Source organism: Pseudomonas sp. MYb13, assembly GCF_002980075.1.
Classification (GTDB): Bacteria; Pseudomonadota; Gammaproteobacteria; order Pseudomonadales; family Pseudomonadaceae; genus Aquipseudomonas; species Aquipseudomonas lurida.
Map to the genome: position 1 here is coordinate 1 of NZ_PCQI01000010.1, position 115343 is coordinate 115343.

Annotated in this window: 98 protein-coding genes and 2 pseudogenes (1 of these 100 running past the window's edge); 57 read left to right on the plus strand and 43 right to left on the minus strand. The window is 61.6% G+C overall.

From position 1 onward, the window contains the following. On the minus strand, positions 1 to 1446 hold a 1446-nt coding region (locus CQ002_RS18085; RefSeq protein WP_244913417.1), incomplete at its 3' end, for a DUF6531 domain-containing protein. Between the two features lie 200 nt (positions 1447 to 1646). Here CQ002_RS18085 and lexA point away from each other — a divergent pair. From lexA to uvrA, 6 genes are all read left to right on the plus strand, one after another. Beyond that, a complete protein-coding gene (gene lexA, locus CQ002_RS18090; RefSeq protein WP_105162422.1) occupies positions 1647 to 2264 on the plus strand; it encodes a transcriptional repressor LexA in 618 nt (205 codons plus the stop codon). Next, positions 2264 to 2878: a translesion DNA synthesis-associated protein ImuA gene (imuA, locus tag CQ002_RS18095; RefSeq protein ID WP_034106294.1), complete on the plus strand. Its 615-nt coding sequence runs from the start codon at positions 2264 to 2266 to the stop codon at positions 2876 to 2878. Before lexA ends, imuA begins: the two co-directional genes overlap by 1 nt. 7 nt (positions 2879 to 2885) lie before the next feature. After that, entirely contained in the window at positions 2886 to 4298 is a 1413-nt protein-coding gene (locus CQ002_RS18100) for a DNA polymerase Y family protein (RefSeq protein WP_098466708.1), read from the plus strand. A gap of 55 nt (positions 4299 to 4353) precedes the next feature. Then, positions 4354 to 7425 (plus strand): error-prone DNA polymerase, encoded by a 3072-nt coding sequence (locus CQ002_RS18105; RefSeq protein WP_034106292.1) that lies wholly within the window; start codon positions 4354 to 4356, stop codon positions 7423 to 7425. Between the two features lie 124 nt (positions 7426 to 7549). Further along, a complete protein-coding gene (locus tag CQ002_RS18110) occupies positions 7550 to 9262 on the plus strand; it encodes an ATP-binding protein (RefSeq protein WP_105162421.1) in 1713 nt (570 codons plus the stop codon). Further along, positions 9259 to 11778, plus strand: a complete 2520-nt coding sequence (gene uvrA / locus CQ002_RS18115) for an excinuclease ABC subunit UvrA (RefSeq protein WP_034106288.1) — start codon at positions 9259 to 9261, stop codon at positions 11776 to 11778. Before CQ002_RS18110 ends, uvrA begins: the two co-directional genes overlap by 4 nt. 54 nt (positions 11779 to 11832) lie before the next feature. Here uvrA and tkt read toward each other — a convergent pair whose 3' ends face one another. Further along, a complete protein-coding gene (gene tkt, locus CQ002_RS18120; RefSeq protein ID WP_034106286.1) occupies positions 11833 to 13896 on the minus strand; it encodes a transketolase in 2064 nt (687 codons plus the stop codon). A gap of 175 nt (positions 13897 to 14071) precedes the next feature. On the opposite strand from tkt, the gene CQ002_RS18125 reads away from it, so the two are divergent. Continuing rightward, a complete protein-coding gene (locus CQ002_RS18125; protein WP_034106285.1) occupies positions 14072 to 14296 on the plus strand; it encodes a DUF465 domain-containing protein in 225 nt (74 codons plus the stop codon). Between the two features lie 156 nt (positions 14297 to 14452). Here the strand turns inward: CQ002_RS18125 and CQ002_RS18130 are convergent, their stop codons facing one another. Continuing rightward, positions 14453 to 15829: a VOC family protein gene (locus tag CQ002_RS18130; protein ID WP_105162420.1), complete on the minus strand. Its 1377-nt coding sequence runs from the start codon at positions 15827 to 15829 to the stop codon at positions 14453 to 14455. Between the two features lie 289 nt (positions 15830 to 16118). Here CQ002_RS18130 and CQ002_RS18135 point away from each other — a divergent pair, with 289 nt between their 5' ends. Together CQ002_RS18135 and CQ002_RS18140 are read left to right on the plus strand one after the other, a co-directional pair. Then, positions 16119 to 17528 carry an OprD family outer membrane porin gene (locus tag CQ002_RS18135; RefSeq protein WP_034106280.1) on the plus strand — a complete coding sequence of 470 codons (1410 nt, stop codon included), beginning with the start codon at positions 16119 to 16121 and terminating at the stop codon, positions 17526 to 17528. Between the two features lie 69 nt (positions 17529 to 17597). Beyond that, positions 17598 to 20234: a glucosidase gene (locus CQ002_RS18140; RefSeq protein WP_105162419.1), complete on the plus strand. Its 2637-nt coding sequence runs from the start codon at positions 17598 to 17600 to the stop codon at positions 20232 to 20234. 107 nt (positions 20235 to 20341) lie between these two features. On the opposite strand, the gene CQ002_RS18150 is transcribed toward CQ002_RS18140, so the two are convergent. Continuing rightward, positions 20342 to 20704: an NUDIX hydrolase gene (locus CQ002_RS18150; RefSeq protein ID WP_010209895.1), complete on the minus strand. Its 363-nt coding sequence runs from the start codon at positions 20702 to 20704 to the stop codon at positions 20342 to 20344. Positions 20705 to 20831: 127 nt separating this feature from the next. Here CQ002_RS18150 and CQ002_RS18155 point away from each other — a divergent pair, with 127 nt between their 5' ends. After that, the gene (locus CQ002_RS18155; protein WP_105162418.1) at positions 20832 to 21812 is read left to right on the plus strand and encodes a Gfo/Idh/MocA family protein; all 981 of its coding nucleotides are present in this window, start codon (positions 20832 to 20834) and stop codon (positions 21810 to 21812) included. A 42-nt stretch (positions 21813 to 21854) separates the two neighbouring features. Next, the gene (locus CQ002_RS18160) at positions 21855 to 22484 is read left to right on the plus strand and encodes a ribonuclease T2 (RefSeq protein WP_069023962.1); all 630 of its coding nucleotides are present in this window, start codon (positions 21855 to 21857) and stop codon (positions 22482 to 22484) included. Between the two features lie 50 nt (positions 22485 to 22534). Here CQ002_RS18160 and CQ002_RS18165 read toward each other — a convergent pair whose 3' ends face one another. After that, positions 22535 to 22882 (minus strand): hypothetical protein, encoded by a 348-nt coding sequence (locus CQ002_RS18165; RefSeq protein ID WP_034106270.1) that lies wholly within the window; start codon positions 22880 to 22882, stop codon positions 22535 to 22537. Between the two features lie 90 nt (positions 22883 to 22972). On the opposite strand from CQ002_RS18165, the gene CQ002_RS18170 reads away from it, so the two are divergent. Beyond that, on the plus strand, positions 22973 to 23317 hold the full coding sequence (locus tag CQ002_RS18170; RefSeq protein WP_034106268.1) for a hypothetical protein: 345 nt from the start codon (positions 22973 to 22975) through the stop codon (positions 23315 to 23317). Positions 23318 to 23372: 55 nt separating this feature from the next. Continuing rightward, on the plus strand, positions 23373 to 24281 hold the full coding sequence (glsB, locus tag CQ002_RS18175; protein WP_025856146.1) for a glutaminase B: 909 nt from the start codon (positions 23373 to 23375) through the stop codon (positions 24279 to 24281). A gap of 134 nt (positions 24282 to 24415) precedes the next feature. On the opposite strand, the gene CQ002_RS18180 is transcribed toward glsB, so the two are convergent. The 4 genes from CQ002_RS18180 to CQ002_RS18195 are packed head-to-tail and all read right to left on the minus strand — an operon-like array spanning position 24416 to position 27877. After that, positions 24416 to 25684, minus strand: coding sequence for an FAD-binding oxidoreductase (locus CQ002_RS18180; RefSeq protein ID WP_105162417.1), 1269 nt, complete (start codon positions 25682 to 25684; stop codon positions 24416 to 24418). Next, a complete protein-coding gene (locus tag CQ002_RS18185; RefSeq protein ID WP_105162416.1) occupies positions 25681 to 26433 on the minus strand; it encodes an amino acid ABC transporter ATP-binding protein in 753 nt (250 codons plus the stop codon). Before CQ002_RS18185 ends, CQ002_RS18180 begins: the two co-directional genes overlap by 4 nt. Continuing rightward, positions 26430 to 27098, minus strand: a complete 669-nt coding sequence (locus tag CQ002_RS18190) for an amino acid ABC transporter permease (RefSeq protein ID WP_034106261.1) — start codon at positions 27096 to 27098, stop codon at positions 26430 to 26432. Before CQ002_RS18190 ends, CQ002_RS18185 begins: the two co-directional genes overlap by 4 nt. Then, positions 27095 to 27877 (minus strand): ABC transporter substrate-binding protein, encoded by a 783-nt coding sequence (locus CQ002_RS18195; RefSeq protein ID WP_105162415.1) that lies wholly within the window; start codon positions 27875 to 27877, stop codon positions 27095 to 27097. The genes CQ002_RS18190 and CQ002_RS18195 overlap by 4 nt, the downstream gene beginning before the upstream one ends. A 215-nt stretch (positions 27878 to 28092) precedes the next feature. Between CQ002_RS18195 and CQ002_RS18200 the strand changes: the two genes are divergently transcribed. Further along, entirely contained in the window at positions 28093 to 28872 is a 780-nt protein-coding gene (locus CQ002_RS18200; RefSeq protein ID WP_034106256.1) for an IclR family transcriptional regulator, read from the plus strand. 213 nt (positions 28873 to 29085) lie between these two features. Here the strand turns inward: CQ002_RS18200 and CQ002_RS18205 are convergent, their stop codons facing one another. Both CQ002_RS18205 and CQ002_RS18210 read right to left on the minus strand, forming a co-directional pair. Continuing rightward, complete coding sequence (locus CQ002_RS18205) at positions 29086 to 30330, minus strand: saccharopine dehydrogenase family protein (RefSeq protein ID WP_012724728.1); 1245 nt, start codon at positions 30328 to 30330, stop codon at positions 29086 to 29088. A 28-nt stretch (positions 30331 to 30358) separates the two neighbouring features. Further along, a complete protein-coding gene (locus CQ002_RS18210; protein ID WP_034106254.1) occupies positions 30359 to 31456 on the minus strand; it encodes a carboxynorspermidine decarboxylase in 1098 nt (365 codons plus the stop codon). Positions 31457 to 31641: 185 nt separating this feature from the next. Between CQ002_RS18210 and CQ002_RS18215 the strand changes: the two genes are divergently transcribed. The 8 genes from CQ002_RS18215 (at position 31642) to CQ002_RS18250 (ending at position 39432) form a co-directional block, all read left to right on the plus strand. Beyond that, positions 31642 to 32310 carry a DUF2268 domain-containing putative Zn-dependent protease gene (locus tag CQ002_RS18215; RefSeq protein ID WP_105162414.1) on the plus strand — a complete coding sequence of 223 codons (669 nt, stop codon included), beginning with the start codon at positions 31642 to 31644 and terminating at the stop codon, positions 32308 to 32310. A 176-nt stretch (positions 32311 to 32486) separates the two neighbouring features. Continuing rightward, the gene (locus tag CQ002_RS18220) at positions 32487 to 33506 is read left to right on the plus strand and encodes a LacI family DNA-binding transcriptional regulator (protein ID WP_034106250.1); all 1020 of its coding nucleotides are present in this window, start codon (positions 32487 to 32489) and stop codon (positions 33504 to 33506) included. Then, entirely contained in the window at positions 33490 to 34494 is a 1005-nt protein-coding gene (locus CQ002_RS18225) for an ABC transporter substrate-binding protein (protein WP_105162413.1), read from the plus strand. Before CQ002_RS18220 ends, CQ002_RS18225 begins: the two co-directional genes overlap by 17 nt. After that, the gene (locus CQ002_RS18230; RefSeq protein WP_105162412.1) at positions 34495 to 35313 is read left to right on the plus strand and encodes an iron ABC transporter permease; all 819 of its coding nucleotides are present in this window, start codon (positions 34495 to 34497) and stop codon (positions 35311 to 35313) included. Next, entirely contained in the window at positions 35310 to 36104 is a 795-nt protein-coding gene (locus tag CQ002_RS18235) for an ABC transporter permease (protein WP_105162411.1), read from the plus strand. The genes CQ002_RS18230 and CQ002_RS18235 overlap by 4 nt, the downstream gene beginning before the upstream one ends. Next, on the plus strand, positions 36101 to 37132 hold the full coding sequence (locus CQ002_RS18240; protein WP_105162410.1) for an ABC transporter ATP-binding protein: 1032 nt from the start codon (positions 36101 to 36103) through the stop codon (positions 37130 to 37132). The genes CQ002_RS18235 and CQ002_RS18240 overlap by 4 nt, the downstream gene beginning before the upstream one ends. Positions 37133 to 37141: 9 nt before the next feature. Then, positions 37142 to 37975, plus strand: a complete 834-nt coding sequence (locus CQ002_RS18245) for a phosphodiesterase (RefSeq protein WP_034106240.1) — start codon at positions 37142 to 37144, stop codon at positions 37973 to 37975. 137 nt (positions 37976 to 38112) lie between these two features. Continuing rightward, positions 38113 to 39432: an OprD family porin gene (locus tag CQ002_RS18250; RefSeq protein WP_105162409.1), complete on the plus strand. Its 1320-nt coding sequence runs from the start codon at positions 38113 to 38115 to the stop codon at positions 39430 to 39432. 83 nt (positions 39433 to 39515) lie between these two features. Here the strand turns inward: CQ002_RS18250 and CQ002_RS18255 are convergent, their stop codons facing one another. The 3 genes from CQ002_RS18255 to CQ002_RS18265 form a co-directional block, all read right to left on the minus strand. Then, the gene (locus CQ002_RS18255; protein ID WP_105162408.1) at positions 39516 to 39965 is read right to left on the minus strand and encodes a GNAT family N-acetyltransferase; all 450 of its coding nucleotides are present in this window, start codon (positions 39963 to 39965) and stop codon (positions 39516 to 39518) included. Next, on the minus strand, positions 39962 to 40348 hold the full coding sequence (locus CQ002_RS18260) for a GFA family protein (RefSeq protein ID WP_034106233.1): 387 nt from the start codon (positions 40346 to 40348) through the stop codon (positions 39962 to 39964). The genes CQ002_RS18255 and CQ002_RS18260 overlap by 4 nt, the downstream gene beginning before the upstream one ends. A 106-nt stretch (positions 40349 to 40454) precedes the next feature. Beyond that, a complete protein-coding gene (locus tag CQ002_RS18265; protein WP_034106231.1) occupies positions 40455 to 42098 on the minus strand; it encodes a sensor domain-containing diguanylate cyclase in 1644 nt (547 codons plus the stop codon). A gap of 192 nt (positions 42099 to 42290) precedes the next feature. Here CQ002_RS18265 and metE point away from each other — a divergent pair, with 192 nt between their 5' ends. Continuing rightward, entirely contained in the window at positions 42291 to 44579 is a 2289-nt protein-coding gene (gene metE / locus CQ002_RS18270) for a 5-methyltetrahydropteroyltriglutamate--homocysteine S-methyltransferase (protein ID WP_105162407.1), read from the plus strand. 132 nt (positions 44580 to 44711) lie between these two features. Here the strand turns inward: metE and CQ002_RS18275 are convergent, their stop codons facing one another. After that, positions 44712 to 45866, minus strand: a complete 1155-nt coding sequence (locus CQ002_RS18275) for a DUF1624 domain-containing protein (protein ID WP_034106226.1) — start codon at positions 45864 to 45866, stop codon at positions 44712 to 44714. A 278-nt stretch (positions 45867 to 46144) separates the two neighbouring features. Here CQ002_RS18275 and CQ002_RS18280 point away from each other — a divergent pair, with 278 nt between their 5' ends. From CQ002_RS18280 to CQ002_RS18300, 5 genes are all read left to right on the plus strand, one after another. Further along, complete coding sequence (locus CQ002_RS18280; RefSeq protein ID WP_098466686.1) at positions 46145 to 46687, plus strand: DUF924 family protein; 543 nt, start codon at positions 46145 to 46147, stop codon at positions 46685 to 46687. A gap of 96 nt (positions 46688 to 46783) precedes the next feature. Next, positions 46784 to 47401, plus strand: coding sequence for a glutathione transferase (yfcF, locus tag CQ002_RS18285; protein ID WP_105162406.1), 618 nt, complete (start codon positions 46784 to 46786; stop codon positions 47399 to 47401). A gap of 110 nt (positions 47402 to 47511) precedes the next feature. Next, positions 47512 to 48243: a GntR family transcriptional regulator gene (locus CQ002_RS18290; protein ID WP_034106220.1), complete on the plus strand. Its 732-nt coding sequence runs from the start codon at positions 47512 to 47514 to the stop codon at positions 48241 to 48243. Positions 48244 to 48342: 99 nt separating this feature from the next. Continuing rightward, complete coding sequence (locus CQ002_RS18295; protein ID WP_034106218.1) at positions 48343 to 49623, plus strand: MFS transporter; 1281 nt, start codon at positions 48343 to 48345, stop codon at positions 49621 to 49623. Between the two features lie 30 nt (positions 49624 to 49653). Continuing rightward, on the plus strand, positions 49654 to 50487 hold the full coding sequence (locus CQ002_RS18300; RefSeq protein WP_034106217.1) for an amidohydrolase: 834 nt from the start codon (positions 49654 to 49656) through the stop codon (positions 50485 to 50487). Here the strand turns inward: CQ002_RS18300 and CQ002_RS18305 are convergent. Continuing rightward, positions 50464 to 50727 carry a hypothetical protein gene (locus CQ002_RS18305; RefSeq protein ID WP_069077475.1) on the minus strand — a complete coding sequence of 88 codons (264 nt, stop codon included), beginning with the start codon at positions 50725 to 50727 and terminating at the stop codon, positions 50464 to 50466. The two genes, CQ002_RS18300 and CQ002_RS18305, sit on opposite strands and share 24 nt — an antisense overlap. Positions 50728 to 50859: 132 nt before the next feature. On the opposite strand from CQ002_RS18305, the gene CQ002_RS18310 reads away from it, so the two are divergent. Then, positions 50860 to 51504 (plus strand): hypothetical protein, encoded by a 645-nt coding sequence (locus CQ002_RS18310; RefSeq protein ID WP_034106213.1) that lies wholly within the window; start codon positions 50860 to 50862, stop codon positions 51502 to 51504. Positions 51505 to 51538: 34 nt separating this feature from the next. Then, positions 51539 to 51880, plus strand: a complete 342-nt coding sequence (locus CQ002_RS18315) for a hypothetical protein (RefSeq protein ID WP_034106210.1) — start codon at positions 51539 to 51541, stop codon at positions 51878 to 51880. Positions 51881 to 52009: 129 nt separating this feature from the next. On the opposite strand, the gene CQ002_RS18320 is transcribed toward CQ002_RS18315, so the two are convergent. Together CQ002_RS18320 and CQ002_RS18325 are read right to left on the minus strand one after the other, a co-directional pair. Beyond that, positions 52010 to 52756 carry a creatininase family protein gene (locus CQ002_RS18320; protein ID WP_034106208.1) on the minus strand — a complete coding sequence of 249 codons (747 nt, stop codon included), beginning with the start codon at positions 52754 to 52756 and terminating at the stop codon, positions 52010 to 52012. A 32-nt stretch (positions 52757 to 52788) separates the two neighbouring features. Next, the gene (locus CQ002_RS18325) at positions 52789 to 53517 is read right to left on the minus strand and encodes a murein L,D-transpeptidase catalytic domain family protein (RefSeq protein ID WP_069077478.1); all 729 of its coding nucleotides are present in this window, start codon (positions 53515 to 53517) and stop codon (positions 52789 to 52791) included. Positions 53518 to 53557: 40 nt separating this feature from the next. Here CQ002_RS18325 and CQ002_RS18330 point away from each other — a divergent pair, with 40 nt between their 5' ends. Continuing rightward, the gene (locus CQ002_RS18330; protein WP_034106204.1) at positions 53558 to 55153 is read left to right on the plus strand and encodes a murein L,D-transpeptidase; all 1596 of its coding nucleotides are present in this window, start codon (positions 53558 to 53560) and stop codon (positions 55151 to 55153) included. Positions 55154 to 55229: 76 nt separating this feature from the next. Here CQ002_RS18330 and CQ002_RS18335 read toward each other — a convergent pair whose 3' ends face one another. Then, entirely contained in the window at positions 55230 to 55736 is a 507-nt protein-coding gene (locus CQ002_RS18335; protein ID WP_105162405.1) for an AAA family ATPase, read from the minus strand. A gap of 73 nt (positions 55737 to 55809) precedes the next feature. On the opposite strand from CQ002_RS18335, the gene dapF reads away from it, so the two are divergent. Continuing rightward, positions 55810 to 56613 (plus strand): diaminopimelate epimerase, encoded by an 804-nt coding sequence (gene dapF / locus CQ002_RS18340; protein WP_105162404.1) that lies wholly within the window; start codon positions 55810 to 55812, stop codon positions 56611 to 56613. Here the strand turns inward: dapF and CQ002_RS18345 are convergent. Further along, the gene (locus tag CQ002_RS18345; protein WP_105162403.1) at positions 56601 to 57743 is read right to left on the minus strand and encodes a PAS domain-containing sensor histidine kinase; all 1143 of its coding nucleotides are present in this window, start codon (positions 57741 to 57743) and stop codon (positions 56601 to 56603) included. The genes dapF and CQ002_RS18345 overlap by 13 nt on opposite strands. Continuing rightward, the gene (locus CQ002_RS18350; protein ID WP_105162402.1) at positions 57733 to 58548 is read right to left on the minus strand and encodes an alpha/beta fold hydrolase; all 816 of its coding nucleotides are present in this window, start codon (positions 58546 to 58548) and stop codon (positions 57733 to 57735) included. The genes CQ002_RS18345 and CQ002_RS18350 overlap by 11 nt, the downstream gene beginning before the upstream one ends. A gap of 128 nt (positions 58549 to 58676) precedes the next feature. Here CQ002_RS18350 and CQ002_RS18355 point away from each other — a divergent pair, with 128 nt between their 5' ends. Continuing rightward, a complete protein-coding gene (locus CQ002_RS18355; RefSeq protein WP_034106197.1) occupies positions 58677 to 59876 on the plus strand; it encodes a YgcG family protein in 1200 nt (399 codons plus the stop codon). Between the two features lie 114 nt (positions 59877 to 59990). On the opposite strand, the gene CQ002_RS18360 is transcribed toward CQ002_RS18355, so the two are convergent. After that, positions 59991 to 60485, minus strand: a complete 495-nt coding sequence (locus CQ002_RS18360) for a DUF1543 domain-containing protein (protein ID WP_034106194.1) — start codon at positions 60483 to 60485, stop codon at positions 59991 to 59993. A gap of 106 nt (positions 60486 to 60591) precedes the next feature. Between CQ002_RS18360 and CQ002_RS18365 the strand changes: the two genes are divergently transcribed. Beyond that, entirely contained in the window at positions 60592 to 61413 is an 822-nt protein-coding gene (locus CQ002_RS18365; protein ID WP_034106191.1) for an aldo/keto reductase, read from the plus strand. Between the two features lie 51 nt (positions 61414 to 61464). On the opposite strand, the gene CQ002_RS18370 is transcribed toward CQ002_RS18365, so the two are convergent. Next, on the minus strand, positions 61465 to 61980 hold the full coding sequence (locus CQ002_RS18370) for an Hcp family type VI secretion system effector (RefSeq protein WP_069077485.1): 516 nt from the start codon (positions 61978 to 61980) through the stop codon (positions 61465 to 61467). 478 nt (positions 61981 to 62458) lie between these two features. On the opposite strand from CQ002_RS18370, the pseudogene CQ002_RS18375 reads away from it, so the two are divergent. From CQ002_RS18375 to CQ002_RS18390, 4 genes and pseudogenes are all read left to right on the plus strand, one after another. Next, positions 62459 to 63082: pseudogene (locus tag CQ002_RS18375) on the plus strand (type VI secretion system ImpA family N-terminal domain-containing protein); the annotation flags it as partial. Beyond that, positions 63076 to 63621 (plus strand): annotated as a pseudogene (locus tag CQ002_RS18380) (type VI secretion IcmF C-terminal domain-containing protein); the annotation flags it as partial. The pseudogenes CQ002_RS18375 and CQ002_RS18380, both read left to right, overlap by 7 nt. Beyond that, positions 63618 to 64331 carry a PP2C family serine/threonine-protein phosphatase gene (locus CQ002_RS18385; RefSeq protein WP_081327117.1) on the plus strand — a complete coding sequence of 238 codons (714 nt, stop codon included), beginning with the start codon at positions 63618 to 63620 and terminating at the stop codon, positions 64329 to 64331. The pseudogene CQ002_RS18380 and the gene CQ002_RS18385, both read left to right, overlap by 4 nt. Next, positions 64328 to 65164 (plus strand): serine/threonine-protein kinase, encoded by an 837-nt coding sequence (locus CQ002_RS18390; protein WP_105162400.1) that lies wholly within the window; start codon positions 64328 to 64330, stop codon positions 65162 to 65164. The genes CQ002_RS18385 and CQ002_RS18390 overlap by 4 nt, the downstream gene beginning before the upstream one ends. 4 nt (positions 65165 to 65168) lie before the next feature. On the opposite strand, the gene CQ002_RS18395 is transcribed toward CQ002_RS18390, so the two are convergent. After that, positions 65169 to 65498 (minus strand): DUF6388 family protein, encoded by a 330-nt coding sequence (locus CQ002_RS18395; protein ID WP_034106307.1) that lies wholly within the window; start codon positions 65496 to 65498, stop codon positions 65169 to 65171. 252 nt (positions 65499 to 65750) lie between these two features. Between CQ002_RS18395 and CQ002_RS18400 the strand changes: the two genes are divergently transcribed. Beyond that, entirely contained in the window at positions 65751 to 67826 is a 2076-nt protein-coding gene (locus CQ002_RS18400) for a PTS sugar transporter subunit IIC/EAL domain-containing protein (RefSeq protein WP_105162399.1), read from the plus strand. Here CQ002_RS18400 and CQ002_RS18405 read toward each other — a convergent pair. The 3 genes from CQ002_RS18405 to CQ002_RS18415 are packed head-to-tail and all read right to left on the minus strand — an operon-like array spanning position 67823 to position 71097. Then, positions 67823 to 68656, minus strand: a complete 834-nt coding sequence (locus CQ002_RS18405) for a metal-dependent hydrolase (RefSeq protein ID WP_034106177.1) — start codon at positions 68654 to 68656, stop codon at positions 67823 to 67825. The genes CQ002_RS18400 and CQ002_RS18405 overlap by 4 nt on opposite strands. Positions 68657 to 68671: 15 nt before the next feature. Then, complete coding sequence (locus CQ002_RS18410; protein WP_034106174.1) at positions 68672 to 69562, minus strand: SDR family oxidoreductase; 891 nt, start codon at positions 69560 to 69562, stop codon at positions 68672 to 68674. Next, on the minus strand, positions 69559 to 71097 hold the full coding sequence (locus CQ002_RS18415; RefSeq protein WP_034106172.1) for an NAD(P)/FAD-dependent oxidoreductase: 1539 nt from the start codon (positions 71095 to 71097) through the stop codon (positions 69559 to 69561). The genes CQ002_RS18410 and CQ002_RS18415 overlap by 4 nt, the downstream gene beginning before the upstream one ends. 204 nt (positions 71098 to 71301) lie before the next feature. Between CQ002_RS18415 and CQ002_RS18420 the strand changes: the two genes are divergently transcribed. The 10 genes from CQ002_RS18420 to CQ002_RS18475 all read left to right on the plus strand — a co-directional run bounded on the left by CQ002_RS18420 (position 71302) and on the right by CQ002_RS18475 (position 84931). Further along, positions 71302 to 72363, plus strand: a complete 1062-nt coding sequence (locus CQ002_RS18420) for an alpha/beta fold hydrolase (protein WP_080758286.1) — start codon at positions 71302 to 71304, stop codon at positions 72361 to 72363. Positions 72364 to 72657: 294 nt separating this feature from the next. After that, on the plus strand, positions 72658 to 73938 hold the full coding sequence (locus CQ002_RS18425; RefSeq protein ID WP_034106168.1) for an alkane 1-monooxygenase: 1281 nt from the start codon (positions 72658 to 72660) through the stop codon (positions 73936 to 73938). 133 nt (positions 73939 to 74071) lie between these two features. After that, a complete protein-coding gene (praA, locus tag CQ002_RS18430; protein WP_069077505.1) occupies positions 74072 to 74566 on the plus strand; it encodes an alkane oxidation protein activator PraA in 495 nt (164 codons plus the stop codon). Between the two features lie 130 nt (positions 74567 to 74696). After that, on the plus strand, positions 74697 to 75200 hold the full coding sequence (gene praB / locus CQ002_RS18440; protein ID WP_164403510.1) for an alkane oxidation protein activator PraB: 504 nt from the start codon (positions 74697 to 74699) through the stop codon (positions 75198 to 75200). 125 nt (positions 75201 to 75325) lie between these two features. Further along, entirely contained in the window at positions 75326 to 76735 is a 1410-nt protein-coding gene (locus CQ002_RS18445; RefSeq protein WP_034106164.1) for an outer membrane protein transport protein, read from the plus strand. A gap of 253 nt (positions 76736 to 76988) precedes the next feature. Then, a complete protein-coding gene (locus tag CQ002_RS18450; RefSeq protein ID WP_069077506.1) occupies positions 76989 to 79514 on the plus strand; it encodes an acyl-CoA dehydrogenase in 2526 nt (841 codons plus the stop codon). Between the two features lie 149 nt (positions 79515 to 79663). After that, positions 79664 to 81007: a 3-oxoacyl-ACP reductase gene (locus tag CQ002_RS18460; RefSeq protein ID WP_098466659.1), complete on the plus strand. Its 1344-nt coding sequence runs from the start codon at positions 79664 to 79666 to the stop codon at positions 81005 to 81007. A gap of 3 nt (positions 81008 to 81010) precedes the next feature. After that, positions 81011 to 81901, plus strand: a complete 891-nt coding sequence (locus CQ002_RS18465) for a MaoC/PaaZ C-terminal domain-containing protein (protein ID WP_105162398.1) — start codon at positions 81011 to 81013, stop codon at positions 81899 to 81901. Next, positions 81898 to 83196, plus strand: a complete 1299-nt coding sequence (locus CQ002_RS18470; RefSeq protein ID WP_034106156.1) for an acetyl-CoA C-acetyltransferase — start codon at positions 81898 to 81900, stop codon at positions 83194 to 83196. The genes CQ002_RS18465 and CQ002_RS18470 overlap by 4 nt, the downstream gene beginning before the upstream one ends. 31 nt (positions 83197 to 83227) lie before the next feature. After that, positions 83228 to 84931, plus strand: a complete 1704-nt coding sequence (locus tag CQ002_RS18475; RefSeq protein ID WP_105162397.1) for an AMP-binding protein — start codon at positions 83228 to 83230, stop codon at positions 84929 to 84931. A gap of 111 nt (positions 84932 to 85042) precedes the next feature. On the opposite strand, the gene CQ002_RS18480 is transcribed toward CQ002_RS18475, so the two are convergent. Then, positions 85043 to 86158, minus strand: coding sequence for a Gfo/Idh/MocA family protein (locus tag CQ002_RS18480; protein WP_098466656.1), 1116 nt, complete (start codon positions 86156 to 86158; stop codon positions 85043 to 85045). 307 nt (positions 86159 to 86465) lie between these two features. On the opposite strand from CQ002_RS18480, the gene CQ002_RS18485 reads away from it, so the two are divergent. Further along, positions 86466 to 87494, plus strand: coding sequence for a YCF48-related protein (locus tag CQ002_RS18485; protein ID WP_034106150.1), 1029 nt, complete (start codon positions 86466 to 86468; stop codon positions 87492 to 87494). A gap of 16 nt (positions 87495 to 87510) precedes the next feature. Beyond that, the gene (locus tag CQ002_RS18490) at positions 87511 to 89886 is read left to right on the plus strand and encodes an RND family transporter (RefSeq protein ID WP_034106147.1); all 2376 of its coding nucleotides are present in this window, start codon (positions 87511 to 87513) and stop codon (positions 89884 to 89886) included. A 36-nt stretch (positions 89887 to 89922) separates the two neighbouring features. Here CQ002_RS18490 and CQ002_RS18495 read toward each other — a convergent pair whose 3' ends face one another. After that, positions 89923 to 94815, minus strand: a complete 4893-nt coding sequence (locus CQ002_RS18495) for a dermonecrotic toxin domain-containing protein (RefSeq protein ID WP_105162396.1) — start codon at positions 94813 to 94815, stop codon at positions 89923 to 89925. Positions 94816 to 94956: 141 nt separating this feature from the next. On the opposite strand from CQ002_RS18495, the gene CQ002_RS18500 reads away from it, so the two are divergent. The 4 genes from CQ002_RS18500 (at position 94957) to CQ002_RS28605 (ending at position 97038) form a co-directional block, all read left to right on the plus strand. Then, entirely contained in the window at positions 94957 to 95244 is a 288-nt protein-coding gene (locus CQ002_RS18500) for a DUF5629 family protein (protein ID WP_034106143.1), read from the plus strand. Continuing rightward, positions 95231 to 96406 (plus strand): lactonase family protein, encoded by a 1176-nt coding sequence (locus tag CQ002_RS18505; RefSeq protein ID WP_034106141.1) that lies wholly within the window; start codon positions 95231 to 95233, stop codon positions 96404 to 96406. The genes CQ002_RS18500 and CQ002_RS18505 overlap by 14 nt, the downstream gene beginning before the upstream one ends. A 156-nt stretch (positions 96407 to 96562) precedes the next feature. Then, positions 96563 to 96742: a hypothetical protein gene (locus tag CQ002_RS18510; protein ID WP_016980181.1), complete on the plus strand. Its 180-nt coding sequence runs from the start codon at positions 96563 to 96565 to the stop codon at positions 96740 to 96742. Between the two features lie 170 nt (positions 96743 to 96912). Continuing rightward, positions 96913 to 97038, plus strand: a complete 126-nt coding sequence (locus CQ002_RS28605) for a hypothetical protein (protein ID WP_256589425.1) — start codon at positions 96913 to 96915, stop codon at positions 97036 to 97038. A 69-nt stretch (positions 97039 to 97107) separates the two neighbouring features. On the opposite strand, the gene CQ002_RS18515 is transcribed toward CQ002_RS28605, so the two are convergent. The 4 genes from CQ002_RS18515 to CQ002_RS18530 all read right to left on the minus strand — a co-directional run bounded on the left by CQ002_RS18515 (position 97108) and on the right by CQ002_RS18530 (position 102999). Then, on the minus strand, positions 97108 to 97704 hold the full coding sequence (locus CQ002_RS18515; protein ID WP_098466653.1) for a glutathione S-transferase: 597 nt from the start codon (positions 97702 to 97704) through the stop codon (positions 97108 to 97110). Next, positions 97701 to 101339: an AAA family ATPase gene (locus CQ002_RS18520; RefSeq protein ID WP_105162395.1), complete on the minus strand. Its 3639-nt coding sequence runs from the start codon at positions 101337 to 101339 to the stop codon at positions 97701 to 97703. The genes CQ002_RS18515 and CQ002_RS18520 overlap by 4 nt, the downstream gene beginning before the upstream one ends. Then, the gene (locus CQ002_RS18525) at positions 101336 to 102577 is read right to left on the minus strand and encodes an exonuclease SbcCD subunit D C-terminal domain-containing protein (protein WP_105162394.1); all 1242 of its coding nucleotides are present in this window, start codon (positions 102575 to 102577) and stop codon (positions 101336 to 101338) included. The genes CQ002_RS18520 and CQ002_RS18525 overlap by 4 nt, the downstream gene beginning before the upstream one ends. 137 nt (positions 102578 to 102714) lie before the next feature. Beyond that, positions 102715 to 102999, minus strand: a complete 285-nt coding sequence (locus CQ002_RS18530; protein ID WP_177431173.1) for a DUF6124 family protein — start codon at positions 102997 to 102999, stop codon at positions 102715 to 102717. A gap of 673 nt (positions 103000 to 103672) precedes the next feature. Here CQ002_RS18530 and CQ002_RS28170 point away from each other — a divergent pair. Then, positions 103673 to 104053, plus strand: coding sequence for a hypothetical protein (locus tag CQ002_RS28170; protein ID WP_146117470.1), 381 nt, complete (start codon positions 103673 to 103675; stop codon positions 104051 to 104053). A gap of 55 nt (positions 104054 to 104108) precedes the next feature. Here CQ002_RS28170 and CQ002_RS18535 read toward each other — a convergent pair whose 3' ends face one another. After that, positions 104109 to 104636 (minus strand): hypothetical protein, encoded by a 528-nt coding sequence (locus CQ002_RS18535; RefSeq protein ID WP_105162393.1) that lies wholly within the window; start codon positions 104634 to 104636, stop codon positions 104109 to 104111. 342 nt (positions 104637 to 104978) lie between these two features. Here CQ002_RS18535 and CQ002_RS28175 point away from each other — a divergent pair, with 342 nt between their 5' ends. Next, positions 104979 to 105359, plus strand: a complete 381-nt coding sequence (locus CQ002_RS28175) for a hypothetical protein (RefSeq protein WP_146117471.1) — start codon at positions 104979 to 104981, stop codon at positions 105357 to 105359. Between the two features lie 49 nt (positions 105360 to 105408). On the opposite strand, the gene CQ002_RS18540 is transcribed toward CQ002_RS28175, so the two are convergent. The 9 genes from CQ002_RS18540 to CQ002_RS18580 form a co-directional block, all read right to left on the minus strand. Next, positions 105409 to 105936, minus strand: coding sequence for a hypothetical protein (locus CQ002_RS18540; protein WP_105162392.1), 528 nt, complete (start codon positions 105934 to 105936; stop codon positions 105409 to 105411). Between the two features lie 74 nt (positions 105937 to 106010). Further along, a complete protein-coding gene (locus tag CQ002_RS18545) occupies positions 106011 to 107651 on the minus strand; it encodes a BatD family protein (protein WP_034106128.1) in 1641 nt (546 codons plus the stop codon). Then, positions 107648 to 109387: a tetratricopeptide repeat protein gene (locus CQ002_RS18550; protein WP_069077515.1), complete on the minus strand. Its 1740-nt coding sequence runs from the start codon at positions 109385 to 109387 to the stop codon at positions 107648 to 107650. Before CQ002_RS18550 ends, CQ002_RS18545 begins: the two co-directional genes overlap by 4 nt. Beyond that, positions 109384 to 110472: a VWA domain-containing protein gene (locus tag CQ002_RS18555; RefSeq protein ID WP_105162391.1), complete on the minus strand. Its 1089-nt coding sequence runs from the start codon at positions 110470 to 110472 to the stop codon at positions 109384 to 109386. Before CQ002_RS18555 ends, CQ002_RS18550 begins: the two co-directional genes overlap by 4 nt. Beyond that, the gene (locus CQ002_RS18560) at positions 110465 to 110959 is read right to left on the minus strand and encodes a DUF4381 domain-containing protein (protein ID WP_105162390.1); all 495 of its coding nucleotides are present in this window, start codon (positions 110957 to 110959) and stop codon (positions 110465 to 110467) included. The genes CQ002_RS18555 and CQ002_RS18560 overlap by 8 nt, the downstream gene beginning before the upstream one ends. After that, complete coding sequence (locus CQ002_RS18565; protein ID WP_034106119.1) at positions 110956 to 111888, minus strand: DUF58 domain-containing protein; 933 nt, start codon at positions 111886 to 111888, stop codon at positions 110956 to 110958. Before CQ002_RS18565 ends, CQ002_RS18560 begins: the two co-directional genes overlap by 4 nt. A 5-nt stretch (positions 111889 to 111893) precedes the next feature. Continuing rightward, positions 111894 to 112853, minus strand: coding sequence for a MoxR family ATPase (locus CQ002_RS18570; RefSeq protein ID WP_034106117.1), 960 nt, complete (start codon positions 112851 to 112853; stop codon positions 111894 to 111896). 213 nt (positions 112854 to 113066) lie between these two features. Next, positions 113067 to 114584: a S8 family serine peptidase gene (locus CQ002_RS18575; protein ID WP_146117472.1), complete on the minus strand. Its 1518-nt coding sequence runs from the start codon at positions 114582 to 114584 to the stop codon at positions 113067 to 113069. Positions 114585 to 115034: 450 nt separating this feature from the next. After that, positions 115035 to 115343 carry the 3' portion of a hypothetical protein gene (locus tag CQ002_RS18580; protein WP_034106115.1) on the minus strand. Its footprint extends 45 nt past the window's final position, so the window shows 309 of its 354 coding nt (coding positions 46–354); the start codon falls outside the window, past its right edge; it ends in the stop codon at positions 115035 to 115037.

Genomic DNA, 115343 nt, shown 5'->3' on the forward strand with positions numbered 1-115343 from the left:
CGCCAGCGAGTGACTCCAGCCAAACCCCAACCCGCAGTCCACTTCCACTGCACTGGTGCGGTACAAGCGTGTCCACTGAAACGGCAGAATCCCGTCCAGCGTCCCATCGGTCAGGGTCAGCAGTTCCTCGCCCGTGACCATCGACACGGGGCAACCGTTCGTGGCGGTTTTGTCCGACGACGCAGCGGCATCCCCATTGGGATTGCGAGCAGTAGACGGCACGTCATCCACAGGCTCCTGACGCACCAACACCGTCCGTTGCGTGGCCTTGTCCCGAACCAGCGGCACCGGGTTGGAAACCACCTGATCCCCAACCTTCAATGGCACATCTGGAATCACCCGGATCGGCGTCGCCGCGCTACCCAGCAACACCGGCTTGGCTACCTCCGCGTGATCATCCACGCGAAACTTTCCGAACTGTGCAGCCATGTGCTCCAACCCGCTGCGCGCACGCTGAGACTTGATGCCGTTAATTAGCTTCGCACTCATGCGCACCGCCATCCCCATCCCGGCAGTGGCGAGACACAGCAGCAAATTGATCAATACTTCGGCGCTGATTTCCCCCAGTAACTCGTTCATGTAAGGCGGCGGTAGCATGCGCATCCAGCTAACCATTGCCGACAGATAGATGAACAGCAGCGGCTCATCGCTGAGCACCAGCAAGCCCTTTGCGATGCTTTCAGCACCGAGCTTCAGCAGCTTTTCAAATTCGTCCTGGGACAGGTAATGCAGCAGTTTTTCGGCATGACCCCATGGGTCCGAAAGCCACTGGAACAGCTGCTTGATGGTGTCCCAGAGCGAATACAGCGCTTCACCAAACCCGCGTGCGTAGGCTTGATGCAGCGAAAGGTAGCGCTTGAGGACGTTAGCTTCGGAGTAACTCTTCCACAGCGGCTCGAAAGTGCTGCCCCATTCGTTGCGCAGCCAACTTTCCAGCGGTGCGATTACCGACTGGTAAGAGGTGTACAGCGCCTTGAAATGCGCTTTGGAAACGTTGGGGTAGAAACTGACCCGGTACTGCTGGTTGCGATCACATTCCTTGATTTCGAGAATGCCGCTGGGCCCGATGGTTCTATGGAGGGGCTCCCCAAGCGGGCTACCCTTTGGATCAATGCGTTGCACCATCACTGGCGTATTGCCAATGGGTACGAATCGAGCACTCTGGAACATGTGCACCAGGGTCAGCGTGCCGTCTGCCTGGCAGGTTGCGGTGGTGGTGCTGGGAAGCAGCGAACGGTCGATCGGAGCAACCAGTGCCACTTCATCCCCGACCTTGAATACCTGCTCGATATCCAGCGCCGAAAAACTGAAAAAGCTCTCGGCCCAGGCGTCGTAGTGATTGAGGCAGCGCTTGAAGTCGCTGATGACGGATTCGACGTCCCGCGTCGTTGAATCCATGGTGGCCAGTACCAACAATCCGATGGTTTGGCTGGTCACTTCGAACATGAGGCAGCCCCATCAACCCGGGCCCAAACAAATAACGCCATCTGCAATCCCTCGCACTGTGTAGTCAGGCGAAGGACTTTGCAGACCTTTTTAGGGGCGCGGAGTAGAGCTTCTCCGACCGTTATGTGGGAAGTTTCGATGACTCTTGTCACGCCCACGCGACTGGCGGCTATTGTCAGAAATTTCCCACAGGAGTACAAATGTACTCCATGACGACTCTAACCCCCCGCCGTACCGCCATCCTGACCTTTATCCGCGACCGCATCGCGCAGCAAGGCCAGCCTCCCAGCCTCGCCGAGATCGCCGAGGCGTTCGGCTTTGCCTCGCGCAGCGTGGCGCGCAAGCATGTGCTGGCGCTGAATGAGGCCGGTTTTATCGAGGTCAACCCCAACCAGGCCCGGGGCATTCGCCTGCTCAATCAACCGGCGCGTCCGGAATGGCTTGATGTGCCGGTGTTGGGGCGGGTCGCTGCAGGCTTGCCCATCGGTGCCGATGCCGAAGTGCACAGCCGCCTTCAACTGGACCCGTCGACCTTCGCGAAAACCCCGGACTACCTGTTGCGGGTGCAGGGGGACTCGATGATCGAAGATGGCATTCTCGACGGCGACCTGGTCGGTGTTCGCCGCAGTGCCGAGGCCTTGAATGGGCAGATTGTGGTGGCGCGCCTGGACGGCGAAGTGACCATCAAGCGTTTCGAGCGCAGCGGCGACAGTGTGCGCCTGCTGCCGCGTAACCCCGCGTACCACCCCATCGTGGTAGGCCCCGACCAGGACCTGGCCATCGAAGGCGTGTTCTGCGGTTTGGTGAGGCAAGGTTGATGGGCGCCGTCGTTGCACTGGACACGCTGTTCAATGGCGGGCGTGTCTGGAAGGGCCGGCCTGCCGCGCCACCGGCCAGCGTGCATCCCACCGGGCTGGCGGCGCTGGATGCAGTGCTGCCCACGGGTGGCTGGCCGGAGGCGGCCTTGAGTGAAATCCTCATGGCCAAGGAAGGCGTCGGCGAGTTGCAACTGGTGCTGCCAACCCTGGCGCGCTTGTCAAAGGCAGGGGAGCGCATTGTGTTGGTGGCGCCGCCCTATACGCCTTACCCCCATGCCTGGCAGAACGCCGGCGTGGATTTACGCCTGCTCTCGGTGATCCAGGCCGAGGAGCGCGATGCCCTGTGGGCGGCGGAGCAGTGCCTGCGTTCCGGCAGTTGCGGCGCAGTGTTGTGCTGGCCACGCAAGGCTGAGGACCGAGCGCTGCGGCGCCTGCAAGTCGCGGCGGAAACCGGGCAGACCCTGGCGTTCGCCTGGCGCGCCCTGAGCGAGGCGATCAATTCCTCGCCCGCGGCCTTGCGCCTGGCGGTCGAGGCCAAACCCGCGCAGGTGCGGGTGCTCAAGTGCCGGGGCGGTCTGGCCCACCCGGCGCCGATTGCGCTGGCGGGGCATTGAGGTTGCCATGCGCTGGGTGTGTATTGTCTTCCCGCAATTGGCGCTGGACGGGGTGCAGCGTGTGCACCCCGAACCGGACCAACCCCTGGCGCTGCTGGCCGGCACGCCACAGCGGCGTGTGCTGCAGGCCGTCAATGACGCTGCCCGCGCCTTGGGCTTGCGCCCCGGCCAATCCCTGACGGCGGCGCATGCCCTGGCCAAGACCTTTGCCAGTGTCGAATACGACCCCGCCGAGATCGAACGCCACCAGCAATTCCTCGCCGCCTGGGCCTACCAGTTCAGCTCCCAGGTCAGCCTGTATTACCCGCGTGCCTTGCTGTTCGAAATCGAGTCAAGCCTGGGCCTGTTCGGGCCGTGGCCACAGTTCGAAGCGCGCCTGCGCAAGGCGTTGACCGAACTGGGTTTTCGTCACCGTATCGTTGCCGCGCCCAACCCGGCAGCGGCACGGGTACTGGCGAATATCTACGATGGCCTGGCTGTGCAGGATGACAGGTTGATGCAGGCCTTGGCGCCGCTGCCCATCGACCGTGCCGGCCTCGATCCACAGGCCGCCACGGCCTTGTCGCGCATGGGCCTGCGCACCCTGGCCCAGGTACAGGCGTTGCCTCGGCACACGTTGGCGCGACGCTTTGATGCCAGCCTGCTCAAGCACCTGGATGCACTGAACGGGCAGCGACCGCTGGCCCTGGCGTTTTATCAGCCGCCAGACCGGTTCGATGTGCGCATCGAGCTGAATTTCGACGTGCAATCCCACCAGGCGTTGCTGTTCCCCCTGCGCCGCCTGACCGGCGATCTGTCCGCCTTCCTCTGCGGGCGAGACAGTGGCGTGCAGCGTTTCGACCTGCATCTGGAACACGCCCAGGCGCCGGACAGTGTGATCAAGGTCGGGCTGCTCAGCGCCGAGCGCGAACCGGCGATGCTGTTTGAACTGGCCCGTGGGCGACTGGAGCAGGTACAAGTCACCTCGCCGGTGCGCGGCTTTCGCCTGGTAGCCCAGGACCTGCCGGTGTTCGTGCCGCAGCGCCAGGACCTGTTCGACGACCGCCCGCAACAGACGTTGCCCTGGGAGCAATTGCGTGAGCGCCTGCGTGCGCGCCTGGGCGATGAGGCGGTGCAGGGCCTGCGCTTTCACGCCGACCACCGTCCCGAATGCGCGTGGCAAGCAGCCGCGGATAAAAACCCATGTCCGAGCCTGAACAAGGTGCAACGCCCCGGCTGGCTGCTGAGTGAGCCGACCTTGCTGGCCGAGCAGGGCGTACAGATCCTCATGGGTCCGGAGCGCATCGAATCTGGCTGGTGGGACGGCGCGGATATCCGCCGTGACTACTACCTGATCCAGACCCGTGCCGGCCAGCAAGGCTGGGCCTACCGCACCGTAGGGCAGTGTGATGGGCTGTGGCTGCAAGGCTGGTTCGCATGAATACCACACCCTTCTGTAGACGCCGGCGAGCCGGTGCCTGCGGTGAGTGGCGATCATGAGTTACGCCGAACTGCACTGCCTGTCCAACTTCAGCTTCCAGCGCGGCGCGTCCAGTGCGCTGGAGTTGTTCGAGCGGGCCAAGCAGCAGGGCTACAGCGCGCTGGCGATCACCGACGAATGCACCCTGGCGGGCATCGTGCGCGCTTGGCAGGCGGCAAAGGCGGTGGACTTACCACTGATCATCGGCAGCGAGGTGCGCATCGAGAACGGCCCGAAGCTGGTACTGCTGGTGGAAGACCTCGCCGGCTACCAGCACCTGTGCCGCTTGATCACCCTGGCCCGGCGACGTGCCGAAAAAGGCCGCTATCGCCTGTTGCAAGAGGATTTCGAGCAACCGCTGCCCGGCCTGCTGGCGCTGTGGGTCGCCGAAGACAACGATACCCAGGCGTCGATCCAATGGCTGCGCCGCACCTTTGCTGGGCGGCTGTGGCTGGCAGTGCACCTGCACTGCGGCCAGGACGATGCGCGCCACCTCGAACAGCGCCTGAACCTGGCCGCCAGCCTGCACCTTCCCGCGGTGGCCTGCGGCGATGTGCACATGCATGCGCGTGGCCGCCGGGCCTTGCAAGACACCATGACCGCCATCCGTCACCACGTGCCAGTGGCCGAAGCCGGCACGCGCCTGCACCCTAATGGCGAGCGACACCTGCGCAGCCTTGACGCCCTGGCCAACCTGTACCCGCAACGGCTGCTCGACGAAACCCAGGCCATCGCCCGCCGCTGCACGTTCGATTTGAGCCAATTGCGCTACCACTACCCGCGCGAACTGGTGCCCAGCGGCCACGACGCCAAATCCTGGCTGCGCGCGGTGACCGAAGAGGGGATCGCCCAGCGCTGGCCGCAAGGTGTCGACGCCAAGACCTTGCTGCAGATCAACAAAGAGCTGGAGCTGATCAGCGAGCTGGGCTACGAAAGTTATTTCCTCACGGTGCACGACATCGTGCGCTTCGCCCGCAGCCGTTCGATCCTGTGCCAAGGCCGCGGCTCGGCAGCCAACTCGGCGGTGTGCTTTGCCTTGGGCATTACCGAGATCAACCCGAGCCTGACGAATATGCTGTTCGAACGTTTCCTGTCCAAGGAGCGTAACGAGCCGCCCGACATCGATGTGGACTTCGAACACGAGCGCCGCGAAGAAGTGCTGCAATACGTGTTCCAGCGCTATGGCCGCACCCGTGCCGCGCTGACGGCGGTGGTCAGCAGCTACCACGCGTCCGGTGCGGTGCGCGATGTGGCCAAGGCCCTGGGGTTGCCGCCGGACCAGATCAACGCCCTGGCCGAGTGCTGCGGTCGCTGGAGTGAAGAGGCGCCGCCCCTGGAACGGCTGCGCGAAGGTGGCTTCGACCCGCAAAGCCCGATCCTGCGCCGCGTGCTCACGCTTACCCAGCAATTGATCGGCTTCCCTCGGCACCTGTCCCAGCACCCCGGCGGTTTCGTGATTTCCGAATACCCGCTGGATACCCTGGTGCCAGTGGAAAACGCCGCGATGGCCGATCGCACCATCATCCAGTGGGACAAGGACGACCTCGATGCCGTGGGCTTGCTCAAGGTGGATATCCTCGCCCTGGGCATGCTCAGCGCGATCCGCCGCTGCTTCGATCTGCTGCGCCGCCATCGCGACCTGGACCTGGCCCTGGCAACCATCCCCAAAGAAGACCCGGCCACTTACGCGATGATCAGCAAGGCCGACACCATCGGCGTGTTCCAGATCGAGTCGCGGGCGCAGATGTCGATGCTGCCCAGGCTCAAGCCGCAGACGTTCTATGACCTGGTGATCGAGGTCGCCATTGTGCGGCCCGGGCCGATCCAGGGCGGCATGGTGCACCCGTATTTGCGCCGGCGGAACAAGGAGGAAGAAGCCACTTATCCGTCACCGCAACTCAAAGTGGTGCTGGAACGCACCCTGGGCATCCCGTTGTTCCAGGAGCAAGTGATGCAGATCGCCATGGTCGCCGCTGACTACGGCCCCGGCGAGGCCGACCAGCTACGCCGTTCCATGGCCGCCTGGAAGCGCCACGGCGGCCTGGAACCTCACCAGCAGCGCCTGCGTGCCGGCATGCTCAAAAATGGCTACAGCGAAGCCTTTGCCGCGCAAATCTTCGAACAGATCAAGGGCTTTGGCAGCTATGGCTTTCCCGAGTCCCATGCGGCCAGTTTCGCCTTGCTGACCTACGCCAGTTGCTGGCTCAAGTGCCATGAACCGGCGGCGTTTGCCTGTGCGCTGATCAACAGCTGGCCCATGGGCTTCTACAGCCCGGACCAGATCCTGCAGGATGCGCGGCGTCATCGCTTGCAGATTCGTCCGGTGGATGTGCAGGCCAGCGACTGGGATTGCAGCCTGGAGCCCATCGACGGTGCGCAGCCAGCGATTCGCCTGGGCTTGCGCATGATCTCGGGGTTTCGCGAAGAGGACGGTCGGCGTATCGAGGCGGCGCGCCAACGCCGGGTTTTCAGCGACATTGCCGACCTGGACGACCGCGCCGGTCTGGATGCGCGCGCCCAGGCATTGCTGGCGGATGCCGGAGCCTTGCGTGCCCTGGCCGGCAACCGCCACAGCGCACGCTGGGAAGTGGCCGGCGTGCACAAGCAACTGGGGTTGTTTGCCGGCCTGCCGAGCCCCGATGAAGCCGTGGTGGAACTGCCGGCCCCGACGGTGGGCGAGGACCTGCAGGCTGACTACGCCACGCTCGGTACGACCCTGGGCCCGCATCCGCTGGCGTTGTTGCGGGCCGAGTTGCGCAAGCGCCGCTGCCGCAGTTCGCAGGAGCTGATGGTGGTCGAGCATGGCCGCAACGTCAGCGTCGTCGGTTTGGTGACGGGGCGACAGCGCCCAGGTACCGCCAGCGGTGTGACCTTCGTGACCCTGGAAGATGAGTTCGGTAACCTCAACGTCGTGGTCTGGCGCGACCTTGCCGAGCGTCAACGCCAGGTGCTGGTGGGGTCGAGGCTGCTGAAAGTGGATGGGCGCTGGGAGGCGGTGGGCGAGGTGCGGCACCTGATTGCCGGGCGCTTGACCGACCTGACGGCGCTGCTGGAAGGGATCCATGTGCGCAGCCGGGATTTCCACTGAGGGGCCTTGCAGCGGTCGCCCCGGATAAGCTATACGCAAATGAAACGATTCATTGCGGCCAGGCTCCAACGCTTATCAGTGGAACAGCGCTCCCTACCAACGCTATCGTCGCCAAGAGCCCAACATGCAATTTTTATCCAATACCCACGGCTGCGAAGGCTGGGGCGGTGAAATGGCCCAACGGATCCGCGCCTTCGATTGGTCGACCACCGAGTTAGGCCCGATTGACAAGTGGCCCTGCAGCCTCAGCAGTGCAGTGCAAATGCTGCTGGCCTCACCCATGCCTATGGTGATGCTGTGGGGCAAGGTGGGGCACATGATCTACAACGACAGTTACTCAGTGTTTGCGGGCGGTCGCCACCCCTACCTGCTGGGAAAACCCGTGGAGCTTGGCTGGCCGGAAGTCGCAGATTTCAACCGCAATGTGCTGGATACCTGCTTGGCCGGAGGCACGCTGTCGTACCGCAACTTTCCATTGGAGTTGCTGCGCAACGGCCAGCCGGAAGAAGTCTGGATGGACCTGACCTACAGTCCGGTGGCCGACGATCACCAACAACCCGCTGGGGTCCTGGTGATCGTGATCGAGACCACCGAGCACGTGAAGTCCGAACGTGTGCGACAGGAACTGACGCACAACCTGGAACAACGGGTGGCCGAGGAAGTGCATGCACGCTCGGCGGCCGAAGCCCAATTGCGCCAATCGCAGAAACTCGAAGCCATCGGCGGCCTGACCGGCGGTGTGGCGCACGACTTCAATAACCTGCTGCAAGTCATCGCCGGTAATTTGCACCTGCTGGCCCGCCATGAGCCGCAAAACGAACAGGTGCAACGCCGTGTCGCGGCCGCGATTGCGGCGGTGGAGCGCGGGGCGAAGCTGTCGTCGCAGTTGCTCGCTTTCGCTCGGCGCCAACCGTTGTCCCCTGCGGTGTACAACCCGCAACGCATTTACGCCGGCCTTGGCGAACTGCTGCAGCGAGCGCTGGGAGAGACGATCCATATCGACGTGCAATTGCCTCAGGACTCCTGGTGCATCAACGTTGACCGTAACCAGCTGGAGAACGCACTGCTCAACCTGGCGATCAATGCCCGGGACGCGATGAAGGGCGAGGGCGTGATTCGGATCACCGGCGAAAACATCATCCTCAACCCCCGCGAGTGCGTGGGTAAAAGCATCAAGCCGGGTGAGTATGTGCGGCTGGCGGTCACCGATATCGGCGTGGGCATGCCGCCCACGATCCTGGCGCGGGTGTTCGAGCCGTTCTTCACCACCAAGCGCAATGGTCACGGCACTGGCCTGGGCCTGAGCATGGTGTTCGGCTTCGTGCGCCAAAGCGGTGGGCATGTCGAGGTGTGGAGCGAGGAAGGCAAGGGCACGGTGGTGCAGATGTACTTCCCGCGCACCCTCGGCGAAGAGGTCCACGAAACCCACGCCGAGCCGGTATTGCCCGCCACGGGCCACGAGACCATCCTGGTGGTCGAGGACAACGAAGACGTGCGCGGTACGGTCGTGGAATTGCTGGAGCAGTCGGGTTACTCCGTGCTCACGGCCGAAGACGGTGACCGTGCAATGCATATGCTGCAATCGGGTGTGCAACCGGAGCTGATTTTTACCGACGTGGTCATGCCCGGCCGCATCAAGAGCACGGACCTGGCCGCCTGGGCCCGTGCCCAGACGCCTCCGATCGCGGTGCTGTTTACCTCCGGCCATACCCGCGACATTCTTTCCAGCAATCACCTGCTGAGCCCCGACATTCATCTGCTGAGCAAGCCCTACAGTCCCGAAGCCTTGATGCAACGGGTGCGCAGCGTGCTCTCAGTCCGACAAGGTTGCACATGACTTCACAGCGCGATATTCCCCCGATCACGGCCCTGCAACAGGGCTTTGTGCGTGTGCGCGGCGCCCGCGAACATAACCTGCGTAACGTCGATGTCGACATTCCCCGGGACGCCTTGGTGGTCTTTACGGGCGTGTCGGGGTCGGGCAAGTCATCCCTGGCCTTTTCCACGGTGTATGCCGAAGCCCAGCGGCGGTATTTCGAGTCGGTGGCGCCGTATGCGCGGCGCCTGATCGATCAGGTCGGTGTGCCGGATGTGGACAGCATCGAAGGCTTGCCACCCGCCGTGGCCCTGCAACAGCAGCGCGGGACGCCGAGTGCGCGTTCGTCAGTGGGCAGCGTAACCACGTTGTCGAGCCTGATCCGCATGCTGTATTCCCGTGCTGGCAGCTATCCACCGGGCCAGGCGATGCTGTATGCCGAGGACTTCTCGCCCAACCTGCCCCAAGGCGCCTGCCCGCAATGCCATGGCCTGGGCCGTGTGTATGAAGTCACCGAAGCGCTGATGGTGCCGGATCCGTCGTTGACCATTCGCCAACGCGCGGTGGCCTCCTGGCCGCTGGCGTGGCAAGGCCAGAACCTGCGCGACATCCTGGTGACCCTGGGCTATGACGTGGACATTCCCTGGCGCGACTTGCCGAAAAAGCAGCGTGACTGGATTTTGTTCACCGAAGAGACCCCGACCGTGCCGGTGTACGCCGGCTTTACTCCCGAACAGACACGCGAGGCGCTCAAGCGCAAACTCGAGCCCAGCTACCAGGGCACGTTCAGCGGTGCTCGGCGCTACATCCTGCACACCTTCACTCATACCCAAAGCGCGCTGATGAAAAAGCGTGTCTCGCAGTTCATGCAGGGCAGCGCCTGCCCGCTGTGCGACGGCAAGCGACTGACCCAGGCAGCGCTGTCGGTGAAGTTTGCCGGGGTCGACATTGGTGAGTTGTCGCAACTGTCGCTGGCGCAATTGGCTGAATTGTTGCGGCCGGTGGCGGCGGGGCAGGACAAGATGAAACTGTCCGTGGAAAAACGCTTGGCCGCGCAACGCATCGCCCAGGATCTGCTTGAACGGGTCAGCACCCTGACCGAATTGGGTCTGGGTTATTTGTCCCTGGAGCGCAGTACACCCACGCTGTCATCGGGCGAGTTGCAGCGCTTGCGCCTGGCTACCCAACTGGGCTCGCAGCTGTTCGGCGTGATCTATGTGCTGGATGAACCCTCGGCAGGTTTGCATCCGGCGGATGGCGAGGCATTGTTCACTGCGCTCGAGCGCTTGAAGGCGGCGGGTAATTCGCTGTTTGTAGTGGAGCACGACCTGGAAACCATGCGCCGCGCCGACTGGCTGATCGACGTGGGCCCGGCTGCCGGTGAGCACGGCGGGCAGGTGCTGTACAGCGGCCCACCGGCGGGGCTGGCGGAGGTGGAGGCGTCGCAGACCCGTGCGTACCTGTTCGCTGAACAGCGCGTGGCGAGTCAGGTGCGTCGCGAGCCCAAGGGCTGGCTGAAGCTGGAGGGTGTGACGCGTAATAATCTCGACGGCTTGAACGTCGATTTCCCATTGGGCTGCTTCACGGCGGTCACCGGGATTTCCGGCTCGGGCAAGTCCAGCCTGGTCAGTCAGGCGTTATTGGAACTGGTGGGCGCCGGCCTTGGGCGCGTGGTGGAAAACGACGAAGAGCCCAGCCTCGAAGACGACGCGCCGCAAACCAGCGGTGGGCGTATCAGTAGCGGGCTGGAGCAGATCCGCCGCCTGGTGCAGGTGGATCAGAAGCCCATCGGCCGCACCCCACGCTCCAACCTGGCGACCTATACCGGGCTGTTCGACAACGTACGCAAGCTGTTCGCGGCCACGCCTGCAGCGAAGAAGCGTGATTATGATGCCGGGCAGTTCTCCTTCAACGTCGCCAAGGGGCGTTGCCCGAACTGTGAGGGCGAGGGGTTCGTCAGTGTCGAACTGCTGTTCATGCCCAGCGTGTACGCGCCATGCCCGACCTGCCACGGCGCGCGTTACAACCCAGAGACCCTGGCGATCAAATGGCAAGGCCTGACGATCGCCCAAGTGCTGGGGCTGACGGTGGAGCAGGCAGTGGAAGTATTTGTCGAGCAGCCTGGCGTGCTGCGTTCGCTGCAGGTGCTGCGGGATATCGGCCTGGGTTACCTGCGCCTGGGGCAACCGGCGACCGAACTCTCCGGCGGCGAGGCGCAGCGCATCAAACTGGCCACCGAGCTGCAGCGCAATGCACGGGGCGCCACCTTGTATGTGCTGGATGAGCCGACCACCGGGTTGCATCCACGCGATGTCGACCGCTTGCTCAGCCAGTTGAACCATCTGGTGGATGCTGGGCATACGGTGGTTGTGGTCGAGCATGAGATGCGCGTAGTGGCGCAAAGTGACTGGGTGATCGATATCGGGCCGGGGGCGGGGGATTTGGGTGGGAAGGTGGTTGCCAGTGGTACGCCGCAGAAGGTCGCCAAGAGCAAGACCAGCCGTACCGCACCCTTCCTGGCCCGAGAGCTGATCTAACCGACAACATCGCTCAATTGTGGCAGCGAGCACGCCCGCTGCCACTTTTTTGGCTCAGCGCTGAATCAGTTGGATCTGTGCCTTGGCCTGCTTCACCACATGCTCCACGGTGAACCCAAACTTCTCCTGCAACTTGGCCAGCGGCGCCGACGCGCCGAAGCTGTTCATAACCACCTTGGCGCCGGTGTGGCCTACATAACGATCCCAGCCGAGCGGGCCCGCCTGTTCCACCACCACCCGAGCCTTCACTGCTGGCGGCAATACGCTGTCGCGGTACGCTTGGTCCTGGTCTTCAAACAATTCCCAGCTCGGCATCGACACTACCCGTGCGGCAATACCTTCGTTTTTCAATTGCTCATAAGCTGCCACGGCCAGGCTGACTTCGCTGCCCGTCGCCAAAAGCAAAACCTCGGGATGCTCGGCGCCCGCCAACACATAGGCACCCTTGGCGGCCCCTGAGGCCGCAGCGTATTTCGTGCGATCCAGCGTCGGCAACGGCTGACGCGACAACACCATGCAACTCGGCCGATGGGTTTGCGCCAGGGCTACCTTCCACAGCGCCAGGGTTTCATTCGCATCACCCGGCCGCAGAGTCAGCAGTCCCGGCGTCGCACGCAACTGGGTGAGGTGTTCGATCGGCTGGTGTGTCGGCCCATCCTCACCCACACCAATCGAGTCATGGGTGAACACAAACACCACTGGCAACTCCATGATGGCCGCCAGGCGGATCGGCGGCTTCATGTAGTCGCTGAACACCAGGAAGGTTGAGGTGTACGGCCGCAGGTAGGACAGCGCCATGCCGTTGGCAATCGCACCCATGGCGTGTTCACGGATGCCGAAGTGCAGGTTGCGCCCGCTGTAGTCGTCGGCGCTGAAGCGTCCGGCGCCGTCAAAGGTGAGGTTGGTCTTGGTCGACGGAGACAAGTCCGCCGAACCGCCCAGCAGCCACGGAATTTGCTGGGCAAACGCATTCAACACTTCGCCACCCGCGGCGCGGCTGGCCACGCCCTTGGGGTCGGTGTCAAAGTGCGGCAGGTCGTCTTGCCAATGCTCGGGCATTTCCCCGGCGCGCATGCGGCGCAGTTCGTCAGCCAGTTCTGGCTCATATTGCTCAAGGTGCGACAGGTGGTGGTTCCAGGCCTCGTACAACGGCTCGCTGCGTTCCAGCAACGCATCGCGCAAGACTGTGCGGGCTTCGTCGGGCACCAGGAAGCTGGAGTCCTGCGGCCAGCCGTAGGCGGCTTTGGTCAGGCGAATTTCCTCATCGCCCAACGGCTCGCCATGGGCAGCGGCGGTGTTGTGCTTATGGGGCGAGCCATAGCCGATGACGCTGTCGACCACGATCAGGGTTGGCGCACCGGTGTTGGTCTTGAAGGTCTCCAGCGCTGTGCTCAGCGCCTGCAAGTCATTTGCGTCGGTCACGTGCAAGGTATGCCAGCCATAGGCCTGGAAACGCTTGATCACGTCCTCACTGAACGCCAGCTCGGTGTGGCCTTCGATGCTGATGGTGTTGTTGTCGTAGATCCAGCACAGGTTTTCCAGCTTCAGATGCCCGGCCATCGAGGCCGCTTCGCCGCTGATGCCCTCCATCATGTCGCCGTCACCGCACAGGGTGTAGACGTTGTAGTCGAACAGTACCTTGTCGTTGCGGTTGAAGCGCGCGGCCAACCAGCGCTCGGCCATCGCCATGCCCACGCTGTTGGCGCAACCCTGGCCCAGTGGCCCGGTGGTGGTTTCTACCCCGGTGGTCATGCGGTACTCCGGATGGCCCGGGGTCTTGGAGTCAGCCTGCCGGAACTGCTTGATGTCATCCAGGCTGATCGCTGGCTGGCCGGAACGCTTGCCGTGGGCATCGATCTCTACCACGCCGGCCAGGTGCAACAGCGAATACAGCAACATCGACGCATGCCCTACCGACAGCACAAAGCGGTCGCGGTTAGGCCAGTCAGGATGCTGCGGGTGGTAACGCAGGAAGCGACTCCACAGGGTATAGCCCACCGGCGCCAGGCCCATGGGGGTGCCCGGATGGCCGGAATTGGCCTTCTGCACGGCGTCCATGGCCAGGGTGCGAATAGTGTTGATGCATTGGGTGTCGACAGCGGTGGCAGCATGAGTCATGAAACCGGTCTCCCTCGGGTGGCTATCTAGAGTGGAGGGCAGGGCGCGGCAAAGGTTTGATCCAAACGCCTGCGCCGCGACGAACGGGGCTGTATTGACCCCGAACATGACAAGACCCCTCGCAATGGTCTAGCTTCTAGGGCGTAAGCCATTGATCAACTTGCGGAGGTACGCCATGCCAGTGAAACACGACCTGTATCAGGACTTGGGGTTGAGCAAGGAAGTCGTTCACGAACGCAGGGCAAATGACAAACGCCTGGACTCGCTGCTCACTCAATATGACGACGCTGACAAGGAGGTGCTGAAGGCGGAATCGGCAAGCGCCAGCGACGAGGATGTGGAGAAGCTGAAGAAAAAGCGGCTGTTGATCAAAGACGACATTGTGGCGAAGTTGGGGTAAGCCACCGTCCGCGTTCCTACAGGACGCGGACATATTTGTTCAGAATTGTCTCAAAGACAGGATTCTTCTCACTGCCTATCATGCCGACCGTCCACCCGGCTCTGGGGACTGTTGCGGCGCAAGGATTGCGCTGGTGAGCCGGGAGGACACTTCATTTCATGCCAGCAGCGTCCGGGTGCATTCATCGATAGAGCGCTGCTGCGTCTCGCCATACAGCGTCAATTCATCAATCGTCTGACGGCCCAGCGCCTTTTCGAATTCGGCCTGGTTCGAATTCGCCGCGTAGTGACTCTGCGCCGCGTCCCCCAGGTTCGACTGGAAGATCCCCGCCGCACTCACCGGCAGAAAATCCTCATACACCAAGGGCTCCACATCGATGTGGCCCGCCGCGATCAATGCTTCCACTGTGCGCGGTTGATCCGCAGTGCCGCGCGCCGCCAAACCTTGTTCGGTGGCGAAGTAGCGGAAGTACGCCAGGCCCTGTTCACGCATTTGTGCGTGGCTGTCCGGGAAGGCCTGGAAGTGCTGCTCCATCAATTCGACATAACGTGCGGCGTTGCCCTCATTGGGGAAAGCGCCCAGCGCGTCGCGCGCGGCGTTCAGCAACTGGTCGTACAGGGCGCGGCCTTTGGGCGTGAGCGCCACGCCGCGCTGTTCGATTTCGCCAAAGCGCGCGCTGTGGCTACCCTGGGCATCGGTGAAGGCGATGGGCTCGTCGAGGGCCTTGAAGCTGGTCTGGCGCAGCAGGATAGGGCAGCGGAGGCGGGGTGGACCTTCGATCACCGCCTTGGGGGTGATGCCTTTGCCGGGCATGGCGGCCTGGACCTGGTCGATGTCCAGCGTGCGCGGGGTCAGGTGGTTGATGTGCGGGCCCCTGAACGCGACGACATCGGCGATCAGGCGATGCTGGTCGCTCAGCTGTTGGTACTGCGCGCCGGTGACGGTGGCAGTGTGGTGCCAGCGGAAGGTTTCCAGGGCCTGGCGGATAAATTCATCGGCATCGCCAGCGTCGAGGCCGCCGTCCTGTTCTGATTGTTCGATCAGTGCGAGGGCGCCAGGGGTAAAGATCGAGCGCTTGGCCAGGGCGGATTCGGCAAAGGTACGCAGGTCAGGGTTCTCGATCAGCTCCAGGCGCAATAACGAAGTAAACACCCGGAACGGGCTGGTTTGCAGCGCCTGTTCGTGCACGGCGCGAAAGGCGGTGGAGTGCACGGGCACACCGGCCGGGGTCAAGTCGTAATAGCCCACCGGCTGCATGCCCATCACCGCGAACAGGCGGCGGATGGTCGCCAGCTCCGTGGCGGTGCCCAGGCGTATCGCACCATGGCGCTCCATGTCCAGGCGCTCGATTTCTCCGGTCCGTTGCAGCTGTTGCGCCAGGCGCGGTTGGGTGTCGAGTACGTGGGCATTGGTCTCGGCCACCAGCTCCATCAGCGCGCCATACAGGGGAACTTCATCTCGGTACATGTCGGACATGGCCTTGGAAAAGCCCTTGCGGATCTCGTCGGGGCTGACATGTGCGGTGGTGGGCATAGAAAAATTCCTGATGGCAATGGCGATGGAAGTGGCCTTTGCCTGGATTCTGTTGAGCTGCAGGCCGGCTGGCAAACGAAGATTCTTCAGGACTTCATTCTGCAAATGAATGAAATGACGTGAATATGACAAAAATCAAAAGGCGAGAAATTTCATTTTTCGGCAGGTTTTCTAACTAATTCTTCACGGAGTCCGCCCCGGTCGGCATGAAAGAATCGTCACGTTTGCAAGGATGAAAACGCCGTTATGCACACCACGCACATAAAAAAATGTTTAGGGGCCGTCATTAATGAAAATGTCTACACTGGCGTTGTCGATCACCGCCGCCGTTCTTGCACAACACGCCTACGCTGATGATTTCGGGCTCGGTTCCCTGGGCACCGGCAATGGTCACAGCGGTTTCCTTGAGGACAGCCATGCGTCCGTCAGTTCGCGGACCATGTACTACAGCGCGGATAACCGCTCGGGGACTAACAACGACCTGCGCGAAGCCGCCACCGCGCTGCGTTTTGACTACAAATCCGGTTTCACCCAAGGCACCGTTGGGCTCGGTTTCGATGTCATGGCCTTCGGCGCGCTGCGCCTGGACGGCGGCGATGGCCACACTGCTGGCGCAGGCCTGTCGGGTAACGGCAACAGCTTCTTCCCGACCAAGAACAACGGCACCGAGCCTGCCGATTCCTTCGGTCGCGCGGCGGGCAATGTGAAGTTCCGCATTTCCCAGACCGAGTTGCACGTCGGTGGTGGCCTGGCGCCGGTGTTGCCGATCCTGGTCTCCAACGACAGCCGCGTGGCACCGCAGACCTTTGACGGCGGCATCCTCACCTCCAACGACATTCCCAATGTCACCTTCACCGGTGGTGAGCTGAACCGCGCCGAAGGTCGGGCCTCGAGCAACGCCACAGGCTTGAGTGTGGCAGGCGGTACCCGCGACAGCGACAGCTTCAAGTTCGGTGGGGTGGACTACAAACCGTTTGGCTCTTCCGACAACGTGGTCGCGAAAAACCTGACGTTGCAGTACTACTACGCGCAACTGCAGGACTTCTACAAACAAAACTACGTCGGCCTGGTCCACGTACTGCCGCTGGGCAACGACCAGTCGTTCAAGACTGACCTGCGCTACTTCGACAGCACCAGCGACGGCAAGAACGGCGAGAGCGGCTACCAGTTCAACAACAACGGCGGCTATGCCAAGCACGCCAACGAAGTGGATAACAAAACCTACAGTGCGGCCTTCACCTACCAGTTGGGTGGCAGCAGCCTGATGCTCGGCCACATTGGCGTGGGTGATGATGGCGGGTTTGTGTGGGTCAACCAGGGCAGCCTGGCCGACCCGCACGCACAAGGTGCCGGCGGCAGCGACTTCTACCTGTTTACCGACGCCGTGGTCGGCCAGTTCTCCCGCGCGGGCGAGCAGGTCAACTTTGGCCAGTACTCGTATGACTTCAAGGCCTATGTGCCTGGCTTGAAGGCGTCCGTGGCTTATCTGGACGGCTCGGACATCAAGTCGAAGGTCGCCGGCGGTCCTGACCAGAAGGAAAACGAAGCTGACTTCCGCCTGGACTACGTGGTGCAGGCAGGGCCTCTGAAAGGTTTCGGAACCACGTTGCGGACCGGTACCTATCACGGTAAAAACACCGGCACCGCCGACCAGGACCAAACGCGCCTGATCTTCAACTACACCTACGCGATCTTCTAAGTCTTCATGTGCAACCGGACGTCATTGGGCTCTACACTGCCTCTCACTTGGTAGGCGATGGAGGACCCAATGACGGCCACCCCCGACACCCGAATACTGGCTACAACCGAAGGCCAACGCCTGGCGACGCAGGAGGCCGAGCGATGGCGCGAGTGGGGCCCCTATTTAAGCGAACGCCAGTGGGGCACGGTGCGCGAAGACTACAGCGCCGATGGCGATGCCTGGACTTACTTCCCCCATGAACATGCCCGCAGCCGTGCCTATCGTTGGGGCGAGGATGGCCTGGCCGGTTTCAGCGACAAAGCGCAACGCTGGTGCCTGGGCCTGGCCCTGTGGAACGAGCGCGACACGATCATCAAGGAGCGCTTGTTCGGCCTCAATAACGCCGAGGGCAACCACGGTGAAGACGTCAAGGAGCTGTACTTTTTCGTCGACGGCGTACCGAGCCATGCCTATATGCGCATGCTCTACAAATACCCGCATGCCGCCTTTCCCTATGACGACCTGATCAGCGAAAACGCCCGCCGTGGCCTGGAGGATGCCGAGTACGAGATCCTCGACACCGGCGTATTTGAAGACAACCGTTACTGCGATGTCAGCGTCGAATACGCCAAGTACCAGCCCGACGACATTTTCATGCGTATCACGCTGCATAACCGTTCGGACCAGCCGACGCGCTTGCAGGTGATGCCCCAGCTGTGGGCGCGCAATGACTGGAGCTGGACCTTTGACGCGCACAAGCCGCAGTTGAAGATGGACGGGGAGCAGGTGCTGGCGTGCCACCCTGAGCTGCCCGATCGGCATCTTGGCGCCTGGGGCCAGGACGGGGTGGACTGGTTGTTCTGCGAGAACGAGACCAACGTTACCCGGCTGGATGGGCAGCCGGCGCCGGGGCCGTTCAAGGACGGGATCAATGATTACGTGGTCGCGGGTGTCCAATCGGCGATTCGCCGCGACAGCGGCACCAAAGTGGCGGCGCGTTTCATCCTCGAACTGGGAGGCCAGGAAAGCAAAACCCTCTACCTGCGCTTTGCACCCGTTGACGCACCGCACGTCAACGCCCGCAAGCTGTTCGAGCAACGGCGCCAGGAGGCCGACGCGTTCTATGCCGCCTTGCAGCAGCGCATCACCGACGAGGATGCGCGCAACGTGCAACGCCAGGCATTGGCCGGGTTGCTGTGGTCCAAGCAGCTTTACTATTTCGACGTCAACCAATGGCTCGACGGCGACCCGGCGCAACCCGCGCCGCCGATCGAGCGCCTGCATATCCGCAATACCCATTGGCGGCACCTGTCGAATTTCGACATCCTCTCCATGCCCGACACCTGGGAATACCCGTGGTATGCGTCGTGGGACCAGGGCTTCCAGGCGGTGGCCATGGCGCTGATCGACCCGGGGTATGCCAAGCAGCAACTGCTGCTGTTGGTGAAAGACCGCTTCATGCACCCCAATGGGCAGTTGCCGGCCTATGAATGGCGCTTCGACGACGCCAACCCGCCGGTACATGCCTGGGCCAGCTGGCGGGTGTACCAGCAGGACAAGGCGTTGAACGGCGTAGGCGATATGGATTTCCTCGAGCGGATATTCCACAAGCTGCTGCTGAATTTTTCCTGGTGGGTCAACCGCAAGGACGCTGAGGGGCGCAACCTGTTCCAGGGTGGTTTCCTGGGGTTGGACAATATCGCGTTGTTCGACCGCTCGGCCGGGCTGCCGCCGGGTTACCAGCTGGACCAAGCCGACGGTACGGCATGGGTGGCCGCCTATGCGCTGGACTTGATGCGTATCGGCCTGGAGCTGGCTAAACGCAACGGGGTGTATGTCGACATCGCCGTGAAGTTCTTCGAGCATTTCCTGTATATCGCCGGCGCCATCAACCGCGTCGACGACAGTGCCGAAGGCCTGTGGGATGAGCAGGACCTGTTCTTCTACGATGTGCTGCACCGACCTGACGGCGAGAACGAGCCGGTGCGCCTGCGTTCGATCGTGGGGTTGATGCCGCTGTTTGCCGTGCTGGTGCTGGAGCAACGTGAGCATGAAGGCCTGGAAGGTTTGCGCGAGCGCTTGCTGGGGTTCATGAAGCACCGGCCCGACCTGGCCAAACTGGTCTCGCGCTGGAATGAGCCAGGGCAGGGCAACCGCCTGTTGCTGGCGCTGCTGCGCGGTGAACGCACCAAGGACCTGCTGCGGCGCATGCTCGATGACCATGAGTTTCTCTCGACGTTTGGCGTGCGCTCCTTGTCCAAGGCGTTCGCCGAGCAGCCGCTCGCATTGAAGATGAACGGCAACACCCTCAGTGCACGCTACCAGCCCGGTGAATCCGATTCGCGGCTGTATGGCGGTAACTCCAATTGGCGCGGGCCATTGTGGATGCCGGTCAACTACATGCTGATCGAGTCGTTACGGGAATTTCACCGCTACTACGCGGACAACTTCTCGGTGGAGTACCCGACCGGCAGTGGTTACTTGTCCTCCCTGGCGGAAGTCGCCGACAGCCTCAGCCAGCGCCTGACGCGGTTGTTCCTGCGCGATGAGAACGGCTCACGGCCGTCGATGGCGGGGTACGCACAGCTGGAGGCGGACCCGTCCAGCCGCGACCTGGTGCTGTTCCACGAGTACTTCCACGGGGAAACCGGGCGCGGACTGGGCGCGTCCCATCAGACGGGATGGAGCGCGTTGGTGGCGTTGTTACTGCAGCCAGGCGCTTAGGCCCGGCCACGACAGCCGCTGCCGCGTTCGTCAGATCCTTTGTCGAACGGCAGAAAGAGAATGGCTTGGTGAGGCGAGGCCTAGTGGCCAGCGGGCAGGGTGCCGAGCTACAGGCGACGTAGGAAGGATTTGACGATGTGCCGTGTGGCGTCGGTGGTGTCCAGTTCATCCATGGCGCCATAAGGGTGCCACTGGCAATCGATTATTTCATTGCACGGTTTTGCATCGGCAATGTTCACCACTGACGCTTCGAACACGTGGTGAACGGTGTCGCGAGCCTTCAGTTCCTGCAAGTACAGCAAGCCATCCACGTTCAAGCCGGTTTCTTCTTCCAGCTCGCGTTCCGCTGCACCGACCGGACGCTCGTTGCGTTCGACCTTGCCCCCCGGCAACGCCCATTTCGATCTGGCCTTGCGCACGAAGAGGATATGCCCCTCGTGTTCGCAAATGACCGTGGCTCTTATTTTCATCGTCTGTGCCCCCGCAGTGGGATGAATGTCATAAAAGTGTAATGCAATTGTCATGCTAAGTGGTTATGGCGCTGACGTGTGGGGATGTGGATACTGCCCGCTTGATCAAAACGGACGAGGAGAGCAGATGAGCACCGTACGCTGGGGCATGATCGGCTGTGGCAGTGTCACTGAGTTAAAGAGTGGACCCGCTTTCTACAAAGCGCCAGGTTCGGCGCTGGTGGCGGTAATGGGGCGCCGTGAAGAAGCGGTGCGCGATTATGCGACACGCCATGGCATTGCGCGCTTCTATACCGACGCCCAGGCCCTGATCGACGATCCCGAAGTGGACGCGGTGTACATCGCCACCCCACCCGACAGCCACCTCGAATACAGCCTGATGGTGGCCGCCGCGGGCAAGCATTGCTGTGTGGAAAAGCCGATGGCGTTGAATGCCGTGCAAAGCGCATTGATGCAACGCACCTTCGAACGCGCCGGTTTGCATCTGTTTGTCTCGTATTACCGCCGCTCGCTGCCGCGTTTTCAGCAGGTGCGCCAGTGGCTGCTGGACGGGCGCATTGGCCAATTGCGCCACCTGACCTGGACCCTGTGCAAGCCCCCCGGCGCCGACGATGCCAGCGCCGCCAATTGGCGCACCGACCCGCTCATCGCCGGTGGTGGTTACTTTGCCGACCTGGCCAGCCATGGGTTCGACCTGTTCCAGTACCTGGCCGGGGATATTGTCGAGGTTTCGGGCTTTACCGCACGGCAGGCCGGGCGCTACGCCGCCGAGGATGCAGTGACCGCCTGCTGGACGTTCGCGTCCGGCGCACTGGGCATGGGGTGCTGGAACTTTGTCGCCGACCGTCGCGAAGACAAGGTCGAGCTGATCGGCAGCAAGGGGCGCATTACCTTTGCGGTGTTTGAAGACCAACCGCTGCGCCTCGAGGGTGAAGTGGACGAGGTGCTGGACGTGCCTTGCCACACGCATATCCAGTGGCACCACGTGCTGGCGATGAATGCCCATATTCGCGGGGAAGCCGAACACCCCTCGCAGGCGATCGAAGCGTTGAAGACCGATCTGATCCTCGACAAGGTGCTACAACGTAACCCTCATCACCCTGGGTAGGCGCGATAGGCTGGCCGTTCATTTTTCTTGGGGAACACAGGGATGAAGTACTGGATGATGTTGTGGCTGGCTGTCGCCACAAGTGCAATCGCGGCACCACGGGAGCAGCGGCCGGCGGGGGATTTTGACTTTTATGTGCTGTCGTTGTCGTGGTCACCGACGTTCTGCCTGACGCACCCGGCTAACGAACAGTGCACGGGCAAAGGCTACGGGTTCGTGCTGCATGGGCTTTGGCCGCAGTACGCGCGGGGTGGGTGGCCAGCGTCGTGCGACCCGCAATCGCGGCTGTCGGCCGACGACATGGCCAAGGGCGCGCTGATGTTTCCCACACAGGCGTTGCTTAGGCACGAGTGGGCCAAGCACGGTACATGCAGCGGCCTGGGTGCCACGCGTTACCTGCAAGCAACCGATGCGGCGCTGGCCACGGTGCAAATCCCGCAGCAACTGCAGCCATTCAATGTGCCCAATTATCTTGAGGCACGGGACATAGAACGGCTGTTCCGCCAGAGCAACCCCGCCATGGGCGACCACAGCGTGGCGGTAATCTGCAAGGGCAAGGTGCTGTCCGAAGTGCGGGTGTGCCTGAGCAAGGAACTGCGCTTTGCCGGTTGCCCCAAGAGCGTGAAGACCCAGTGCCGTGGCGGTGACATTCGCATCCCGGTTCAGCGCTGACCCCGCATCAAGACAGCGGATTTAACGCCCAGATAGGTAAGTGCCGACCTTTAGTCCACGCAGATCGCCCGACCCAGCTTGCCTTTCTCCACCGTCGCCGAGCAGCCGAAGTGGCTGTTGTCCACCTGGCAGGTGCCGCTGATGGGTGTGGCGCCTGTTTGCGTGGTCACGCTGGTCTGGCAGTCACCCTCGCACTGGCTCGAGTCGGTACACGCCTTGCCCGCGTCCTTGTATGGCGTGATGCACTTCCAGGTCTGCAACTTGCCGACTTGCTTCATCGTGCCGCCGCCTGCCAGGCACGTCGACGCAGCGGCGTCTTGGGCCGGGGGCGTACTGGGCGCGTTCGTGGTGCAAGCCGATACCAACAGCAGGGCGGCCAGGCCGATCATCAATTTCATGCAAAAGTCCTCGTGGAATAAGCGCAACGGTGCAGTGTACGGGCATTTGGACTACTTTGATTGACGAGTGATCCCTACCCGGTACTTGCCATGCGCACGTTATGGAAACGGTATATGGCGTTGTTGGAAAACGATCTGAGCACGCAGATCTTCGACAACGTGAAAAACCTGCTGGTGTGCGCGCTGCTATTTGCGGCGGGGACGAATACGTTGCTCGGCCAGCGTGACTTGTTTATCGGGGTGTTTGCCTCCAGCGTGGCCGGCTGGGGCCTGATCATCCTGTCGACGCTGCTGATGCTCTTGAATGTCAGCGATGGAATCCGCCGGCTTGCCAAGCTGCGCTATCACCTGGCGCTGCAGTTATTGTTGATCCTGGTCTACCTGGTGATCGCCGAGCGCGTGGTCGAGATTGTGTGGGGCTTTCGGGCGCATTGAAGTATCCTCCGCGACCCGTTTACCAGCGATTCCAACACAGATGACAGGACAAGACATGCAGGCGATGCTTTCGTCGATCCTCGACGAAGTGCGTCCACTGATCGGCCTCGGCAAAGTCGCCGACTACATCCCCGCACTCGCCGACGTGCCCGCCAACCAACTCGGCATCGCCGTGTACGGCAACGATGGTTCGGCCTATTGCGCCGGTGATGCCGACACGCTGTTCTCGGTGCAGAGCATTTCCAAGGTGTTCAGCCTGGTGCAGGCCATCGACCACGGCGGCGAGACCATCTGGGAACGCCTGGGCCACGAGCCCTCGGGGCAGCCTTTCAACTCCATGGTGCAGTTGGAATTCGAGCGCGGTCGCCCGCGTAACCCGTTCATCAATGCCGGCGCGCTGGTCATCTGCGACATCAACCAATCACGTTTCGCCGTGCCGATTTTGTCGATGCGCGACTTTGTGCGGCGCCTGTCCGGCAACCCGCAGATCCTGGTCAACAGCGTCGTTGCCGAATCAGAAGCCCAGCACGGCGCACGCAACGCGGCCATGGCCTACCTGATGAAGTCGTTCGGCAATTTCCACAACGATGTGGATGCGGTGCTACACAGCTACTTCAACTACTGCGCGTTGCAGATGAGCTGCCTGGACTTGGCCCGGGCCTTCAGCTTCCTGGCCAACGAAGGCGTGAGCGCCCACAGCGGCGAACAGGTCCTCACCGCGCGCCAAACCAAGCAAGTCAATTCGATCATGGCCACCAGCGGGCTGTATGACGAGGCGGGGAATTTTGCCTACCGCGTGGGCTTGCCGGGCAAGAGTGGGGTTGGCGGCGGGATCGTTGCGGTGGTGCCGGGGCAATTCACGGTGTGCGTATGGTCGCCGGAGTTGAATGCAGCGGGGAACTCGCTGGCGGGGATGAAGGCGTTGGAGTTGTTGAGTGAGCGCATTGGGTGGTCGGTGTTTTGACAACACCCTTGTAGGAGCGCGCTTGCTCGCGAAAACGTTGGATCAGTACCCGATACAGTGACTGACACACCGCATTCCCGAGCAAGCCCCCCTCCACACACACACATGCGTTTGTGGTGTGAGTCAGGGCGTGTTCAGCTCACATTGAGTCGGTCCAGCAGGCTATACCACGCAACACCCGCCCCAATGTAAAACCGCTGCAACCCATGCATCGGCAAGCGCTGCAACGGCGTCACCGGGTAGGCGAAGTCCGCGTTGCTGTCACACAGCTTGCCCGCCAGTTGCTGCCCCAGGCTGGTACACAACGCGATCCCTCGGCCATTGCAACCCAGCGCCAAGGTCAGCCCTGGCGCGGGCTGGTGAACGTGGGGCATGAAGTCCCGTGTAATCGCGATGCGGCCCGCCCAACGGTATTCAAATTCCAATGGCCCCAACTGCGGGAACAACAACGCCAACGAGCGCTCCAGATGGGCGAAATCGGTGGGCGAAGTGGGGTCGTTGAACAGCCCGCGTCCGCCCATCAGCAAACGGCCATGGCTGTCCTTGCGAAAGTACAGCAGCAGCCTTTGTGCGGTGGAGACGGTCTCCTGGCCTGGCAGGATGCTGTCCGCCGCGCGTCCGCTCAAGGGTTTGGTGGCGACGATAAAACTGTTCGCCGCGAGGATGCTCTGCGCCATGCCCGGCCACAGGTTGCCGCTGTAGCCATTGGTGGCCAGCACGACTTGCTCGGCTGTTACCTGTGCACCCGAAGCCGTTTGCAATTGCCAGCCAGCGCCCTGGCGCTGCAAGCCTGTCACCGCGCTTTGCCCATGAATCCGTACGCCGGCTGCCAGCGCAGCGCCCACCAACCCACGGGTGTATGCCAGCGGTTGGATCGCCCCCGCGCGGCCGTCGAGCCAGCCGCCGGCAAACGCATCGCTGCCCATGCGCGAGGCCACCGCCGCCGCATCCAGGCGCTGCACCGGCACACCGCGCCTGGCCCACTGGTCCGCGCGTGCGTGCAGCCCGGCGACGCCTTTTTCGGTATATGAAACCTGCATCCAGCCCTTGCGTACCGGCGCGCAATCAATGCCGTGCTTTTCGATCAGCTCGAACACCAGGTCAGCTGAACTCGATACGGTCGAGATCAACGGTTCGGCGCGCTCCGGCCCGAACAGCCGCATCAGTTGCTCCGGGTCGTATTTGAGGGTGGGGTTGACCTGCCCGCCGTTGCGCCCCGACGCGCCCCAGCCGGGCTCATTGGCCTCCAGCACGCACACGCTCACGCCGCGTTCGGCCAGGTGCAGCGCCGTCGATAGGCCCGTATAGCCGGCACCGACAATCGCCACATCCACCTTCACCGACTCGCCCAACGCAGGCGTCGGCACCACCGAGGGCGCAGTCGCCGACCACAGTGACTTCATGACAGGCTCCGCGTATCGCCCGTGGGGTGCAGCACCCGCCGCAAAAAGTCCTGGGTCCGCGGATGTTGCGGGTGGCCCAGTACCTGTTCGGCGGCGCCGCTTTCAACGATGTAGCCGCCATGCAGGAAGCACACGCGGTCGGCCACTTCCCGCGCAAAGCCCATCTCGTGGGTGACCACGATCATCGTCATGCCTTCGTCGGCGAGGGTGCGCATCACCGCCAGTACATCGCCGACCAGTTCCGGGTCGAGGGCCGAGGTCGGTTCGTCGAACAGCATGGCGTCAGGTTTCATCGCCAGGGCGCGGGCGATAGCCACGCGCTGTTGCTGGCCGCCGGAGAGCTGTTCCGGGTAGGCATCGGCTTTCGCCGAAAGGCCGACTTTTTCCAGCAGCACCACGGCTTCTTCGCGCACCTGCTGGGGTGGTTCGCCTTTCACGTACACCGGACCTTCCATCACATTTTCCAGTACCGTACGGTGCGGGAACAGGTTGAAGCGCTGGAACACCATGCCCATGCGGCTGCGCAGGGCGTGTACGGTCTTGCTGCCGCGCTGCACGGTTTCACCGAACACATTGATCTGCCCGCCGTCATAGGCTTCCAGTGCATTGATGCAGCGCAGCAGGGTGGATTTGCCCGAGCCCGAGGGGCCGATCAGGCACACCACTTCACCCTTGGCCACGTCCAGGTCGACACCGTGCAACACGCGGTGGCTGCCGTAGTGCTTTTGCAATTGTCGAATCTCAATCATGCTTTTTTCCTCCGGCCCAAGTGCTGTTCCATGCGACGCAGGCCATACACCAGCGGCAGGCTCATCAGCAGGTAGAGCAGGGCGACCAGGGTGTAGACGGTCATGTTCTGGAAGGTCGACGAAGCGATCAGTTGGCCCTGGCGGGTCATTTCGGCGACGGTGATGGTCGATACCAGGGACGAGTCCTTGAGCATCATTACCAGGGTGTTGCCATACGGCGGCAGGGCGATGCGAAACGCTTGCGGCAGGATGACCCGGCGCATCATCAGCGCCGAACGCATCCCTAAGGCTTCGGCGGCTTCACGCTGGCCTTGTTCGACGGCGATGATGCCGGTGCGGAAGTTCTCGGCCTGGTACGCCGAGTAGGCGATGCCCATGCCAATCACACCGGCATAGAACGCGGTGAGGTGCACCCCCATGTCCGGCAGCACAAAGTAGATGTAGAACAGCTGCACGATGATCGGCAGGCCACGGATCACGTTGATGATGGTGCTCGCCGTCCACGACAGCGCGCGGATCGGCGACAGCTTGAGCAACGCCAGCACCAGGCCGATGGCGCTGCTGAGCAGGAACGACAGCACGGTGATCTGGATCGTCACCCAGGCGCCTTGCAGCAGTATCGGCAAAAAGTCCTGGGCGTTTTGCAGGAACTCAGCCGGGTTCATGGGCGCACCTGGGTATCAAGCCCCCACTTCTTGAGGATGCTGTCGAGGGTGCCATCGGCCTTGATGCTGGCGATGGCTGTATTCAAGCGTTCGAGGGTTTGTGCATCGCCCTTGCGCACCACCAGGCACACTTCGCCGACGTTGGTGGGCGTGTAGTCGGGGGCCAGTTTCACGCCTTTGAACAGTTTCTGGCGGATTTGGTAGGCCACCACCGGCTGGTCACCCACGGCCGCCTTGATGCGGCCCAGGGACAGGTCGCGGACCATCTCGCCGATGGAGTCGTAGGTGCGGATTTCCTTGAAGATCCCGAGTCTGTTCAACTGGTCGTAGAAGACCGTGCCAGCCTGCACGCCGACGACCTGGCCCTTGAGGGGCGTGAGGTCGGGGTAGGCGGCGTTGTCGTCGGCATTGATGATCAGGCCCTCGCCGTAGGCGTACACCGGGGCGCTGAAGTCGACGACCTTGGTGCGTTCTTCGGTCTTGAGCATGCCGGCGGAAATGAAGTCGAGCTTGCCGGACGTGAGGGAGGGGATCAGCGCGGCGAAGTTGGTCTGCTCGATCTGGCTGGTGAAACCGCCGGCCTTGCCCACGGCCTCGGCCACATCAACCATCACGCCCTGGATGCTGTTGCTCTTGATGTCGAGGAAGGTAAACGGCGAACCACTGGCCGTTGCACCGACTTTGTACGAGGACGCACTCTCGGCGTGCACGACGCTGACGCAGAGCGTGGCGCAGAGGCCGAAGGCAAGGCGGCGAAACAAGGGCGAAAGACTGTTCATCGGGTTACTCCAGAAGGAAAACGGAAAGTCAGTACCGCGAGCGGCTGCCGATGAAATCGCAAGCTCTGTGCCATTTCGATTGTTTAAAATCGTATGTCGGTATAGAAATTCTACAAAATGAACCATTCGTATCGATATGCGATATTTTGTGGTCTATTTTTGTGATTTGAGGTAGAAATATCGCCACGCCTGATCGACCTGACCGCGAGCCCGCCATGTCCGAAGAACGCAACAGTCTGCACAACCAATCCCTGGAAAAAGGCCTGTCGGTGCTCAAGGCATTCAGCGCCCAGCGCCGCAGCATGAGCCTTGCAGAGGTGGCCGAGGCGGCTGGCATGACCAAAAGCTCGGCCCAGCGCATGGTGTTTACCCTCGAGAGCCTGGGTTACCTTCGGAAACACTCCCGCACCCGGCATTACCAACTCACACCTCGGGTGCTGGAGCTGGGCTTCAGTTACCTTGACGCGCACTCGTTGATCGAGGTGGCCAACCCGTTCCTGTCGGAATTGACCCGATTGACCGGCGAGACGTCGTGCCTCACCGAGCCTGCGGGCTACGATATGACCTATATCGCACGGTTCGTCAGCGCGGGCTTCGTGCCCGTGCATATGCCGATTGGCTCACGGGTGCCGATGTACTGCACGGCATCGGGGCGGGCGTATTTGAGCGCGTTGCCACAGGATGAGGCGCTGGTGTTGATCGAGAACAGCCAGCGCGTGGCGCATACCAGCCAGACATTGACTGAAGTCGACCAGATTCTGGCATCGCTGCAACAGGTGCGCGAGCAGGGGTATGCGGTGAACGGCCAGGAACTGTTCCTGGGCGACATGACTATCGGCGCGCCGGTGCTGGGCGCCCATGGCCGGCCAGTGGCGGCGGTGCATGTGGTGGCTCCGACCAGTCGGTGGAGCAGGGCGGATGCGGAGAAACAGTTGGCGCCGGCGCTTTTGCAATGCTCACGGGCGCTGAGCAACTCGGCGCGCAATCTTGAATAGCCCCATTCTCAAGGACACGGCCAATTCAATGTGGGAGCGGGCTTGCTCGCGAATGTGGTGTGCCAGTCACTGCATCTGGCGACTGAGACACCGCATTCGCGAGCAAGCCCGCTCCCACATTTTGATCTTCATTGTTCTTTGATAGTTATGTGAGCCCCAACAAAAAATGCGCCCCTGGGGGCGCATTTTTTTGTTCGGTCAGCTATCGCCTGTTCAGGCAATCGCATCCCAAGCCCGATCACCGTGCTCGTCTTTGATCCGCGTCGGCAAGCCCATCACGTCCAGCGCCTTCAGGAACGGCTCAGCCGGCAGCTCCTCGACGTTGGCCATGTGCTTCACGTCCCATTCGCCACGGGCAACCAGCAGCGCAGCGGCAACTGGCGGAACGCCTGCGGTGTAGGAGATGCCCTGGCTGTCAGTCTCGGCAAAGGCTTCTTCATGGCACGCCACGTTGTAGATGAACATCTCGTGGGGCTGGCCATTCTTGGTGCCTTTGACCAGGTCGCCGATGCAGGTCTTGCCGGTGTAGCCAGGTGCGAGCGAAGACGGGTCGGGCAGCACGGCCTTGACCAGTTTCAGCGGCACGACTTCCAGGCCTTCGGCGGTGGTGACCGGTTTTTCGGAGAGCAGGCCGAGGTTTTTCAGCACGGTGAACACGTTGATGTAGTGTTCGCCGAAGCTCATCCAGAAACGCACGTTGGGCACGTCGAGGTTTTTCGACAGCGAGTGCACTTCATCGTGGCCGGTGAGGTAAAGGTTCTGCGAACCCACGACTGGCAGGTCGTCGGTGCGTTTGACTTCGAACATGGTGTTGCTGGTCCACTGGCTGTTCTGCCAGCTCCACACCTGTCCGGTGAATTCGCGGAAGTTGATTTCCGGGTCGAAATTGGTGGCGAAGTATTTGCCATGGGAGCCGGCATTGACGTCGAGAATGTCGATCGAATCAATGCGGTCGAAATGCTGTTGCTGCGCCAGCGCGGCATACGCGTTGACGACACCCGGGTCGAAGCCCACGCCAAGGATGGCGGTGATGTTCTTCTGCTTGCACTCTTCCAGGTGGTTCCACTCGTAGTTGCCGTACCACGGCGGGGTCTCGCAGACCTTGCCCGGCTCTTCGTGGATGGCGGTGTCGAGGTACGCAACGCCGGTATCGATACAGGCCCGCAAGACCGACATGTTGAGGAATGCGGAACCAACGTTGATGACGATCTGCGATTCGGTCTCGCGGATCAGGGCCTTGGTCGCTTCCACGTCCAAAGCGTTCAGCGCGAAGGCCTGGATGTCGGCGGGAACCTTGAGGCTACCCTTGGCCTTGACGCTGTCGATGATGGCCTGGCATTTGGAGATGTTGCGCGACGCGATAGCAATACGACCGAGTTCGTCGTTGTGCTGCGCGCACTTGTGGGCCACCACCTTGGCGACACCTCCTGCACCAATGATAAGAACGTTCTTTTTCAATTGCTTTATCTCTCCTTTATCCGCCAGCTTACGAAAGGCTGGACAGGTAGTCGTCGTAACCAAATTCACGAACCACTTCGACTGTACCGTCGAGTTGTTTCACTACGATGGACGGCATTTTCAGGCCGTTGAACCAGTTTTTCTTGACCATGGTGTAGCCTGCGGTGTCGATGAACGACAGCCGATCGCCGATGGCCAGCGGACGATCAAATTGATACTCGCCGAAGATGTCCCCGGCCAGGCAGGATTTACCGCATACCATGACCGTGTGTTCGCCATCGCTAGGCGCCAGCTTGGCGTTGAGGCGGTAGATCAGCAGGTCCAGCAGGTGAGCCTCGATGGAGCTGTCTACCACGGCCAGGTTCTTGCCGTTGTAGAGGGTGTCGAGCACGGTGACTTCCAGGGAGGCGCTGTTGGTGATCGCCGCTTCGCCGGGTTCCAGGTACACCTGCACGCCGTACTTTTCGGAGAACGCCTTCAGGCGCGCGCAGAAAGCGTCCACGGCATAGTCTTCACCGGTGAAGTGGATGCCGCCGCCGAGGCTGACCCACTCGACCTTGTGCAGCAGCGCGCCAAAGCGCTCTTCAATGGTGCCGAGCATCTTGTCGAACAGGCTGAAGTCGCCGTTCTCGCAGTTGTTGTGGAACATGAAGCCGGAGATCTGCTCGATCACGCCTTCGATCTTCACCGGGTCCCATTCGCCCAGGCGGCTGAACGGACGCGCCGGGTCGGCCAGCAGGTAGTCGGAACTGCTCACTTGAGGGTTGACGCGCAGGCCGCGGGTCTTGCCTTCGGAGCGTTCGGCAAAACGCTGCAGCTGGCTGATGGAGTTGAAGATGATCTTGTCGCAGTTCTCCAGCATCTCTTCGATTTCATCGTCGGCCCAGGCCACGCTGTAGGCGTGCGCCTCGCCTTCGAACTTCTGGCGACCGAGCTTGAGCTCGTACAGCGACGACGAGGTGGTGCCGTCCATGTATTGCTGCATCAGGTCGAACACCGACCAGGTGGCAAAGCACTTGAGCGCCAGCAGGGCCTTGGCGCCGGACTGCTCGCGCACGTAGGCGATCTTCTGCATGTTGACCAGAAGCTTCTGTTTATCGATGAGGTAGTACGGCGTTTTGATCATTTTTGAGAGCCTGCGGCGGTGCCTGCCAAAAAAGGACACGCATTGTGCCCGCACTTGGATCAGATCGAAAGGTTAGTGGGCGGATTTTGCTGCGCTGCTTTTAAACTGAAGCATGCACATGACAGCTCAACGGTATGATGAGCCGCTGCAGTGACGGAATCAGGTTTGGACGACGAGAGGTGAGAATGGACGCATGGACGCTGCACTGGCTGGAGGCTTCGGGCTCCCTGGCCGAGTTTCGCCAGGCATTGACGCAGGAATTCGACATCGCCTACCAGGCCATTGCCCGATGCCTGCCCGCACCGCGCCTGGATGTGTTGATCCAACGCCTGCCCGGCGAGACCCTCGCCGAACTTGGCCTGGTCGGGCGTGCCTTTCGCAGCACGATGTTCTCCATGACCCTGGACCCCGATAACCCGAACTTCGCCGCAAGCCTTGAGGGCGGAGCGGTGCACCGGCATATCGTGCACGAGGTGCATCATTGCCTGCGCATGGCCGGGCCGGGATACGGTTGGACACTGGGCGAAGCGCTGGTCAGTGAGGGCCTGGCCGGCCAGTTCGTACGGCACCTGCTCGGTAATGAGCCGGAGCCATGGGAGCGTGCGCTGGGCCTTGAAACCTTGCAGGCCGCTCCGGTGAATATGAGTGAGCTGGCAGCGACGTACTACGATCACAGCGCCTGGTTCTTCGGCACCGGTGATAAGCCGAAGTGGCTGGGGTATGCGCTGGGGTATCAGATGGTCGGACAATGGTTGGCAACCGCAGGTACGCCTGACGCGACGAGCTGGGTTAACGTGCCTGCCCAAGACATCCTGGCGATTGCGGCCGGGCAGGGACTGGTGACGCGCGGCTGAAGCAAGCCTCATGACCGCCGCCGATCCCCCGTGGAAGCTGGCTTGCCTTTGAACGCCACCCGTCACGACAGGGCAGCGGGCCTTCGGTGACATCAAATTGTCATCTCCCCACCACTTGACTGCCATATTCCACCGCTACTGTCCTCGCCAATGAGATCGATCTCAAGCGAGTGACAATGACTGACCTCAAAGACGTAGCAAGGCTGGCCGGCGTATCCCGCGCCACCGCCGCCCGTACCTTCGCTTCCCCCGAGCAGGTGCGCCCGGCCACCCGTGAGCAGGTGTTCGCCGCCGCCCGCGAGCTGGGGTTTCGCCCCAACCTGTTGGGTCGCCAGTTGCGCCTGCAAACCACCCAGTTGATCGGTGTGGTGGTGCCAAACCTGCTCAACCCGGTCTTCGCCGAACAATTCCAGGCCATGGAGCGCGCCGCTCGGGCGCGCGGCTACAGCTTGTTGCTGGCGACCACAGACTACGACAGCGAACGCGAAAGCAGCGTGGTGGAAGAACTGCTGCGCCAGCGCGTCGACGGCCTGGTGCTGACGGTCACCGATGCCGAGAGCAACAGCGTGCTCAGCAGCCTCAACACCGAACAGACCCCGTTCGTGCTGGCCTACCATCAACCGAGCAACCCCAACTACAGCGCCGTGTCAGTCGACAACCGCGCCGGCATGGCATTGGCGACCCGGTATCTGTTGGAGGCGGGCCACCGACGCATCAGCATGGTCGCCGGCCCCGCGTTGCAGTCCGACCGTGCCCGCCTGCGTTACGCCGGCTATTGCGATGCGATGAAGGAAGTGGGCTTGGACTGCCGCCCGGTGATCGAAATGCCGGCCCATACCCAGGCCGAATTCGCGGCCATCGAGCCGTTCCTCCAAGGCCCTGGCGCGCCCACCGCGCTGGTGTGTTCCAACGACTTCCTCGCAATCAGCCTGATCGCCGAATTGCGCCGCAACGCCTGGAACGTGCCCCAACAACTCTCGGTGATGGGCTTTGACGGTATCAGCCTCGGCACCCAGATACACCCGACCCTGTGCAGCGTGGTGCAGCCCATTGCGCTGCTCGCCAGCACCGTGATTGACCAGTTGCTGGCGCAGATCGCCGGCAACGCCCCGATTTCCCATTGCCTGCCGTGCCACATCCGCCCCGGCGACAGTACCCAACCCCATGAGGAGACCCTTGATGCGCGCACTCAGTAAAACCCTGGCAGCCTTGCTGCTGTGCGGTGCGGCCAGCCTGGCCCAGGCCGCCGACACCGCGATTTGCTACAACTGCCCGCCGGACTGGGCCGACTGGGGCACCCAGCTCAAGGCCATCGCCGCCAGCACCGGCGTGCAGGTGCCGCTGGACAACAAGAACTCCGGCCAGTCCCTGGCACAGTTGGTGGCGGAAAAAGCCGCACCGGTCGCCGACGTCGTGTACTACGGCGTGACGTTCGGCCTGCAGGCGCAAAAGGCCGATGTGGTCGGTACCTACAAACCCAAGGCCTGGGAGCAGATTCCCACGGGCCTGAAAGACCCGGCCGGCCATTGGTTCGCGATTCACTCCGGCACCTTGGGCATCATGGTCAACGTCGACGCGCTCGGTGGCTTGCCGGTGCCGCAAAGCTGGGCCGACCTGCTCAAGCCTGAGTACAAAGGCATGGTCGGTTACCTCGATCCCTCCAGCGCCTTCGTCGGCTACGTCTCGGCAGTGGCGATCAACCGCGCCATGGGCGGCGACCTGGACAACTTCGCCCCGGCTATCGACTACTTCCAGAAACTGGCGAAAAACGCCCCCATCGTGCCCAAGCAGACGGCGTATGCGCGGGTGCTGTCCGGTGAGTTGCCGATTTTGGTGGACTATGACTTCAACGCCTACCGTGCGCGTTACAAAGACAAGGCCAACGTCGCCTTCGTGATCCCCAAGGAAGGCAGCATCAGCGTGCCTTACGTGATGAGCCTGGTCGCCAACGCACCCCACCGCGCCAACGCGGAAAAAGTCCTCGACTTCGTGCTGTCGGACGAAGGCCAGGCACTCTGGGCCAAGGCTTACCTGCGTCCTGTGCGCCCGATGAAAATGCCCGCGGACGTGGCCGCACAGTTCCTGCCCGACAGCGACTATGCGCGTGCCGGCGTGGTGGACTACGAAAAAATGGCCGCTGTGCAGGAAGCCTTCGCCGCCCGTTACCTGAACGAGGTCAAGTAAGTGGCTGCATCGGCAAGACAGGCGGCCTGGGCGCTGGCCCCGGCCTTTGCAGTGCTGCTCGCGTTCTGGCTGTTGCCGCTGGCGCACTTGGTGGTGCTCGGTGCCGAGAGCCGCGACAGCAACGGCAGCGGTTACTGGCAGGTGCTCAGCAGCGCCCAGTACCTGGGCAGCCTGGGGCAAACCCTGGTGCTGGCGGTGGTGGTGACGCTGGTGGCGTTGGTGATCGGCGGCATCAGCGGTGTGTTCCTCGCCCGGCAGCAGTTCTTCGGGCGCTCGGCGCTGGTGGCGTTGTTGACGTTTCCGCTGGCGTTTCCCGGCGTCGTGGTGGGCTTCCTGGTGATCCTGCTGGCCGGGCGCCAGGGCCTGTTCGCTGCCCTGGGCCTGCAACTGGCCGGTGAGCGCTGGATTTTTGCCTACTCGCTGGCGGGGTTGTTCGTGGGCTACCTGTACTTCTCGATTCCACGGGTAATCCTCACGGTGATGGCCGCGTGCGAGAGCCTCGACCGCAGACTGGAGGAAGCCGCGCACTCGCTGGGTGCCGGACATTGGCGGGTGGTGTGCGATGTGATTGTGCCTGGCCTGGCACCCGCGCTGGCGTCCTGCGGGGCGATCTGTTTTGCCACCTCCATGGGCGCCTTCGGTACCGCCTTTACGTTAGGCACGCGGCTGAATGTCACCCCGGTGGCGATCTACAACGTGTTTACCAACTACGCCAACTTTGCCGTGGCGGCTGCGCTTTCCGTGGTCCTCGGCGCGGTGACCTGGGCCGTGTTGCTGCTCACGCGACGGCTGGGGAAAAACGCGGGGACTGTGCTGTGAAACGCTCATCGCTGTTTGTGATGCAACTGTTGTTCACCCTGCTGGTGTGTGCCTTCATGCTCGTGCCGGTGGTGATGTCGCTGTTGGCCGGGCTGACGCGTAATTTCTTCGTCGGCTTGTCCAGTGGCTTGACCGTCGACTGGTTGGTCCAGGTGTGGCAGGCCTATTCGCCCACCGTGTGGCTGTCCCTGCAACTGGCGCTGGCCTGCGCGGTATGCGTCTGTGTGGTTGGCGTACCGGCGGCCTATGCCTTGGTACGCATGAACAACCGCTTCAGTCGCGCGTTCGAAGAACTGATGGTACTGCCGGTGGCGATGCCGGGGTTGGCCAGTGCGCTGGCCTTGCTGCTCACCTATGGCCAGTTCGGCAGCTTCCGTAGCAGTTGGTTGTTCATCCTGGTCGGCCATGTGCTGTTCACCTTGCCGTTCCTGGTGCGCCCGGTGATGGCGGTGATGCAGCGCCAGCAACTGCCAGTGCTGGAGGCGGCCGCTGCGAGCCTGGGCGCCGGGCCGATCAAGCGTTTTTTCAGCGTGGTGGTGCCCAACTGCCGCGCGGGGATCCTGGCGGGTGTGTTGATGGTGGTCACCTTGTCCCTGGGTGAGTTCAACCTGACCTGGATGCTCCACACGCCGATGACCAAGACGCTGCCCGTGGGCCTGGCGGACAGCTACGCCTCGGCGCGCCTGGAAATCGCCAGCGCCTACACCCTTATCTTTTTGCTGATGATCGTGCCGCTGCTGATTGCGCTGCAGGCCATCAGCGCCCGTTTGTCCCGTGGAGAGCGTCGATGACCGCTATCACTATTCGCCTGCAGGGCTGTCGCAAGGCGTTCGCCGACGGCACCGTGGCCGTGCATGACTTGAACCTGACCGTCGAAGGCGGTGAAACCCTGGCGATCCTTGGCCCGTCCGGCTGTGGAAAAACCACGACCTTGCGCCTGATCGCCGGTCTCGAACGCCCGGACGTGGGCCAGGTGTTTTTCGGTGACCAGGACGTAACCCGCCTGCCGATCGAACGCCGCGATGTGGGCATGGTGTTCCAGAACTACGCGCTGTTCCCCAACCTGGATGTGGCCGGGAACATCGTCTACGGCTTGAAGATTCGCGGTATGTCGGTGCCAGAGCGCAACGAGCGCTGCGACGAGTTGCTGGAACTGGTGGGCTTGCAGAATCACGGCAAGCGCAGCATCCACGAACTCTCCGGCGGCCAGCGCCAGCGCGTAGCCCTGGCCCGTGCCTTGGCGCCGCGCCCCAAGGTGTTATTGCTCGATGAGCCATTGGCAGCGCTCGATGCGCAACTGCGCGAACGCCTGCGCAGCGAGCTGAATGAACTGCTGCGCGGCCTCGGTATCACCTCGGTATTCGTCACCCACGACCAGGGCGAAGCCATGGCCCTGGGCGATCGCATCCTGGTGATGGAACACGGCCGTGTCGCCCAGTTGGCCAGCCCACGGGACATCTACCAGAAGCCGGCCAACGCCTTCGTCGCGGGGTTTGTCGGCAACCTCAATGCCTTCGCCGTGATCGAGCCGTCGGCCCGTGGCTTGAAAGTCTGTGGCGGCGAGTTGCCGTGGCACGGCACCGATCTGCCCAGCACCCTGTACTGCCGCCCCGAACACCTGCGGGTGATGGAGAGCGAAGGGCACCTGCACGGGCGTCTGCTGGCGCAGTTTTTCCAGGGCGCGCAGAGCCGCCTGCTGGTGGATGTGGGCGGCCCGCAACCGCTGCTCGTCGACAGCAGCGACAACCAGGTGTACGCCGTCGGCGCGCCGATTGCCCTGGCCGTCGCGCCGCACATGTTGTTCACCCTGAATGCCTGAGAATCTATTGTGAATCGTCCGTTCCTCGTCGCGCAGATCAGCGACCTGCATCTTAAAGCCGGCCAGCGCCTCACCTATGGCGTTGTCGATACCCTGGGCGCACTGCGCCGTGCCGTCGACCACCTGAACGCCAGCCACCCGCGCCCCGATATCGTGGTCATCAGCGGTGACCTCGTGGACTTCGGCCGCGCCGATGAATACGCCGTGTTGCATCCCGAACTCGCTCGACTGCACATGCCGTGCTACCTGGTGCCGGGTAACCACGACAGCCGCGAGCCGTTGCTGGATGCGTTCCGTGATCACCACTATTTGCCTGCCTCGGCGCAGGGCCCATTGGACTGGGTGGTGGACGAGCATCCTCTGCGTTTGATCGGCCTCGACTCCACCATTCCTGGCGGCCACGGCGGCCAGTTGCTCGACAGCCAATTGCAGTGGCTGGATGCACAACTGGCACTGCGTCCTGACGCGCCGACGCTGTTGATCCTGCATCACCCGCCGTTCATCAGCGGTATCGGCCATATGGACCGTGAACCGTTCATCAATGCCGCTGCGCTGGAGCGCGTGGTGGCTCGCCATCCGCAGGTGGAGCGCCTGCTGTGCGGCCACCTGCACCGGCCGATGCAACGACGTTTCGGCGGCAGCCTGAGTTGTGTGTGCCCCGGCACCTCCCACCAGATCGTGCTGGATTTGCAAGAAGCGGCGCCCGCGCATTTCAACCTGGAGCCGGCGGGCTATTTGTTGCATCGATGGGAGGCGCAACAAGGTTTGATCAGCCACAACGGCGTGTTCGGGGACTACCCGGGGCCGTATCCGTTTTATGACGCTCATGGATTGATTGACTGAGGTTGTACGGAGGTTCATTCGCTCAACTAAGCCGTTAGACGTTAGTTCACGCACCGGCCAACCCGAGTTTGGCCGTGTGCTTCCTGCTGCCCATTTTTTGCGCCCGGAACTTGGATTCCGCGCCGGAGCTCGTCCTGATGAAAGCCACTTTGAATGTATTAAGCGTATTGACCGGCGGCCTGGGCATTGCCCTGAGCCCCTTGGCCTCGGCTGATTTCCTGAGTGACAGCAAAGCCAACGTGAGCATGCGCAACTTCTACTTCAACAACGACAACCGTGACGGCACCGCCGCACCGTCCAAGACCGAAGAGTGGGGCCAGGCGTTTATCCTCAACTATCAATCGGGCTTTACCGATGGCACTGTCGGGTTCGGTCTGGATGCAGTGGGCATGCTCGGTATCACCCTCGACAGCGGTGCCGGTCGCCATGTGGGCAGCTCGATGATCCCTAACGACGATGGCAAGGCTGCCGACAACTGGGCCCGTGGCGGCGCGACGGCCAAGGCACGTTTCGCCAAGAGCGAGTTGCGCTACGGCTACCTGCGCCCGAACCTGCCGATCCTGGTGAGCAACGACGGCCGTCTGTTGCCGCAGTCTTTCGAAGGCGGGCAAGTCACCAGCAAGGACATCGACAACCTGACCCTGATCGGCGGTCAACTGCAGCACACCACCGGTCGTGGTTCCAGCGACCGCAGCGGCCTGGCGGCAGCGGGTGGCACCCAGGAAAGCAACAAATTCAACTACGCGGGTGCCGACTACCAAGTGACCAAGGACCTGATGGTCCAGTATTACTACGCGAACCTCGAAGACTATTACCAACAGCACTTCGCCGGCCTCATCCATGTATTGCCACTGGGCGACTACGGCTCATTGAAAACCGACCTGCGTTACTTCAAGACCACCGCCGACGGCAAGAACAGCAGCGCCGCCGGCCGTGCCGAAGGCTACAAGCTTGGCGGCTACACCAAGAACGGCAACGGTGAAATCGACAATAACACCTGGAGCGCGGCGTTCATCTACTCACTGGGGCCCCATGCGATCACCGCCGGCTACCAGCAGGTCTCGGACGACAGTAACTTCGCGCAACTCAACCAGGGCGGCCTGGTGAACAAAGGGGAAGGCGGTTCCAGCCTGTACCTCTACACCGACCGTACCGTGCAGACCTTCATCCAGGCCGGTGAGCGCACCGCCTTTGCCCAATACGCCTATGACTTTGCATCGCTCGGCGTGCCGGGCCTGAAGGCCTCGGTGATGTACTTGAAGGGCGACCACATCCTCACCGCCAGCGGCAGCGATGCCAGTGAGTGGGAGCGCGATATTTCCCTGGACTACGTGGTGCAGAGCGGCACGTTCAAGAACGTCGGGTTCGGCTGGCGCAACGGTGTGTCGCGCAGTGAAGTGGCGCGGGACCAGGATCAGAATCGGGTGTTTGTGAGTTATTCGATTCCGTTGCTGTAACGACACCTCTCACCCCAAGGACCCCATGTGGGGGGCGAGAACGCCCACATGGGATCCGTGTTGCCGAGTGAGCGATGAGCGCCTCAGCGGCGCCTGCTCGTCCTGACATGCGTTGCAGTGCTATCAGCCACCTGATCAAAGCCACATCGTAGATAAAACGCTGCGGCTTTGGGCGTATCGGTGAAGACATGTACGGCCTCGAATGCCAACTCGGCGTGTTTCAGCAGCGCCTGTACCAGGTCCTTGCCCACGTGACGCCCGCGCATTGCAGGCGCAACGAATACCCGTCGCAATCGACCTACCGTCGGGCCGGCATACGGGTCAGAGGACACTCCGCCGATAGCGACTAACTGCTCGTTGCAGAAGACGCCCAAAAGGCACTCGCCCGGTTGATCGAATCGATTGGAGTGGTCTTGCCACTCTGTAATCAGTCGCGTCACGAATCTGAATCCTTCCCTGACCGCTTGCGCTTCCAGCTCAACGATTTGTTCCGGCAGTTCTTTGATCGGACGTATCGAAAGCAGTTGGGTCACGGCGACTCTCCGTCAAACCAGGCTGCCTTGGATTCCACACAGCTGTGAGTCTGTTTCTGCGCGTTAACAGTCGTGTCGAGCGTGCCGAGCGCAATCGAGATCCACTCGGGATAGCGGCCCCTGGCGTCGCTCCAGAACAGTGAAGACCCGCACTGCGAGCAGAATTGCCGAGTGACGCCCGGCGATGACTCATAGCTTTTCAGCGCAGCCGGCGTGGCCTGCACAGTGATCGCTGACAGGGGGGCGCTGGCGTAAGTGGCAAACGCGGCGCCATGGCTTTTCTGGCATTTTTTGCAGTGGCAGTGGGTGATAGCCTTGAGCGGGGTCGAGACTAGATAGGTGACGGCGCCGCAGAGGCAGCTGCCTTGGGTGAATGCGTCCATGTGAGGTCATATCCTGAATGAAACAGTAGACACTTTACCTGTGGCGAGCGCTCTAGCCACAACAGGCTCGCTCGCAATCGATTCACCTGCCATAGGGGTGTCGTGTTCAGGCCACGCGGTTCCTGCCTCCCGCCTTGGCCTCGTACAATTGCATGTCCGCGCGCTTGAGCAGCGCCGAGGTGTCTCGGTCCGAAGGCTCGGCCACGCTCACGCCAATACTCACGGTCACATGGCCCACGGTTGGGAACACCGCCGTTTCCACGGCCTTGCGGATTTTTTCTGCAACCACTTCGGGGCTGTCGGGTTCTTCGATTTCGGGCAGCAGCACCGCGAATTCCTCACCGCCGTAACGTGCGACAAAGTCGGTGGCGCGGGTGGTGTTTTCAATCAGGACGGCCAACTGGCACAGTACGTCGTCGCCGATGGCGTGGCCGTAGGTGTCGTTGACGCGCTTGAAGTAGTCGGCGTCGATCAGCAGCAGGGCGAAGGTGCGGCCGGTGCGTTGGAACAGCAGGCTGTTTTCGGCGAGTTTTTCGTCGAAGCGGCGGCGGTTGAAGACACCGGTCAAAGCATCGTGGGTAGCAAGCTTGAGCAGGTCGGCATTGGCTTGGGTAAGGTCGGCGGTACGTTGCGCGACAGTGGCTTCCAGGGAGGCGTTGGCGTCTTGCAGTTCGCGTTCCTTGGACAGCAGGGACTGGGTCATGCCGGTGAGCGAGCGTCCCAACTGGGCGATTTCCAGCACCGGGTGTTCCTGGGGGAAGACCGCGCCGGGTTGATGGTCCTGCACCTGCTTGGCGGACCGGGCCAGGCGTTCGATCGGGCGGCTGAGGGTGGACGCCAGATAATAGGCGACGAGCCCGAACACCACTGCCGCGATAAGGCCCAGCAGCAACAACCTGTACAGCAGCACGCGCGCCGGTTGCAGCGCGACATCCAAGGGTTGGCGCACCATGATGTACCAGCTCACGTTTGCATTCGACGGGCTGGGCACTGCCACCGATGCGGTGACGTAGCCATTGCCGGTGGACCAGCCCGACGGCTTGCCCAGGTTGGCCGGTGGCATCCGCTCACCCGCCAACGCTTCCGGGTAGAGCACTTTGCCGTCGAAGTCGACAATCAGGGCTTCCAGGTCTGGCACCGCATCCTTCTGCATCAAGGCAGAGTCGACAATCTGCGTCACCCAGCGCCAATGCGCGTGCGCGCCCAGTACGCCGATGGTCTCGCCCTGGGCGTTGCGAATCGGTGCGGCGAAATCGATAAAGCGCAGCGGCTCACCGTTAGCGGCCCCCGGCAGCAGCTTGGCCAGCAGCACGGCTTCATGGGGATCACCGGTGTACTCGCCGCGCATGCCCGCCTGGAACCATGGTCGTTGCTGCACCGACTGATTGACCAGCAAACCATTGACCGCCTGGCGTACCTTGCCCTCGGCGTCGGCCACACCCATCCAGGCATACTCGGCGCGCGATTGGGTGCGCAGTTCCATCAAGGTCAGGATGTCCGGCGCGTCAAGATCGCCCTTGCGCATGATCGGTGCCTTGCTCAGCAAGGACACCTCCAACTGACGTTCGCGCAGTTGCACGGCCAATAGCGCAGCGGTAGAGCGCGCCGTACTCAGCAGCGCATTGCCGCTGGCCTGTTTCATCTGCTCGGTGGCGATATGACCCACATAAAAGCCCACGCTCAACAACGTGAGCAACGATAAACCGGCGAACCATAGGGTCAGGTGGCTGCGTAGGCTGGCTTTGATCATGGGGGCTCATCGGGGGTGGGTGTTACGACCCATGGTATGTGTATTGAATGGGGCGCGGCCAGTGATGGATGCGCATATTCCACGCATTAACATGAGCAAATCTTGTGATCATCTAGAATATAATGAGTTTGTCTCACGATGCCTGCCTGCCGACAATAGCTGCCATATCTATCGACATTGGAGTTGTAAGTCATGGCAGTCGCTCATTCCCTCGGATTTCCGCGCATTGGACGCGATCGCGAACTGAAAAAAGCGCAGGAAGCGTTCTGGAAGGGCGAGCTCGACGAAGCCGGTCTGCGTGCCGTTGGCCGTGAATTGCGCAAGACCCACTGGGCGCTGCAGAAGGACGCGGGTATCGAACTGCTGCCTGCCGGTGATTTTGCCTGGTACGACCAGGTGCTTATCCACTCGCTGATGTTCGGCGTGATTCCTGAGCGTTTCCGTCCAGCCGATGGCAACGCCACCCTGCACACGCTGTTCGGCATGGCGCGCGGCGTCAGCGACAGCTGCTGCGGTGGTGCCCACGCACAGGAAATGACCAAGTGGTTCGATACCAACTACCACTACCTGGTGCCCGAATTCAGCGCTGACCAGCACTTCCACCTGGGGTGGGACCAGTTGTTCGAGGAAGTGCAGGAAGCCCGCGACCTGGGGCATGACGTCAAGCCCGTCATCATTGGTCCATTGACCTACCTGTGGCTGGGCAAGGCCAAGGGTGGCGACTTCGACAAGCTTGACTTGCTGGAACGCCTGTTGCCGTTGTACGGGCAGATCTTCCAGCGCCTGGCTGACCTGGGTGTGGAGTGGGTACAGATCGACGAGCCCATCCTGGTGCTCGACCTGCCGCAGGAATGGAAAAACGCGTTTGAGCGCGCCTACAACCTGATCCAGCGCGACCCCCTGAAAAAGCTGGTGGCTACCTACTTTGGTGGGCTGGAAGAAAACCTCGGTCTTGCCGCCAACCTGCCGGTTGATGGCCTGCACATCGACCTGGTGCGTGCACCCGACCAGTACCCGACCATCCTTGATCGCCTGCCGGCTTATAAAGTGTTGTCCCTGGGCGTGGTCAATGGGCGCAACGTCTGGCGTTGCGACCTGGAAAAGGCCCTGGCCACGTTGCAGCATGCCCATGAAAAGCTCGGTGATCGCCTGTGGGTGGCGCCATCCTGCTCTTTGCTGCATAGCCCGGTGGACCTGGGCCGTGAAGACAAACTGGATGCTGAACTGAAGAGCTGGCTGGCATTCGCCGTACAAAAGTGCGCCGAGGTGGCCGTGTTGGCTCGTGCGGTCAACGCACCTGAAGCGCCAAACGTAGTTGCGGCCCTGGCCGAGAGCCGCGCCGTGCAGGCAGCCCGCGCCGCCTCTGCGCGTATCCATAAACCCGTCGTGCAGGCCCGTGTCGCTGCGATCACCGCCAAGGACAGCCAGCGCCATTCACTGTTTGCCCAGCGTATCGAGAAGCAACGTGCTGGCCTCGACCTGCCGCTGTTCCCGACCACCACCATCGGTTCGTTCCCGCAAACCGCGTCGATCCGCCTGGCGCGCCAGTCCTACAAGGCCGGCAAGCTGAGCGAAGCGCTCTACGTCGAAGCGATGCACAGCGAGATCAAGCACGCCGTTGAAGTGCAGGAAAACCTCGGCCTGGACGTGTTGGTACACGGTGAGGCGGAACGTAACGACATGGTCGAGTACTTCGCCGAGCAACTCGACGGCTATGTATTCACCCGCTTCGGCTGGGTACAGAGCTACGGTTCGCGCTGCGTGAAACCGGCAGTGATCTTTGGTGACCTGAGCCGCCCGAAGGCGATGACTGTGGAGTGGATCCGCTACGCCCAAGGCCTGACCAGCAAGGTCGTGAAGGGCATGCTGACCGGCCCGGTGACCATGCTGATGTGGTCATTCCCGCGCGAAGACGTGAGCCGCGAAGTGCAGGCGCGTCAACTGGCCCTGGCGATTCGTGACGAAGTGGTGGACCTGGAAGCCGCCGGCATCAAGATCGTGCAGATCGACGAAGCCGCCTTCCGTGAAGGCCTCCCATTGCGCCAGGCACAGTGGCAGCACTACCTGGACTGGGCCACCGAAGTGTTCCGCCTGTGTGCCTCGGGTGTGCGTGACGAAACCCAGATCCACACGCACATGTGCTACAGCGAGTTCAACGACGTGATCGAGTCCATCGCGGCGATGGATGCCGATGTGATCACCATCGAGACGTCACGTTCGGACATGGAGTTGCTGGACGCGTTCGAAGCCTTCGCTTATCCGAACGAAATCGGCCCGGGCGTCTACGACATCCATTCGCCACGCGTGCCGGATGCATCGGAGATGGCCAACCTGCTGCGCAAGGCAGCGAAGCGGATCCCGGCTGAGCGCCTGTGGGTGAACCCGGATTGCGGCCTGAAAACCCGTGGCTGGGCGGAGACGGAAGCGGCGCTGATCCACATGGTGACGGCGGCCCGTCAACTGCGCGCCGAACTGGCCTGACACTGTTAGCAAAGGTGGGCGCTGGCTCTTGTGGGCGCTGGCTTGCCTGCGATTGCATCACCGCAGTCTCACTCAAGACCGAGGCGCACGCATCGCAGGCAAGCCAGCTCCCACAGAAAAGCAATCGGGGTGCTACAGGTATTTGAGCCAGGCCAGGTCGCGGCGCCGAGCCTTGAGACCTGCGAACCAGCGTACCGGTGGGTACAGCACCAGGGGCAGCAGCAGCGCCACCAGCCAGATGGCGCCGATGCTGTCGAAACCGAAGTAATTGCCGTGGTTGAGGCCAAACAGCGCCACACAGGCGACGTAGAGGATTTTCAGTACATACAGGTGCAGTAAATAAAAGAACATCGGCGCCGCCCCGAACGTGGCCAGGATGCCAATCCAGCGTTTTTGCCCCGCACGTTCAAACGCCAGCAACAGCAGCAACCCAATCCCAAGGGTCAACGCCAGGAACAGCAGCGACGGTGGATATTTGGTGATGTTGAAAAAGCTCATCAGCGTCTGCACGCCGTTTTCATACGCCTGCCAGGGTTTCTCGCCATACCCGTTGGCTGCCCGCAACACCACGAATCCTACCAGCGCGCCCACTCCCGCCAGCAACAGGTACCACTGACGCACTGTCGGCTGAATGCCTTTGGCGAACCACGGGCCCAGGCCGTACCCCAACGCAATCACGCCGATCCATGGCAGCACCGGGTAGGTGGTCCGCAGCCGCAGCGAATCACCGACGTCGATCCAACTGCGCTCATGCAGGATCGTCCACGGAATCTGCAAGGCTGAACTGGCCTCGACGTGCAGCCCGTCCAGCACGTTGTGCCCGCCCATGATCACCAGCGCCAAGGCGATCAGCACGGCACGCGGCAACCACACGAGCAACGCCAGGGCGAGCATGCTGACGCCAATGGCCCAGATCACCTGCATATAGATCACGCTGGGTGGCAGTTGGAAGGTCCAGGCGAAGTTCACCAAGGTAAATTCCAGCACTATCAGGAACAACCCGCGCTTGAACAGGAACGCCGACACATCGCGTCGGCCTTGGTACTTCTGGCCGTACAGCCACGCGGATAACCCCGTGAGCAGTACAAACACCGGCGCGCACAGGTGGGCGAGGGTGCGGCTGGCAAACAGTGCAGGCTCGGTGCTGTCGATGGTCATCGGGTCGCTGACCTGGCGGTGCAGCAGGAAGGTTTCGCGCACGTGGTCCAGTAGCATGAACAGGATCACCAGCCCGCGCAGGGCGTCGATGGAAAGCAGGCGTTGGCGCAGAGGAACAGCGTCAGTCATGGGCGAACATCACAGGGTAGGACGGGAGTGGGGTGTTATCCTATAACATTAATTTGCGCGTTGCCGCGATTCCTTGCTCGGATTAGATTGCTATCAATGTTTAGTTACTCCTTGGCCCCTGCGCCGGTGATTCGCATGTCGTCTTCCCTCAATCTGCCCGTCCAGGCGCTGTACTGCGAACACCGCGGTTCTGGATACCTTCGGCATCGACCGATCACCACCATCGAGCTCGGGTTTCTGCTAACGTCGAGGCGTTCGATTGGGAGTAGGCAGTGACAATGAGCAACCATACAGCGCAATCCGTCATCGACTTCTGGAAGCACGCCGGCCCCAAACGCTGGTTCGCCAAGGACGAGGCCTTCGACGCGGTGTTCCGCGAGACTTTCCACGGTACCCACCTGCAAGCGGCCCGGCGCGAACTGGAACACTGGCTGGACTCTGCCGAAGGAGCCCTGGCGTTGCTGATCCTGCTGGACCAATACCCCCGCAATGCCTTTCGTGGCACCGCCCATATGTTTGCAACCGACCCGCTGGCGCGCCTGTATGCCGCTCGCATGGTGGACGCGGGGCTCGATCATCAGGTGGAACCGGCATTGCGCGCATTCTGTTATCTGCCGTTCGAGCATTCGGAAGACCCGGCGGACCAGCAGCGCTCCCTGAGCCTCAACCAGGCACTGGACGCCAGCACCTACCATTGGGCCAAGGAACATGCCCGGATCATCGAACGGTTCGGGCGCTTTCCTCATCGTAATCAGGTGTTGGCTCGGCAGACCACGGAGGCAGAACGCGTATTCCTGGAAGAGGGTGGGTTTGCCGGTTAGTGCAGTATTCCGCCAAGGAATGCCCCCATAAAAACAGCGCATTGTCTTTCTGGCGGCACATCTCGTAGCGTGGTGCTCCCCTCAAGGAGAATCGCTATGCGCCTGTATGTGGATCATCTGTACACCAGCCCCTATGCCATGTCGGTGTTCGTCACCCTGCGCGAAAAAAGCCTGGCGTTCGACACGCTGACCGTGGACCTGGATGCCGCGCAACAGCATGCGGCCGACTTTGCCCAACTGTCCCTGACCCAACGCGTGCCGACGTTGGTGGAAGGCGACTTTGCCTTGTCGGAGTCTTCAGCGATCACCGAGTACCTGGAGCAGGCCTACCCCCAGACACCTGTTTACCCGGCTGACCCCAAGCAGCGGGCGAGGGCGCGCCAGGTGCAGGCGTGGTTACGCAGCGACTTGCTGCCGATCCGTCAGGAACGTTCGACGATGGTGGTGTTCTACGGGCAGAAGATGCCGCCACTGTCGCCTGACGCCGAAGCGGCGGCGGCCAAATTGATCAGCGCGGCGCACACCCTCTTGGCGGGCAATTCGCCGTACTTGTTCGGTGAGTGGTCGATTGCCGATGTGGACTTGGCCGTGATGCTCAATCGTTTGATTCTCAACGGCGACAGCGTGCCTGCGGCGTTGGTGGAATACGCACAACGCCAGTGGCAGCGCCCCTCGGTGCAAGCGTGGGTGCAGCAGCAACGCCCGGCGCTGTAACCGACCATTCATCCTGCGCGTGGGGGGGCGCTCTTGACAGGCGTCACCCTGCGGCAGAATACTCTGCCCATATTCATATATATGACTAAATAATAAAGTGAATGTGGCCCATGAATACGCTGTCCAGTGATGCCCGCCTGCCGCTTTACCAACGCTTGCGCGACCATTTGGTCGAGCAGATCGCCAACAATCGCTGGCGGCCCGGCGAAGCCATCCCCACCGAGGCGGTGCTGTCCGCCGAGTACGCGCTGTCTACCGGCACCGTGCGCAAGGCCGTCGACGCGCTGGTGAGCGAAGGCATTCTTGAACGCCAGCAGGGCCGTGGCACCTTTGTGCGCCGTCCGCAATTCCAGTCTTCCCTGTTTCGCTTTTTCCGTTTCCAAGGTCCCTCGGGCGAACGCCAGGTGCCGCAAAGCCGCATCCTGAGCGTCGAGTCGGTGGCCGCGCCGTCGGCGGTCAGCGAAGCGCTAGGCCTGGCGCCCGGGGCCCAGGTGATTCGCATCATGCGGACCCGTTTGCTGGATGTGCAGCCGCTGCTGGCTGAAGAGATCTGGCTGCCGCGCGCGCGTTTCCAGGCGTTGCTGGACATCGACCTGTCCCAGCAAGGCCCGCTGCTCTACCCGGTGTACGAAAGTGCCTGCGGGCAGGTGGTGGCCTCGGCCGAGGAAACCCTCACCGCAGAGTCGGTCAACGCGGTGTACGCGCGATTGCTGCAGGTGCCGGTCAACAGCCCTGTGGTGGTGATCGAGCGCCTCGCCCGCGATTACGCCGGCCAACCCCTGGAGTGGCGACGCTCCCGTGGGCATGCCGAGCACTTCCGATACCGCGTGGATATTCGCTGACCCCCTACCCGTATTTCTGAGTGTTTGCCCAACACCGGCCTGGCTCTGGCGCGGTTCGCGCCCGGCCGCCTTGCGTTTGACCTATAAGGATAAAAAATCATGTTCAGTTGGTATCGCCAAGTCACTCCTCGGGAGCGCAAAACGTTCTGGGCCTGCTTCGGTGGATGGTCCCTCGACGCACTGGAAGTACAGATGTTCGGCCTGGCGATCCCGGCACTGATCGCCGCCTTCGCCTTGAGCAAGGGCGATGCGGGGCTCATCAGTGGAGTCACGCTGGTTACATCAGCCATCGGAGGCTGGGTCGGCGGAACCTTGTCCGATCGCTACGGGCGGGTGCGGACCCTGCAATGGATGATCCTGTGGTTCTCGTTCTTCACATTCCTGTCGGCGTTCGTCACCGGTTTCCATCAGTTACTGATCGTCAAGGCGCTGCAAGGCTTTGGTATCGGCGGTGAGTGGGCGGCGGGCGCGGTGTTGATGGCCGAGACCATCAACCCCAAGTACCGTGGCAAGGTCATGGGCACCGTGCAAAGCGCCTGGGCCGTGGGCTGGGGCGTGGCGGTCGGCGTGTTCGCGCTGATCTATTCGTTTGTGCCGCAGGACATGGCCTGGCGTGTGATGTTTGTGGTGGGCTTGCTGCCGTCGTTCCTGATTATCTGGGTGCGTCGCAATGTCGAAGAACCCGACAGCTTCCAGCGTTTGCAAAAAGAGCAGGGGATACCGCAGAGTTTCTTCAAGTCCCTGGCGGGCATCTTCCGCCCGGAACTGATCCGCGTCACGTTGTTCGGGGGGCTGCTCGGCCTGGGTGCCCACGGGGGTTACCACGCGGTGATGACCTGGTTGCCGACCTTTCTCAAGACTGAGCGCAACCTGTCGGTGCTCAACTCCGGCGGTTACCTGGCGGTGATTATCTTTGCCTTCTGGTGTGGTTGCATCGCGAGTGGTTGGCTGATCGACCGCATCGGGCGGCGCAAGAACATCGTGCTGTTCGCGCTGTGCTGCGTCATCACCGTGCAGGCCTACGTGTTCCTGCCGCTGACCAATACCCAGATGCTGTTCCTGGGTTTTCCGCTGGGCTTCTTCGCGGCCGGTATCCCGGCCAGCCTGGGGGCGTTGTTCAACGAACTGTACCCGGCCGACGTGCGCGGTGCTGGCGTGGGCTTTTGCTATAACTTCGGGCGCGTGCTCTCGGCAGTGTTTCCGTTCCTGGTAGGGCATATGAGCGACTCCATGTCCCTCGGCTCGGCCATCGGCATCGACGCCGGGATTGCCTACGGCGTCGCCGTGATCGCTGCGCTGTGCCTGCCGGAAACCCGTGGGCGAGTGTTGGAAGCGGCTCCCGTCGACAGCGTAGTGACGGGCCAGCGCGCCCAGGCTTGATACCTTTTTACTCTTGAAAGACGAACCCCAATGCTTGATAACCGCTCCATCTCCGGCATCGACGCCCACGCCCACGTGTTCAGCCAGGCGCTGACCCTGAGCGGCGAACGCCGCTACACCCCTGGCTATGACGCCACGCTGGCGGACTACCTTGGCCACTTGCGCGCCCATGGTTTGAGCCACGGGGTACTGGTGCAACCCAGCTTTTTGGGCACCGATAACCGCTACCTGCTAGCCGCGTTGCAGCAGGCGCCCGATCAGTTGCGCGGCGTGGCAGTCGTGGCGCGCGATACTCCGCGCGACACGTTACAGGCCATGGCCCGCTCGGGCGTCGTCGGCGTGCGGTTGAACCTGGTGGGCCGGGCGTTGCCGGACTTTTCCGAGCACGGCTGGAAAGCGTTTTTCGAGCACATCGTCGCGCTGGGCTGGCATGTGGAGTTACACCGCGAGGTCGAAGCCCTGCCGACGTTGGTGCGTGAATTGATGCCCTTCGGGGTCAAGCTGGTGGTCGACCATTTCGGGCGCCCGGATGCGCGACTGGGTGTGGAGCAGCGTGGCTTTGCCCAATTGCTGGAGTTGGGCCTCAGCGGCCAACTGTGGCTGAAGGTCTCGGGTATCTATCGCTTGGCGGGCACCCCGGCACAGAACCTTGAGTTTGCCTGCCAGGCCATGCCCTTGCTGCAACAGAGCTTTGGCCTGCGACGGCTGGTGTGGGGCAGTGACTGGCCCCATACCCAGCATGAGACGTCCATCGGCTACGCCGGTGTGATCGAGCAACGCCAGGCCCTGGGCTGGTCGGCACCGGTCGAGCAGGCGTTGCTGATCGATACACCGCGCCAGCTATTCGGCTTCCACAGCCCTTAGCCAAGCCTCTTCCACGCGGCGATCCAGGTCCTCCCAATCCGCCATGCCCAGCACCCGCGTGGTGTTCAAGCCACGCAGGTAACCGCGCAATTGATGGGCGCTGGCGCTGACCTGGTCAGCGCTTGCTGCCTCGTCCTGCAGCACGTGTTCATAGTCGACCAGGTAATCGGCGATCCGCTCGCGAAACTCAGGAAGGACGGCTTCGCGGATGCGGTCGAAGGTTTTCTGGTGGGGCTTCATAGCGTGGTCCTTATAGGTTTTATGGGTGCACTATCGGTTCAGATAATAGTCACCATCACGGATCGCAAGTTCTGTTTTTGCAGGAAAAGCGCAAAATCAGCCCCATCGAGACGCTGTTCAAGGAAATGCGCGATGAGGACGATGATTCAGCTGGTTTTAATGATGTTGATGCTTGGCACGGTCGCGATCAACAACGCGGCAATCGCCGATGACCTGCGTACGGGCCATTTGCTACCCATCAACGCTAGCGTAGAATCCCTGCAGCACGCGCAGTCAGTGGGTGTATTGCTGAGCGAAAACACCCGCGACAACCTCAGCTACCTTGAACGCTACCACGACATGGCCTTGAATGGCGCCAAGGATGCCCTCGATGGGCGTATCCGCCAGGCGTTCGTCAACAGTTCCGATCCGGAGCTGGCCATTGATTGGTTGATGAGCTCGCTGCAGGGCACCTTTATCTCGGTGACCGTCTACGACAACCTGGATGCCCTGGTGCAGGCTCACCCCGATGTGGTGGTGATGCTCGATACCCATAACCAACTGCTGACCCAGCGTAACGATCGGGTCGAGGCGCGTTTTGTTGCGCGGTTCTATGATGCGAACCTGCAATACATCGCCAAAGCCGAAGGCTCGGTGCACAAGCTGGTGCCGTCGGTGTGGGTGCATGACAAGGCCGCACCGGAAATTGCCGCGCAGATCGAGCAGCAACGGGATGTACAGCTCGATGCGTTGAAGCAGTTCGATGTGTCGCTAAAGGCTCTGGTTCGTGCGGGTTGATGTGAACCTTTATTTTTACAGTCAGGAATTTTTCATGCGCGCTTTGTTCGTACCGGCCTTGGCCTTTGCTTCCCTGTTGCTGGCCGGCTGTGTTTCTGCCCCCAATGCCCCGACGCTCACCCTGCAAACCAGCAAGTCCCCAGAGGCTTATGTGCAATGTGTATTGCCCAAGCTGGAGAAGCACGGGATCACTTCGACCGTCACGCAGAACTCGCGCCACGCCAGAGTGGTGTTGACCAGCAAGATCGCCGCCGATGACGTACTGGAAGCCTACAAGTCCCAGGACGGTGGCAAGGTGTTCTTGTATGAGCGCAAGCCGCTGGCGTCGACGATTACGCCGTCACGGTTGGAGTTGGCCGCACAAGAATGCAAATAATTCCAAGCCATACATAGTCAATGTGGGAGGGGGATTGCCCCCCGAGGGCGGCGAATCAGCCAGGACATCGTTGACGGACACACTGCAGTCGGGAGCAAGCTCCCTTCCACATTTTGGTTCAGGTATGGCTCAGGGCTTGGCTTCGTTACTGAAGTTATTGACGGTCTTGACCAGCCCTTGCGCCGCCAGCGCCACCAATTCCCCACCTTTCTCTACCGTCGCCAGCGCGGGGTCCGAGCCCATGCGCCCATCGGGGAAGCGCGCGCGAAAGTCCAGCGCTTCGCGGATTGGCCCGGTGTTGGCGATCTGTGGCGAGTAGTCAGCCGTCTTGATCGACTCCGGGTACGCCCACTGCGTTACCGCAATCTCCGAGGGTGTGGCATGGCTGCCGTGGCCCACCGGGAATTGGCGTTGGGCCAGGTCGGTCACGCCTTCCAGGTCCCACCAGTTCACCAGCTTGAGTGCGAACCCGGCCGGACGGCGGGCGAAACTGGCTTCGGCATACAGCTCGGAAAACGCTGCTTCAATGGTGGCAATATTGCCGCCATGGCCGTTCAGAAACAGAATCTTCTCGAAACCATGCCCGGCCAGCGAACGCACCCAGTCGCCGATCGCAGCGATAAACGTGGAAGGGCGCAGCGAAATGGTGCCCGGAAAACCCAGGTGATGCTGGGCCATACCGATGTTGAAGGTCGGGCCGATCAGGATGTCGGCGTTCTTCTGCGCCTCATGGGCGATGATTTCCGGGCACATCCAGTCGGTGCCCAACAGCCCGGTAGGGCCGTGTTGCTCATTGGAGCCGATGGGTATCACCACCGTGCGGCTGCGTTCCAGAAACTGGCCGATCTCGATCCAGGTGGATTGGTGTAGAAGCATGCGTGGCTCTCTTTTTTATCGATGGGGACAGGCTATCCGCCACGGATTGTACGACTACTCGCCACTTGTTGGGGTTTGCAATTGAGGTACGTCGAGGACTTCAGCCAGCGCTGGTCGGGGTACCACGAAAACATGAATTGCCCATCCTTGAGCTTGTCCACTACCTGGCGCGCCACCTGCGGGCGCACGGCCGGGCAGCCCTGGCTGCGGCCGATACGACCTTCGCGCTTGCTCCACAAGGGGCTGACGTAGTCGGCGGCATGAATCACGATCGCGCGGTCGCGGGCCTGGTCATTGAAGCCTGGCTCAAGCCCGTCCATGCGCAGCGAGTAGCCGTGGGTGCCCAGGTAACTTTCCTGGGTACGGAACAGGCCCAGGCTGGACTGGTGGCTGCCTTCCAGATTGGAGAACTGGGTGGCGAAGTTTTCCCCGGACTTGGCGCCATGGGCGACCAGGTCGCGCAGCACCAGGGTCTTCTTGCGTAAATCGAAGATCCACAGCCGACGGGCGGTCGAAGGCTGCGAGTAGTCAATAACCGCTAGGCGCTCGGATCGTTCCTCGCCGTTATTGACCGCGCACTGCACGGCGTTCAGGGCGCTTTTGAGCACAGTGGGATTGAGTTCTGGAGCCGAGCGCGCCAGGCTGCTATACAAGGAAGGAGGGGTGCCATTGGCAGCGAGCGCAGTATTGCTCAGAGCGGCCAGGCTCACGGTGATCAAGCCCAGGGTAGTCATCCCGAGGCGGCACATAAAAGTCAGCATCTACAGTACATCCCCCCACTGTGGATTGGAGCAAAGCCAATTGTTCAAAAAACACGCATGTTACTTGAGCATTTGCCTGCTCGTTGCACCATTGGTCGCGACAGCCGATGCGCTGCCGGTCGAGCCGTTGCCGGTGACAACCCCGGCTCCGGTTGAACTGGCACCGGTACAACAGGCGCTGGCGCAACTCCCCAGCGTGTGCCCCAGCCTGGCACCGCTGATCGATGCGGCCGCCCTGTCGCGCCTGCAAGCCTTCTACCAGCAACAGGGCAACACGCCCCTGTGGTCTGGCGATGAGCGCCGCCAAGCCCTGCACGCTCAGTTGCTGCTGCTCGCCGATGACGGCCTGGACCCCACCCACTATAGCCTGCCGGCGGTGGATGCCACGGCCAACGTGCTGTGCAGCGATATCGACACCAGCCAGCACTACCTGCAAGCCCTGCAGGACTTGCACTATGGGCGCCTGCAGCAATCGCGCTTCGAACCGCTGTGGCATTCCCAGCCGCCCACCCGCGACCCCAACGTTGAAGTGCTGGCCTTTGCCGCCACCGGCTTGCAAGACATGGCCCAGGCGTTCGACCAGGCACGCCCCAGCGCCGATTTATACCGTAGCCTGCGCAATGCCTACTCCACTGTGCGCCAACAGCCGCTGCCCCATTGGGACCCGGTCGCCACCGGCCCTCTGTTGCGCCCCGGCATGGAAGACCCGCGCGTCCCGGAATTGGCGCGGCGGCTGATCAGTGGTGGTTACCTGGCCAAGGCGCCCAGCGGCAAGCAATACCGCGATGAACTGGTCAAGGCGGTCAAGGCGTTCCAGCTCAGCCATTCACTGCAAGCCGACGGCGTGATCGGTGCCGGCACGGTGGCCGAGCTCAATATCAGCCCGGCGGTTCGCCGCGAGCAACTGCGCATCAACCTTGAACGTTTCCGCTGGCTGGCCCAGGACCTGGAACCCGAAGGCGTGCTGGTCAACGTTGCCGCTGCGCAACTGAGCGTGTACCAGAGCGGCATCCCCGTGTGGCAAACCCGCCTGCAAGTCGGCCGCGCCGAACGCCAGACGCCGTTGCTCAAATCGCGCATCACCCGGCTGACGCTCAACCCCACCTGGACCATCCCGCCCACCATCATGCGCGAGGACAAACTCCCGGCCATCCGCCTCAACCCCGAATACCTGCGCCAGCAAAACCTGCAAGTGCTCGACGCCGAGGGCCATCCGCTGGCGCCGGAACAGGTCGACTGGGCGCGCCCCGGCAATATCCTGCTGCGCCAGGAAGCCGGCCCGCGCAACCCGCTGGGCAAGATCGTGATGCGCTTTCCCAACCCGTACTCGGTGTACCTGCACGACACGCCGAGCCAGCCGCTGTTCACCAAGGGGCCGCGGGCGTTCAGCTCGGGCTGTGTGAGGGTCGAGCAACCCTTGTTGCTGCGGGACCTGCTGGTGAGCCCGGCCGAACGCGCCCGTACCGATGAATTGCTGGCCACCGGCGTCACCCATGAATTCAGGCTGGCCACGCCGGTGCCGGTGCTGTTGGGCTACTGGACGGTCGAGGTCGACCGCCAGGGCGGCTTGGTGTACGCGCCGGATATCTACGCACGCGACCTGGTGTTGATGAAGGCGATGGGCAGTGTGCTTTGAGGCCACACTCACTGTGCAGCCAGGCTGCGGGTTGTGGCATAGGGGCAAAAACCCTTGCCTTGGCCAGGGGGGCTTGCTACTCCATACCTGAGAGGCGCTTCAAAGCCATCGCGACGGCTTGATCCGGGGTCAGGAGCGCGGTGTCGATCTTCACCGACGCCTCATCCCATGGCTCGTATTCGTGCGCCAATACAGAGTGCCAAGTGGGGGGCGTCAGGCCGGGAATATCCCCCACGCGGCTTTCCACCCGCCGTTGATGTGCCTGGTGGTCAGAGCACACCACGCGAATATTGATCAGCTCAACCTCTGCCATTGTTGCCACCGCCTTCCACGCGTCCCGGCTTTCCCTGACCGGGTTCACGCAGTCCGCCACCACGGTGTTGCCCAGCTGCAGGTTACTCAACGCCAACGCATTCGCCACGCTGTACCCGCTGGCAGCGACATCGCCCGCCAGTACATCGGCATCGCGGATCGCCTGTTCGATCACGTCGATACGCAGGTAAACCGCACCGGTCCGGCGCGCCAGTTCGCGGGCGATTGTCGTCTTGCCAGTGCCGGGCAGTCCGCTGAAGACAATTAGCATGGGTGGGTCTCATAAGGTTGGGCCGGTTCAGAGTATCCTTCAGTTCCCCCACAGGTCGACCACAGGACAACCGATGCTGTTGCCGTTCGTGAAAATGCACGCCCATGGCGACGATTTCATCATCGTCGATCGCCGTGGCCTGGACGATCCCATCACCGCACGAATCGCCTGTCAGCTGGGCAATCGCCACACGGGTATCGGCTTCAACCAATTGGCCGTGGTGCTCGACTGTGACGATGCCGACGCGCGTATCAAGTTCTGGAACCCCAACGGTACGCCGTTGACCACCTGCGGTAGCGCCACCCGTGGTGTGGCCGACCGCTTGATGCATGAAACCGGAATGGATTCGATTGTGTTGCGTACCGAGCGCGGCCTGCTCACGTGCGTGCGCGCAGCGGGGCGGCAGGTTGCCGTGAACATGGGCGAGCCGTCGTTGGATTGGGCGGCGGTTCCCCTATCCAAAGCCATGGACACACAGACCTTGCCCATAGAAGGCCACCCGGCGGCGTGCAGCATGGGCAACCCCCATTGCACGTTTTTCGTGCAGGACATTGCCGCTGTCGACGTAGAAGCCCTGGGCCCGGCGCTGGAGGTTCATCCGTTGTTCCCGGCCAGGACCAACGTGCATTTCGTCCAGGTACTCGACCGCGGTCATATCCGCCTGCGCATCTGGGAGCGCGGCGGCGGGGTGCCGCTGGGTTCGGGGTCGTGCTGTTGTGGGGCGGTGGTCAACGGGATCCGGCGCGGGCTGCTCGATGCCACGGTGCACGTGCACTGCGACGGTGGCACGGTGACCGTGCACTGGGCGGGCGAGGGCGGTGTGGTGCTGACCGGCAGTGTGGAACCGGTGCTGCAAGGCAGCGCCTACCTGCCTTGAAACGTCACGGTGAAGGTGGTGCCTCCAGTGGCACAGGAGCTCACCGCCACATCGCCGCCATGCACCTTGGCCAATTCGCGCACGATGTACAGGCCCAGGCCGACGCTGCGCACATCGCTGCCCTGGTCGGTGCCACGGGTCATGGGCTCGAACAGCCCGGCCAGCAAGACATCGGGAATCGCCTCGCCGTAATTGTGCACGGACACTTCGCAGGCGCTATCGCCCAACCGTGACGTCACCGTGATCGGTTGTTGCAGGTCACCATAGGCCACGCTGTTGGCCACCAGGTTGCCGATGATCTGCTGCACGCGGTCGGCATCCAGGCAGGCCTCGCCACGGCCTTCGGCGTGATGCACCAACGTCGCCTCGGGGAATGCCACACGCAGTTCATCCACGGCGTGATGAATCACGCTGTGCAGGTCCAATGCGGCGGCCTTGATGGTGATGCCCTGGCCGACCCGGGCCTGGGTGAAATCCAGCAGGTCGGCGATCATGCGTTGGGCACGTTCGGATGACTGGCCGATATGCCCCAGCAGTTGGCGTTCCCTGGCTGTGCGTTCGCCCCGCGTGAGAAAATCCGACGCCATGCGAATCGCGGTGAGCGGGTTCTTCAGGTCATGGCTGACGATCGCCACCATCTGTTCGGCGAACAGCGCGCGGCGCTGCGAGATGGCATAGGCCTCACGCAACTCGGCCTGGGCTTGCTGCAGCGCCCGTTCGGTGGCGGTTTTTTCCTGCACAAGGGCTTCGGCCAGGTTGCGCGCGTTGAGCAGCTCGCGCTCGTACTTGTCGCGGTCGGTGGTGCCGAAGAGGGCCAGGTCGTACACCACGGCGCCGGCTTGCTCACGCTGGATGCCGTTGAGCAGCACGGTGATCTTGTGGCCATCGTGGTGCAGCATGTCGAGCTTCACTTCGGTGACGCTGCCATGCATGCGCAACCTCGGGGCCAGGTGGGTCTGGTGGAAGATGCGCCCGCCCATGGTCAGCAGGTCCTGAAAACGCTTGCCGCACAGCTCGGTCGTGCTGAACCCCAGCCATTCGCTGAAACGGGCATTGGCTTGCAGGATCATGCCATCTTCCGCCGTGACGGCCAGCGCGCAGGCGGCGTTGTCAAACAAGTCAGCTTGCACGGGTAGCCGCCCAGGGGGCCAGGAAGCTGTCCATGGCCGCCGCGCATGCGTGCGGCGCGCTCATGTGTGGGCAATGCCCGACATTATCCACCAGGCGATAGGTGCTATTGGGCAATACGCCGTGCAGGTATTCGCCCACGGGCACGGGGGCGATCAGGTCGTCGCTCGATTGAAGGATCAACACCGGGGTGGCCAGGCCGATCACGTCCTGGCGGTTGTCCGAGGTGAAGGTCACGCGCGCGAATTGCTTGGCGATCTCGGGCTCAGTGCGGCAGAAACTGTCGGTCAACGCTTCGCTCAGCTCCGGTTGTTCAGGCGCGCCCATGATCACCGGGGCCATGGCGCTGGACCAGCCGAGGTAGTTGCTGTCGAGGGTGTCGAGCAGGTCCTGGATATCGGCGGGCTTGAAGCCACCGACGTAGTCGTCTGTATCGATATAGCGTGGCGACGGGCCGATCATGACGTGAGCCGCAATACGGCCGGGGACGAAGCGGTCGGCGAGGGCGCCGATCATTGCACTGACCGAATGCCCGACCAGGATCACGGGACCGACGGCATAGGCATCGACGATTTCATTGAGGTCCCGGGCGTAGCCATCCAGTGCGCCGTACTTGGCCTTGTCGAAGGCGCTCAGATCGGAGAGTCCCGCACCCACCAGGTCGTACATCACCACGCGAAAGCGTTCGAGGAAATGCGGCGCCAGGTAGTTCCACATGGCCTGGTTGCACCCGAACCCGTGGGAAAACACCAGGGTCGAGATCCCGCAGCCCATCACGCTGACATTGTTACGGAGGAGTAAATCCATGGGCGTCTCGATAATGGCGTATAGCTATGAATGCGCCGAGTTTAGATAGTCAACGGCGCGGGGTCACGTGTTATAGCGTTGATAAGGTAAAGTCGGCGCCTTCAGGAAGAAACTTCAGGTAACAAACCATGATGCGGCGCGTGCGGCAATCCGTCTTGAGTCTGCTGGTGCTGGTATTCGCCAGCGTGTTTGCCACCGCCCAGGCGGACACTTCGCCCATCGGCGTAGCCCTCGACCAACGGGTGATCGACCTCACCGACACGCTGGATGCCGACACCGCCACTCGTCTGAAAAACCAGCTCGCCGACCTGGAACAGCGCAAAGGCTCACAAGTCGCCGTGCTGATGGTGCCCACCACCGGCGGTGCGAGTATCGAGGATTACGCCAACCAACTGTTCCGCGCCTGGAAACTGGGCCGCAAGGATGTCAACGACGGCATCCTGCTGGTGGTAGCCAAGGACGATCGCAAGGTGCGCATCGAGGTGGGTTATGGCCTGGAAGGCACCGTCACCGATCTGTTGGCGCACCGCATCATTGAAGAACACATCACCCCGGCGTTTCGCCAGGGCGACTATGCGGGCGGTGTTGCCCAGGGCGTGAATGACCTGGTCGTGCTGGTGGACGGCGGTGATTTGCCCAGCGTCGCGGCGCCCGGCGTCAACCCCCAGATCATTGCGGTCCTGCTGGCATTTATCCTCGGCGCCGTGGGCGGTGTGCTGATCGCCGCCGGCACATTGCACTGGCGCCGCGCGTTGATGGCGGCGGTGGCTGCCACGGTACTGCTGGCGATCTTTGGCGGTGGCCGCGACTGGCTGATGTTCCTGCTGGTGATGCCACTGATCCTGCTGATCGGCGGCGCAACGTTCGGCGCGTTGTGGATGGCGCGGACGGTGTTTTACGGCGTGGTCGGGTTGTTGGTCTACATCCTGGGGTTGGTGGCTGTGGATCACTGGTACGCAGACGTCAACTTCATCCACTGGCTGGCGTTTCCAGTGGGCGCGCTGGTGGTGCTGGGGTTGTACCTGATCCTGTTCGTGATCATGAAGGATGCCTGGAAGCAAAGTCGGGTGGGCTTCGTCGCACGGCTGGTGGCCGCTGCAGCGGTTTATGTGGCGGCCGGTTTTCTGATGGAATTGGGGCGTAACGGCTGGTTGTTTGCGTTCCCCATCGCTTCATTTGCGGCGCTGTTCATCTTCGGCAAGACCGGCGGCGGGTCGGGGTCGAGTTCGGGCGGTGGGTCAAGCTCGAGCTCCAGCAGCTCCAGTTCCAGCAGCTCATCCGGGGGCGGCGGCTCCAGCGGTGGCGGCGGCGCGTCGGGCAGTTGGTAAAACCGCCAGGGTGGCTCGTGGCCAAACCCACCCCTTGAAGTTGAAGTCGGCATGAAGTCGTCCGCTGGGTGGACACATGCTTGTGCCGCCTGCGCACCCCGTTCGGGTAGAGGGTCAGCTCAGGACGATGTAGTCGTTCTGCTGGCGGATCGGGCGGTGTGGGCCTTGTACCAAGTGAACATAGCGACCGTCCACCAGGTCGATCGGCAGGCAATCATCGACATCCAGCACGCCGTCGGTGTGGGCCTGGGACCAGTGGCGCAGCATTTGGTGCTTACCCTTGCTCTTAGCCTCCTGCTTCGTGCGGGCTACCACCAGCAGGTAGTGGTGGGCTTCGCCAAAGCTGTTGGCTTCATAACCGCCAAGGTTGATGAAATACAGGTGATGCGCACCGGCAGCAGGCGCCAGCGGGCTGAACTCGACTTTCCAACCGTCGACGCCATCCACTGCCATCCATGAATCGATATGTACGCCCTTGGGGCTGCCAAACCAGTCTTCGCGCAGTTGCGGGTAGGTTGCTTCCAGCGTGTCCGCGACAACAAACACCACATCGTGAACTTCAATTTTCGCCCGAGGATGCTTACCCCCGAGCATGACGACAAACAGCATTGCAGGTCCTTCCTGGCGACTTGGCAGAGGCTAACCATACTTCGATTGAACCCTTTTGTCCGGCCAATGCCACACTGTTAATCCGCGAATTCATCAGGAGGTAGTCATGCGTACCATTGATCTGGCGGGCGTTCCCGTTCCTGTCATCGGCCAGGGAACCTGGCGCATGGGCGAAAACCCGGACCAGCACCGCGCTGAAGTCGCGGCGTTGCAACTGGGCATCGACGAGGGCATGACCCTGATCGATACCGCCGAAATGTACGGTGAGGGTGGCGCCGAGACGGTCGTCGGCGACGCCATTCGCGGCAGGCGCGACCACGTATTCCTGGTGAGCAAGGTGTACCCGCATAACGCCAGCCACAAAGGCGTGCCCCGTGCCTGTGAAGCCAGCCTCCAGCGCCTGGGCACGGACTATATTGATCTTTATCTGCTGCACTGGCGCGGCCAGGTTCCCCTAGAAGAAACCGTCGAAGCGTTCGAACGCCTGCGCGAAGCTGGCAAGATCGGCCGCTGGGGCGTCTCCAATTTCGACGTAGCCGACCTGCAGGCACTCGCGTCCCCGGCGTGTGCTACCAACCAGGTGCTCTACAACATCGAAGAACGCGGCATCGAATTCGACCTGCTGCCCTGGTGGCAACAGCATCACTTGCCCTTGATGGCGTACTGCCCGATCGCCCAAGGCGGCGAACTGCTGTCCAGCCCCACCCTCAAGCAGATCGCCCGTCGCCACGAAGTGACCCCCGCGCAGGTTTCCCTCGCCTGGGTGCTGCGCCAGGACGGCGTGATTGCAATACCCAAGGCAGTCACACCGGAGCACGTGCGACTCAACGCAGCAGCAGCCAAGCTGGTGCTGGATGAGCACGACCTGGACGCTATCGACCGCGTGTTTGGTGCACCCAAGCGCAAGCACCCTTTAGCGATGGTGTAACCGAATGGCAGGAGCGGCGCCGCGCTGGCGCCGCTCCCGAGCGAGTCCGGTTTAACCCGCTACCGGGCTGCGCCAGTCATCCGACCCGGACGTGCCGGCCACTTCGTGGGTCCACACGATTTTGCGATAGGTGAAGTACACATCTTCCAGGTGAGTGAAATGGGCATTGTCCGGGTCTTGGCAATTTGGCATGCGTGACTGGATGTCCACGATGGTCGCTCCTTCCAGTTCGATTGTGAAGTAATGCTCCTGGGTGCCCGCCGACGAGGTGCGCAGCCATTCAAGCCTGCACTTGACCTCTTCGCCGCTGGTCAACGCGCTGAACAGCAGGGGCGACGACTTATCGAACACCTTGCTGATCATCAACGGCTTGTGGACCCTCTGGCCCGTTGGTTGGCCAGATTGTGGGTCACGCGGAATGATCACCTGATGAGAAAAAGCCTGGACCAGAATCTGATCCTCATGGCCCTCCTGATAAATATTACCTACCGAGTCCTGGGTAAATGTGCCTGCCGTAATCAAACCTTGTTTGACACCGGTGATGGAGAGATACGCGGGTGTTGGCATGACGGGTTTCCTTGCCTGATTGATGAGGTAGTCCGAGCCGACAATTGCATCAGCTGGGCCGATACCTATAACAAGAAACGTGCCTGAAAGTGTGAGGCTTAATGAAGTAAGGGGTGTCGTACTGGGCAGGCTATAAACTTCAGAAAATTACGTGGTGCTGGGTGGGTTTTTTAAGTTTTTGATTGCGCAGTGGTGCGCACTTAGTTGCTCATATGAAAAAGTGAGCAAATCTTGAAGTTATCCAAAAAGTCGTGTGAGTGGGCACGGATTATTGCGCAAAATACTGCGCACCCCCGAAGATTTAGGGGGTTGTAGGAAAAGGATTAAGTGTCGTCCCGTCGCTTGCTGAATATTTTAGGCATGGCTAAGGTTCGTGAACTTCGCAGGTTTCATGGCGAAGTTGAGAGGGCGTTCTGATGCGAAATTTACATGTGCTTAGTTGGCCTTTACTAACGAGTTTAGTTGTGCGCGGTGCCAAATGGATTATCCGGACAAGCTGTATGATTATTACCTTGAAGTTGCACGGTCACCCTGCGCGCCAATGAATTTTGCCGGCAGTGATATGCGCTTTTCGAGTGAATATGAAGTCCTGGAGTCCGAGCTTGCCAAGGCACAATCGATCCATGCCTGTGGCCAACCCGATTGGGGCAAGGTCCTGGACATCAGCGAGACCCTGCTGCGCCAGCAGTCCAAGGACCTGCGGGTCGCCGTCTGGTTGACCTGGGCGTTGCACCAGCGCGAATCCTACTCGGGGTTGTTGGCCGGGCTCGGGTTGCTGCGCGAACTCTGCGAGCATCAGTGGGCGGTGGTCCATCCTGCGAAGCTGCGCACCCGCGGCGCCGCCTTCCGGTGGTTGGTCGTGCGCCTCGAGGCCCTCTTGACGCAAAACCTGCCGCTCCAGAACCAACAGCCCTTGTTCCGCGTCGTGCATGAGCACTTGGTGCGTCTTGACGAAGTGTGGTCCGGGCACTTGGGCGATGCCGCGCCGTTATTGTTGCCGATTCGCAGGCAATTGGCTCAGCGACTGGAGCGTGCCTCGCAGGAGCACGCGCCAGCAGCGGGGTTGGGCGGGGCCATTGCGCAGGCCAAGCAGGCGACTACCTGCGGCCGTTTGTCAGTGTCGAGGGCAACCGCTATCGCTTGCGTGCCCTGGACGGGCGCAGCTTGCCAGTCTCACGTTCGTTGTTGGACCAACTGACCAAGGCCCAGACCATTCGCCAGGGCTTTTTTGCCGAGGACCAGGGCGATTGGGCCGTTCGATTCACACTGGCGCCCTACAGCCTGGATCAGGCTGTCAGCCGGGCAACGCTGCAGCTGGGCGGTCAGCAATTGGAATACCGGCATGGCCCAATCGTGCCGATGACCTTCCAATGGCCAGCCGAGGCAGACAACGGTCGCAGCAGCCTGGTACTGGAACGCGGTACAGAGCGGCCAGTGGGGATCGAAAAAGATCGCGGAGCCTGGTCGATGTTCCGATTTTTCGACTTGATGCAAAGCGAGCCGGCAAGTGGCAGGGGCGCGCAGATACTCAAGGCCGACCTGGCCGGGCTGCGTGCCAATTACCTGCTCACCAGCCAACGCAACCCCAGCCCGTTCCAGATGGCGACATGGCGCACCTTCCGCCTGCCGGAGCAATTGTGAGTCGGGCGCAGCCTTGGCAAAGTGCCGGACGCACGGCGCAAGGCAAGGGCCGTGTGCGCAACGAGGATGCATTGCTGGATTGCCCGCAACGCGGCTGCTGGGCAGTCGCCGATGGCATGGGCGGTCATCATGCCGGTAATGTGGCCAGTCAATGGGTGGTCAGTGAGCTGGCTGCGCTGCCAGCTGGAGGCGGCTTCGATCAACGCATCGACGCGGTCCGACGCTGCCTGCGCGGCCTCGACAACCAATTGCAACCCGCCGATGGCCTGGCAGGTGTCATGGGCAGTACGGTGGTTGTGCTGTTGCTCGAACACGAACGAGCAGCCTGCATATGGGCCGGGGACAGCCGATGCTACCTCTGGCGAAGTCAGTGCCTGTATCAACTGTCGCGCGACCACTCTCTACAGCAGCAACTGATGGATGAACAGCAACTCAGCCTGGAACGAGCGCGGAGCCATCCAGATGCCAGGGCCTTGACTCGCGCAATTGGTGCCCGACAGCCACTGAGCCTCGAGATACTCGAATTTCGGCTCTATCCCGGGGACGTGTTTTTACTGTGCAGCGATGGCCTGTACCAGGGGCTTCGCCACCGCGAACTGGGAAGTGCCATGAGTGCAGGCATGCCGTGGCAGGTGGTAGACCGACTGTTCGTCCAAGCGTTGCGGGGGCCTGCGCTGGATGATCTTACCGCCGTGGTGGTGCAGTCATGACCGCGGTATGCCCGCCGAACCTGCTGGCAGGGCGTTATCAGCTTGAACGTGTTCTCGGGACGGGAGGTATGGGCGTGGTTTATCGCGCCCGGGACCTGTTGCATGAAACGTTAGGCGAACCGGACTGCCGGGTGGCGCTTAAACTGTTGGGCGAGCCCCTTTGTGCGTCCACCGATGCGCATTTGCTGCTGTACAGCGAGTTCGCCATGACGCGCAGCCTGCGACATGATCACGTGGTAAGGGCATTCTCTTTCGAGGTGGACACGGCTCACCAGAGGGCATTCTTTACCATGGAACTGATGCCCGGCCTCACCCTGGACCGCCTGCTCCCGGAGCGTCCGCAGGGCTTGCCGTGGCAAGAGCTGCAACCGATGGCCTTGCAACTGTTGGATGCGCTGGCCTATACCCATCGGCAGGGCGTGCTGCACGGTGATGTGAAACCGGCAAATATCATGGTGGGAGAGCAGGGGGTGCGCCTGTTCGATTTTGGCCTGGCGCACGCCGAGGTGCAGGCGAGGGCTGGGTTGCCAGGTTTGAGCCGCAGTCGCTTGAACGCATGGACGCCTGCCTATGCGGCGCCTGAGCTGATGGCCGGAGGACTGCCGTCGGCGAGCGCCGACCTCTACGGGGCGGCCTGCGTGCTCTATGAACTCGCTGAAGGACGGCGCCCCGGCCAGCGCGACCAGGCTTTACCAAGGCCGAGGCAGCTGCCCAGGCATTACTGGCCTGCATTGTGCTCGGCATTGGCGACGGACCCCGAGCAGAGAACCGTATCTGTCGCCGAACTGCGTGAGGTGCTGGGGGGCAGACGACATCGCTGGTACTCGGTGTAACGCGTCAACCGGCCAGGTCGTGCAGTTGGCAGTACTCGTCCCAGCTCAGGCCTGCCATCTGCGCCACTTCCTTGTGCACTTCGAGGCGCTGCGCTTCGAAGGTTTCGGAAGATTCGGCGGTGAGTTTTAGCGTGAGTTCCCAGGCAAACAGCCCCTGGCGCTCGGCTTCCGCTTCGAAGGCTTCATGCAGCCGTTCGGCGCGGTACTGCGCCAGGGTTTCGCCTTTGGCCTGGGCGGCCAACGGATTCAGGCTATTGAGTTCGGTGGCGACATCGGGGTGTTCGTCAAGGAATCGGTCCAGCGCGCGCTGGTGGTTATCACCGGGTTGTGACAAGGGCTTGCTCCACATAAAGGGCAGGTCAGGGTGACACTCCTACAGCCCTTATTGAAGCAGATTCGACGAGTGGCCCAGGTCGGAAAATTCAACTATTTGGAAAACCAGGAAGTTACTTGCCATCCAAGGCGCAAAATTCACCAAGACGGAGGGCAAAAGGCTTTCGCTCATCGTGCCCGGACGTGTAGCGTTAGCCCGGTGTATCCGGCCCTGCCTTCCAGGGACAGTGGGCGATGGGCAGAGGGATGGGTCATGGCGCAAACGCTGTTCAAGCTTTTCTTCACGCAACGTCTGGCCGCCCTGGCCAGCACCGAGTCGCTGCGAGCGATCCGCGAAGGGTTACTGTGGATCCTGCCGTGCCTGCTGGTGTCAGCGGGTTTTCTGATCCTGTCCGAATGTGCTCGCGTACTGGGCTTGGATCCGCAGGTGGTGGCGTTCCTGGCCGGCCTGCACAACCAGATCAGCTCGGTGATCCCGCTGCTGGTCGCCGCCTCCATTGGCTACATGCTGGCGATCCAGCATCGACTGCCGCAACTGCCCGTGGCGTTCCTGTGCCTGGCCCATGTCGTGGTAGCGACGTTTATCCTGCGCGACTACCCCCGGGCTTCGGCCACCTTCGTACTGTTTATCGCCATTGCCTCGCCGCTGCTGAATGTGCCGGCCATTGCGCGGCTGCATCGTTACCGCTGGACCCGACTGGTCAACGAAGACCTGGTGGGTCACAACCTGCGCGGCGCCATCAATATGGTGGTGCCGGGCGCTATCACCGCCTTGGTGCTGGTGGTGTTGCTGTCGTTATTGCTCCAGATCCCCTATGTGGCGCAGTTACAGGGGCCTCAGGTGCTCCACGCCTTGGAATCGCCCTACGGCAGCGGCCTGTTCGTGACCCTGATGAATTCGCTGCTGTGGTTCTTCGGCATTCACGGCGTGTACGCCATGCAGCCGCTGTTCGACGTGCTGGACCAGGCCGTGGTGCTGAACAGCGCGGCATTGGCGGCGGGCGAGCCGATCAAGTATGTGTTGAACAACGGCCTGTTGGGCAGCTTTGCATTCATCGGCGGTTCAGGGGGGGCCTTGTGTCTGTTGCTGGCAATCCTGCTGTTCTCCAAGAGCCAGTCCATGCGCCTGTTGGCGGTCGCGAGTTTGCCGCTGTCACTGTTCAACGTCAGTGAGGTGCTGTTGTTCGGTTTGCCGATCATCCTCAACCCGCGCTTGTTCATACCGTTTCTGATCGTCCCCGCACTTAACGCCATGGTGGCGTTGACGGTGGTGCAGATGGGATGGGTGTCGCCGGCGGTGGTCAGCGTACCGTTTACCGCGCCAGTGTTGCTCAATGCCTACCTCAGTACCCACGGCGACCTGGTTGCGGTGGCGCTGCAAGTGGCGCTGTTGGGGCTTGGCACCCTGGTGTATGCACCCTATGTGCGTGCGATCCATCGCCAGGCCACCGAAGGTGGCACGGTGTATCTCAAGTCACTGGACATGACTTTCCGTGGCCTTGAAGAAAAGGGGCGCTTGCGCGAGGTGGACTCGGTGCTCGCGTCCCACAAGATCCTGGCGCGCCAAGCCAGTGAGCTGAGCCGTATCCAGCAGATCAGCGACTACGAGTTCTATCTCGAATTCCAGCCGCAGGTCTCGACGCGCACTGGCCTGTGCACCGGTTGTGAAGCGTTGATGCGTGCCCGTGATGCCGAGGGGAAGGTGCATTCGCCGTGGGAGTTCCTGCAATGGCTGGCCCAGGCGCAATTGATGCCGGATGTGGATGTGTGGGTAGCGTCCCAGGCGGTTCGCCAATACCAGAAGTGGCAGAAACTCGGCTTCAGCTTGCCGATGACCATCAATATTTCCAGTGCGACCCTGACCGACCCCGCTTACGGCGAACGCCTGGTGGAGATCCTGGCCCAGGCCCACGGGCAGGTCTCGGTGGAAATCACTGAAGACGCGCTGGTCAGTGATATCCAGTCCACCCGCCAGACCATCCAGAAACTGCAGGCCATCGGTGCCAAGGTCTACATCGACGACTTCGGTACCGGGTTTTCTGCCTTGAGTTACTTGCACCAGTTCCCGGTGGACTTCATCAAGATCGACCGCAGCTTCGTAGTGGCCCAGCACGACCCCAAGGGCGCCCAGGTCATGACCGGCATGCTGCGTTTTTGTGAGGCGCTGAACCTGGGCGTGGTGGTTGAAGGGGTGGAAACTGCCGAGCAGTTGGCCTTCCTGAGTACCGGCGCCGATCTGATTATCCAGGGCTGGTACTTCAGCAAGGCGCTGCCGGGCGATCAGTTGCAAGGCTTTGTGCGTGAGCGCGAGGCCATGGCCCAAGCCTAATAACCGCGCTGAGTCTGCTCGATTTCCTCGATCAATCCGTCGATACCGTCCAGGCGCGCACGGTTGTCATGGTCCCAGGGGTGAAAGCCGGGTTTGAAGTAGTGCAGCCACGGCACCAGCATTCGTGGGAAAACGCCCTTCGGCCCATACAGGAATTTCAACATGCGCCAGAAGCCCTTCAGGTGCCCGCCGGACTTGCGGTCGGCAATCAGCAGGCGCAGGTGGAAGTCGAACACCACCAGCCAAAAGAATACCGTCGTGGTGAGCATGGTTCCGGTGCGCAGCAAATAGCGCATGGGGCCGGGCTTGATCACGCTGTTCCACACGTCAAACGCCACGGCCTTGTGTTCGGTTTCCTCCAGGGCGTGCCAGTACCACATCTGCTGGTAGCCCTTGAGTGATTCACCGAAGCGGGACGGGTCGCTCAACAGGATTTCGGCCAGCATTGCCGTGTAATGTTCAAGGGCAATGGTGACCGCCAGGTTGAAGGACGCGGGCAGGTGTTTTTTCTGCAGGTCGAGGATGAACTTCAGCCGGCGGTCCAGGGTATGCGCGGGCAGCCCTGCGGCTTGCAACAGGTCGTTGTAGGCGACGTGCTCGCGGCTGTGCATGGCTTCCTGGCCGATGAACCCCTGGATCTCTTTTTTCAGCGCCGGGTCGTCGATGCGCTGGCGATAGTGGCGCACGCTGTCCATGAAAAACAGCTCGCCCTGCGGAAACAGCAGCGACAGCGCATTGAAGAAATGCGTGATGAAGGGACCCTGTTCGTGCCAGTTCTTGATGCGTTCGGGTGGCAGGGCAAAACGGATGTCACGGCGGATCGGCAACATGGTGCGTGCTCCTGTTCAGAGACGGGGCTCGTCGTTGGTTTCAAACACCGGCGTGCGTGGCTTGGGGGCCATGCGCCTGCTGGCGAACACCACCAGCGCTTGGTAGGCCGCTGGCAGGCAGCGGGCGAGCAGGTCAAGAAAATACGCGTCGCGACCGATGAGCACGCGACGTTTGTTTTTGCGTACGCCGTGCAGGATCGCCTTGGCGGCCTGGTCAGCGTCGGTAATGAACAGCTTTTCGAAGTCGGCGCGCGCCTGCTGTTCGCTGTGGATCAGGAACCCAGTCATGTTCGCGTCGATACGGCTGCTGCGGCAGATATCGGTACGGATGCCGCCGGGGTGCACGCAGGTGGCGGAGACGCCGCAGCGTTGCATGTCCAGCTCCTGGCGCAGGGATTCGGTAAAGCCGCGCACGGCGAACTTGGTTGCGTTGTAGCCGCTCATGCCCGGTTGGGCGAACAGGCCGAACACGCTGGACGTGTTGATCACATGACCCTCGCCGCAGGCTTTCAGGTGCGGCAGGAAGGCCTTGGTGCCGTGGACCACGCCCCAGAAATTGATGCCGACGATCCATTCCAGGTCGGCGTAGTCCACGCCCTCCACCGTGCTCGACAGGGCAACGCCGGCATTGTTGAACACCAGGTTGACCTGGCCATGCTCGGCCACGCAACGGGCGGCCCAATGTTCCATGGCCTGGCGATCAGACACATCCAGCACCTGGGTGGTGATCACCACCGGGGCGAGGGTCGAGGACTTGATCAGCGCCAAGGTCTGTTCCAATCCCTGGCTGTTTTTGTCCGCGAGCGCCAGGTGACAACCTTCTCGCGCCAAGGCCAATGCCAGGGCGCGTCCCATCCCGGAAGCGGCGCCGGTAATTGCCGCTACACGGCCATTGAATGATTTCATGACAGGCTGCCTTCTGCGGTGGAGTGGGGCGCCGGTGCAGGGTGGCTGGGCGCGTTGGTCGGCAGCAGATCAGCGACATAATCCTTGAGCGCAAACTGCCGGGTCACGTGTTTGAAGCGCCAGGTCGAACCCGGCCATAGGGTGGTGTTCTTGCCGGTGCGCGGGTCGAGGTACCAGCTTTGGCAGCCGCCGGTATTCCAGATGGTGCGTTTGAGCTTGGCTTGCAATTGCTGGTTGTAGGCGCTTTCCACGGCGGGTTTGACGTCTACCGTCGCGATGCTGTGCCGCTGCATTTGCTGGAGGGCATCGAGGATGTAGGTCACCTGGGCTTCGATCATCAGGATCATCGAGTTGTGCCCCAGGCCGGTGTTGGGCCCGACGATCAGGAACAGGTTGGGATAGCCGGGCACCGTGGTGCCCTTGTAGGCGTGGGCGCCGTCTTGCCAGGTGTCCATCAGGTCCACACCGCCGCGCCCGATGATGCAGTCACGGGGCAGGGGGTCTGTGGCCTGGAAGCCGGTGCCGAAGATCAGGCAGTCTGCCGGGTGCTTGATGCCATCGGCGGTGATGACGCCGTCGGCTTCGATGCGCAGCACGCGATCGGTGACCACCTCGACATTGCTGCGCGACAACGCGGGGTAGTAGTCATTGGAAATCAGCACGCGCTTGCAGCCGATGGTGTAGTCCGGGGTCAGGGTCTTGCGCAAAGACGGCCGAGCCACTTGTTTGTGCAAGTGACGCAGGGCGATTTTCTGCACCATTTTCATCAGCCGTGGGTGCAAGGCAAAGCCGACCACACGGCCTTCCAGCGCCCAGTAGAAAGCGCTGCGCACCAGGCGTTGGGTGAAGGGCAGATGCTTGAACAGCCAGCGTTCGAACGGTGCAATCGCCCGGTCGGGTTTGGGCATGATCCACGGTGGGGTGCGCTGGAACAGGTCGAGGTGGGCTACGTGCGGCGCGATTTGGGGTACGAACTGAATGGCGCTGGCGCCGGTGCCGATCACCGCGACACGTTTACCCTTCAAGGAATACTCGTGGTCCCACTGCTGGGAGTGAAAGCGCTTGCCCCTGAAACTGTCGAGGCCCGGAATATCCGGGAGTGCCGGGCGCGACAGGCCGCCCATGCCCGACACCAGCACACGCGCGCTGACCTCCCGGCCATCGCTGAAGCTCAATTGCCAGCGTTGATGGTGCTCATCGAACACTGCGCGCTCAAGGCCCATGCCGAAACGCAGGAAGGGCGTTAACGCAAAGCGCGTGGCGCATTGCTCCAGGTAGGCGCGGATTTCCGGCTGCGGCGCGAATTGCCGCGTCCAGTCTGGGTTGGGCGCGAAGGAAAACGAATACACATGGGACTGCACATCGCAGGCGCAGCCCGGGTAGTGGTTGTCCCGCCAGGTGCCGCCGAGGGTGTCGGCCTGCTCGGCGATGAAGAAGTCGGTGAACCCGGCTTCCTTGAGCTTGATCGCCATACACAGGCCGGCAAAGCCTGAGCCGATGATGGCGATGTCGATTGATTCACGCTTGGCATTCATAAGCAGTCCTTCGTGGGCATCGGGTGTGCTCCTTTTCTTGTTCTGTCTTTTAGATAAAACACCATTGCAAAGAAAAATTGAATTACTTATTTTAAAAAAGATTTTAAATAATCTACCTGAAAATATCGCCTACGCTAGTCCCAGGCTCCTTATGTGCGACTTGTCCGACGGACAGGCACGAAGTTCAGGTCCAGGGTGTGGACGATGGCTGAGGCCTTGATCAATTCCGGTCGGGTCGCCAGCTGCAGGGATGCAGAGGACCGAGCTATGGCTGTCGAGTGGGTTATCGCTGCGGCTGTTTTCATAGGCGCCAGCGCCGTTTTGTGGGGGTTCAGCGCGTGGATGACGCGGCGCATTGAAGCTGCCGTTCCGATCAACGGGCGTTTTCTGGAGGTCGACGGTGAGCGCTTTCATTATTGCGATGAAGGCAAGGGCCCACCGTTGGTGATGATTCATGGGCTGATGGGCAGCAGCCGCAACCTGACCTACGCGTTGTCCGGGCAATTGCGCGAGCACTTTCGTGTCATCACCCTCGACCGCCCAGGGTCGGGCTATTCCACCCGCCATAAAGGCACCGCCGCCGACCTGCCAGCGCAGGCACGCCAGGTGGCGGCCTTTATCAACACGCTGGGGCTGGATAAACCCCTGGTGCTGGGGCACTCCCTCGGTGGCGCAATTTCCCTGGCGCTGGCGCTCGACCATCCCCACTCCGTATCAGGGCTGGTGCTGGTGGCGCCACTGACCCATCCCCAACCCACGTTGCCGCTGGTGTTCTGGTCGCTGGCCGTGCGCCCGGCCTGGCTGCGGCGTTGGGTGTCCCACACCCTCACCGTGCCCATGGGCCTGTTGACGCGGCGCTCGGTGGTCAAGGGCGTGTTCGCCCCCGACACGGCCCCGGAAGATTTCGCCACCCGTGGGGGCGGGCTGCTGGGCATGCGTCCCGACAACTTCTACGCCGCGTCCAGCGAGATTGCCCAGGTCAACGACTACCTGCCGGATATGGTCAAGCGCTACCCGCAATTGACGCTGCCCATCAGCCTTATCTACGGCGCCCGCGACAAGGTCTTGGACTTTCGCACACACGGCCAGGCCCTGGCTGACAAGGTTCCGGGCCTCAAGATGCAGGTCGTGGAAGGGTGCGGGCATATGCTGCCGATCACCGCCACCGCGAGGGTGGTAGAGGCGGTGCAGCAGTTGGCCAAGCGCACGCGGCCATCGCAAGCCGCCGCGACCCGGCAGCCGTCATTAGCCGTGGTGAACAAATAACCGTGGCCCTCATCGCGGGTTGGACCGTCCGAAATGCTTGCCCTAGAGACCTGACCAAATGGCTGAAAAAGAGACTGCCTGGTCACGTTTAAAAGGGCTCGAAAAAGTAGTTGACGACCTATCGATTCCGCGCTATTTATTTAAAAAAATATTTCAATGTTTGTTTTGAAATGATTTTTGAAATGCCTAAGAGCGAATAAAAATGAAAAAAACGTCTTTTATCGCATGGTTGATTTCCTGGAGCATTCAGTGCTCCCTGAACCTGTTTTCTGCTTCCCTGCCACGGAGGTTGCCATGAACCAGACTCTGGCAGCCCCAAGCGTATGGACCGACGGCAAGCGCCACCTGTGGTGGTTGGGCATCATGCCGCTGGCCACCCCCTTGCTCTCTGGCGCCTTGGCCATCACTACCGGCATCCAGCAACTCTGGTGGGTCGGTGTACTGGTGATCTTCGGCTTGATCCCGCTGATCGACGGCTTGCTCGGTGAGGATGTGAGCAACCCACCCGAATCCGCCGTCAGCCACCTCGAATCCCAAAGCTACTATCGCTGGATCGTCTACACCGGCGTGCTGTTTGTCATCTCGTCGGTGGTGATCACCGGTTGGCTCGCCGCCGGCGGTATCGACTGGATCATCCAGGGCGGCCTGTTGCAGGCGGCTGCGAATCTGGAGCCGTCCAGTTGGCTGTCTCATGCCGCCAGCTACATCACCGCCCGTACTCAACTGCACGGTGAGGCAAGCTGGTTCACTTACCTGGGCATGGCGATGTCGACCGGCGCCGCCACTGGCATTGCGATCAACACGGCCCACGAGCTGGGGCACAAGCCCAATGCACTGGAAGTGTTCCTGGCCAAGGTCACCCTGGCTCCGACCTTTTACGGGCACTTCTACACCGAACACAACCGTGGGCATCACGTGCGGGTCGCCACGCCGGAAGATCCGGCCAGCTCGCGACTTGGGGAAAGCTTCTGGGCGTTCCTGCCTCGCTCGGTGTGGTTCAGCGCCCGCTCGGCGTGGAACCTGGAACGTGAACGCCTGCGCAAGATCGGCCTGCCGGCGTGGCACTGGCAGAACGGTGTGCTCAGCGCGTGGATGTACAGCGTGGTGTTGTGGGGTGCGATGATCGCCTGGCTGGGCGCGGCAGTGATTCCGTTCCTGATTATCCAGGGCATCTACGGCTTCTCGCTGCTGGAAGTTGTCAACTACGTCGAGCACTACGGCCTTAAGCGCCAGAAGTTACCCAATGGTCGTTATGAGCGGTGCTCGCCACGCCACTCCTGGAACAGTAATCGTATTGTCACCAATATCTTCCTGTTCCAATTGCAGCGCCACTCCGATCACCATGCCAACCCGACCCGCAGCTATCAGTCGCTGCGCCATTTCGATGAGTCGCCGCAACTGCCTTATGGTTACGCCAGCATGATTGTCTGGGCCTACGTGCCGTACTTGTGGCGCCGTCGCATGGACCATCGGGTGCTGAATCATTACGCCGGGGATATCACCCTGACCAACCTTCAGCCCTCACAACGGTTGAAGTACTTGGAGAAGTACAGCAACAGCGCCACACCGTTCTAAGTTCAAGTAACACGTTGTTTGCATATTCGGGGCCTGCGTGCCGCGCAGGCCTTTATCGCCCGAATTTTTCCAGAACCGTTGCCAGAAAGTTGTTTGACCCGAACAAAAATAATTAAAGGGAAGGACGTACACCATGCAAGCACCTGCCAAGTTCACCACCCATATCGTATTGGCCGCGCTGGGCCTGATCGCCTATCACCAGGCCCAGGCCGCGCGCATCGAGCCGGCCGGTAGCGCCTTTACGGCCCAGGGCCCCATCAGCTTTTCCAAAGGTGCGCTGATCAGCGCCGACTGCACCATCAAGGTCGCCGGCAAGGTCGCGGCGGATGGCTCCTCGGTAAACGTCGACAAAGTCGAATTCGACGGCGGCCTCAAGTGCAGCCGGGTCGAAGCCATCAACTTGCCGTGGGTGTTAGTGGCGAAAGACACCAAGAGTGGCTCCATGTCGAAGATCAGCGTGGACGTGCATGCCTTTGGTCTGGGCGGAAAGTGCGGGCCTTCGACTGCCGAGGGTACGTGGGATAACGCCACCGGCAAGTTGGAAGCCGCCAATGTGCCCATTGGCGAAGACTGCAAGATCAAGACGGTGTCGATCAAGATGCCGCCGAACTTCAAAGTTGTGGAATAACCGTCGGATGTTGGTGCGGTAATTGAATTGAAATTTGGCTGGAAAGGGAAGTTCTGCAGATTCACCGTGACCTCTCGATCATGGCCATTACCCCTGGCGAATGACTCGCCATAACATGTGAGGAAAAACAATGAAAAGCTTGAAAACCCTCGTTTGTGCAACTTCGTTCGCGCTGTGCTTCGGTGCCGTTTCGATGGCCAATGCGGCAACTATCGCACCGGCGGGTGCGGCATTCTCCACGACAGGTTCGATCACTGTTACATCGCCTGCTTCCCTGAATCTTCCGGTCACCTGCAACATCGTCTTTACCGGCACCGTTGCCGCCAACGGCTCCGGCGCGTCCATCACCGGCGCCACAGTCAGTGGTTCCAACTCGCTCTGCGCAGTGCCTGTCCTGCAAGGGCTGCCATGGTCCCTCGCGGTCACCGGTGGTGGTCCGACTGCCTTCACCGGCACGGTTTCGGGCGTGAAATTCAAGATCTTGTCGGACTGCAGCGCTTCACCCGTGACCATCAATGTTGGCTTCAACAACAGCACCAATACCCTCAGCGTGCCCAGCGCCCAGACAGTGGGCTCTTGCAAGATCACGGCTCTGACCGCAGTGCCAAACCCTGCCTTTACCGTTTCTCCATAAGCGTAGCGCGCTTGACGTGATGATCACACGTTGAAAGACGCCAGTGCCTCGCAAGAGGCACTGGTTGCGTGAGTCCAGGTCGGTGAAGCCGATCGTGGAAGATAAAAACAATAAAGGAGTGGAGCATGAATAATAAGAAGCAGCAGGCACGCACTTTGTTGAGCCTCGCCGTTCTCGGCGGTCTCATCACTGCGGCAGGGCACGCACACGCTGGCGGGTTTGCTACACCGACTTTCGGTGCTCCAGGATGGGGGCGCGCCTTCGGTGGGGGATCGCTGTTTCAGAACGACCCTTCCGCAGCTTATAACAACCCGGCGGCCATGGCTTTTATTGATCGCAACGTTTCCCAGTTCACTGTCGATTACGCGCGGATCGATATCAAGTACAAAGGCACAGCCAAGGACTATGCCGGTAACCCGCCTGCCGCTGTCGACCCCACGGACCTGAGTTCCACTCCGCGTACGGGGGATGGCGGTCAGGGTGGTTTTACCGCTTGGCTGCCAACCGGTTTCATGGTGATGCCGATCAATGATCGTTTTGCCTTCGGACTTAGCCAAGTGGTGCCATTGGGTGCGCGTACCACGTGGGATCAGGATTGGATTGGTCGTGACTTCGCCGTCGATACGCGTATTGAAACCGTCGGTGTGACCGGTTCGTTGTCCTTCAAGGTCAATGACCAGTTCTCGGTGGGTGCCGGCGCAATTGTCCAGCACACCAAGGGCTTTGTAAGCCAGAACCTAGACCTGTATGCGGCAGCGGCGTTGTCACCCACCATCGGTATTCCGTTCCCCTCTGGCGTGGGTAACTCGTTGATGCGTGTCAAGGTTGACAACACCTCCGTGGGCTGGTTTGCCGGCGTCGTCTGGAAACCCACTGAATTCGACACCTTGGGCCTGAACTACCACGCGAAAATCAAGAATAAGCTCGAAGGCAAGTACAGCATTTATGCGGACGAAGCGAATAAGTCACTGATCGACGGCGGCCTGCCAGCGCTGGCTTATCCGGGACTTACCCTCAACTCCAACGGCGCCAATGCGTCTACACAATTGGACGTTCCGGCCAATGCCTCCGTCGACTGGGTACACCAGTTCAACGATCGCCTCACCTTGGGCGCCAGTGTGACATGGACCCAATGGTCGTCGTTCAAGTCGCTGACGTTGAAGTCCGACGGTGTGCAAATTGTGTCGATTCCCTATAACTACAAGGATGCCTGGATGGTGTCGCTGGGCGGCGATTACAAATTCACCGATGACTTTACCTTCCGCGCAGGTGTTGCCACCGACCAGACGCCTACGCGCAACTCCACACGCGACCCGCGTATTCCTGACGGGGATCGGATTTTTGCGTCCCTGGGGTTTGGCTATAACATCCGCGCCATTCCAGGCTTGAGTATTGATGGCGCCTACTCGCGGCAGTTCGTCGAGAAAGCCAAGCTGCGCACGCAAAACCAGGATCGTCTTGGCGGAGCAAGCTTGGATGGCAAGGCAGATGCGAAGGGTGAGGTTGTCAGTCTTTCTGCGACGTATGCGTTCTGATCCAACCTCACAACCTGTTTGGCGCAACGTCAGTACCGTTTGGCGAAGGGTCGCGGTAGCGACCCTTATCGATTAGTCACCTCACGGCTCAACCAGGCTGACCTGAGCAGCCATTTTTTTTATCCACGCATTAAATAAAAATTTCAAAATAAAATTTGAATGTGGTTTTAGAATTTTATAGTGTGGCTTTGCGCTACAGGTCATCAGACCTGACGAGCGTAGGCCGTACCCTGAACCGAGTAGAGGTATCCCCATGGTTATCTGGTTATTGGTGGGTTTCGCAGCTGCGATTGCCCTGGCGTATCGACAAGCCGCTGCTACCCACTGGCTGGGCGCTGGCCTGGTCTGGTTGGCAGCGGGTTACCTGTTCAACGTGGTGGCCGGGTTGGGCCTCACCCTCGCGGCGGTACTGGTGGTGTTGCCCGCGCTGCTGATGACGATCAAACCCCTGCGCCGCACCTTGCTCACCAGCAGGGCCCTGGGCCTGTTTCGTACGATCATGCCGGCCATGTCCGACACTGAGCGTGCTGCCATCGAGTCCGGCACCGTGTGGTGGGATGCCGAGTTGTTCAGCGGCAAACCCGACTGGCAGCGCCTGTTGCAAGCCGCTCCCGCCAGCCTGAGCGCTGAGGAGCAAGCCTTCCTCGACAACGAAGTGGAAACCCTCTGCGACATCGCCAACGACTGGGAAACCACCCAGGTCTGGCAGGACATGTCTCCCGAAGGCTGGCAGTACACCAAGGATGCCGGCTTCCTCGGCATGATCATTCCCAAGCAGTACGGCGGCAAAGGCTTCTCCCACTATGCGCACTCGCAGGTGGTGATGAAGTTGTCGACGCGCTGCTCGGCGGCGGCGATTTCGGTGATGGTGCCCAACTCCCTCGGCCCGGCCGAATTGCTGCTGCACTACGGCACCGATGCCCAGCGTAACTACTACCTGCCGCGTCTGGCGCGGGGTGAAGACATTCCATGCTTTGCCCTGACCAGCCCGTATGCCGGCTCGGATGCCGGGGCGATTCCCGACCTGGGCATCGTCTGCAAAGGGCAGCATGAAGGCGAGGAGGTCCTGGGCTTCCGTGTGACCTGGGACAAGCGCTACATCACCCTCGGCCCGATCGCCACGGTGCTCGGCCTGGCGTTTCGCGCCGAAGACCCGGATGGCTTGCTCGGTACTCCCGGCTCGCTGGGCATTACCTGCGCGCTGATCCCGACCTCCCATCCTGGCGTCAACAGCGGTCGCCGGCATTGGCCACTCAATGCCGTGTTCCAGAACGGTCCTACCACCGGCAAGGATGTATTCATCCCGCTGGAATGGGTGATCGGTGGCCGCGAGCAAGTCGGCAACGGCTGGCGCATGTTGATGGAGTGCCTGGCTGCGGGCCGGGCCATTTCCCTGCCGTCAGCCAACGTTGGCCTGGGTAAGGTCGCGGTGCGCGGTACCACCGCCTATGCGGCGATGCGCAAGCAGTTCGGCCTGCCCATTGGCAAGTTCGAGGGCGTGCAGGCGCCACTGGCGCGCATGGCCGGGCACCTGTATGCCTGCGATGCGGTGCGCAAGGTCTCGGTGGCGTCCCTGGATGCGGGGGAGAAACCTTCGGTGATCTCGGCCATCGCCAAGTACCACGTCACCGAGCGCGCGCGGATCATCGTCAATGACGGCATGGACATCGTCGCCGGCAAGGGTATCTGCATGGGCCCGAACAACTTCCTGGCCCGCGCCTACCAGCAAAGCCCCATCGCGATTACGGTGGAAGGCGCGAACATCATGACGCGCTGCCTGATCATCTTTGGCCAGGGCCTGATCCGCTGCCATCCCTACGTGTTCCGCGAAATGGAAGCCGCGCGTAACCCGGACCGACGTCAAGCGCTGGAAGCGTTCGACAGCGCAATGTTCGGCCACGTGAGTTTTGTGCTCGCCAATACCGTGCGTGCAGCGGTGCATTCCCTTACAGGAGGGCGGTTGATTTCTGCCCCGGCCAAGACTGAACCGGCACTGGCGTCCTACTACCGCCAGGCCAATCGCCTGTCGGTGGTGCTCGCGTTGGTTTCGGACATTTCCATGGGCGTGCTGGGCGGTGCCCTCAAGCGCAAGGAAAGTATCACCGGACGTCTGGGGGATATCCTGTCGCAGCTGTATATCTTGTCCTGCGTGCTCAAGCGCTTTGAAGATGACGGCCGGCCCCAGGCCGACCTGCCGCTGGTGCACTGGTCGGCCCAGGATGCGTTGTTGCGCGCCCATGAAGCGCTGGCCGAAGTACTCGCTAACTACCCGTCGAAAGCGGCCGCGACCTTTCTGAAGGCGTTGACGTTCCCCTTCGGTATCCCGCTGCGCAAACCGTCGGACCGCCTGCTGGCCCAAGTGGCCGACGTGGTCCAGACACCGGGCGAAACCCGCGACCGCTTGCTGGCCAATTCCTATATCCCACGCCCGGAAATCGACAAGCTGGCCTACGGTGAACTGGGTTTCCGCCTGTTGCCGCAGGTGGAGCTGATCGACGCGCGACTCAAACCCGCCGTCAAGCAAGGCCTGATCGAACCGATGCCCCTTTCCGCCACGGCCTTCACGGGCTGGCGCGTCAAGGCGCGGGCGCTGGACCTCATCAGCGACGACGAAGACACCTTGCTGGGGCGCTATGTGGAATACGCCGATCACGGCATCCAGGTGGACGACTTCCCGCAGGACTTCGGGTTGCTGGAGGCATTGCAGCAGCGCAAGCAAGCGCTGGAGCCGACGGCGAAACGCCGCAGCAGCCACAGCGAAAACGCTTCGGTCAATTAGGGCAAGCACGGTCGATGTGGGAACTGGCCTGCCTGCGAAGGCATCACCCCGGTATGACTGACATACCGGGTGGTCTGCATCGCAGGCCCGCCAGCTCCCACAGGGGATCGGGTTTACACGGTCAGAATGTGTTGTGAGTGAATGTCTCTATGAGTGACAGCTACCTTTCGTTCGTTAATTCCCCTTGGGGGCGCCGCCTGGCCCAGGCCGTCGGCTTGCCGCTGCCTTTGCCACTGCAACGCCACCGCAGCGGCCAGCAAGGCCTGGTCAACCCGGTGATCGTTGCCGGGGCAGGGCGCCTGGCCGTCGAGGTGCAGCGCGTGTTCGCGGCTACCGACACCGTCGCCGCCACTGCCGCCACGCTCAAGGCGCCGTCCACGGTCAAGGCGCAGGGCGCGGTATTTGACGCCACGGCCGTGACCGACCTGCAGCAATTGGATGAGCTGTATGTGTTCTTCCACGCCAATGCCAAACGCATTGGCCAACACGGTCGCGTGGTGGTGCTCGGCACTGCGCCGGAACATTGCCAGGACCTGCCCCAGGCCATCGCCCAACGCGCCCTCGAAGGCCTGGTGCGATCGTTGGCCAAGGAGCTGCGCCGGGCGATCACCGTGCAGTTGGTGTACGTCGCGCCAGGCGCTGAAGACGCGCTGGACAGTAGCCTGCGTTTCTTCCTGTCGCGCCGTTCGGCCTATGTATCCGGACAAGTGATACGCCTGGAAAAACCGGTGGACGGCCACGTCACCGTCAACTGGGACAAGCCGTTCGCCGGCCGTCGCGCACTGGTCACCGGCGCCTCCCGTGGCATTGGCTTGGCGATAGCCCAGGTACTGGCACGGGACGGTGCCCATGTGGTGTGCGTGGATGTGCCCCAGGCCCAAGCGTCGCTGCAACAGGCGGCAGACAGTGTTGGCGGTTCTGCGCTGCCGTTGGACATTACCGCAGCGGACGCGGCCTCGCTGTTGCAGGCCCATGTCAGCCAATACGGCGCCTTTGATGTGCTGGTGCACAACGCTGGGATCACCCGTGACAAAACCATCGCGAAGATGACCGAGGACGCCTGGCGCAGTGTGCTGGCGGTCAACCTGGAGGCGCCATTGCAACTCAGCCATGCGCTGTTGGACAGCCAAGGGCTGAACCCCGGCGGGCGCATCGTCTGTGTGTCGTCGATTTCCGGCATTGCCGGCAACCTCGGGCAAAGCAACTACGCCACGTCCAAGGCCGGTGTGATCGGCCTGGTGCAGGGCCTGGCGCCGCGTGCGGCTGCACAGCACGTCACGGTGAATGCGGTGGCGCCCGGGTTTATCGAAACCCAGATGACCGCGAAGATCCCGCTGATGATTCGTGAGGCGGGGCGGCGGATGAACTCGATGTCTCAGGGCGGGCAGCCCGTCGATGTGGCCGAGACCATTGCCTGGCTGGCGCACCCGGCGTCGGGCGGGATCAACGGCCAGGTTGTCCGCGTGTGCGGCCAAAGCCTGCTGGGAGCCTGAGCCATGGACTACGTGACACAGATTATCGACCCGCCACCATCGCGCACGCGCTTGCTGCTGGAGGGCGTGCGAGCCCTGCGCAAACCCACGCTCGACGGTGCGCCTGTGCTGCCCAGGGAACGCCTGGTGCGCTCGGCGGTGGAGTTGTCTGTCGACGGCATTGCCGCGTACGGCCGCGCCTGTGGTTTTCGTCGCGAGCAGGGCGTGCCGTTGTCCTACCCGCATGTGCTGGCGTTCCCGCTGCACCTGATGCTGTTGACCCGTCCCAGTTTCCCGTACCCGGCGAGCGGCATGGTGCACCTGGCCAATCGCATTCGTCAGCACCGGCGTCTGCGCGAAGGCCAGGCGTTGCGGCTTGAGGTCTATTGCGCGCGTTGGGTCGCCCATCCCAAGGGCCAGGCGCTGAGCATCGCCACGCGCGCCTACAGTGCCGGCGAGCGGGTGTGGGAGAGCGACAGCCTGTACCTGCGCCGGAATGTCAAAGACCCGGTCGGCGAACCGTGGGACGACGTATTGCCGTTGCAGGAGGAGGGCGTGTTGCGCACTCAGCGCTGGGTGTTGCCCGCAGACCTGGGCAGGCGTTTTGCCAAGGTGTCGGGGGATTTCAACCCGATCCACACCTCGGTGATCGGCGCGAAGCTCTTCGGCTTCCGCCGCGCCATCGCCCACGGCATGTGGACCCTGGGCCGCGCCCTCGCCGCGCAACAACCGCCCGGAGGGCTGGACCAGGCCGAGGCCCATTGTGACTTCAAGCTGCCGATCTTCCTGCCTGGCCAGGTTGCGCTGTGGAGTCACCCTGTGACCGGCCCCCGCCGTGAGTTCGAGGTGCGCAACTTCGCTGGCGACAAGCCCCATATGCGCGGCCTATTCATCTGGAAAGAGAGCGTGGAATGAGTGACTACAGCTTCAGCCCGGCCCCGGTTCGCCGCGTGGCGATCATCGGCGGTAACCGCATCCCGTTCGCTCGCTCCAACACCGTGTACGCCCACGACAGCAACCAGGATCTGCTGGTGGCCGCCCTGCAGGGCCTGGTCGACCGCTACAACCTGCACGGCCAACGCCTGGGTGAGTTCGCCGCCGGGGCGGTGATCAAGCATTCGCGGGACTTCAACCTGGCGCGTGAGTCGGTGTTGTCTACCACCCTGTCCCCGGACACGCCGGCCTACGATGTGCAGCAAGCGTGTGGTACTGGCCTGGAAGCGGCCTTGCTGGTCGCGAACAAGATCGCCCTGGGTCAGATCGAGGTGGGTATTGCCGGCGGTTCCGACACCACCTCCGACGCGCCGATCGGCATCAACGAATCCCTGCGCCACACCTTGCTCGCGGCTAATCGCGCCAAAGGCATGGGCGCCAAGTTGCAGGCGCTGCTCAAGGTGCGACCGTCGATGTTTTTCAAACCCTTGCTGCCGCGCAATGGTGAGCCGCGCACCGGCTTGTCCATGGGCGAACACTGTGAAGAAATGGCCAAGCGCTGGCAGATCAAGCGCCTGGCCCAGGATGAGCTGACCCTCACCAGCCATCAACGCCTGGACGCGGCCTACAAACGCGGGTTCTTCGATGACCTGATCAGCCCCCATCGCGGCCTGGCCCGCGACAATAACCTGCGCGCTGACGCAAGCCTGGAGAAACTCGCCGGCCTGTCCCCAGCCTACGACCGGCAAAACGGTACGCTCACGGCGGGCAATTCCACGCCGCTGACCGATGGCGCGTCGGTGGTACTGCTGGCCAGCGAGGAATGGGCCGCCGAACATGGCTGGCCGGTGCTGGCGTACCTGCGCACCGGCGAAACAGCGGCGGTGAATTTCGTCGACGGCACCGAAGGCTTGCTGATGGCCCCGGCCTATGCGGTGCCGCGCATGCTCAAGCGCGAAGGACTGAGCTTCGATGACTTTGATTTCTTCGAGATCCACGAAGCCTTTGCCGCCCAGGCGCTGTGCACGCTCAAGGCCTGGGAAGACGCCGATTATTGCCGCGAGCGTCTAGGCTTGGACGCACCATTGGGGGCCATCGACCGCGCGAAGATGAATGTCAACGGCGGCTCGCTCGGCTGTGGCCATCCCTTCGCCGCCACCGGTGGCCGGCAACTGGCGGCGCTGGCCAAGATCATCCATGAAAACGGCGGCGGCCGCGGCCTTATTTCTATCTGCGCGGCCGGCGGGCTGGGCATTACCGCCATCGTCGAAAAGTAGCTCTATCAAAAACAACAACAAGGAGACTGCCATGAACGCTGTAAGCCTGGAACACACCGAACGGATCTGGTTGAACGCTTACCTGCCAGGCGTCCCGGCGGATATCGAGGCGGGCATCGAGGACTACCCGTCGCTGCGCGAGGTGTTCCTGGAACACCTGGAGAAGTTTCGCGAACGGGTGGCCTACGTCAGCATCGGCACCGAAATGACCTATGCCGACTGGCAGGTGCAAGGCTATGCCTTTGCCGCCTGGCTGCAGGGCCAAGGCGTCAAGAAAGGTGACCGTGTCGCGTTGATGATGCCCAATTGCTTGCAGTACCCGATCTGCCTGCTGGGCACGATCCTGGCCGGCGCGGTGGTGGTCAACGTCAACCCGCTGTACACCTCCCATGAACTCAAGCACCTGCTCAAGGACAGCGGCGCGGAAACTGTGGTGATCTTCGAGAACTTCGCGCATACCCTGGAGAAAGTCATCACCGGCAGCAGCGTCAAGCGCGTGGTGATCGCCGCCATCGGTGACTTGCTCGGCACCTTCAAGGGCACGGCGATGAACTTCATCCTGCGCCGCGTGCAAAAGCAGGTGCCGGCGTTCAACCTGCGTGGTTCGGTGCGTTTCAACCAGGTGCTGAAACAGGGGCGGGCGCTCAACCATTTTCCGGTGGAGATGCACCGCGACGACCTGGCCTTTTTGCAATACACCGGTGGCACCACCGGGGATGCCAAGGGCGTGATGCTCAGCCACCGCAATATCATCGCCAACCTGTTGCAGGCCAAGGCCTGGGTCGGTGATCAGCTGGATCAGGACAAGCAGGAAACCAACGTCACCTTGCTGCCGCTGTACCACATCTTTTCCCTGACGGTGAATTGCCTGATGTTCATGTGCCTGGGCGGGCGCAACATCCTGATCGCCAACCCGAGGGACGTGAAGCGCGTGCAGATGATCCTGCGCAAGGAACGTTTCAATGGCATCGCGGGAGTCAACACCTTGTTCAACGGATTGCTGGAGAACGAGGCGTTCTGCGCGCGAGACTTTTCCGACCTGCGCATGGTGATTGCGGGCGGCATGGCCACCCACACGGCGGTGGCCAAACGCTGGAAGGAAGTCACCGGGCTGCCGATCATCGAAGGTTACGGCCTGACCGAGTGTTCGCCGGTGGTGAGCATCAGCCCGATCAACATTGCGCGCATGCGCGAGATGGAATTCACCGGCAGCATCGGCGTGCCGTTGCCGTCGACCTGGGTACGTTTTGTGCGCGAGGACGGTGAGTTGGCCGACATTGGCGAGCAGGGCGAACTGCAAGTGCGTGGGCCGCAGGTGATGCAGGGCTACTGGAAGCGCCCCGAGGCCACTGCCGAAGTGCTCGACGCAGAAGGGTGGCTGTCGACCGGTGACATCGGGGTGATGGACGAGCGTGGTTATATCCGCCTGGTGGACCGCAAGAAGGACATGATCCTGGTCTCTGGCTTCAACGTGTACCCCAATGAAATCGAAGACGTGGTGGCCCTGCACCCTGGAGTAGGGGAAGTGGCGGCCATTGGCGTGGAGGATGGCGTGACGGGTGAGAAGGTCAAGATCATCGTCGTGCGCAAGGACCCCGCCCTGACCCAGGAGCAGCTCCTGGCTCATTGCCGGGAGTACCTGACGGGGTACAAAATGCCGAAGTATGTGGAGTTCCGTACCACCGAGTTGCCCAAGACCACCGTGGGCAAAGTCCTTCGTCGGGCGCTGCGCTGAGTTGAGGGTTTAGGTGACCCAAGTGTGGAAGCTGGCTTGCCTGCGATAGCGGTGTATCAGTCACATCGCCATCGCAGGCAAGCCAGCGCCCACAGGGCCCGGTGGTGTGGTTTAGAGTGCGTTCACTGTTACCCAGCGTTCTTCGAGGGCAGCCACGCGAATCGCCGTCGCCAGCCGCTCCACCTCCCACGCCGCGTCGAAATCAGTGCCGTCCGTGCCTTGCCCGGCTACAGCCATGATCAATGCCTGCACCTCCAGCGTCTTCAGTTCGTTGTACCCCAACTGGTGCCCCGCCGCCGGGCTGAACGCCGCATAACCCGCAAGGGCCGGGCCTGCGAGTAAACGCTGGAACCCATCCTGCCCCGCGCGACACACCCGCAATTCATTCAAGCGCTCCTGGTCAAACGCCAGGGTGCCTTTCGTTCCGCTGATCTCGAAGCTCAGGTGGTTCTTGTAGCCATGCTTGAGCCAACTGCTGCTCACCGTCCCGCGTGCACCGTTGGCGAAACGCAGCAGGGCATGCACCTGGTCATCCACGGCGATGGCTTTCAACTCGGCGCTGCCTTTGATGGCCGGGCGCTGGGCGTGAACGGTTTGTGTGTCGGCACATACACTCACCACGTCACCGACCAGATAACGCGCCATCGACAACAAATGACTGCCCAGGTCCGCCAGGGCGCCGCCGGCATGCTCCACTTCGCAGCGCCACGACCAAGGCGAGGCTGGGTCGGCCATGAAGTCTTCGCTGAACTCGCCCTGGAAGCTGATGATCTGGCCGAGTTCGCCGTTGGCGATCATCTGCCGTGCCAGCGTGATCATCGGATTGTGCTGGTAGTTGTAGCCCACCCGTGTGACCACGCCCGCCGCACTGGCGGCGCGGCGCATGGCGTCGGCTTGCTCCAGGCTCACGGCCAGGGGTTTTTCGCAGTACACCGCCTTGCCGGCGGCAATCGCTGCCATTGCCATCGGGTAGTGCAGGTGGTTGGGGGTGGTGATGGCCACGACGTCGACGCTGGGGTCGTTGATCAGCGCCTGCCAATCGCCATGGGCCTGGGTAAATCCCCAAGCCGTGGCGCAGCGCTGGGCGCGCTCGGTGTCAGCATCGGCCAGGGCGGCCAGCTTGAGGTGCACCGGCAATTCGAATACCGCGCGGGCGTTATTGAAGGCCAGGGCGTGGGCACGGCCCATGAAGCCTGTGCCGATCAAGCCGATTCCGAGTTCACGCATCGTCGTGGTCCTTTGCATTATTGTTTTCAGATGGCCTATTAATGGAATAAAAATTCTCATAACTCAATAGATGGAATAAAAATTCATTAAATCCACGGCGATCACCCCCGCGAATGCAGCTACATTCACCATGCGGCCAAATGCCTTCAGTTAACAAAAGATAACGTAGCGCCGATTGTCAGACGATTCGAAAGCCCGATAGGATGGCCCCTGCTTCCTCCAGGCGCTCTAGATTGCAGGTTTCAAGGCCCCGGAAGGCAGGCGATAACAATAATAAATGGGAGAAAGGTCTATGAGTGAGCCTGTCATGGGTTGGGTTGTTTGCCGCCCACGCGCCGCACGCAGGGTTGCGTTGGTGGCCGCAGCGCTCTCGCTGTTTGGCGCTGTCGCCTTGCCGACAGCTGTCCAGGCTGCCAGCGATACCACATTTGCGATTGAATCCCCCAAGGCCGCCAAAGGCCTGATGATCGACGTGGTCCACGCGGGCAAGCGCCTGGTGGCGGTTGGCGATCGCGGGCACATCCTTTATTCCGATGACCAGGGCAGCACCTGGACCCAAGCCAAAGTCCCCACCCGGCAACTGCTCACGGCGGTGTTTTTCGTCGATGACAAGCAGGGCTGGGCGGTCGGCCATGATGCGCAAATCCTTGCGAGTGTCGACGGCGGTGCCACCTGGACCCAGCAATACCAAGACCTCAAGCGTGAAGCCCCGTTGCTCGATGTGTGGTTCAACGATGCCAACCACGGCCTGGCCGTGGGCGCCTACGGTGCGCTGATCGAAACCACCGACGGCGGCAAGACCTGGGAAGACGTCAGCGACCGCCTCGACAACGAAGACCAGTATCACCTCAACGCCATCGCCCACATCAAGGACGCCGGCCTGTTTATCGTCGGCGAGCAGGGCAGCATGTTCCGCTCCCGCGACGACGGCCAGACCTGGGAAAAGCTCGAAGGCCCTTACGAGGGCTCGCTGTTTGGAGTGATCAGCACGGCGCAGCCGCAAACACTGCTGGCGTACGGCTTGCGCGGCAACCTCTACCGCTCCACGGATTTCGGCAGCACCTGGGAGCCAGTCGAACTGAACGCGGCGCGGGGAGCGCTGGAGTTTGGGCTGTCGGGTGCGACCTTGCTGGAGGACGGCGCCATCGTCGTCGTGGGTAACGGCGGCAGCGTGGTGGTCAGCCACGACGATGGGGTGACCTTCAGCGTGTTCAACCGTCCGGACCGTATTTCGCTTTCGTCCGTCACGGCGGCAGGCAACGGCAACTTGATTCTGGCCGGGCAGGGTGGTGTGCGTGTTGCCACGCCAACTGGCGCTGAACCGACAAAACAATAAGAAGGGCGGGGATAGAATGAGCAGTCATCACAACGATAAAGCGACCTTTCTTGAGCGCCTGATCTTCAACAACCGCCCGGCAGTGATCGTGATCTGCCTGCTGGTGAGCATTTTCCTGTTCTGGCAAGCGACGTTGATTCGCCCGTCCACCAGCTTCGAAAAAATGATCCCGCTCAAGCACCCCTTCATCGAAAAGATGATGGAGCACCGCAACGACCTGGCCAACCTGGGCAATACCGTGCGCATCTCGGTGGAAGCCAAGGACGGTGACATCTTCACCAAGGAATACATGGAGACCCTGCGGCAGATCAACGACGAGGTGTTCTACATCTCCGGCGTCGACCGCTCGGGCCTCAAGTCGCTGTGGAGCCCCAGCGTGCGCTGGACCGAAGTGACCGAAGAAGGCTTTGCCGGCGGTGAAGTGATCCCGCAGAGCTACAATGGCTCGCCGGAAAGCCTCGATCAGTTGCGCAATAACGTGCTCAAGTCCGGCCAGGTCGGGCGCCTGGTGGCCAACGACTTCAAGTCCAGCATCGTCGATATCCCGCTGCTGGAGTCCTACCCCGACCCGCAGGACCAGGGCAAGTTGCTGGCCCTGGATTACCGCAAGTTCTCCCACGAACTTGAAGACAAGATCCGCGACAAGTTCGAAGCCCAGAACCCCAACGTCAAGATCCACATCGTCGGTTTTGCCAAGAAGGTCGGTGACCTCATCGACGGCCTGGTGATGGTGGTGATGTTCTTCGGCGTTGCGTTCGTCATCACCTTGATTCTGTTGCTGTGGTTCACCAACTGCCTGCGCAGCACCGTCGCGGTGCTGAGCACCACGCTGGTGGCGGTCATCTGGCAACTGGGGCTGATGCACTTTTTCGGTTTCGGCCTCGATCCGTATTCGATGCTGGTGCCGTTCCTGATCTTCGCCATCGGTATTTCCCACGGCGTACAGAAAATCAACGGTATCGCCTTGCAGTCCAGCGAGGCGGACAATGCCCTGACGGCTGCTCGGCGCACTTTCCGGCAACTGTTCCTGCCGGGCATGATCGCGATCCTGGCCGACGCGGTGGGCTTCATCACACTGTTGATCATCGACATCGGCGTGATCCGTGAGTTGGCGATCGGCGCGTCCATCGGCGTGGCAGTGATCGTGTTCACGAACCTGATCCTGCTGCCGGTGGCGATTTCGTATGTCGGTATCAGCAAGCGCGCCATCGCCAAGAGCAAGAAAGACGCGAATCGCGAACATTCGTTCTGGCGCCTGCTGTCGAACTTCGCCAGCCCGAAAGTTGCACCGATCTCCATCGCCCTGGCGGTGGTCGCCTTTGGCGGTGGCCTCTGGTACAGCCAGAACCTGAAGATCGGCGACCTGGACCAGGGCGCGCCGGAACTGCGCCCCGACTCGCGCTACAACAAGGACAACAACTTCATTATCAGCAACTACTCCACCAGCTCCGACGTGCTGGTGGTGATGGTCAAGACCAAGGCCGAAGGTTGCTCACGCTATGAAGCCATGGCGCCCATCGACCAGTTGATGTGGAAGATGCAGAACACCGAGGGCGTGCAGTCGGCGATCTCGCTGGTGACCGTGTCCAAGCAAATGATCAAGGGCATGAACGAAGGCAACCTGAAATGGGAAACCCTGTCGCGCAACCCGGACGTGCTGAACAACTCCATCGCCCGCGCCGATGGGCTGTACAACAACAATTGCTCGCTGGCGCCGGTGCTGGTGTTCCTCAACGACCACAAGGCCGAGACCCTCGACCGTGCGGTGCATGCGGTGCAGGACTTTGCCAAGGAAAACAACAAGGACGGCCTGGAATTCATCCTCGCCGCCGGTAACGCCGGCATCGAGGCCGCCACCAACGAGGTGATCAAGGAATCGGAGCTGACCATCCTGATCCTGGTGTACCTGTGCGTGGCCACGATGTGCATGATCACCTTCCGTTCCTGGGCGGCGACCCTGTGCATCGTCTTGCCGTTGGTACTCACCTCGGTGCTGGGCAACGCGCTGATGGCGTTCATGGGGATCGGCGTCAAGGTCGCGACCTTGCCGGTGGTGGCGCTGGGCGTGGGGATTGGCGTTGACTACGGCATCTACATCTACAGCCGCCTGGAAAGCTTCCTGCGTGCCGGCCTGCCGCTGCAAGAGGCGTACTACCAGACCCTCAAATCCACCGGTAAAGCCGTGCTGTTCACCGGCCTGTGCCTGGCAATTGGCGTGTGTACCTGGATCTTCTCGGCCATCAAGTTCCAGGCCGACATGGGCCTGATGCTGACCTTCATGCTGCTGTGGAACATGTTCGGCGCGCTGTGGCTGTTGCCAGCGCTGGCGCGGTTCCTGATCAAACCCGAGAAACTGGCGGGGCAGAAGGGTAATTCGTTGTTTGCCCATTGAACCGGGGCGTGAGGGCGTTTTCGCCCTCACGCTCTGTCACTGGCTGGCGCGTGGTGCCTGCACGATCGTCAGGAATATCTGGTCCACGGGCGGTGTGATCAGCACGTAGAGAATCTGCCTGATCGGTTCGGCGGACGGCACCGCCTGCTGGCGTAGACGCGCCTGTACGTGGTCCTTGAGCAAATCTTTCTGCGTGTATTTACGCTGCTCCGCCAGCTTCAGGTGAGCCCGGGTGTACTGCGCTGGAGGGGCGTCGGCGCTGGCGTAGTGAAAGTGCGCATACCACAACACCACCGGCGGCTTTTTAGCCTTGTCGTATACCGCATACTCGGTGAAGAAGTCGCCGCTGAGGGTCGGACGTTGCGGGTCGGCCAGGCTGGTCAGGTTGATATCGATCTGTTTGTGCTCCCAGAGATAACGGAGGCTCTGCTGCGTTGGCCATTGCCGCTTGTAGGCCTCACTGCACACCCGCTCTGCCAACCGGGCCATGTCCCGGGCGTGCGCCCTGTATTCATCGATCAGGCCCTGCACCGCGACGTTTTGCTCCAGGTGGTCGCGTACCAATTCATCGGCCAACGCCGTGAGTTTTGCGGCTTGGCCCGTGAGTAATTCATCCCAGTCGCCCGGGTTGACCTGTTGACGGGTCTGCGGCGACTCGAGTTTTTTCTGCTCGGCCGTTATCAGTTGCTCAATGCCCTTGCGTTGTCCGATCAGGTCCTGGGCCAAACCTTTGAGGGTTGCCAGTGAGCGACCCCGCGGTTCGCTTATTGGTGGGGCTGACTGTTCCCCCACCGTCGTTGCCCAACCATCCTCGTAGTGGTTGAACGAGGCGATGGTTTCACCGGTCAGGGGGTCGGTGAGGGTGAAGTGTGCTTGGGTGTTCTGCGCATCGGCAGGCTTGAGCTCACCGATGAGGTAAGCCTTTTTACGGGTCTTGAATACGCGCTTGGCCGGGTTTTTGGGGCGCAGGGTCTTGGACAGCGGCAACTCGACGTCCAGTTCTTCCTGTTTGCGTACCACCGCCTCCAGTTCGCTTTGCGCCAGCGCCTGGGCATATTCAAGGCCCGTCAGCAGGCGGTCGGCCTCCGGACGCAGGCGACTTGGGTTGAGGGCCTTGAGGGCACGAATCGCGTCCGCGTGGCGGTTGTACTGCTCAAGCACCGACTCGTAGACATTGCGTTGTTCAGCAAGCGGGTACTCGGCGCCGCTGCGCACATCGACGTGAGACTGCAGGGCTTGCGCCAAGTCGTTCAGTTTGGCGCGATTGAGGTAAAACTCCTCTTGCGGCGACAGCAACCTGTCGGTTATCGCCACGCTGGAAGCGGCGAGGTAATTCAGGGTATTGAGTTTCAGGTTGCTGGAGAAGAAATTCTCCGGGTACTGGATCTGCGCCAGGCATTCCTGGCGCAGGACCCGCCCCGCCAACGAGTCGTGCTCCAGCTGTTCAAGTGTTTGCTCCATTGCCGCAGAGACCTCGGCCATGTGCTCGCGGATGTTTGCCGATTCAACGGCATTGCTGATGTATTCGTCGTAGACGGCGGGGTCGCTGCGCAGATTGTCGACAGCCATCCTGTGCGCCATCTCCGCCATGGGCTCGCCCGCGCTGGAGACGCGCATGGCGTTAAACCGGTCCAACAGCAGGGTGTGGATGGCCGTCTGTTGATCCCAGATGGTCCCCAGGATTTTGGCGCGGTCACGGACGTGCGCGCCGGCGCCGCCTACCTTTTCCAGTTCCTGTCCCACCTTGAGCATTTCCAGGCGCGGGGGCAGTGACTGGGCAAATTGATCTTCGAGGTTTTGCAGCAGGATCGTAAATTCGGTGCGTTGTGCCTGGTGGGCCAGGGTCTCCGTCTGGTGCCGTGCTTGCAGCGCGGGCTTTTGTTCGGCAGTCGCCTTTTGCAAAAGAGTCCAGATCAACTTCACGGTCTTGCGTTGGTTCTTCAAGGCCGTGGCTGCAGGTAACATTTGCTCCATTGAGGCCAGGAACGGTGCCATCAAATAATCTATTTCTGTGTTGAGCGCTTGCGCGCGTTCAACCAGCTCGGTTTTTTTGCGCTGGTTTTCCTCGCGTAATGCCGCCATCCGCTTGGGGCCGCCGCCCAACAGCTTGAGGCCGCGGTCCAGGGTCCAATGGCCCTTGCCGTCGGTTTTCAGCTTGATACCGGGGTGGTCGATTTTCTCGGGGTGGATGATAAACACGTCGCCAACGCCCGCAACGATACTGGCCCTGAACAGCAAGCCACCGACCGAGGCATGCCAAAGGCCGTTGATGTTGTACAAACCCTGATGACTACCGATGCTGACCGGCGCAGGTGCTGGATCAGGCCAGGGAATGTTGAATGCCCGCAGTTTCTCCAGCAACTTGGCCGCCGCACTATCGCCTGCCAGGGAGAGATCATAATCCAGCAGCGTACGGCCACCTCCGGGGGGCTCGGAGGGCAGGCCGACCGTGCCGCGCTCAACCACGGCCGTCTGGCCGGGCAGGGCAGGCCTGGGCGGCAAGCGCTTCAGCACCGGCTCATCCTCCGGCAGGCTGTCGGCAGGCGCGCCGAGTGCGCCCTGGTGCACCAGCAGCATGCCGATGTTCAGCAACAGGTCTACCCAGGCCAGCTCTTTCGCCGTGGGGTCATCACTTTCCAGCGCCGGCAAGTCCTGCGTGAGGCCCTGCACCAGTTGTATCAACCAGCCTACCGCCGCCAGCGGTCCGCGCACCGCCATCAACAGCGTGTTGAAACCCAGTTGCATGCCTTCCAGGATCAGCGCCCAACGGCTTTCGCGGTTGGATGTCGACTCGCGCTCAGCCTGGTCCAGCAACTGCCGGGTTTCACTGCCGAACAGGTATTCCATGAGGCGGCCATTGCCCAGCGCTTGGAGGATTTCGTCATGGCATTCGTCGCTGACGGCTGCCAGCGTCGCAGGCTTGGGCACGCTGGGCAGGGGGTCGAAGTCCGAGCCCAGGCCAACCCGCACGTAGTGAGGCTGGCTGAAGCCACCGTTGCTGTAGATCGCCCGGGCCGTGTCCGGCAACCAGGTCAGGACGCTGTCCTGCAGGACGCCGGGCTGCACGATGGCCGCCAGCAGGTGTGCACGGCTGGCGAACTCCAGCAGCGCATCGCGATAGGCCGGTCGGTACAACAGGTGCGGCCCCCGCTGTGGGTCGAGGGGTTCGATGATGAACATGTTGTGCGCGACATCCGCAGGGGCGCCCGGTTTGCGCACAAACCCCAGCCTGCGCATGACGATGGCGTGCCCCTCGACCTGGCGCCCCAGAGGCTCGGGGCTGAGCACTGCATTCACACAGCGGACGCCGCTCAGGGTCAGGCCGGCTTCGCCCTTGATTTTGAGTTCCAGCGCCTGGGTTTTCAGATGAACCGGACGTTGTAGCTGGAACAGCTTCTGGCGTTTCAGCGCGGCGTCGGTGTCCCCCATCAGTTGCTCGCGCAAGTAGGCGGGGTAGTTTTTGCCGATGTCGACACGCTGGACCAGTTGATCAATGTAATCGGCGGTCAACCATGGCTCGATCACCCGGCCCGCGCGGTGGCGCAGGGTCATGCGGCCGTTGGGCTTTGCGCAGAGGTTTTTCACGGCTAGGTCGACCAGGCTCATGGACTCGGGTTCGACATAGCCGCCCTGCAGGCTGCCCACCGCGACGTGAAACGTCAGTTGCAGGTCGTCGGCGTTGTAGCCTACGGCCAGGTCGTCGCAGGTGCGTGAGCCGGTCAAGGCCAGGTTGCGGTCCAGGCACAACTGATGATTCAAGTGCGCGGTGGCGTAACTGCGCAGCGTTTCCAGGCCCTCGAAGTCCGAGTCGCCCAGGGTCAGGCGGCGAATGCCGGCTTGCTCCAACAGGCACTGGCGGTAGGCCAGGCGGTCGGCGGCGCTGGCATGTTGCAACCAGCCGGGCAGGCCGGCCTGGATCGGCGCCAAGGTTGCCAGGGGCGTGGGGGCCGAAGGCGTGAATAAACGTGCCGGGTGCGTCACCTCGGCAAACAGCTGCTCCAACGCCTGCACGGTGCAGGTGCCGGGCAGTTGGATCGCAGCGAGGTCATCCAGTTGCCGATTGGCAATCAGCGCGGCTTGCACCTCAAAGATATCGCCATCGGGTTCGTACTGTTGCCAGGTGATCCTGTCGACGCTGTAGCGCCGTTGCAAGCGTGCGCCCCACGCCTTGCCGAAGGCATCGAGGTCGGCGAACACCTCGATCTGGCCCGCCACGTGACACAGCAACACGTGCGCCTGGCAGACCACCAGCAGGTCGCTGGCTTGCAACGTGATCCGCCGGCCCGCCTGCTCCAGATGGGTCTCCACGGTATAGGCGTGCACGGCACGCTCGGGCCAGGGGCGGTGTGCGCGGGCAGCGCGGTCGGGGTAGCGAGCCAGTGTGTCGAGGGTTTTCAGCACTGGCGTCGCGCCATTGGCCTGGCGAATCGCCGAGTCGAGCAGCGTGCCTCGCAGGACGCCGGCCAGCCATAGCCAACGACTGCCGCCGGCACCACTGTCCTCACTCCAATACGTGGCCAGGGCGTCTTGAAAGCCGATGTGCAGTATGGACGGCAGTTCCCGGATGAGGGTTTCGATCACCTCGAGGTCGTAGTCACGCGGCCCATCGGCTTCAAATCCAAGCCGAGAACCGGTGGCCCCGCTCAGGTAGCAATCGAGGCCGTGGCGTGTAGACAAGTCGGGGAAGCTGCCATCGGCCATGTGGCTCAGCGCCACTTCCAGCAGCGGCAGGAGCACGCGGCCGCCGCCTTCACGGGGCACGGCCAGTCGCAGTTCATCAACGGGGTAGGTGAGTGGCGGGTATTTTCCCTTCAACTGCTCGGCCAGCAACTGCCGGGTCACTGAGCGCAATGTCGGACGCGTGCGAAACTGGGCCTCAACCGCTTGTCGGGTCGGGTGTGCGGCGAGGAGGGTATTCGGGTCTGTCATGGGTATTCCTTTACAGGGGATAAAGACACGCCCGTGCAAGGTAATGCGCTGCGTTGCGGCCAGGCGGTAGCGGGTTATGGTTTTAGGCCCTGGCAGCAAACTGGCCTATGATTAGCCCTTTGAACCTGATGAAAGACTGTGATGACTGATAATTTGCCTGCCGTCCTTGAAACCTCCGACATGCTTGAAATCGATGGGCTGCACGCCTTCGACTTTGAACTCGGCAAAGAAAAACTGCTGATCACTGCCATGGACGGCCGCGCGGAAAAACGCTGGAGCTTCAGCCTGGAGCAAGTGCAGGCCGCCACCTTCGATGACACCTTGCACAGCTGGACCCTTACCGGTGATTCGGGCGAGCACCGCCTGATCTGCATGAGCGCCTTCACCGGCAACAATAACGACGAGGATGAAGCCGATGATGATGCGTAAATTCTGGCCCCTGCTGATGGCAGGGAGTGTTGGTGCGATGTCGGCGCAGGCCGCACCAGCCGAGACCTACGAGTTGCTGGTGGGCAGTTACACCGCCGGCACCAGCGAAGGGATCTATCGCCTGCAATTCGACAGCCGCAAGGGCCAGTTCAGTGGCGAGCCGGTACTGGCGGCGAAGGCTGCCAACCCGTCGTGGCTGACGGTCTCCAAGGACCAGAAACACCTGTTCGTGGTCAACGAAAACGGGCCGGGCCAGAAGGACTCGGTTGGGCGCGTGAGCAGCTACAGCATTGATCCGCAGAACCATCAGCTCACCTTGGTCAACCAGGTGCAGAGCCTGGGCAGTGAACCGACCCATTCCAGCGTCGCCGCTGACGGGCGCTATCTGTTCGTCGCCAACTATTCGGTGCTCGAAGACCCGGGCGGCAGCCTGGCTGTCTTGCCAGTCGACGCCACGGGCAAGCTGTCAGCCCCGGTGCAACTGAGCGGGCACCCGTCCAGCCGCGTGAACCCTGAGCGCCAGGCGTCCAACCACGTGCATTCGGTGGTGTCGTCGCCGGATGGCAACTATGTATTCGTCCAGGACCTGGGCGCAGACAAGGTGTTTGCCTATCACTACGACCCCAAGGCCAACCCTGAGCTGCCCTTGACCCCGGCCAACCCGGCCTCGGTGCAATTGCCACCGGGCAGCGGGCCGCGCCACTTGCTGTTCAGCGCCGATGGCAAGCATGCCTGGTTGACCACGGAGATGAGCGCACAGGTGGCGGTGTTCGATTACAAGGACGGCCAGCTGACCCAGACCCAACTGGTGGACTTCGCCGCCGGCCAACCGGTGTCCGACAAGGCCGGTGCTGCGCTGCATGCATCCAGTGATGGCAAGTTTCTCTACGTGAGCAACCGTGGCACGGCCAATCAGCTGCTGGTGTTCAGCATCGATCCGGCGACCGCGCACCTCAAGGAGCTGCAACGCCGCTCCGTGGAAGGCGACCATCCGCGCGAGTTCACCTTGGACCCAAGCGGCCGGTTTTTGCTGATCGCCAACCAGAAGAGCAATGAAATCGTGGTGGTCGAACGTGACCCCAAGACTGGCCTGCTGGGCAAAACCGTACAGAAATTGGCGATTGATGCGCCCAGCGACCTCAAGTTCCTGGTGCGTCAATAAGCCACAGGCCCCGCAGCGCGGGGCCTGACCCTTGGTATTAATTCTATTAATAGCGGCTACTGTTTCAAAGCATTTCTATGGTGCGGCCCTCGGGCGTAAGTTGGGTTCCAAGGCCTTCCCCGGCCACTCAACCAAACGAACACAAGGGTTACCGACATGAATCTGAATCTCTTCTCCATCATCGCCGCTTCCGCTGTTTCCGCCACTGTCGCCCTGCCAGCTGCGGCCAGCGTGGAAGTCTCCGGCAAAAAATCCAGCACCAGCGCCTACACTCAGAAATACCTGCAGCAAAGCGCCAATTTCTACGCCGCGCTGGATCACAAGACTCAGCAATGAACGTTGAATGACCCTGCACTAAAGCAGACGCCAAACCACTGGAACGAAGCCCGGCTCGTTCGAGTGGTTTGGCGTTTGTGCATCTGCTGAATAAAAATGATTGATATCACATTGCCATGTGTTTAAATTTGACGCTCAAATATTGACGCCTTTTCCCTGGAATCGACAGCATGGCACTCCGACTCGCCGCAGTAATCCTGTTCCTCTATTCCGCCCCCATCCTGTCCTCGGTGCAAGGGGTGGACGGTGAGCCGGAGATGGCCCGTGAGCGATTGCTGAACCTGGTCGAAGGCTGATCCGGACTTCAAGAACGCTCTGTTTTTGCGCAGTCAGTGCGGTGAGCGGTTCGAGGACCACTGCGCGCGTCATGCGGTCTTCGCCATCACCCCGATGAACAATGGCGATTGCAGAAACGCTTCCAGCCAGCGCTGCAGCCGAGGGTAGGGCGCACGGGCAAACCAGTCCCGATCCACATGGGCAAACTGGCGCACAAACGGCGCCAGGGCCATGTCCGCCAGGCTCGGATGATGGGCCAGCAAGTAGGCGCGGTCCGCCAGCAACCCCTCCAACTTCTGCAAGAACACTTCTCCCTCGGCCCGATAATGTTCCATCGGGTATTCCGGGTAGCGTTCGGCGTACTTGTATCGATCCAAGTGATACTTGAAGCCCTGGTCATTTTCGTCGATCAACGCGAGTACTGAAGGATCACCCTGCAGCCGCCAATTATCCGGATCGTGCTGGGCCAGCGCCCATTGCATGATCGCCAGGCTTTCGTCGATCACCTCGCCATTCACACTCAATACCGGCACCGTGCCTTTGGGCGAGAGTGCCAGCATCTCGGCCGGCTTGGCCTTGAGGCTCACCTCGATGATGCGTACGCAGACACCTGAATAACGCAACGCCAGGCGCGCACGCATCGCATACGGGCAGCGCCGGAACGAATACAGCAGCGTCTCGTTCACTTGACCTCCAGGGTACTCAGGCCATTCCCCTGGCGCTTGACCTGGATCTGCACCGGGATGCGCTCGTGCATTTCCTGCACATGGGAGATGACCGCCACCTTGCGCCCTTGTGCCTGCAAGCCGTCCAGCGCGTCCATTGCCAATTGCAGCGATTCCGGATCCAGGCTACCGAAGCCTTCATCGATAAACAGCGACTCGATCTTCAGTGTGCTCGAGGCCATCGACGCCAGGCCCAAAGCCAGCGCCAGGGACACCAGGAAGGTTTCGCCGCCGGACAACGAATGCACCGAGCGCAGCTCATCGCCCATTTCCGTGTCCATCACCAACAGGCCGAGCATGCTGCCACCGCGCTTGAGGCGGTAGCGGCGCACCAGCTGGCGCAGTTGCACGTTGGCGTGGTGCACCAGCAAGTCGAGGTTGTAGGCCTGGGCGATCTTGCGGAAGGTGTCGCCGGTGGCCGAGCCGATCAGTGCATTCAGGCGTGCCCAGCGTTGCCACTCGTCATAGGCCTTGGCGATCTGCTCGGCAAAGGCCTGGTTGGCATCCTGGCGGCGCTGGTCTTCGGATTGGCGCGCGCGCAACTCGGCACACTGTTTCTCGCTCTCAACCACCTGCTGGTTGAACGTGGCTAGGGCACTGTCCAGTGCCTCGGCGTCGAGGTTGCCGTTGTGCAGGGCCTGGTGTTCGGCGAGGCGTTGTTCGCGTTCTTGCAGCAACACCTTGGCCTGTTCGACGGCTTTTTCGCTGTGCTGCAGCTGCTGGCGCAGTTGGTTGACCTGGGCGTCATCGTAGCCGAGCAAGCGGTCGAGCCCGGCGTCGTCGAGTTCCGGGTGCAGGGCGCGCCATTCGTTGATACGCGTGTCGAGGGCGTGTTGTTCGGCCTGCAACGCCTGCTGGCGTTCCTGCAGGGCCTTGAGGTCGGCGGCCAGCTGGATCAGCGCGTTATGGAGTTCCTGCAGCTGTTTGCTGGCATCGCTCTCGCTTTGGCGTGACTGAGTCACCGCCTGATCCAGGTGGTGTTGCCATTGCTCGGCGCTGCTGTGCTCGCCGAGCAACGCGCTGAGCTTTTCCTGGGCTGTCTGCTGCTGGACGGTGAGCTCGGTGACCTGCTGAATCAGCGTATCGAGCTGTTGCTGGCGATGCTGCTGATGGGTCTGCTCCTTCTCGATCGCCTGCTGGCGTTCTTGTTGCTCGGCCAGCTCGTCACGTTGATGGCCCAACTGTTCAAGGCGCTGGCTGACTTGCTGGTCTAACTGCATGAAGGTGGCTGCCGGCTCGGTGCGCAAACCTTCCAGGGTGTGTGCCGGTAACAGGTTGGTGAACGCGTTGAGCTCCTGCTCAAGGCGTTCGCGGTCGGTGGCCAATTCGCGCTGCTGGTCGAGCAGCAATTGACGGGCCTGCTGGCTTGCTTCCTGGGCGGCTTGCAACTGCTGCTGCAGGCGCCCGGCATTTTGTTGCAGGTTGAGCAGGGCGCCCTGGCGTTGTTCGTCCTGGGCGATGCTTTGGGTCAGTTGGCCCAGCTGTTGATCAAGCCAGGCGCCGCGCTTGGCTGCGTCCTGATTGAACAGCGCGGTAGCCAGTGGGTGCGCGTCCAGGCTCGGCTTGAGGGCTTGCTGTTGCGCAATCAGTTGCTCTTGCTGCTGCAGGTATTCCTTCTGCTGGGCGATCAGGCCACCCACTTCGCCGCGCAGCTCGGTGAGTTTTTCCTTGAGGGAGTCCACGACTTTCTGCGCCGAGGCTTCTTCGTTTTCGTCATGGCGACCGAGGCTTTGCAGCAGGGCTTCGGGCTGGTGATACGGGTGTTCATGGCTGCCGCACACTGGGCAGGGCTGGTCATCCTGCAACTGCTCGCGTAACTCCTCGACGCTCGCGCTACGGGCAAGGCGCTGGCGCTCCAACAGCTGTTTGGTCACGGTCAGCGTCTGCTCGGCAACGGTCAGTTCCGCCTTGGTTTGCAGGCCGGTCTGGTTCAGTTGCTCGCGTTGTTGCGCGGCGGCCGTCAGTTTTTGCGTGAGGGCGGCGGCGTGCTGGTCCAGCTGTTGCTGGCTGTCCCACAAGCGCGTCAGGTCTTCGAAGGCGCGTTGCTGTTTGCGATTGTCCTGCAGCAGGCTGGCCAGTAACTGGATCTGCTCGGCCACGGCATGGGGTTCGGCACCGGCCTCCTGGTACAGCAGGTCCAGGGCCTCGCGTTGCCGGGTGAACTGTTCGGCGGCGTCGGTGGCGCGTTGTTCCAATTGCGGCAGTTCAGCCTGGCCTTTGTTCAGGCGATTGCCGATCAGCATGAGCTGTTGCAGACGGTCGCGGTAGGCGCTCCAGGCCTCGCTCAGCGGGGCGAGGGCGGCGCTGCGATCAAGCTCGGTAGCCAGGCGTTGCAGGCGTTCGGCGACATGCTGCTGTTTTTCCAGCAGGCCATTGAGCAGCGATTGGCCTTCGGTGCAGGCATTGCCCTGCTGCTGTTGGTCCTCGGTGCGCTTGGCCAGCTCCTTGGTCAAATGGGCCAGGGTGCTTTGCGCTTCAAACGCCTGGCGCAGCAGAGGCACGGCATCGCCCTGGTGTTTCAGGGCCGTGGCCAGCGCGCTTTGCGCAGTAGCTTGTTGTTGCTGGGCCTGCGCCTGGCGGGTGTGCAGGTCGGTTTGTCGTTGACTGTGCAACTGAATTTGCGCGGCCAGCGGGGCAAGCAGGGTACTTAGCTCGGCCTGGCGTGCGAACTGATGACGGTGCGGCGCCAATTGATCCAGGCGGCTCAGGTCCTGGCGTTGTGGGGCCTGGTTATCCCAATCCTGCTGCGCTCGTTGCAGCTGTTCGGTAGCGTCGCGTTGGCGTTCTTGCCATTCGCGCAGCTCCTTGAGCCACGTGTGCTGCAACTCCAACTGCTTGAGCTGGGCTTGCTGGGTCTTGAGGTGGTGTTGCGCCGCGTCCAATTGCTGATCCAGTTCGGCCCGCGCTTCGGGGGCCAGGGGCACCACGCCGGTGGCTTGATCCTGCAACTGCTTGTGCGCGTCCCTGGCCTCTTTGGCCTTGTCGAAGGCGCGCCGCCCGAGTTGCGTGTACAGGGCCGTGTCGGTGAGCTTCTCCAGCAGTTCGCTGCGCTCGTTGTCGTTGGCCTTGAGGAAGGCGCTGAACTCGCTTTGTGCCAGCAGCACGGCGCGGGTGAACTGTTCGAAGTTCAGGCCGAGGGCCAGTTCCAACTGGGTCTTGTACTCGGTTTTCTGGCTGGCCAGCAGTTGGTCGCTGTCCAGGTCGAACAGGCTTTGGCGGCTGTTCTGCAGCTTGCCGCTGGCCTTGTCGCGGGCGCGATTGGCTTCCCAGCGCGCGCGATAGCGACGGCCGTTGACGCCGACAAAATCCACCTCGGCATAACCGCCGCCGGTGCCTCGGCGCAGCAGCGTGCGCGGGTCGCCGATAGAAATATCGCTGTCGGCATCCGGCATCTTCGCCTGGCCGGTATCGCCCAGGCGCGGCACCGCGCCAAACAGCGCCAGGCACAGCGCATCGAGCAGGGTACTTTTACCGGCGCCGGTCGGCCCGGTAATCGCGAACAACCCGGCACTGGCCAGGGGCTCGGCGGTGAAGTCGATCTCAAACGGGCCTGCCAGGGAGGCGAGGTTCTTCAGGCGGATGGCAAGGATCTTCATGGCTGTTCGCCCCCCTGTTGCACTTCCTGGAGCAGCACGGCGAAGTCCCTCAACGTCTGTTCATCCACTTCGCTGCCGTAGCTGTCCTGCCAGGCACGGCTGAACAACTCCTGTGGGGTAAGCTGGTCGAGTTCGATCAGGCGCTCATCGTCCGTGTCGTCGCTGCCGCGTTTGCCGGCGTATTCGGCGGCAATGCGCACCAGGCGCACGGCTTTGCCTTGCAGGGCGGCTTCGATTTGCTGGCGCAGGTCGGGTTGCGGCTCGTCGAGGCGCACCCGCACTTCCAGCCAGGGATGGCGCTGGGTCTCGGCCAGCAGGTCGACGTCTGGCAAGTCGGCCAGCGCCTTGAGGATCTCCGCCAACGGTGCGGCTTCCAAGCGTTGCAGGTCAACCGAACGGGGGATCAGGCGCGGTTCGACACTCACCAGGCATTGGCCTTGGAAGGTCACATCAAGGATTTGGTGCTTGTAGCCGATTTCGGAAAACGACAAAGGAATCGGCGAGCCGCTGTAGCGAATGCGCTCTTCGCCATTCACCTTTTGCGGCTTGTGCAAATGGCCGAGGGCAACATAGCCGATACGCTTGTCGAACAGCTTGGCGGGCAGCGCCTCGGCATTGCCGATGATCAGGCTGCGCTCGGAGTCTTCCGACACCGAGCCGCCGGCCATGTGCGCGTGGCTGATAGCGATCAGCGCCTGGCCTTTTTTGCGTTTGGCGTTGGCGGCGGCGATCAACCCTTCGTGTACCTGGGTGATACCGCGCAGGTAGTCGTCACCCAAGTGTGCACCGGTAACTTCCGCCGGGCGCAGGAAGGGCAAGGCCAGGCACCAGGCGGCGACCTTGCCCTTGGCATCCTGCAGGGGAATCAGCAGACGTTCGGCATCCAGTTGGCCGTCATCCAGCCACAGCACACGACCCAGTGCATGGGTGCGCAGGCGGCGCATCAACGGCGCGGGCAACTCGATACGCGAGCCGGAGTCATGGTTGCCGGCGATCATCACAATCGTCAGCTTCGGGTTTTGTTCATGGGCGCTGATGATGAAGTCATACAGCCGCTCCTGGGCCTTGAGCGGCGGGTTGACCGTGTCGAAGATATCGCCGGCGATGAGCAGCACATCCGGGCTTTCGGCGTTGAGTTGACCCAGCAGCCACGCGAGGAAACAGGCGTGTTCGAAGTCGCGTTCCTGGCCATGGAGGTTTTGGCCCAGGTGCCAATCGGAGGTGTGAAACAGACGCAAGGCGAACTCCGTGCAGAAGATGAAAAGGAGGGGAGTTTACCTGTGTGGGCGCTGGCTTGCCCGCGATGCGGGTGGGTCAGTCGAAAAAACTGCTAGATGACACACCGCCATCGGGGGCAAGCCCCCACCCACAAGGGTCATGCGCCCTGCGGGCAGTCCAGCGCTCGGTCAGCCAGGGTTTTGGCGTTGTTGATCAAATGCTCGGTGGCGCTGGCCATGTGGCGCTGATCACCGCTCAGGCCTTGAGTGGTGCCTGCGGCAGTCGCGGTTGCGCAACGCAATAGGTCGCAGATTTGGGCGAGGGCGTCTTCGAAGCTGAGGTCTTGATGGACGGTGAAGGCCGGCGCTGAGGCGGGTTGCAGGTAGTGGCTCAGGGCACGGTCGAATATTTCGCGGGGTGGGTCGGGGACGATTTTGTTCATGAATGAAGTACCTACTGGTTTTGGAGCCATTCTTTTGCCGATCTCACACGTCAAAAGGTGGCAGCTATGTGCGGGGTGAGATACCGGATTAGTAGGAGCACCCGGCCAGACCGAAGTCTGCCCGCACACAGCTGCCATAGAGCATGTTGCTCGTGGCGCCTACAAGTTCACGGGATCTCACACCCGATCGCTGATGTGCAGCGACGGAGCGAAGGCTAGCCAGTGAAGTGAGCAGGCGCAAGGCCGTGGGATTGTCTAGGAATCTTCCTGCAAATTAAAGGGATATGGCTTGCTGGCCTTTAACAATGCATGACATGACGCAGCGCGCTTGCCTCGCGCGGGGCTGTACAGCGCCCCTAGATATTGCATGTCCAATTCCACGTAATCGTCATGAGGGCAGGGCTAATCAACCAGGCTCGAATTGAGACTATTGCTTCAAATAGTTTGAGAAGAACGTCAGGAAAATATCATGTTTGATAAGCGGTGAGTGGGACTAGTACATACCCTGCGGGTTCCTACCCATAAGTATTACAGACCCGTCCTTAGTGGTTTTAGGAAGCGGCTGGCTTACGCGGGGCAATAAATCATGCAGTGTCGAGAGGGTGGAGCGGTCAGGTGACTTGCTCCACGTAGTATGCGCTTTAGTGTTTTCTCAATAATTGTGGAGACTATTATGAAAAGCCGTATTGCATTGCCTCTTGCAGCATTGATGTTGGTTTCGTTTCAAGCGTCTGCGTTATGTTTGAGTATTGCTGATAGTTACACGGGGATTCTACAGCCTGAAGATGAAGTAACCGCGCATGGTCCGTTCAACATAACGTCCGCCAATGGGTGTTCTGGAGCGAATATCGATGCGTCGGTTTCAGCAGGCGGAGCTGGACGGGCGCCGGATATATTTATCGAGCGCGAAGTGGGGGCGGTCTGGAACAGGGTCTCATTTAGCATAGGCAATAATGCTTCATACGTCGGGCCTTTGGGCAACTATCGAGTGAGACTGAAAAACAATGATGCCGTCTCTAAATCCTACTCAGGTACGGTTAGATACGGTCGGTAGTCCAACACGCGGTGCTTCAGGGCTGTCCCTGATGCACCACGGCTCAGGTGCCACGTCAAGCGTGTTCATCTATTGATAAATCATTCTGGGAAGACTTTACGAAGTAAGCCAGCGCGGCGACAGCTTGATTTGCATCCACCATGCCTTGTAAGTGGTCCATAGCGCCGTCTTGCTTTGCAACCAGTGGTTCACTTTTGAAAAAAGCTTTAGTGTCCTCCAGTTTTTCGTTGAATAAAGCAATGGCGTTGAATTTCACATGGGTATTTGTCTGGCGCCCATTGGCATCAGATGCGCCGTCACCGGAAATAAACATCCCAAATGCGCGCTCACTGATCATCCCGTCATCAAAGAGCCGTCTGCCGACTTTCTTGAGTTCTGCAGTACTGATTGACGTCATATCATAATATTTCAAGAACGCTTTCAGCGGGCTGATCTTTTCCTGATTGCCAAGCCTCAACGCATCCGCTGCCTCGGAGGCTTCGGTAATCGTAAATGCATTAGTCACTTGGTTCGGATTTTTAATAGTATAAGCATTGGTCTGCTTAGTTAGTGGTGCCGATGAAACATTCAAGGTAATGGTCATTGGATAATCTCCATTAAAAGAGGGCTACATCGCGCTATCGGCCAGTTGCGCTTGAACATTAAATTTAGGCCGTGGATGTTTTTCTTCATGCATAGTCTTTGGTTTGCATGGTTGGAGGAAAGGGCCTGGGAAGTCGTCGGTTTGACAAGGGAATAATTGGGACTAGGACATCCCTGACAGGCTCCTACTTGAAAGTATTACAGACCCGTCCTTAGTGATTTTAGGAAGTGGCTGGCTTACGCGGGGCAATAAATCATGCAGTGTCGAAAGGGTGGAGCGGTCAGGTGATCTGCTCTACGTAGTACGCGCTTTAGTGTTTTCTCAGTGATTATGGAGATTAATATGAAAAGCCTTATTGCATGGCCTCTCGCAGTATTGATGTTGGTTTCGTTTCAAGCGTCTGCGTTATGTTTGAGTATTGCTGATAGTTATACTGGGATCATACCGCCGAACACCACCATTACGGCGCATGGCCCTTTTAAAATCACCGCCGCCAATGGCTGTTCTGGGGCGAATATAGATGCGACCGTCTCGGCCGGCGGCGCTGGTAGAGCGCCCGGCATATTTATCGAGCAAGAAGTCGGTTCCTCTTGGGCCAGAGTATCGTTCAGTATAGGTAATAACGCTTCATATTCAGGTGCGTTCGGTAATTACCGAGTGAGATTGAATAACGATGATGCGGTGTCAAAATCCTACTCGGGCAACGTAAGATACGGCCGTTAGGGCATCATGCGGCGCATCAGGGATGCCCCTGACGCGCCGCTCGCAGGCATCAGGCCTGTTCTTGTATTGATAAGTCACTATTGGCAGACTTTATAAAGTAAGTCAGCGCATTAACGGCGTGGTTAGCACTTATCATGCTCTGAAGATGGTCCATTGCTCCGTCTTGCCTGGCAACCGCTGGTTCACTTTTGAAAAAAGCTTTAGTGTCCTCGAGCTTTTCATTGAACAAGGCTATGGCGTTAAACTTTACATGAGTATTTGTCTGGAATCCGTTCGCATCAGAGGCTCCATCACCCTCTATGAACATCCAAAAAGCTCGTCGGCTGATCATCCCTTCGTCGTAAAGTTTCCTGCCGACCAACTTGAGCTCGTCAGTACTGATTGACGTCATATCATAATCTTTCAAGAACGCTTTCAGCTGGCTGATCTTTTCCTGATTGCTAAGCCTCAACGCATCCGCTGCCTCGGAGGCTTCGGTAATCGTAAATGCATTAGTCACTTGGTTCGGATTTTTGATGGTGTAGGCATCGTTCTGCTTACTTATCGGTGCGTATGAAACATTCAAGGTAATGGCCATTAGATAATCTCCATTAAAAGAAAGCTACATCGCGCTATCGGCCTCTTATGTTTTTTCTTAAATAGTGGCTAGTGCTACTTGGGGTATAAGGGCGGCAAACTGGTGGTATCTGTCGCTGGGTCCAGTTCGCGCTCAGCGGTCGGGATGGCCTTGACCGCACGCCAGAGGTCTTCGCCCAGCCAAAAATGCCCACTCTCGCTGTAGAGCGCGCCGTTCAACCCATCCAATGCGTCCGACAGCGGCACGAACCGCGCCGCCATATCGGCGAGCGTTTCCGGTTGCTGGCGGGCCCAGGCGTCGAGGGCCTGGCGGGTGGCCTGGGGGTCGTTCGCTTGTGTGGCGCGCTTGAGGTCGTCGAGCAAGGTGCGCGGGCTCGGACCGGTTTGCGCGGCGCGCTGCACGGCGGGCTGCCGACGGGCACGCCACCAGAGGCCGAAGCCCAACAAGGTGGAGCAGGCGAGCAACAGGGTGCTGAGTTGCCACAGCCACAGGTGGTTGTCATCGGGCGCGGTGATGACGGTGGGCGTGGCGGGGGTGTCGACGACGAGGCTCGGGTTGGTCGCCACTTGCAGGGTGCGCGCCGGCAGGCTGGTGCGCTCCAGGTGGTCTTCATGGGTGTTCCACCACACCACGTCCACGGCGGGCAGTTCCAGGGCGCCGGCACGGTTGGGCACCAGCGCTTCGCGGTCTTCACGGCTGCCAATGAGGCCTCGGTCGTTGCTCTGGTTGCCGAGCACGGGCTGGTCCGGGTAGCGGCGCAGGCCATTGATGTCGGTGCTGGGCAGGGCCGGCAATTGCGCACTGGCCAAGCCTTCGGCCTTGACGGTGAGGCTACGGGTCAGGGAATCGCCGACCTGCACATGCTCGGGTTCCGGGTTCCAGGTTTCGCTCAGGGTCAGGCTGCGTGCCGGTAACCATGGCGTATCGGCGGGATACAGCGCGGGCTTGGGCTTGACCGTCAGTGGCAGTTGCGCAGAACTCACGTGGATGAGCTTGCCGGGCTTGGTGCCCTGCAGGGTGTTTTCCTGGGGCGGACGCGATTCCACCAGCGTGGCGCTGAAGGTCTGTGCCGGAATTGCCAGGGTGCCGCTGTGTTGCGGGTAAATCGCGTAGCGGGTTTCGATCACGCCATGCCGGATGCTGTTGATGACCTTCTCGTAGGTGCGCGACTCACCCAGTTGCTCCACGCGTGCATCGGCAATCTGCAAGGGCGTGAGGCTGCTGTCGTCATACAGCGACACCGAGTGGTACACGCGCACGGTCAACAGCGCCTGGGCCTGGACGTAGACGCTGGTCTGGTCAAGGTTGGCCTCGACGAACACCGGCGCCAGTTCGGCGGCGGTGTTCTGGCTGGCGGTTTCGACCACCTGCAGGCTGATCGGCTGGGTCTTGTATTCGCCCACTTGCAGGGGCGGGATGACCACCGTGCCGTTTTCCTTGGGCAGCAGGGTGATGATCCAGCGCGTGGTGGCGCGGTTATCGCCGCCCAACGTGGTGAGCTGGTTGATCTGGCGGGTGCCGCTGACTTCGAACTGTGCATCCAGCGGCGACAGGTCGGGCTTGCCGAACTGGGTGACATCGCTGGATTCCACCGTCAGTTCCACCGTTTCCCCGGAATTGAGGCGGCTGCGGTCGACACTGGCGCTCAGGTTCGCCGCCTGGGCGTGGCCTGTCGACAGGGCGAGCAGGAGCAGTAGGGTGGTGCGGCGGCTCATCGAGTCTTGTCCTGATGTTGTTGCTGTTCGTACCAGAATTTGCGGCGCAGCAGTTCACCGGGGTTGTCCGGAATCTCGCGCAGCCATTGCTCCAGGGCCTGGCGATGTTCACCGTCGAGGCTGGCGTCATTGGGACGCAGCGGCGGGGTGGTGGTGTGTTCGTCGCCCAACTCGCTGCCCGGTACTTCATTGCCTGCGGTTTGTGGCGTGTTGCCTGTCTGGGTGTCGCCAGTGCCGGCCTCACCCTGGCCTTGGGACGACTGCTCGCCTCCCGTGGCATTTTGCCCAGTGGCGCCCGGTTGCGCAGTTTGGCCGGGTTGGGTGGTTTCGTCATCCTCGTTTTTTGCCGGTTTGGTCGGCTCTGGTTGGGCCTGTTCCTGCATCAGGGCTTCCACCAGTGCCTTGTTTTTCAACGCCGGTTGCAGGTCGGGCTGCGCTTCGAGGGCTTGTTCGTAGGCGTCTATCGCCGCTTCCAGTTCACCGGACTTGGCCAGGGCATTCCCACGATTGTAGTGGGAGTAGGCGTCATTGCCCTCGGCGAAACGCTTGATGGCCTCGGCATAGTTGCCAGCTTCGTAGAGCGCCACGCCTTGCCACTGGGGGTCTTCGAAGTGTTCGGCGGCTTCGGCGGGACGTTTTTTCTTCAGCAGGTACTGGCCTTGCTGATCTGGCCGCAACCACAGGTCCTGCAGGCCGAAGGCGTAGCTGGGTTGCGGTGCACTCAACAGCAACAGCGGCAGGCAGAACAACCAGCCGCGTCGGCCGGCGCAGGCGGCCAGCAGCAACAAGGGCAGGAGCAGCCAGTAACCCTGGTCGGCCCAGGTGTCGAGGTGCAGCAGTTGGCCGTCGTTGCGCAGGGTATGCGGTGGGTCCAGCACGCCGAGCTGGCGCAGGTCCTTGTCGTCCAGGCGCGCGGCGCGGTAGCGGCCGCCCATTTCGCTGGCGAACGCCTTGAGGGTCGGGCTGTCCAGGCGTGGCACCAGGATCGCGCCTTGCTCGTCCTTGAGGAACTCGCCACTTTCCTGGGTCACCGGCGTGCCCTCACGGCTGCCGATGCCGAGGATCGACAAACTCGGTGCCTGGGCGCTTTGCAGCAGCAGGCGGATGCCCTGGCGTTCCTGTTTGGACAGCGAGGAGCCAACCAGCAACAGGCGACCCTGGCCGAGGCCACCTTGCTTGAGCAGGCCCAGGGCCTTTTCAACCGCCAGGTCGGCGCGGTGGCCCGCCTCGGGCATGATCGACGGGCGCAAGGCTTCCAGCAGGTTGCGGCTGGTGGCCAGGTCGTCTGACAGCGGCACCAGCGTGTGGGCACTGCCGGCGTACACGATGATCGCGGTTTGTGCGTCGGTGCGCGCCTGCAGCAGGTCATACAGCTTGCGTCGTGCCTGTTCCAGGCGATTGGGCGGGCTGTCGGTGGCGAGCATTTCCGGGGTCAGTTCCAGCAGCACCACCAATGGGTCGGAAGGCTTCTGGCTGGATTGTTCAACCCGCTGCCAGCTGGGGCCGAGTAACGCCAGCACCGCGAGGAGCCAGGCGATACCCAGCAGCACCCACGGCGATTTGCTTTCACGGCCGTTGCCACCGCTGAGCAGCACGGCATGGAACGCCGGTGGCAGGATCATCTGCCAGCGTCCGGCGCGCTTTTGCCGGTGCCACAGGTGCCACAGCAACCAGCCAAGCAACGGCAACAGCAACAGCCACCAGGGACGGAACCAGTGCGGCCACAGGTCGATCATCGACGCCTCCGCAAACGCAGGCGTTTAAGGCGCTGGCGCCATTCCGGGTGTTGCTGCAGGAAAATGCCTTTGCTCGTCAATTTGTTGAACAACCGCTGCAAGGCGTTATTGGGCCAACGCTCCTGAATCACCAGCAGCATGCTCAGCACCAATGCCAGGCCCAGGGGCGCGCTGTACAGCGCCAGTGCCGGGCGCGCCTGGGTGGGTTGTTGCTCGACGGGTTCGAGCTTGTCGAGCGTCTCTTTGATCGCTTGCAGTTCTTCGCCATCACGGGCGCGAAAGTACTGGCCGCCGGTGGCTTCGGCGATGGCCTTGAGCGCCGGTTCGTCGAGGTCCAGGCTCGGGTTGACGCCGAGGATGCCCAGGGAGCCGGTTTGTTCTGGGTCGGCGCCGATGCCGATCGGGTAGATCTTCACGCCTTCTTCGGCGGCCAGGCGTGCAGCGGTGAACGGGTCGATCTGCCCGGCATTATTGGCACCGTCGGTGACCAGGATCAGCACGCGGCTTTGCGCCGGACGCTGGCGCAAGCGCTTGAGGGCCAGGCCGATGGCGTCGCCAATCGCGGTGTTCTTGCCGGCAATGCCGATGCGCGCTTCATCCAACCACGTGCGCACGGTGCGGCGGTCGAAGGTCAGCGGTGCTTGCAGGTAGGCCTGGCTGCCGAACAGGATCAGGCCGACACGATCACCTTCACGGCCTTCGAGAAAATCGCCCAGCAAGTGTTTGACCAGGCTCAGGCGACTGACGTCTTCGTCGTGCCAGTTCATATCGGGGAAATCCATCGAGCCGGACACGTCCACCGCCACCAGCAAATCCCGGCCGCTGGCGGCAATCGGCAGCGGCTCGCCGAGCCATTCGGGGCGCGCCGCGGCGGTCAACAGCAGCAACCACAGCACCAGGTAAGGCGCTTGCTGGCGCCAACCCGGCAGGTTGGCGCGCGCGCGGCGACGGGCCAGGCCTTCGAGGTCACTGAGGTAGCTGACTTTCAAGGCGGGCTCGCCGCTGTCGGCAGCCGGCAGCACAAGGCGCATCAGCCACGGCAGTGGCAACAGGGCAAATACCCACGGCCAGGCGAACTCAAACATGTTTGCGAATCCAGGTGTCGACGGCTTGGGTCAGGCCGGCGATGGCTTTGTCGTCGAGTTTGCATTCGGGTTTATAGGCGCCTTCCACTAACACCATCCAACGTGTGAGGCCGGCGGCGGGGCAGCGGTTATCGAGGAACGCCAGCCATTTGCGGCCGTTGAGGGTGTGGCTCTGGCTATAGGGGTAGTCGTTGCGGCACAGGCGCTTGAGCAGGCCATTGAGTTGCTGCAGCCAGGCGCCAGCCGGGGCCCCGTCGTAAGGTTTGGGCATCAGTGCCAGCTCCGCCAGGGCAGCGATGCGCAGCGGGTCCAGCGGTTGCTCGGCGCGGGCGATGGGGCGACGAGCCGGCAGGAAACCGCGCAGCCACCACAGGCCCCAGCCCAGCAGCGGAATCACCAGCAGCAACAGCCACCACCCCGGCGCAGGCGGCCAGAAACCGATGGCGGGCGGGGCGATCAGCGGCTGCAGTTGGTCAAGGCTGCTCATTGTTTTTTAACCGGGCGTTGCGGGTTGAGGTATTCGCGCAGTTGCTCGACCATTTCGCTCTGGGTGCTCAAGGGCATCAGCAGCACCCGTAGTTTCTGCGCGAGCAGTTCCCAGCGGGCAATGCGCGCTTCGGCCTGGGCCTTGTAGGCCTGGCGCAAATCGAAGTTGAGCGTGTCCAGTTCCAGCTGCGCACCGCGCTCCGCAAAGCGCAGCAGCCCAGCGGCCGGCAGGGCGTGGTCCAGTGGGTCGGAGATTGGCAACAGCAGCAGGTCGCAATGGCGCGACAAAAGACTGAGCTGTTGCTCGGCACCTTCGGTCAGCGCGCGTTCATCGCAGATCACGATCACCAGGCTGCCAGGGCGCAACACTTCGCGACCACGGCGCAGGGCCATGCCGAGTGCGTCGGCTTCGGGGCGGCTTTCGGTGCTCAGGCTCTGGTTGACGCGCACCAGGCGGTTGAGCAGCTGCAGCAGGCTTTGTTTACTGCGCCGTGGCTTGATTTCGTAGTGCTCGCTGTCGCCGAACACCAGCCCGCCCACGCGGTCGTTGTGCCCCAGCGCCGCCCAGCCGATCAGGCTGGCCGCCTGGGCGGCGAGCACCGACTTGAACATCTGTCCCGAGCCAAAAAACAACCGGCAGCTTTGCTCCACCATGATGAAAATCGGCCGCTCGCGTTCTTCATGGAACAGCTTGGTGTGCGGCTCCTGCGTGCGTGCCGTCACACGCCAGTCGATGGTGCGCACATCGTCGCCGGCCTGGTACACGCGCACCTGGTCGAAGTCCACGCCGCGCCCGCGCAGCTTGGAGTGGTGCAGGCCGATCAGCGGGCTGCGCTGGCTCGGCGTGGAGAACAGCTGCACTTCGCGCACGCGATGGCGCATCTCGATCAATTCGCTGAGCGTGACGTGGATCCCATCGCCTGCGTTCATGGGTTTCAAGCGACGGCAACGACGTCGAGAATGCGTTGCACCACACGGTCCTGGTCAATGCCCGCGGCTTCGGCCTCGAACGACAGAATGATGCGATGGCGCAGTACGTCGAACAGCACCGCCTGGATATCTTCCGGGCTCACGAAGTCGCGCCCGGCGAGCCAGGCATGGGCACGTGCGCAACGGTCGAGGGCGATGGAGCCGCGAGGGCTGGCGCCGTAGGCGATCCATTCGGCCATTTCCGCGTCGAACTTGGCCGGGGTGCGCGTGGCCATGACCAATTGCACCAGGTATTCCTCCACCGCATCGGCCATGTACAGGCCGAGAATTTCCTTGCGCGCGGCAAAGATCGCCTGTTGGCTGACACGGCGTTCGGGCTTGGTTTCGCCGTTGAGTGCTTCGCCACGGGCCTGTTGCAGGATGCGCCGCTCGACGGCAGCGTCGGGGAAGCCGATCTTGACATGCATCAGGAAGCGGTCGAGCTGGGCTTCGGGCAGCGGGTAGGTGCCTTCCTGCTCGATGGGGTTTTGCGTGGCCATCACCAGGAACAGTGGCGAAAGGTCGTAGGTGCTGCGCCCGACGCTGACCTGGCGTTCGGCCATGGCTTCCAGCAGCGCCGATTGCACCTTGGCCGGCGCGCGGTTGATTTCGTCCGCCAGCACCAGGTTGTGGAAGATCGGGCCCTGTTGGAACACGAAGCTGCCGGTTTCCGGGCGATAGATTTCGGTGCCGGTGATGTCGGCAGGCAACAGGTCAGGGGTGAACTGGATGCGATGGAACTGCGCTTCTATCCCCTCGGCCAGCTCTTTGATGGCCTTGGTCTTGGCCAGGCCCGGCGCGCCCTCGACCAGCATATGACCGTCGGCAAGCAAGGCGATCAGGAGGCGATCGATGAGTTTTTCCTGGCCGAGAATCTGCGTAGAAAGAAAGGTTCGCAGCGCAAGCAGCGCTTCACGATGTTCCATCGATGACGGTTCCTGGAAAAGTGGGCCCTGGGCATTGGGGAAAGTGTCAGGGCTTGGGGGCATTACTTTAATGCATCAGAGGGGGCGGCGACTAACGGTGCGCAGGGTATTTTTTGGAAACAATCGCAATTGTATTGGGTTTTTAAGGGTCCCCAGCGGCGGGATCCCTCTCCCCATGAATACCTGCCCGCTTGAAACCGTGCTCGCAGTTCCTCATGGGCATGGGACGCCTGAAAGCCAGGGCTGGCCAAAAGGGCCCGAATTGATGTCCGGAGGCTTGTTGACGTTGTAGAAGTTCTGCTTGTATTCCTTGCCGAAGTACGCAACTGGCTCCGCGTAGACCTGGTAGGTTTTGCTGGCGTCCCACGGCGGGATGCCGTTGCAATCGCCATTCCCAGGCGCCGCCTTGATGGTGATGTTTTCTGCCAGCGTGAGGCTGTGCCGTCCATCCGACACGGTGACGGAAATGGATGTATGGGTGTCAGCATTCACGCTCGGTGCGATGAGGTGCAGCGTGGCTTGCGTGCCGGCCTCTGGCGTGAAGCCTGCTGCAGCCCACTGGTAGGTTAGCGGCTTGTTCGTGGGCGACTCGGCGTATACATGGGCACTGAACGCCTCGCCCGACTTTACGTCTTCAGGGAGGGCGAGGCGTCCGGTCGGTGGCTTGTCGGCATGGTCGTCCAGCATCTTCTGGATGGCGGCGTGCAAATCAGGCTGCACGCCGATTTCACTTCGATTGCCGTTGATCGGTGGGTAGCCGGTGGCCACCAGGATACCGCGCAGTGCTTTCGGGGCGATGTTGCCCAGCCCATGGGCCCGCGCCACGCCCTGTAAAGAGGCCATGACGCCAGCAATGATCGGATTGGCCGACGAGGTGCCGCTGAACGTGTGGGTATAGCCGGTGGTTGGAAGGTTGGCGCTCCAGGTCGTCGTCGTGACGGAGTACCCCCAACTGAACAGGTCTACGCGGCTGCCATACTCGGAAAAACTGGCTCTCAAGCCGGTCTTGGGGTCGACTGCCCCGGCATAGACACTGCCGGAGTCGTAAAGATTGCGATCGAAGTAGCCGTTGAAATAAGGATGGTCCAGGTCGATATTGCCGTTCGCGGCCGCCAATACAACATGCACCCCTTTCTCCTGCGTCAGGTAAGCAATGATGTCGCGCACGGTCCTGTTGTATTCAAGGGGCATGTAGCATTTTTCGCTGCAGCCTACTGCCGCGAACGGCGTGTAGTTGAGGTGTACGCCAAGTTGTACGACATCACCTTCGCGTAATTGGTCGGCCAACTGCAAAAGCCTGTCGGTCCCCCATTGCAAGTAGCCGAGCTGTGCCTGCGGCACAATGCCGGTGGTCCCGTAGCCATTCTCCCGGGAAACGATGATGCCGGCGCTACTGGTGTCATGGGCGCCGGTCACAGCGCCCACTGTCAGTTCCAGGAAAGGCCTGGGCAAGTCCACGTGTTCGTAGGACCAATGATCGATTTCCGCAGAAATCACCCGCACGTTCTCGCCTTTGCCGCCAGGCACTGTCCAGGCGTGTAGGGCATTCACACCGCCGATCATGTAGGGCGGCACCGCCTGTTGGCCAAATTCATAATGCTGGCGTGGGCTGTGGTCCGGGATGTCGTTATCGGCACTCGCCACCGTGGGTGGGCCGTTGTCGCCGTGCATGCCCTCCACCTGTGGTTCAAAGTCGACCGCTTCTATTGCCGGGTCTTGTTTGAGGCGCAACGCAAGTGCTTGCGCCTGCTTGACTGTCAAGTGGCGGGTGGCGGCGATGTAGTAGCGGTCCAGTCGATGTCGGCGCAGCGCCTGGAGGTCTTCCAGCGTTCGGGATGCAGAGGGGGGGCACGAGTGGCTTGATGCTGGGGAAGCGTTTCTGGAGTGCGCTTGGTGGGTTGATCGTCGCAGCGCTTGAGGATGAAGAGGCGGCGTTGTCTTTTAGCAGCAAGATAAGGTGTGAATAGTCAGTCGAGCCCGCTTGGGCCGGCAACGCTATCGATAAGGTGACCCCCAAGAGTGCCGCCAGCGGAATCTTTCCAATCGGCTTCATCAAGCGCCTCCGCAGTTATCGTCCAGGTTTTGAACCAGCTAAGGCTTAAAACCCAGGCGCCGATACTGTTAGAAATAACAGTATCGACAAACGGACAAACACTTCGACGGTCGCGGGGCCGGCACCACTCAGGCGCGGATGTAAGTGCCGGTGCCCTTGAGAATGTTCTGCAAGGTCTCTTCGACCTCGGCCAGGTCCGACGCCGCGGTGGCGTGGGTGATCTCCAGTTGGTCCTTGCCGCCCAGGGCATCGGCATCGCCTGCGGCCAGCTCAACCAGCAAGGTCGTGGCGCCGAGGGTAACTTTCAGCCCGTCCAGGGTGGACGGCTCGTAGTCCCACGTCAGTTCCACTTCGTCTTCATCCGGGTAACGGGTCAGCATGAACATTTCGCCGTTCTTGCCGTGGCAGCAGAGCATGGCCATGTTGTCTTCTTCGTC

Bases quoted from the DNA above. Each gene is read 5' to 3' on its own strand.
- CQ002_RS18185 (WP_105162416.1), bottom strand. From the start codon at position 26,433: ATGATTGAGATTCGACAATTGCAAAAGCACTACGGCAGCCACCGCGTG.
- praA (WP_069077505.1), top strand. From the start codon at position 74,072: ATGCAAGCACCTGCCAAGTTCACCACCCATATCGTATTGGCCGCGCTG.
- CQ002_RS18170 (WP_034106268.1), top strand. From the start codon at position 22,973: ATGCGCACGTTATGGAAACGGTATATGGCGTTGTTGGAAAACGATCTG.
- CQ002_RS18500 (WP_034106143.1), top strand. From the start codon at position 94,957: ATGACTGATAATTTGCCTGCCGTCCTTGAAACCTCCGACATGCTTGAA.
- CQ002_RS18290 (WP_034106220.1), top strand. From the start codon at position 47,512: ATGAATACGCTGTCCAGTGATGCCCGCCTGCCGCTTTACCAACGCTTG.
- CQ002_RS18135 (WP_034106280.1), top strand. From the start codon at position 16,119: ATGAAAATGTCTACACTGGCGTTGTCGATCACCGCCGCCGTTCTTGCA.
- CQ002_RS18495 (WP_105162396.1), bottom strand. From the start codon at position 94,815: ATGACAGACCCGAATACCCTCCTCGCCGCACACCCGACCCGACAAGCG.
- CQ002_RS18265 (WP_034106231.1), bottom strand. From the start codon at position 42,098: ATGATCAAAGCCAGCCTACGCAGCCACCTGACCCTATGGTTCGCCGGT.
- CQ002_RS18155 (WP_105162418.1), top strand. From the start codon at position 20,832: ATGAGCACCGTACGCTGGGGCATGATCGGCTGTGGCAGTGTCACTGAG.
- CQ002_RS18510 (WP_016980181.1), top strand. From the start codon at position 96,563: ATGAATCTGAATCTCTTCTCCATCATCGCCGCTTCCGCTGTTTCCGCC.
- glsB (WP_025856146.1), top strand. From the start codon at position 23,373: ATGCAGGCGATGCTTTCGTCGATCCTCGACGAAGTGCGTCCACTGATC.
- yfcF (WP_105162406.1), top strand. From the start codon at position 46,784: ATGCGCCTGTATGTGGATCATCTGTACACCAGCCCCTATGCCATGTCG.
- CQ002_RS28605 (WP_256589425.1), top strand. From the start codon at position 96,913: ATGGCACTCCGACTCGCCGCAGTAATCCTGTTCCTCTATTCCGCCCCC.
- CQ002_RS18370 (WP_069077485.1), bottom strand. From the start codon at position 61,980: ATGCCAACACCCGCGTATCTCTCCATCACCGGTGTCAAACAAGGTTTG.
- CQ002_RS18445 (WP_034106164.1), top strand. From the start codon at position 75,326: ATGAATAATAAGAAGCAGCAGGCACGCACTTTGTTGAGCCTCGCCGTT.
- CQ002_RS18485 (WP_034106150.1), top strand. From the start codon at position 86,466: ATGGGTTGGGTTGTTTGCCGCCCACGCGCCGCACGCAGGGTTGCGTTG.
- uvrA (WP_034106288.1), top strand. From the start codon at position 9,259: ATGACTTCACAGCGCGATATTCCCCCGATCACGGCCCTGCAACAGGGC.
- CQ002_RS18310 (WP_034106213.1), top strand. From the start codon at position 50,860: ATGAGGACGATGATTCAGCTGGTTTTAATGATGTTGATGCTTGGCACG.
- CQ002_RS18365 (WP_034106191.1), top strand. From the start codon at position 60,592: ATGCGTACCATTGATCTGGCGGGCGTTCCCGTTCCTGTCATCGGCCAG.
- CQ002_RS18360 (WP_034106194.1), bottom strand. From the start codon at position 60,485: ATGCTGTTTGTCGTCATGCTCGGGGGTAAGCATCCTCGGGCGAAAATT.
- imuA (WP_034106294.1), top strand. From the start codon at position 2,264: ATGGGCGCCGTCGTTGCACTGGACACGCTGTTCAATGGCGGGCGTGTC.
- CQ002_RS18210 (WP_034106254.1), bottom strand. From the start codon at position 31,456: ATGATCAAAACGCCGTACTACCTCATCGATAAACAGAAGCTTCTGGTC.
- dapF (WP_105162404.1), top strand. From the start codon at position 55,810: ATGCTGTTGCCGTTCGTGAAAATGCACGCCCATGGCGACGATTTCATC.
- CQ002_RS18405 (WP_034106177.1), bottom strand. From the start codon at position 68,656: ATGTTGCCGATCCGCCGTGACATCCGTTTTGCCCTGCCACCCGAACGC.
- lexA (WP_105162422.1), top strand. From the start codon at position 1,647: ATGTACTCCATGACGACTCTAACCCCCCGCCGTACCGCCATCCTGACC.
- CQ002_RS18315 (WP_034106210.1), top strand. From the start codon at position 51,539: ATGCGCGCTTTGTTCGTACCGGCCTTGGCCTTTGCTTCCCTGTTGCTG.
- CQ002_RS18220 (WP_034106250.1), top strand. From the start codon at position 32,487: ATGACTGACCTCAAAGACGTAGCAAGGCTGGCCGGCGTATCCCGCGCC.
- CQ002_RS18165 (WP_034106270.1), bottom strand. From the start codon at position 22,882: ATGAAATTGATGATCGGCCTGGCCGCCCTGCTGTTGGTATCGGCTTGC.
- CQ002_RS18465 (WP_105162398.1), top strand. From the start codon at position 81,011: ATGGACTACGTGACACAGATTATCGACCCGCCACCATCGCGCACGCGC.
- CQ002_RS18240 (WP_105162410.1), top strand. From the start codon at position 36,101: ATGACCGCTATCACTATTCGCCTGCAGGGCTGTCGCAAGGCGTTCGCC.
- CQ002_RS18105 (WP_034106292.1), top strand. From the start codon at position 4,354: ATGAGTTACGCCGAACTGCACTGCCTGTCCAACTTCAGCTTCCAGCGC.
- CQ002_RS18520 (WP_105162395.1), bottom strand. From the start codon at position 101,339: ATGAAGATCCTTGCCATCCGCCTGAAGAACCTCGCCTCCCTGGCAGGC.
- CQ002_RS18560 (WP_105162390.1), bottom strand. From the start codon at position 110,959: ATGAGCAGCCTTGACCAACTGCAGCCGCTGATCGCCCCGCCCGCCATC.
- CQ002_RS18420 (WP_080758286.1), top strand. From the start codon at position 71,302: ATGGCTGAGGCCTTGATCAATTCCGGTCGGGTCGCCAGCTGCAGGGAT.
- CQ002_RS18565 (WP_034106119.1), bottom strand. From the start codon at position 111,888: ATGAACGCAGGCGATGGGATCCACGTCACGCTCAGCGAATTGATCGAG.
- CQ002_RS18225 (WP_105162413.1), top strand. From the start codon at position 33,490: ATGCGCGCACTCAGTAAAACCCTGGCAGCCTTGCTGCTGTGCGGTGCG.
- CQ002_RS18190 (WP_034106261.1), bottom strand. From the start codon at position 27,098: ATGAACCCGGCTGAGTTCCTGCAAAACGCCCAGGACTTTTTGCCGATA.
- CQ002_RS18400 (WP_105162399.1), top strand. From the start codon at position 65,751: ATGGCGCAAACGCTGTTCAAGCTTTTCTTCACGCAACGTCTGGCCGCC.
- CQ002_RS18140 (WP_105162419.1), top strand. From the start codon at position 17,598: ATGACGGCCACCCCCGACACCCGAATACTGGCTACAACCGAAGGCCAA.
- CQ002_RS18425 (WP_034106168.1), top strand. From the start codon at position 72,658: ATGAACCAGACTCTGGCAGCCCCAAGCGTATGGACCGACGGCAAGCGC.
- CQ002_RS18545 (WP_034106128.1), bottom strand. From the start codon at position 107,651: ATGAGCCGCCGCACCACCCTACTGCTCCTGCTCGCCCTGTCGACAGGC.
- CQ002_RS18555 (WP_105162391.1), bottom strand. From the start codon at position 110,472: ATGTTTGAGTTCGCCTGGCCGTGGGTATTTGCCCTGTTGCCACTGCCG.
- CQ002_RS18195 (WP_105162415.1), bottom strand. From the start codon at position 27,877: ATGAACAGTCTTTCGCCCTTGTTTCGCCGCCTTGCCTTCGGCCTCTGC.
- praB (WP_164403510.1), top strand. From the start codon at position 74,697: ATGAAAAGCTTGAAAACCCTCGTTTGTGCAACTTCGTTCGCGCTGTGC.
- CQ002_RS18280 (WP_098466686.1), top strand. From the start codon at position 46,145: ATGAGCAACCATACAGCGCAATCCGTCATCGACTTCTGGAAGCACGCC.
- CQ002_RS18300 (WP_034106217.1), top strand. From the start codon at position 49,654: ATGCTTGATAACCGCTCCATCTCCGGCATCGACGCCCACGCCCACGTG.
- CQ002_RS18250 (WP_105162409.1), top strand. From the start codon at position 38,113: ATGAAAGCCACTTTGAATGTATTAAGCGTATTGACCGGCGGCCTGGGC.
- CQ002_RS18150 (WP_010209895.1), bottom strand. From the start codon at position 20,704: ATGAAAATAAGAGCCACGGTCATTTGCGAACACGAGGGGCATATCCTC.
- CQ002_RS18125 (WP_034106285.1), top strand. From the start codon at position 14,072: ATGCCAGTGAAACACGACCTGTATCAGGACTTGGGGTTGAGCAAGGAA.
- CQ002_RS18450 (WP_069077506.1), top strand. From the start codon at position 76,989: ATGGTTATCTGGTTATTGGTGGGTTTCGCAGCTGCGATTGCCCTGGCG.
- CQ002_RS18410 (WP_034106174.1), bottom strand. From the start codon at position 69,562: ATGAAATCATTCAATGGCCGTGTAGCGGCAATTACCGGCGCCGCTTCC.
- CQ002_RS18460 (WP_098466659.1), top strand. From the start codon at position 79,664: ATGAGTGACAGCTACCTTTCGTTCGTTAATTCCCCTTGGGGGCGCCGC.
- CQ002_RS18350 (WP_105162402.1), bottom strand. From the start codon at position 58,548: ATGGATTTACTCCTCCGTAACAATGTCAGCGTGATGGGCTGCGGGATC.
- CQ002_RS18180 (WP_105162417.1), bottom strand. From the start codon at position 25,684: ATGAAGTCACTGTGGTCGGCGACTGCGCCCTCGGTGGTGCCGACGCCT.
- CQ002_RS18570 (WP_034106117.1), bottom strand. From the start codon at position 112,853: ATGGAACATCGTGAAGCGCTGCTTGCGCTGCGAACCTTTCTTTCTACG.
- CQ002_RS18215 (WP_105162414.1), top strand. From the start codon at position 31,642: ATGGACGCATGGACGCTGCACTGGCTGGAGGCTTCGGGCTCCCTGGCC.
- CQ002_RS18540 (WP_105162392.1), bottom strand. From the start codon at position 105,936: ATGGCCATTACCTTGAATGTTTCATACGCACCGATAAGTAAGCAGAAC.
- CQ002_RS18530 (WP_177431173.1), bottom strand. From the start codon at position 102,999: ATGAACAAAATCGTCCCCGACCCACCCCGCGAAATATTCGACCGTGCC.
- CQ002_RS18505 (WP_034106141.1), top strand. From the start codon at position 95,231: ATGATGATGCGTAAATTCTGGCCCCTGCTGATGGCAGGGAGTGTTGGT.
- CQ002_RS18550 (WP_069077515.1), bottom strand. From the start codon at position 109,387: ATGATCGACCTGTGGCCGCACTGGTTCCGTCCCTGGTGGCTGTTGCTG.
- metE (WP_105162407.1), top strand. From the start codon at position 42,291: ATGGCAGTCGCTCATTCCCTCGGATTTCCGCGCATTGGACGCGATCGC.
- CQ002_RS18100 (WP_098466708.1), top strand. From the start codon at position 2,886: ATGCGCTGGGTGTGTATTGTCTTCCCGCAATTGGCGCTGGACGGGGTG.
- CQ002_RS18295 (WP_034106218.1), top strand. From the start codon at position 48,343: ATGTTCAGTTGGTATCGCCAAGTCACTCCTCGGGAGCGCAAAACGTTC.
- CQ002_RS18260 (WP_034106233.1), bottom strand. From the start codon at position 40,348: ATGGACGCATTCACCCAAGGCAGCTGCCTCTGCGGCGCCGTCACCTAT.
- CQ002_RS18470 (WP_034106156.1), top strand. From the start codon at position 81,898: ATGAGTGACTACAGCTTCAGCCCGGCCCCGGTTCGCCGCGTGGCGATC.
- CQ002_RS28175 (WP_146117471.1), top strand. From the start codon at position 104,979: ATGAAAAGCCTTATTGCATGGCCTCTCGCAGTATTGATGTTGGTTTCG.
- CQ002_RS18480 (WP_098466656.1), bottom strand. From the start codon at position 86,158: ATGCGTGAACTCGGAATCGGCTTGATCGGCACAGGCTTCATGGGCCGT.
- CQ002_RS18130 (WP_105162420.1), bottom strand. From the start codon at position 15,829: ATGCCCACCACCGCACATGTCAGCCCCGACGAGATCCGCAAGGGCTTT.
- CQ002_RS18325 (WP_069077478.1), bottom strand. From the start codon at position 53,517: ATGCTGACTTTTATGTGCCGCCTCGGGATGACTACCCTGGGCTTGATC.
- CQ002_RS18200 (WP_034106256.1), top strand. From the start codon at position 28,093: ATGTCCGAAGAACGCAACAGTCTGCACAACCAATCCCTGGAAAAAGGC.
- CQ002_RS18490 (WP_034106147.1), top strand. From the start codon at position 87,511: ATGAGCAGTCATCACAACGATAAAGCGACCTTTCTTGAGCGCCTGATC.
- CQ002_RS18160 (WP_069023962.1), top strand. From the start codon at position 21,855: ATGAAGTACTGGATGATGTTGTGGCTGGCTGTCGCCACAAGTGCAATC.
- CQ002_RS18390 (WP_105162400.1), top strand. From the start codon at position 64,328: ATGACCGCGGTATGCCCGCCGAACCTGCTGGCAGGGCGTTATCAGCTT.
- CQ002_RS18275 (WP_034106226.1), bottom strand. From the start codon at position 45,866: ATGACTGACGCTGTTCCTCTGCGCCAACGCCTGCTTTCCATCGACGCC.
- CQ002_RS18475 (WP_105162397.1), top strand. From the start codon at position 83,228: ATGAACGCTGTAAGCCTGGAACACACCGAACGGATCTGGTTGAACGCT.
- CQ002_RS18355 (WP_034106197.1), top strand. From the start codon at position 58,677: ATGATGCGGCGCGTGCGGCAATCCGTCTTGAGTCTGCTGGTGCTGGTA.
- CQ002_RS18415 (WP_034106172.1), bottom strand. From the start codon at position 71,097: ATGAATGCCAAGCGTGAATCAATCGACATCGCCATCATCGGCTCAGGC.
- CQ002_RS18110 (WP_105162421.1), top strand. From the start codon at position 7,550: ATGCAATTTTTATCCAATACCCACGGCTGCGAAGGCTGGGGCGGTGAA.
- CQ002_RS18335 (WP_105162405.1), bottom strand. From the start codon at position 55,736: ATGCTAATTGTCTTCAGCGGACTGCCCGGCACTGGCAAGACGACAATC.
- CQ002_RS28170 (WP_146117470.1), top strand. From the start codon at position 103,673: ATGAAAAGCCGTATTGCATTGCCTCTTGCAGCATTGATGTTGGTTTCG.
- tkt (WP_034106286.1), bottom strand. From the start codon at position 13,896: ATGACTCATGCTGCCACCGCTGTCGACACCCAATGCATCAACACTATT.
- CQ002_RS18535 (WP_105162393.1), bottom strand. From the start codon at position 104,636: ATGACCATTACCTTGAATGTTTCATCGGCACCACTAACTAAGCAGACC.
- CQ002_RS18305 (WP_069077475.1), bottom strand. From the start codon at position 50,727: ATGAAGCCCCACCAGAAAACCTTCGACCGCATCCGCGAAGCCGTCCTT.
- CQ002_RS18320 (WP_034106208.1), bottom strand. From the start codon at position 52,756: ATGCTTCTACACCAATCCACCTGGATCGAGATCGGCCAGTTTCTGGAA.